The 115,343-nt window shown below is 44.5% G+C and carries 108 protein-coding genes and 1 riboswitch (1 of these 109 cut by a window edge); of the genes, 34 read left to right on the top strand and 74 right to left on the bottom strand.

Annotated elements, in window-relative coordinates:
* The 7 genes from A5878_RS05765 to A5878_RS05730 all read left to right on the top strand — a co-directional run.
* On the top strand, nt 1-43 hold the end of the coding sequence (locus A5878_RS05765) for a tetratricopeptide repeat protein (RefSeq protein WP_086294900.1). 443 nt of this gene lie to the left of the window's left edge; the window shows 43 of its 486 coding nt (coding positions 444-486); the start codon falls outside the window, past its left edge; its stop codon occupies nt 41-43.
* Nucleotides 44-271: 228 nt separating this feature from the next.
* Nucleotides 272-643: a hypothetical protein gene (locus tag A5878_RS05755; protein ID WP_086294898.1), complete on the top strand. Its 372-nt coding sequence runs from the start codon at nt 272-274 to the stop codon at nt 641-643.
* Nucleotides 644-678: 35 nt separating this feature from the next.
* Entirely contained in the window at nt 679-1,095 is a 417-nt protein-coding gene (locus A5878_RS05750) for a nuclear transport factor 2 family protein (RefSeq protein WP_086294897.1), read from the top strand.
* Nucleotides 1,096-1,179: 84 nt separating this feature from the next.
* A complete protein-coding gene (locus A5878_RS05745) occupies nt 1,180-1,764 on the top strand; it encodes an AAA family ATPase (protein ID WP_060793076.1) in 585 nt (194 codons plus the stop codon).
* Nucleotides 1,765-1,867: 103 nt separating this feature from the next.
* Complete coding sequence (locus A5878_RS05740; protein WP_086294896.1) at nt 1,868-2,290, top strand: glyoxalase; 423 nt, start codon at nt 1,868-1,870, stop codon at nt 2,288-2,290.
* A 223-nt stretch (nt 2,291-2,513) separates the two neighbouring features.
* A complete protein-coding gene (locus A5878_RS05735) occupies nt 2,514-2,702 on the top strand; it encodes a hypothetical protein (protein ID WP_005225554.1) in 189 nt (62 codons plus the stop codon).
* A gap of 404 nt (nt 2,703-3,106) precedes the next feature.
* Nucleotides 3,107-3,958: an Rgg/GadR/MutR family transcriptional regulator gene (locus A5878_RS05730; protein ID WP_086294895.1), complete on the top strand. Its 852-nt coding sequence runs from the start codon at nt 3,107-3,109 to the stop codon at nt 3,956-3,958.
* 72 nt (nt 3,959-4,030) lie between these two features.
* Here A5878_RS05730 and A5878_RS05725 read toward each other — a convergent pair whose 3' ends face one another.
* From A5878_RS05725 to A5878_RS05710, 4 genes are all read right to left on the bottom strand, one after another.
* Complete coding sequence (locus A5878_RS05725) at nt 4,031-5,257, bottom strand: glycoside hydrolase family 3 protein (protein ID WP_074535037.1); 1,227 nt, start codon at nt 5,255-5,257, stop codon at nt 4,031-4,033.
* Between the two features lie 130 nt (nt 5,258-5,387).
* The gene (locus tag A5878_RS05720) at nt 5,388-5,918 is read right to left on the bottom strand and encodes a folate family ECF transporter S component (protein ID WP_005225551.1); all 531 of its coding nucleotides are present in this window, start codon (nt 5,916-5,918) and stop codon (nt 5,388-5,390) included.
* 26 nt (nt 5,919-5,944) lie between these two features.
* Nucleotides 5,945-6,046: riboswitch (THF riboswitch) on the bottom strand.
* 229 nt (nt 6,047-6,275) lie between these two features.
* Entirely contained in the window at nt 6,276-6,458 is a 183-nt protein-coding gene (locus tag A5878_RS05715; protein WP_005225550.1) for a hypothetical protein, read from the bottom strand.
* A gap of 31 nt (nt 6,459-6,489) precedes the next feature.
* Nucleotides 6,490-7,755, bottom strand: coding sequence for an MFS transporter (locus A5878_RS05710; RefSeq protein WP_086294894.1), 1,266 nt, complete (start codon nt 7,753-7,755; stop codon nt 6,490-6,492).
* Nucleotides 7,756-7,977: 222 nt separating this feature from the next.
* Between A5878_RS05710 and A5878_RS05705 the strand changes: the two genes are divergently transcribed.
* Nucleotides 7,978-8,634, top strand: a complete 657-nt coding sequence (locus tag A5878_RS05705; RefSeq protein ID WP_008378905.1) for a Crp/Fnr family transcriptional regulator — start codon at nt 7,978-7,980, stop codon at nt 8,632-8,634.
* Between the two features lie 55 nt (nt 8,635-8,689).
* On the opposite strand, the gene A5878_RS05700 is transcribed toward A5878_RS05705, so the two are convergent.
* From A5878_RS05700 to A5878_RS05630, 15 genes are all read right to left on the bottom strand, one after another.
* Nucleotides 8,690-9,082: an OsmC family protein gene (locus A5878_RS05700; RefSeq protein WP_086294893.1), complete on the bottom strand. Its 393-nt coding sequence runs from the start codon at nt 9,080-9,082 to the stop codon at nt 8,690-8,692.
* Nucleotides 9,079-9,969 (bottom strand): ATP-binding cassette domain-containing protein, encoded by an 891-nt coding sequence (locus tag A5878_RS05695; RefSeq protein WP_002316738.1) that lies wholly within the window; start codon nt 9,967-9,969, stop codon nt 9,079-9,081. Before A5878_RS05695 ends, A5878_RS05700 begins: the two co-directional genes overlap by 4 nt.
* Nucleotides 9,969-10,847 (bottom strand): ABC transporter ATP-binding protein, encoded by an 879-nt coding sequence (locus A5878_RS05690; RefSeq protein ID WP_005234835.1) that lies wholly within the window; start codon nt 10,845-10,847, stop codon nt 9,969-9,971. The genes A5878_RS05695 and A5878_RS05690 overlap by 1 nt, the downstream gene beginning before the upstream one ends.
* Before the next feature lie 3 nt (nt 10,848-10,850).
* The gene (locus A5878_RS05685; protein WP_002314376.1) at nt 10,851-11,681 is read right to left on the bottom strand and encodes an ABC transporter permease; all 831 of its coding nucleotides are present in this window, start codon (nt 11,679-11,681) and stop codon (nt 10,851-10,853) included.
* Nucleotides 11,681-12,640, bottom strand: a complete 960-nt coding sequence (locus A5878_RS05680; protein ID WP_002307597.1) for an ABC transporter permease — start codon at nt 12,638-12,640, stop codon at nt 11,681-11,683. The genes A5878_RS05685 and A5878_RS05680 overlap by 1 nt, the downstream gene beginning before the upstream one ends.
* A 72-nt stretch (nt 12,641-12,712) precedes the next feature.
* Nucleotides 12,713-14,293: an ABC transporter substrate-binding protein gene (locus A5878_RS05675; RefSeq protein ID WP_086294892.1), complete on the bottom strand. Its 1,581-nt coding sequence runs from the start codon at nt 14,291-14,293 to the stop codon at nt 12,713-12,715.
* 51 nt (nt 14,294-14,344) lie between these two features.
* A complete protein-coding gene (locus A5878_RS05670; protein ID WP_002307592.1) occupies nt 14,345-15,175 on the bottom strand; it encodes a MetQ/NlpA family ABC transporter substrate-binding protein in 831 nt (276 codons plus the stop codon).
* Nucleotides 15,176-15,431: 256 nt separating this feature from the next.
* Nucleotides 15,432-16,526, bottom strand: coding sequence for an aminotransferase class I/II-fold pyridoxal phosphate-dependent enzyme (locus A5878_RS05665; RefSeq protein ID WP_086294891.1), 1,095 nt, complete (start codon nt 16,524-16,526; stop codon nt 15,432-15,434).
* A complete protein-coding gene (locus A5878_RS05660; RefSeq protein WP_086294890.1) occupies nt 16,516-17,715 on the bottom strand; it encodes a MalY/PatB family protein in 1,200 nt (399 codons plus the stop codon). The genes A5878_RS05665 and A5878_RS05660 overlap by 11 nt, the downstream gene beginning before the upstream one ends.
* Complete coding sequence (gene metA, locus A5878_RS05655; RefSeq protein WP_086294889.1) at nt 17,705-18,673, bottom strand: homoserine O-succinyltransferase; 969 nt, start codon at nt 18,671-18,673, stop codon at nt 17,705-17,707. The genes A5878_RS05660 and metA overlap by 11 nt, the downstream gene beginning before the upstream one ends.
* A gap of 399 nt (nt 18,674-19,072) precedes the next feature.
* On the bottom strand, nt 19,073-19,843 hold the full coding sequence (locus A5878_RS05650) for a C39 family peptidase (RefSeq protein ID WP_086294888.1): 771 nt from the start codon (nt 19,841-19,843) through the stop codon (nt 19,073-19,075).
* Between the two features lie 138 nt (nt 19,844-19,981).
* On the bottom strand, nt 19,982-20,593 hold the full coding sequence (locus A5878_RS05645; protein WP_005225537.1) for a hypothetical protein: 612 nt from the start codon (nt 20,591-20,593) through the stop codon (nt 19,982-19,984).
* A 119-nt stretch (nt 20,594-20,712) separates the two neighbouring features.
* Nucleotides 20,713-21,600 carry a 16S rRNA (adenine(1518)-N(6)/adenine(1519)-N(6))-dimethyltransferase RsmA gene (rsmA, locus tag A5878_RS05640; RefSeq protein ID WP_086294887.1) on the bottom strand — a complete coding sequence of 296 codons (888 nt, stop codon included), beginning with the start codon at nt 21,598-21,600 and terminating at the stop codon, nt 20,713-20,715.
* Nucleotides 21,597-22,169, bottom strand: coding sequence for a ribonuclease M5 (gene rnmV / locus A5878_RS05635; protein ID WP_016608225.1), 573 nt, complete (start codon nt 22,167-22,169; stop codon nt 21,597-21,599). The genes rsmA and rnmV overlap by 4 nt, the downstream gene beginning before the upstream one ends.
* Nucleotides 22,162-22,932 (bottom strand): TatD family hydrolase, encoded by a 771-nt coding sequence (locus tag A5878_RS05630; protein ID WP_005225534.1) that lies wholly within the window; start codon nt 22,930-22,932, stop codon nt 22,162-22,164. The genes rnmV and A5878_RS05630 overlap by 8 nt, the downstream gene beginning before the upstream one ends.
* 185 nt (nt 22,933-23,117) lie before the next feature.
* On the opposite strand from A5878_RS05630, the gene A5878_RS05625 reads away from it, so the two are divergent.
* The 3 genes from A5878_RS05625 to A5878_RS17490 all read left to right on the top strand — a co-directional run bounded on the left by A5878_RS05625 (nt 23,118) and on the right by A5878_RS17490 (nt 25,176).
* Nucleotides 23,118-23,834 (top strand): hypothetical protein, encoded by a 717-nt coding sequence (locus A5878_RS05625; protein ID WP_015509323.1) that lies wholly within the window; start codon nt 23,118-23,120, stop codon nt 23,832-23,834.
* A 173-nt stretch (nt 23,835-24,007) separates the two neighbouring features.
* Complete coding sequence (locus A5878_RS05620; RefSeq protein WP_015509322.1) at nt 24,008-24,868, top strand: metallophosphoesterase; 861 nt, start codon at nt 24,008-24,010, stop codon at nt 24,866-24,868.
* Nucleotides 24,869-25,002: 134 nt separating this feature from the next.
* Nucleotides 25,003-25,176 carry a hypothetical protein gene (locus tag A5878_RS17490; protein ID WP_010747796.1) on the top strand — a complete coding sequence of 58 codons (174 nt, stop codon included), beginning with the start codon at nt 25,003-25,005 and terminating at the stop codon, nt 25,174-25,176.
* A gap of 28 nt (nt 25,177-25,204) precedes the next feature.
* Here A5878_RS17490 and A5878_RS17785 read toward each other — a convergent pair whose 3' ends face one another.
* Together A5878_RS17785 and A5878_RS05610 are read right to left on the bottom strand one after the other, a co-directional pair.
* Nucleotides 25,205-26,962 (bottom strand): metal ABC transporter permease subunit, encoded by a 1,758-nt coding sequence (locus tag A5878_RS17785; protein ID WP_086294886.1) that lies wholly within the window; start codon nt 26,960-26,962, stop codon nt 25,205-25,207.
* A gap of 1 nt (nt 26,963) precedes the next feature.
* A complete protein-coding gene (locus tag A5878_RS05610; protein WP_086294885.1) occupies nt 26,964-27,686 on the bottom strand; it encodes a metal ABC transporter ATP-binding protein in 723 nt (240 codons plus the stop codon).
* 573 nt (nt 27,687-28,259) lie between these two features.
* On the opposite strand from A5878_RS05610, the gene A5878_RS05600 reads away from it, so the two are divergent.
* Nucleotides 28,260-29,774 (top strand): flavocytochrome c, encoded by a 1,515-nt coding sequence (locus A5878_RS05600; RefSeq protein ID WP_086294883.1) that lies wholly within the window; start codon nt 28,260-28,262, stop codon nt 29,772-29,774.
* Between the two features lie 83 nt (nt 29,775-29,857).
* Here the strand turns inward: A5878_RS05600 and A5878_RS05595 are convergent, their stop codons facing one another.
* The 4 genes from A5878_RS05595 to A5878_RS05580 all read right to left on the bottom strand — a co-directional run bounded on the left by A5878_RS05595 (nt 29,858) and on the right by A5878_RS05580 (nt 35,436).
* Nucleotides 29,858-31,924, bottom strand: coding sequence for a beta-galactosidase (locus A5878_RS05595; RefSeq protein WP_086294882.1), 2,067 nt, complete (start codon nt 31,922-31,924; stop codon nt 29,858-29,860).
* Nucleotides 31,925-31,933: 9 nt separating this feature from the next.
* Nucleotides 31,934-32,788: a sugar ABC transporter permease gene (locus A5878_RS05590; RefSeq protein ID WP_081116596.1), complete on the bottom strand. Its 855-nt coding sequence runs from the start codon at nt 32,786-32,788 to the stop codon at nt 31,934-31,936.
* Nucleotide 32,789: 1 nt separating this feature from the next.
* A complete protein-coding gene (locus A5878_RS05585; protein WP_016608233.1) occupies nt 32,790-34,025 on the bottom strand; it encodes a carbohydrate ABC transporter permease in 1,236 nt (411 codons plus the stop codon).
* 139 nt (nt 34,026-34,164) lie between these two features.
* Nucleotides 34,165-35,436: an extracellular solute-binding protein gene (locus tag A5878_RS05580; RefSeq protein WP_086294881.1), complete on the bottom strand. Its 1,272-nt coding sequence runs from the start codon at nt 35,434-35,436 to the stop codon at nt 34,165-34,167.
* Nucleotides 35,437-35,690: 254 nt separating this feature from the next.
* Here A5878_RS05580 and A5878_RS05575 point away from each other — a divergent pair, with 254 nt between their 5' ends.
* A complete protein-coding gene (locus tag A5878_RS05575) occupies nt 35,691-36,689 on the top strand; it encodes a LacI family DNA-binding transcriptional regulator (protein ID WP_086294880.1) in 999 nt (332 codons plus the stop codon).
* A gap of 81 nt (nt 36,690-36,770) precedes the next feature.
* Here A5878_RS05575 and A5878_RS05570 read toward each other — a convergent pair whose 3' ends face one another.
* From A5878_RS05570 to A5878_RS05490, 17 genes are all read right to left on the bottom strand, one after another.
* On the bottom strand, nt 36,771-37,292 hold the full coding sequence (locus A5878_RS05570) for a GNAT family N-acetyltransferase (protein ID WP_086294879.1): 522 nt from the start codon (nt 37,290-37,292) through the stop codon (nt 36,771-36,773).
* 17 nt (nt 37,293-37,309) lie between these two features.
* Nucleotides 37,310-38,071 carry a YibE/F family protein gene (locus A5878_RS05565; RefSeq protein WP_086294878.1) on the bottom strand — a complete coding sequence of 254 codons (762 nt, stop codon included), beginning with the start codon at nt 38,069-38,071 and terminating at the stop codon, nt 37,310-37,312.
* Entirely contained in the window at nt 38,068-39,099 is a 1,032-nt protein-coding gene (locus A5878_RS05560) for a YibE/F family protein (RefSeq protein WP_010747785.1), read from the bottom strand. Before A5878_RS05560 ends, A5878_RS05565 begins: the two co-directional genes overlap by 4 nt.
* Before the next feature lie 168 nt (nt 39,100-39,267).
* Nucleotides 39,268-40,227, bottom strand: a complete 960-nt coding sequence (locus tag A5878_RS05555) for a D-2-hydroxyacid dehydrogenase (RefSeq protein ID WP_015509314.1) — start codon at nt 40,225-40,227, stop codon at nt 39,268-39,270.
* Nucleotides 40,224-41,555: an APC family permease gene (locus tag A5878_RS05550; RefSeq protein WP_086294877.1), complete on the bottom strand. Its 1,332-nt coding sequence runs from the start codon at nt 41,553-41,555 to the stop codon at nt 40,224-40,226. The genes A5878_RS05555 and A5878_RS05550 overlap by 4 nt, the downstream gene beginning before the upstream one ends.
* 123 nt (nt 41,556-41,678) lie before the next feature.
* Complete coding sequence (locus A5878_RS05545) at nt 41,679-42,899, bottom strand: sugar MFS transporter (RefSeq protein WP_086294876.1); 1,221 nt, start codon at nt 42,897-42,899, stop codon at nt 41,679-41,681.
* A gap of 188 nt (nt 42,900-43,087) precedes the next feature.
* Nucleotides 43,088-43,687: a YitT family protein gene (locus tag A5878_RS05540; RefSeq protein ID WP_005225521.1), complete on the bottom strand. Its 600-nt coding sequence runs from the start codon at nt 43,685-43,687 to the stop codon at nt 43,088-43,090.
* Nucleotides 43,688-43,794: 107 nt separating this feature from the next.
* A complete protein-coding gene (locus tag A5878_RS05535) occupies nt 43,795-45,279 on the bottom strand; it encodes a response regulator transcription factor (RefSeq protein ID WP_005225520.1) in 1,485 nt (494 codons plus the stop codon).
* Nucleotides 45,272-47,020: a sensor histidine kinase gene (locus A5878_RS05530; RefSeq protein WP_086294875.1), complete on the bottom strand. Its 1,749-nt coding sequence runs from the start codon at nt 47,018-47,020 to the stop codon at nt 45,272-45,274. Before A5878_RS05530 ends, A5878_RS05535 begins: the two co-directional genes overlap by 8 nt.
* Nucleotides 47,013-47,633, bottom strand: coding sequence for a DUF624 domain-containing protein (locus tag A5878_RS05525; RefSeq protein ID WP_086294874.1), 621 nt, complete (start codon nt 47,631-47,633; stop codon nt 47,013-47,015). The genes A5878_RS05530 and A5878_RS05525 overlap by 8 nt, the downstream gene beginning before the upstream one ends.
* A 278-nt stretch (nt 47,634-47,911) precedes the next feature.
* Entirely contained in the window at nt 47,912-49,381 is a 1,470-nt protein-coding gene (locus tag A5878_RS05520) for an ABC transporter substrate-binding protein (RefSeq protein WP_086294873.1), read from the bottom strand.
* Nucleotides 49,382-49,408: 27 nt separating this feature from the next.
* On the bottom strand, nt 49,409-50,329 hold the full coding sequence (locus tag A5878_RS05515) for a carbohydrate ABC transporter permease (RefSeq protein WP_005225516.1): 921 nt from the start codon (nt 50,327-50,329) through the stop codon (nt 49,409-49,411).
* A gap of 13 nt (nt 50,330-50,342) precedes the next feature.
* Nucleotides 50,343-51,224 carry a sugar ABC transporter permease gene (locus tag A5878_RS05510; RefSeq protein WP_086294872.1) on the bottom strand — a complete coding sequence of 294 codons (882 nt, stop codon included), beginning with the start codon at nt 51,222-51,224 and terminating at the stop codon, nt 50,343-50,345.
* Nucleotides 51,225-51,464: 240 nt separating this feature from the next.
* Nucleotides 51,465-52,856 (bottom strand): glycoside hydrolase family 1 protein, encoded by a 1,392-nt coding sequence (locus A5878_RS05505; RefSeq protein ID WP_086294871.1) that lies wholly within the window; start codon nt 52,854-52,856, stop codon nt 51,465-51,467.
* Nucleotides 52,849-53,724, bottom strand: a complete 876-nt coding sequence (locus A5878_RS05500; RefSeq protein ID WP_081091708.1) for an ROK family protein — start codon at nt 53,722-53,724, stop codon at nt 52,849-52,851. The genes A5878_RS05505 and A5878_RS05500 overlap by 8 nt, the downstream gene beginning before the upstream one ends.
* Nucleotides 53,725-53,727: 3 nt before the next feature.
* Nucleotides 53,728-56,406 (bottom strand): alpha-mannosidase, encoded by a 2,679-nt coding sequence (locus A5878_RS05495; protein ID WP_086294870.1) that lies wholly within the window; start codon nt 56,404-56,406, stop codon nt 53,728-53,730.
* 73 nt (nt 56,407-56,479) lie between these two features.
* Nucleotides 56,480-57,769 (bottom strand): glycoside hydrolase family 125 protein, encoded by a 1,290-nt coding sequence (locus A5878_RS05490; protein WP_086294869.1) that lies wholly within the window; start codon nt 57,767-57,769, stop codon nt 56,480-56,482.
* Nucleotides 57,770-57,924: 155 nt separating this feature from the next.
* Between A5878_RS05490 and A5878_RS05485 the strand changes: the two genes are divergently transcribed.
* Nucleotides 57,925-58,977, top strand: a complete 1,053-nt coding sequence (locus A5878_RS05485; protein ID WP_086294868.1) for a substrate-binding domain-containing protein — start codon at nt 57,925-57,927, stop codon at nt 58,975-58,977.
* Between the two features lie 5 nt (nt 58,978-58,982).
* Nucleotides 58,983-61,133 carry a GH92 family glycosyl hydrolase gene (locus tag A5878_RS05480; RefSeq protein WP_086294867.1) on the top strand — a complete coding sequence of 717 codons (2,151 nt, stop codon included), beginning with the start codon at nt 58,983-58,985 and terminating at the stop codon, nt 61,131-61,133.
* Nucleotides 61,134-61,218: 85 nt separating this feature from the next.
* On the opposite strand, the gene A5878_RS05475 is transcribed toward A5878_RS05480, so the two are convergent.
* Complete coding sequence (locus A5878_RS05475) at nt 61,219-62,025, bottom strand: Cof-type HAD-IIB family hydrolase (RefSeq protein ID WP_086294866.1); 807 nt, start codon at nt 62,023-62,025, stop codon at nt 61,219-61,221.
* Between the two features lie 172 nt (nt 62,026-62,197).
* Between A5878_RS05475 and A5878_RS05470 the strand changes: the two genes are divergently transcribed.
* The 5 genes from A5878_RS05470 to A5878_RS05445 all read left to right on the top strand — a co-directional run bounded on the left by A5878_RS05470 (nt 62,198) and on the right by A5878_RS05445 (nt 69,384).
* Nucleotides 62,198-63,193: an ROK family protein gene (locus A5878_RS05470; protein WP_086294865.1), complete on the top strand. Its 996-nt coding sequence runs from the start codon at nt 62,198-62,200 to the stop codon at nt 63,191-63,193.
* 37 nt (nt 63,194-63,230) lie between these two features.
* Nucleotides 63,231-65,072 carry an FAD/NAD(P)-binding domain-containing protein gene (locus tag A5878_RS05465; protein ID WP_086294864.1) on the top strand — a complete coding sequence of 614 codons (1,842 nt, stop codon included), beginning with the start codon at nt 63,231-63,233 and terminating at the stop codon, nt 65,070-65,072.
* A gap of 192 nt (nt 65,073-65,264) precedes the next feature.
* Nucleotides 65,265-66,203 (top strand): MoxR family ATPase, encoded by a 939-nt coding sequence (locus tag A5878_RS05455; RefSeq protein WP_005225502.1) that lies wholly within the window; start codon nt 65,265-65,267, stop codon nt 66,201-66,203.
* A gap of 2 nt (nt 66,204-66,205) precedes the next feature.
* Nucleotides 66,206-67,249: a DUF58 domain-containing protein gene (locus tag A5878_RS05450; RefSeq protein WP_086294862.1), complete on the top strand. Its 1,044-nt coding sequence runs from the start codon at nt 66,206-66,208 to the stop codon at nt 67,247-67,249.
* Nucleotides 67,246-69,384 (top strand): transglutaminase family protein, encoded by a 2,139-nt coding sequence (locus tag A5878_RS05445; protein WP_086294861.1) that lies wholly within the window; start codon nt 67,246-67,248, stop codon nt 69,382-69,384. The genes A5878_RS05450 and A5878_RS05445 overlap by 4 nt, the downstream gene beginning before the upstream one ends.
* 58 nt (nt 69,385-69,442) lie before the next feature.
* Here the strand turns inward: A5878_RS05445 and A5878_RS05440 are convergent, their stop codons facing one another.
* Entirely contained in the window at nt 69,443-72,094 is a 2,652-nt protein-coding gene (locus tag A5878_RS05440) for a cation-translocating P-type ATPase (RefSeq protein ID WP_086295807.1), read from the bottom strand.
* 349 nt (nt 72,095-72,443) lie between these two features.
* Between A5878_RS05440 and A5878_RS05435 the strand changes: the two genes are divergently transcribed.
* Complete coding sequence (locus A5878_RS05435) at nt 72,444-73,187, top strand: NADPH-dependent oxidoreductase (RefSeq protein ID WP_086294860.1); 744 nt, start codon at nt 72,444-72,446, stop codon at nt 73,185-73,187.
* 119 nt (nt 73,188-73,306) lie between these two features.
* Here the strand turns inward: A5878_RS05435 and A5878_RS05430 are convergent, their stop codons facing one another.
* The gene (locus tag A5878_RS05430) at nt 73,307-73,657 is read right to left on the bottom strand and encodes a hypothetical protein (protein WP_086294859.1); all 351 of its coding nucleotides are present in this window, start codon (nt 73,655-73,657) and stop codon (nt 73,307-73,309) included.
* Between the two features lie 160 nt (nt 73,658-73,817).
* Between A5878_RS05430 and A5878_RS05425 the strand changes: the two genes are divergently transcribed.
* Both A5878_RS05425 and A5878_RS05420 read left to right on the top strand, forming a co-directional pair.
* Nucleotides 73,818-74,126, top strand: coding sequence for a DUF5960 family protein (locus tag A5878_RS05425; RefSeq protein ID WP_008378984.1), 309 nt, complete (start codon nt 73,818-73,820; stop codon nt 74,124-74,126).
* Between the two features lie 127 nt (nt 74,127-74,253).
* A complete protein-coding gene (locus A5878_RS05420; RefSeq protein ID WP_086294858.1) occupies nt 74,254-74,460 on the top strand; it encodes a glycine zipper family protein in 207 nt (68 codons plus the stop codon).
* A 142-nt stretch (nt 74,461-74,602) separates the two neighbouring features.
* Here the strand turns inward: A5878_RS05420 and A5878_RS05415 are convergent, their stop codons facing one another.
* Together A5878_RS05415 and pepV are read right to left on the bottom strand one after the other, a co-directional pair.
* Nucleotides 74,603-74,896, bottom strand: a complete 294-nt coding sequence (locus A5878_RS05415) for a hypothetical protein (RefSeq protein WP_086294857.1) — start codon at nt 74,894-74,896, stop codon at nt 74,603-74,605.
* A gap of 221 nt (nt 74,897-75,117) precedes the next feature.
* Nucleotides 75,118-76,542: a dipeptidase PepV gene (pepV, locus tag A5878_RS05410; RefSeq protein WP_005225493.1), complete on the bottom strand. Its 1,425-nt coding sequence runs from the start codon at nt 76,540-76,542 to the stop codon at nt 75,118-75,120.
* Nucleotides 76,543-76,701: 159 nt separating this feature from the next.
* On the opposite strand from pepV, the gene A5878_RS05405 reads away from it, so the two are divergent.
* Nucleotides 76,702-77,538 carry an NAD(P)H-hydrate dehydratase gene (locus A5878_RS05405; RefSeq protein WP_081116578.1) on the top strand — a complete coding sequence of 279 codons (837 nt, stop codon included), beginning with the start codon at nt 76,702-76,704 and terminating at the stop codon, nt 77,536-77,538.
* A 74-nt stretch (nt 77,539-77,612) separates the two neighbouring features.
* Here the strand turns inward: A5878_RS05405 and A5878_RS05400 are convergent, their stop codons facing one another.
* The 9 genes from A5878_RS05400 to A5878_RS05360 form a co-directional block, all read right to left on the bottom strand.
* Nucleotides 77,613-79,667: a beta-galactosidase gene (locus A5878_RS05400; protein ID WP_086294856.1), complete on the bottom strand. Its 2,055-nt coding sequence runs from the start codon at nt 79,665-79,667 to the stop codon at nt 77,613-77,615.
* Nucleotides 79,664-81,901 (bottom strand): alpha-galactosidase, encoded by a 2,238-nt coding sequence (locus A5878_RS05395; RefSeq protein WP_086294855.1) that lies wholly within the window; start codon nt 81,899-81,901, stop codon nt 79,664-79,666. Before A5878_RS05395 ends, A5878_RS05400 begins: the two co-directional genes overlap by 4 nt.
* A gap of 8 nt (nt 81,902-81,909) precedes the next feature.
* A complete protein-coding gene (locus A5878_RS05390) occupies nt 81,910-82,377 on the bottom strand; it encodes a hypothetical protein (RefSeq protein WP_086294854.1) in 468 nt (155 codons plus the stop codon).
* Nucleotides 82,378-82,430: 53 nt separating this feature from the next.
* A complete protein-coding gene (locus A5878_RS05385; RefSeq protein WP_008379001.1) occupies nt 82,431-83,765 on the bottom strand; it encodes a PTS sugar transporter subunit IIC in 1,335 nt (444 codons plus the stop codon).
* Nucleotides 83,766-83,865: 100 nt separating this feature from the next.
* The gene (locus A5878_RS05380) at nt 83,866-84,900 is read right to left on the bottom strand and encodes a LacI family DNA-binding transcriptional regulator (RefSeq protein ID WP_086294853.1); all 1,035 of its coding nucleotides are present in this window, start codon (nt 84,898-84,900) and stop codon (nt 83,866-83,868) included.
* 141 nt (nt 84,901-85,041) lie between these two features.
* Nucleotides 85,042-85,644 carry a DUF624 domain-containing protein gene (locus A5878_RS05375; RefSeq protein WP_086294852.1) on the bottom strand — a complete coding sequence of 201 codons (603 nt, stop codon included), beginning with the start codon at nt 85,642-85,644 and terminating at the stop codon, nt 85,042-85,044.
* Nucleotides 85,641-86,501, bottom strand: coding sequence for a carbohydrate ABC transporter permease (locus A5878_RS05370; RefSeq protein WP_086294851.1), 861 nt, complete (start codon nt 86,499-86,501; stop codon nt 85,641-85,643). Before A5878_RS05370 ends, A5878_RS05375 begins: the two co-directional genes overlap by 4 nt.
* On the bottom strand, nt 86,501-87,412 hold the full coding sequence (locus tag A5878_RS05365) for a carbohydrate ABC transporter permease (protein ID WP_005234717.1): 912 nt from the start codon (nt 87,410-87,412) through the stop codon (nt 86,501-86,503). The genes A5878_RS05370 and A5878_RS05365 overlap by 1 nt, the downstream gene beginning before the upstream one ends.
* Nucleotides 87,413-87,544: 132 nt before the next feature.
* Nucleotides 87,545-88,861 (bottom strand): ABC transporter substrate-binding protein, encoded by a 1,317-nt coding sequence (locus tag A5878_RS05360; RefSeq protein ID WP_008379010.1) that lies wholly within the window; start codon nt 88,859-88,861, stop codon nt 87,545-87,547.
* Between the two features lie 242 nt (nt 88,862-89,103).
* Here A5878_RS05360 and A5878_RS05355 point away from each other — a divergent pair, with 242 nt between their 5' ends.
* Nucleotides 89,104-89,622, top strand: coding sequence for an isochorismatase family protein (locus A5878_RS05355; RefSeq protein ID WP_086294850.1), 519 nt, complete (start codon nt 89,104-89,106; stop codon nt 89,620-89,622).
* Nucleotides 89,623-89,677: 55 nt separating this feature from the next.
* Here A5878_RS05355 and A5878_RS05350 read toward each other — a convergent pair whose 3' ends face one another.
* Nucleotides 89,678-89,962, bottom strand: a complete 285-nt coding sequence (locus A5878_RS05350) for a hypothetical protein (RefSeq protein ID WP_005225480.1) — start codon at nt 89,960-89,962, stop codon at nt 89,678-89,680.
* A 286-nt stretch (nt 89,963-90,248) separates the two neighbouring features.
* On the opposite strand from A5878_RS05350, the gene A5878_RS05345 reads away from it, so the two are divergent.
* The 4 genes from A5878_RS05345 (at nt 90,249) to A5878_RS05330 (ending at nt 93,013) form a co-directional block, all read left to right on the top strand.
* Entirely contained in the window at nt 90,249-91,382 is a 1,134-nt protein-coding gene (locus A5878_RS05345; protein ID WP_074534994.1) for an alcohol dehydrogenase catalytic domain-containing protein, read from the top strand.
* Between the two features lie 19 nt (nt 91,383-91,401).
* Complete coding sequence (locus A5878_RS05340) at nt 91,402-91,746, top strand: YrhK family protein (protein WP_008379018.1); 345 nt, start codon at nt 91,402-91,404, stop codon at nt 91,744-91,746.
* Nucleotides 91,747-91,774: 28 nt separating this feature from the next.
* Nucleotides 91,775-91,990 (top strand): DUF378 domain-containing protein, encoded by a 216-nt coding sequence (locus A5878_RS05335; RefSeq protein ID WP_008379021.1) that lies wholly within the window; start codon nt 91,775-91,777, stop codon nt 91,988-91,990.
* Between the two features lie 180 nt (nt 91,991-92,170).
* On the top strand, nt 92,171-93,013 hold the full coding sequence (locus A5878_RS05330) for a hypothetical protein (RefSeq protein WP_086294849.1): 843 nt from the start codon (nt 92,171-92,173) through the stop codon (nt 93,011-93,013).
* 51 nt (nt 93,014-93,064) lie between these two features.
* Here the strand turns inward: A5878_RS05330 and A5878_RS05325 are convergent, their stop codons facing one another.
* From A5878_RS05325 to A5878_RS05280, 10 genes are all read right to left on the bottom strand, one after another.
* Nucleotides 93,065-93,928 (bottom strand): formylglycine-generating enzyme family protein, encoded by an 864-nt coding sequence (locus A5878_RS05325; protein WP_086294848.1) that lies wholly within the window; start codon nt 93,926-93,928, stop codon nt 93,065-93,067.
* A 15-nt stretch (nt 93,929-93,943) separates the two neighbouring features.
* The gene (locus A5878_RS05320; protein ID WP_074534991.1) at nt 93,944-94,720 is read right to left on the bottom strand and encodes a sulfite exporter TauE/SafE family protein; all 777 of its coding nucleotides are present in this window, start codon (nt 94,718-94,720) and stop codon (nt 93,944-93,946) included.
* Entirely contained in the window at nt 94,717-95,829 is a 1,113-nt protein-coding gene (locus A5878_RS05315; RefSeq protein ID WP_086294847.1) for a radical SAM/SPASM domain-containing protein, read from the bottom strand. Before A5878_RS05315 ends, A5878_RS05320 begins: the two co-directional genes overlap by 4 nt.
* A 29-nt stretch (nt 95,830-95,858) precedes the next feature.
* The gene (locus A5878_RS05310) at nt 95,859-97,346 is read right to left on the bottom strand and encodes a sulfatase-like hydrolase/transferase (protein WP_086294846.1); all 1,488 of its coding nucleotides are present in this window, start codon (nt 97,344-97,346) and stop codon (nt 95,859-95,861) included.
* A 13-nt stretch (nt 97,347-97,359) separates the two neighbouring features.
* A complete protein-coding gene (locus tag A5878_RS05305) occupies nt 97,360-99,294 on the bottom strand; it encodes a beta-glucoside-specific PTS transporter subunit IIABC (protein WP_086294845.1) in 1,935 nt (644 codons plus the stop codon).
* A 110-nt stretch (nt 99,295-99,404) separates the two neighbouring features.
* Entirely contained in the window at nt 99,405-100,226 is an 822-nt protein-coding gene (locus A5878_RS05300) for a PRD domain-containing protein (RefSeq protein WP_086294844.1), read from the bottom strand.
* 214 nt (nt 100,227-100,440) lie between these two features.
* Nucleotides 100,441-101,754: a DUF438 domain-containing protein gene (locus A5878_RS05295; protein ID WP_086294843.1), complete on the bottom strand. Its 1,314-nt coding sequence runs from the start codon at nt 101,752-101,754 to the stop codon at nt 100,441-100,443.
* Entirely contained in the window at nt 101,751-101,984 is a 234-nt protein-coding gene (locus A5878_RS05290) for a DUF1858 domain-containing protein (RefSeq protein WP_086294842.1), read from the bottom strand. The genes A5878_RS05295 and A5878_RS05290 overlap by 4 nt, the downstream gene beginning before the upstream one ends.
* Nucleotides 101,985-102,097: 113 nt before the next feature.
* A complete protein-coding gene (locus A5878_RS05285; protein ID WP_086294841.1) occupies nt 102,098-102,832 on the bottom strand; it encodes an ABC transporter permease in 735 nt (244 codons plus the stop codon).
* Entirely contained in the window at nt 102,829-103,548 is a 720-nt protein-coding gene (locus tag A5878_RS05280) for an ABC transporter ATP-binding protein (protein ID WP_256925766.1), read from the bottom strand. Before A5878_RS05280 ends, A5878_RS05285 begins: the two co-directional genes overlap by 4 nt.
* Before the next feature lie 96 nt (nt 103,549-103,644).
* Between A5878_RS05280 and A5878_RS05275 the strand changes: the two genes are divergently transcribed.
* From A5878_RS05275 to A5878_RS05265, 3 genes are read left to right on the top strand one after another with little or no spacing between them, the layout of a single operon-like run.
* On the top strand, nt 103,645-104,397 hold the full coding sequence (locus tag A5878_RS05275) for a polysaccharide deacetylase family protein (protein WP_179190629.1): 753 nt from the start codon (nt 103,645-103,647) through the stop codon (nt 104,395-104,397).
* Nucleotides 104,394-105,371, top strand: coding sequence for an ABC transporter substrate-binding protein (locus tag A5878_RS05270; RefSeq protein WP_086294838.1), 978 nt, complete (start codon nt 104,394-104,396; stop codon nt 105,369-105,371). The genes A5878_RS05275 and A5878_RS05270 overlap by 4 nt, the downstream gene beginning before the upstream one ends.
* A 51-nt stretch (nt 105,372-105,422) precedes the next feature.
* Nucleotides 105,423-105,827, top strand: coding sequence for an arsenic metallochaperone ArsD family protein (locus A5878_RS05265; protein WP_086295806.1), 405 nt, complete (start codon nt 105,423-105,425; stop codon nt 105,825-105,827).
* Between the two features lie 56 nt (nt 105,828-105,883).
* Here A5878_RS05265 and A5878_RS05260 read toward each other — a convergent pair whose 3' ends face one another.
* Together A5878_RS05260 and A5878_RS05255 are read right to left on the bottom strand one after the other, a co-directional pair.
* The gene (locus tag A5878_RS05260) at nt 105,884-107,146 is read right to left on the bottom strand and encodes a PTS sugar transporter subunit IIC (protein WP_010747740.1); all 1,263 of its coding nucleotides are present in this window, start codon (nt 107,144-107,146) and stop codon (nt 105,884-105,886) included.
* A gap of 109 nt (nt 107,147-107,255) precedes the next feature.
* Nucleotides 107,256-107,912: a YitT family protein gene (locus A5878_RS05255; RefSeq protein WP_086294837.1), complete on the bottom strand. Its 657-nt coding sequence runs from the start codon at nt 107,910-107,912 to the stop codon at nt 107,256-107,258.
* 92 nt (nt 107,913-108,004) lie between these two features.
* Between A5878_RS05255 and A5878_RS05250 the strand changes: the two genes are divergently transcribed.
* Nucleotides 108,005-108,676, top strand: a complete 672-nt coding sequence (locus A5878_RS05250; protein WP_086294836.1) for a cyclic nucleotide-binding domain-containing protein — start codon at nt 108,005-108,007, stop codon at nt 108,674-108,676.
* 122 nt (nt 108,677-108,798) lie between these two features.
* Here the strand turns inward: A5878_RS05250 and A5878_RS05245 are convergent, their stop codons facing one another.
* From A5878_RS05245 to A5878_RS05235, 3 genes are all read right to left on the bottom strand, one after another.
* Nucleotides 108,799-110,241, bottom strand: a complete 1,443-nt coding sequence (locus A5878_RS05245; RefSeq protein WP_086294835.1) for a glycoside hydrolase family 32 protein — start codon at nt 110,239-110,241, stop codon at nt 108,799-108,801.
* 43 nt (nt 110,242-110,284) lie between these two features.
* On the bottom strand, nt 110,285-111,661 hold the full coding sequence (locus A5878_RS05240; protein WP_015509272.1) for a PTS transporter subunit EIIC: 1,377 nt from the start codon (nt 111,659-111,661) through the stop codon (nt 110,285-110,287).
* Between the two features lie 146 nt (nt 111,662-111,807).
* Nucleotides 111,808-112,803, bottom strand: a complete 996-nt coding sequence (locus tag A5878_RS05235) for a LacI family DNA-binding transcriptional regulator (protein ID WP_086294834.1) — start codon at nt 112,801-112,803, stop codon at nt 111,808-111,810.
* Nucleotides 112,804-113,167: 364 nt separating this feature from the next.
* On the opposite strand from A5878_RS05235, the gene mazE reads away from it, so the two are divergent.
* A complete protein-coding gene (mazE, locus tag A5878_RS05230; protein ID WP_074534981.1) occupies nt 113,168-113,398 on the top strand; it encodes a type II toxin-antitoxin system PemI/MazE family antitoxin in 231 nt (76 codons plus the stop codon).
* A gap of 283 nt (nt 113,399-113,681) precedes the next feature.
* Here mazE and A5878_RS05225 read toward each other — a convergent pair whose 3' ends face one another.
* Together A5878_RS05225 and A5878_RS05220 are read right to left on the bottom strand one after the other, a co-directional pair.
* Nucleotides 113,682-114,023: a hypothetical protein gene (locus A5878_RS05225; protein ID WP_081343842.1), complete on the bottom strand. Its 342-nt coding sequence runs from the start codon at nt 114,021-114,023 to the stop codon at nt 113,682-113,684.
* Between the two features lie 177 nt (nt 114,024-114,200).
* A partial coding sequence (locus tag A5878_RS05220) for a MucBP domain-containing protein (protein ID WP_179190628.1) occupies nt 114,201-115,343 on the bottom strand: 1,143 nt, incomplete at its 5' end.

Raw genomic sequence — 115,343 nt, 5'->3', positions numbered from 1 at the left:
AATTTTGTTTTATGCGGATAAACTCAATGAGACATGGACATAAATATACCCCATGAAGCAGCTCCTCCGCTCCCTTTTCTCGTAAAAGGGAGTCTTTCTTTTTTCATTTTCCCACGATCATCCTTTGCTACCAACGACTGTCCTTTGAACCTTTTCCTCCAAGCAACGCTACCCATCATTATCGAATTTTTCGATAAAAAACCAGTTGACGGCTCTCAATAAATCTGTTAGTTTATCTATGTTTTTTTAATAACAGATCGGAGGAATGACTATGCCCTTTATTGTCTATTTTTTCCTATCCTTATTGATCATTTATATTCCGACACCAACCCTTTTGCTGTTTTTTCAAAAACTCGCCTCGCAGCATGACAATCTGACGGCTTTCAGCAAACTTTTTCTATTATTGATGATCTTTCTGGATTATTACTTAAGCTATTATTGGTTAAAAAACTGCAAAGTCAAAAAAGCGCACTACCTTTATTTAGTCTTTGTCAATGTCTTCGAATGGCTGATCCACTTCTATCTTTATTCACGATTTGAAACGATCAATCTACTAGTCATTTTGTTGTTCCAGACTGTGCTTTTGTGCTGCATGGTTTTCTTCCCTTTGTCGGAGAAGTTCCGACGTTTCTTATTTACATAGTCAGTGAGAAGAAGGGTTCACAGTTTTCGGTTTCCTTGATACACTATCCTTATCTATTTGCGAAAGGAAGTGCGCGTATCCACACACCGGAACAAGCTCTTGAAGGCTATATTCAAGCAACCAATACCCACGATTTTCGTCAAGTTCAGCCATTCCTTGGAAAACAGGCGATCTATTACTTTTCTGATGCAACCTGTCGAACACCTATGGAAATTTGCCAATATTTTGAGAATGCTTGGGACTTAATCAAAGACGAACATTATCATATTTCAGATGTACAATGGCTCCACAAATCTGCTCAATCCGCAGTCTGTCTTTATACGTATCACTATGAAGGTTTTCTGAATGAAGAATTTATTGAAGGCTCGGGTAGAGCCACGAATGTTTTTGAAAAGATCGAAGGAAACTGGGTTTTGGTCCACGAACACTTAAGCTCCTCAGTTACCCCCTAGCCTACGTCATGATTTAAATGATCACAAGAACTGATTTACATTGCAAACCACCTTTGTTACGATTGATAAAAAGGATGTGTTGTGATGTCATTGATCGTCTTGATTGGCGCGCAAGCCGCAGGGAAAATGACTGTGGGCAAAGAACTGGAAAAACGATTGGATGCAAAACTTTTATTCAATCACCAGACCATTGATCTTTTTGCGAACTTTCTTGGCTATAGTCCCGCAGCATTCGCTTTGTCTAATCAAACGCGGATCGAACTCTTCAAAGCCTTTGTTCAAAATGAAGCCAATAATACGACAAAATCAATCATTTTTACGGTCTTGATTGATTTCGATCAAGCGGGAGATTTAGCTTTTTTACAAGAGATCGCCCAACTATTTACCGATGCCCAGCAAAAGGTCTATTTTATCGAATTAGTGGCTGATATTGAGGAACGCTTAAAGCGCAATTGCCATGAGGACCGTTTAGCCGCAAAGCCGTCAAAAAGAGCGCTGGATTTTTCTAGAAACGAGCTTTTGTCTTCGTTTGAAAACTATCGCTTAGAAAGCCTGCCACAGGAATTAACTACCCTTTTCCCAACAATTCCTTCGCTGAAAATCAACAATACCCACTTATCACCTGATGAAGTGAGTCAAACAATTATTGCCCATTTTTCCTTGACTTAAGTGCCAAAGAAACGCCATTCTCAAGCTTTGCTTCAATACGAAAATGTCTATTGACTTTGACGCTGCGTCAAGCGGTATCCTCTAATTAAGAGGAGGTGTCAAAATGAAAGTTTATGTTATGCCAATGTTTTATCAATTGAAGACAAAAGATATTGAACAATCATCAAAATGGTTTGCAGAAATCTTGGGTTTCCAGTCATTGTATCAGTTTCGCAATCAAGAAAATCAAGTGACGATGGACCATCTGCGTCTTGCTGACTACCAAGATTTGATGCTGATTGCCGCAGACTCGTTCACTGTTGGCGATGGGGCAATTTTGAATGTAGCGATAATTGATCTTAGGAATATCGCTCAGAAAATTCCCGAAAAGTGGATCGTGGAACCTTTGATGGAAAAGCCGTGGAATGCCCTTGAAATGACCATCAAAGACCCCAACGGTTATTTGTTTACCCTAACAGAGGCGATAAGAAAAAACGAATCAGACTTTCAAACCTTGATGGACCAAACCAAGGATTACTTACAATAAAAAGGAACCGAGTAAGAAGGGTGGCTTTCTTACTCGGTTCCTTTTTTATAAAACTTGATTCTGGCAACAATGACAAAAACGAACGCTCCCTAAATTTTACTAGGAAGCCTTTTCCCCATCAGATATACCAATATACCTTTTTAGTATATTTTTAAATATTGAAGGTAATTATTAACACACTCAACTCAGAACATGCTACACTATTTAAAAAGGAGGAGTTCCTATGGAAAAGAAATCGCAGCTTCCGTGGTACAAGCGCAAAAAGTTCTACCTTCCAGTTGCCGTCGTCCTCGGCGTGATTGGGGTTCTTCCCAGTCTCGTCTCTCTTTTCGGGGTCTCGATCGATGATGAATTCAATCCTGATTACTATTCTGATCCGAATGAACCAATGTTCAAGAAAAAACAAAACTGACTGTTGGGATGCCGTATGCAGGTTTTTTGACCAACAAAAAAAGAGCAATCACTCGCTGTTGTGTTTGCTCCTTTTTTAAAAGGGATTCGGCAGACCTACGCACCTTGACAGGGTAAGCTGTTTGGGGAGAGGGCGTTTGAATGCGCGAATGAACAGTAACTTATTACGTGAAACCACTTATACTTTTTTCCTGTTAAAAAATCAATTGCTAACCAATCACAAAGGATCGATTATTTGAAGAAAGAAAAAACGTTAGCCATTAGTTCTACAACTTCCCAGGGAAAACTAAAAAAATCAAACATCCATTTCTCCTCCTTTAATTGACTTTCTTCAAGTTTACCCGCAAAATAAAGCTGTAACATATTTGGACTATTTTTCCGTCCACTTTTTTTAGGAGGGATTTTTTGAAGGCCAATGACTTGTTAAAAGAGTTACGAACGGAACGAAATATCTCACAGCGAAAATTGGTTGAGAACATTTCAGAACGCAGTACACTGGCAACCTTTGAACAAAAAGGGCACCGCATCGCCTTTGATATTTTGCACCAGTATTTGGACCGCTTAAATGTCACTTTGGAGGAATTTGAGTATCGCTTGGATGACAATCAAGTCAGCGAGAAAAAGCAGCTATCCAAACAGTTGACCACCGCTTACTATGAAAGCAAGTATTCTGAAGTCCTCTCTTTGATTAACAAAGCCCAAGCGCTGTATAAAACCACGAAGGATTTCTTCTATTATGTCCTGTATAGTCAATTCTTTTTGATTTTAGAGAAAAAAGGCGTGGTTACCGACGAGGAAGAACGGTGCATCATCGAAGCGACCATCAAGAAATACTTGGAACGCATCGACACGTGGGGAAAATTTGAAATCTCCTTATTTACCAATCTGCTCTTCCTCTTTTCTGACGAGTACATCTTGTATCAAATGAAACACCTGAATAAAAAAATTTTTTACAGCAATACATTAAGTATCAATTATCAAATCTACACAAAATTGCTGACAAATGCGGCTTTCTTGTTTATCGATCGCAAAAAACCTGCCGAGTTGGCGCATGTGCTGACGTATCTAGCCGATCACCTGCCGCCGGACAATGATCGTATCCGCTTGATGATTCGTTATTTCGAAGGCATTTACGCCTTGTTCCAAGGCGATCGTACGTTGGGAATGGCCACGATTGAAAAAGCATTGGACTATTTGCGATTTATTGGTCAAGAAGCCTTTGCCAAAGAATTAGAGGCACTGGCTCAGAGTATCTAAAAAAACCTGCTGCTTCCTCTCAGTAAGAGAACAACTCTCTTACACGGAGGAAACAGCAGGTTTATTTTTTTCTTAAAGTAAATGCAATGCTTCTTTCCAGAGCAAGACTCGTTTGACGGAAGCATTCAAATCAGCTTCTAAATAGCGGCCATCTTCAACCGCTTGTACCACAAAAGGGATCTGTTCTTGATAGGTAGAGGAGATCACTAGATCATTTCCCGCCTGCAACGCCTGTAATGCGGCTTCTTTTTGCGGAATGAACTCAGAAAGTCCTGCCATATCCAAGTCATCCGTCATGATGACCCCTTCAAAATGCAATTCATTTCGCAGCAGCTCATGCACGGGTTTTGAAATAGAGGCGGGTACGGTCTTATCGATACTATTGACGATCGTATGCGCCACCAAAATACTATCGGCACCAGCTTTGATCCCTGCGGCAAAAGGCAGAAAATCCGTTTCCCGCAGTGCAGATAGCGGGCGGTCATCGGTGACGATTTCAACATGCGAGTCACGATTGTTGCCATAGCCAGGAAAATGCTTCAAGGTAGACCCAACGTGGTGTTTCTGTAAAACATGAACCACACGTTCTACAAACGTACTCGTGCCCTGCGCATCCATGCCAATGGTTCGGTCGTAGATAAAGGACTGCGGATCAGTGGAAACATCGGCAACGGGAAACAGCCCAGCATTGATGCCGTAAGCTTTTAAAATTTCCGCTTTCTTTGCTGTATCTTCTTCGATCGCCGACCATCCACCTTGGGCATACAGCTGTTGTGGTGAGAGAAAACGCTGATCCGTAAGGTTCGGATTGCGGCTGATGCGAGTCACTGTGCCCCCTTCTTCATCCATACCGATCAACAGCGGAATGGCGCTGGCTGCTTGGTAATCTGAAATTTTCTGTTTCAAGCTCTCCGCCGTCTCATTTTCGGTATCACGGCCGAATAACAGATAGCCACCGAAATGATACTTTTGAAGCTCTTCGATTTGATTGCTTTCTGGCACACGGACAAAAAACAATTGCCCGACCTTTTCCTCCAAACTCATCGTGGCGATTTTTTCTGCTATTGCCTCTTCTGGCTGTTCTTGCGTGGAAGTTGAAACAGAAGTTGACGTGGAAACTGAGGTAGTTTCCTGGCTTTCCCTGCTTTCTTCCTGTGTTTCGTCCCTCAAGCTGCTTTGCTGGATCATGGCTGGCTCTTCGGTTTGCTGTTTTTGCTGTTCTATCATCCACTTCATCCCTCCCATTGCTGCTAAGACCAAGAAAAGAAACAGTCCCATAGCGAGTCCTTTTTTATTCATAGATTCCCCTTCCCCTCTAAACAAGTTATTGAGAATGATTAAGCCAATCCTTAGAAAGAAAAAAGTGAACCACTGACGAAATATTCGCAGATGATTCACTTCAATGGATGTTATCGTTCTTTTTTACTCGTTAAACGAACCGTCGGATCAGCCGTTTGTATGGTACCGCACGCCCTACGATGTAAATCAACGCAGTTTGTATCGGGAACATGATGACTGCTTTTAGCAAGCGGACCGACCAAATCGCCCAGCTTGTCAAAGGAATATTCAGCATCATAGCTAACCAGATCGGTGTTAAGATCAAGGTTATTAAAAGTGTATTTAACAAGACGACCATCGCCGCTCGTTTTAATGTGACTTCTTTCCGATAAAAGAAGTAGCCATAAATCAGTCCACCAACGAAGGCATTGATGGTAAAGCCAAAAAAGTAGGCTGATTTTGGAAAAATTACCATTCCTGCGATATCAGCTAATGACGAGCCAACTGCTGTCCAAAATGGACCAAACAGCATACCCATGATCAGCTGGGGTACAAAGGAAAATGTGATTTTGATATAGGAGGTTTCAAACCCCAAGATTTGCGACAAGACGACCATTAAGGCAATCAAAAGTCCCATGACCGCAATCATGTGTGCATCGACTTTTCTTTTCATAGCGAGCATCTCCTTTTAGAGTTGCTACAAATTCATGCAGCGAATGCGAAAATAAAACCGCGAACGAATGATCGTTCTTCGTCCGAAAGGCAACATCCCATCCTTTCAGCACTTGACGCTTTATTTCCTACTCTGATTTTTTTAGGTATTGCTACCCAGACACACTATAGCATACAAGCGCGGACTGCTACAATTTTTCTTGCTTATTTTCTTGTACAAAATCTGTCAATGTTCGCTTTTCGTTTTTGTGCATCAAAAAAACGCTTTTCTCATGTGAATCTTTCTACCACCAGTAAGTGAGCAGCAAACATTCTCAAAAAAAGCGTTCATGCTTGTTTCTTGTTTCATTTCAAGCCTTATGACAATTTACCCAATCAGATTGTCATTGATCAATACCGATTTGATGTCGCGTAATTGATGATCGATAGCAAGTTGTTCATGGGTCATCGTTGCGGTAACCTCTTTCATGGCATGCATTTCTTCATTCAATTCGTTGATATTCGTTACTAATTTGTTCAATGCTTCAATAATCAATTGATTGTTATCCATGGTGAAACACTCCTTTTTGTAATGGTTGAGGTTAGTCTTCTTCGTTGATTGGCTGCTTCATCGTACCAACGGCGGCAACTGCGCGTTTCGTTTTATAAAACAATTTGTATAAAACAAGAACGACGACTGGGATCAGTCCGCATAAGATGTAGATCTGCGAGTAATCAAACAAACCGTGCAAGCTTCCTAATGCATAGGGACCTACGCCTAAGCCGAGATCCAGCCCGATGAAATAAGTGGAGAGCGCTACGCCGACACGGTGAGGATCGACCTCTTTCAGACAGACGGCTTGGCCATTAGACATGAAGGTGCCATAGCCCAAGCCGACAAAGCAACCCGCAAGCAACAACATCCAGCTGTTGCCAGTAATACTCAATAAGAAAAGACCAAGGGTCAAGAATAGAAAGCTAGGATACATGACCGCATCTGCGCCATGGCGGTCAAATAGTTTGCCAGTCATTGGCCGTGTGAAGGTCACAGAAAGTGCATAGACGATGAAGAAAAAGGCACCGGCCGTTTCCAACCCAAGGTCACTGGCGTAGATCGACAAGAAGCCGAGAACGCTGGAATAAGCCAACCCGATCAAAAAGGCAATCCCAGAAATGAAAAAGACTTTTGGTTCGACAAAACTTTTGATGGACCATTTTTGCAGCTGTGCTTTGTGTTCTTCCGTCAATGGGATGTTTTTGACCGGGAACCAGAAACAAGCGATGGCTGTTGCGATCGATAAAATAGTTGCTAACCAAATAATGAAATCAAAGCCGACTGTCGGTAGTAAAAGCATACCAATAAAAGGTCCGACCGCCGCTGCTAAACTAGTACTTAATCCATAGTAATTGATCCCTTCGCCATGTTTGGAAGCTGGGATATAAGCGGTGACGATCGCATTAGCCGCAGTCGAGACGGCACCATAAGCAAAGCCATTGAAAAAGCGCACTGCATCTAAAATATAAATGTTGACTGAGACCAAATAAGCAGCGGTGGTAATGACATAAAACACTATCCCCCAGCGCAAAACGGCTTTACGACCAACTAATTCTAAAATTTTCCCAACATACAAGCGAGCGATCAAGGTCCCGATAATGTAGATCCCCGCTGCCAAGCCAGCTTGTGCAGTGGATGCCCCTAACTCCTGTGTGGCAAATTTCGCGGTGATGACGACAAAACAATAATACACGAGAAAAACGATAAAATTGATCAAGGTAATCGTGATAAACCCTTTGTTCCATAGTTTTTCATTTTTAGTTGACGGCAACGAGCTGACGACTCCTTCTTGATTGGTTTCCCTATCTGACATGTTTCTTCCATTCCTCCTGTTTGTGCTGTGATGCGTTTTACTATACCGAAACTTCCTCTACTTGAAATGCGCTTTTGCTGTTAAAAAAGAGCATTAACAAGAAACATTAACATTTGTTATTGCTTTTTCACCAGAAATGTCTTTTAATGAAGCATGAATAGAGGAAATTTCAGATTTTTTTCAGAAAGTGTTGGGTTGGCATGAAGTGAAGGAGTAACGTGGGTGGAGAAACAGATATTACGTGATTATTTAGAAAAACAAGCAATACCGGTCGTTATCCGTAAGAAAAAGAGTTACTTGACGTATGAAGGCATCCCGGATCGGTACGTCTATATTTTAAAAAAAGGCATCATCAAAACTAGCGTAGTGACCCATGAAGGGCGCGAATTCAACTTGCGCTATTTGACGGATTTTGAGATCGTCTCTTTGTTTAAAGACGAATCCTCTCAAGAAGTCGAAGCCCCTTTTAATGTGCGGGTTGAATCAGAAGAAGCCGAATTATACAAAATCGTGCGGGATCAATTTTGGGCAGATGTCAATCGTGATCGCCTGCTGCAGGATTATGTCAAAGAGTATTATCGAAGAAACTTGATGGATACGATGAAAAAGATGCAGCAAATGCTGATGAACGGCAAATTTGGTGCTGTCTGTACCCAAATCAATGAGCTGTATGAAACGTTCGGAATCCAGACAACAGATGGTGTCTTGATTGACTTTGAAGTCACCAATGAGGAGATCGCTCGCTTTTGCGGCATTACCTCTGCCAGCAGTGTCAATCGAATGATGCAAAAATTACGAGAATCTGGCGCCCTAAAAAGTGTCGATCGCAAACTATTAGTGACAGATATCGACTTTATTCGGGAGAATATTATTTATTGATCAAAAAAAAGACTTTGTACGCCTATTGGTTTCAGGCACACAAAGTCTTTTTCGATTAAATAAACGTCACCGTTTCCGTCACTTCGATCGCTGAATCTAATGATTGGATCACGGGGCAATTTGGTGAAACGAGTTTTAGGCAGCGGGTCGCTTTGTCATGATCAGCTTCGGCGATTTTCGCATAAAACTGAATTTGGATAGCACTGACTGGTTGGGCTTTTTTATTGTCGTCTCGGTCATAGCTGACTTCGATCTTTTCGATTTCTGCTTCAACCTTTGAATTCTCTAAGACGGATGCGTATACATAGCCGCCGCAAGCAGCGACCGCACTCACCAGCATTTGGACTGGCGAATAGCCTTTTTCCCGTGCTAATACCCAATTGCCAGTTGGGGTCGTCATTTCAAATTTGTCGCTTCCTTGCTGGATCGTCAATGTTTCTACTGTCATCGTTTTTCTCTCCTCACAAAATGATCTGGTTCAACTTCGACCCATTCATACAATGGTGTCAAAGTAATCGTGCTTTGAATCTCCGTTTGTTCCATCGCACCTCTTGCTAACACAGGATCAGCGATCGGCGCTGCTGCTAATAATTTCTTCGTGTAAGGATGCAGCGGATTGTCAAACAAACGGTCGGTGGGTGCCAATTCAACTAGTTTCCCTTGATACATGACGGCTGTTCGGTCACTGATATGACGAATCACGGACAAGTCATGGGAAATGAACAAATAGGACAATGAAAATTCTTTTTGCAGACGCAGCAGCAATTGGATGATCTGAGCCTGAATGGAGACATCTAATGCCGAAGTCGGTTCATCACACAAGACGAACGCCGGGCGATTGACCACCGCACGAGCGATGCCGATCCGTTGCCGTTGTCCGCCGCTGAAACTGCGGGGCAGTTTATGGACATCATCACCCGTGATCCCGACGATCGCTAAGATTTCTTTGGCTTTCGCTCGGGCAGCATCTTTCGTTTCATGATACAACGGCTCCATCACCAGTTCAAGTGCCGTCATGCGGGGATTCAATGATGAATACGGATCTTGGAAAATGATCTGCATTTGCTGATACGCTGCTTTGCGATCTTCTGCCGTCAATGCTGTTAGCTCTTTGCCTTCAAAGAAAATCTCCCCGCTTGTTAAGGTCTCTAAATTTAAAATACTGCGTCCTAAAGTGGTTTTCCCACTCCCTGATTCCCCTACTAGCCCTAATGTCTCGCCCCGATGGATCGTTAGGCTGACATCTTCGACCGCTCGGACTTCACTGACAGTGCCGCGCCAGTTTTTGCTGCGAAAGGTTTTCGTCGCATGTTCTACGCGAATCAGTTCTTCCATTATTCTGTCACCTCCTGATTGCGCCAAACGCGATGGGTCTTAGATAGCTGCGTTTCTTGCAGTTCATCTGCCAATGTCTCATGATAGTCAAAGACTTTTAATTCGGCATGCTTGTCGCCTAAATGGGCCGCCTGCAATAATTGTTTCGTATAAGGATGTTCCGGCTGATAAAAAATTTCTTCCGTGGTTCCTTCTTCCACGACTCGGCCTTGATACATCACTTTAATAAAGTCGCACATTCCTGCAACGACCCCAAAGTCATGGGTCACAAGGACGACGGAAAGCTGGTTCTCTCTTTGCAGGTTTTTGATCAATGCCAAAATCTGTGCTTGGATCGTCACATCTAAAGCCGTTGTCGGTTCATCTGCGATCAGCAATTTCGGTTGCGCCAACAAAGCCATGGCAATCATCACCCGCTGACGCATCCCCCCAGATAGCTCATGAGGATATTGTTTCATGCGTTGTGCTGGAAAAGGTATGCCGACTTTTTCTAACTCTTTGACGGCGATTTCTTGTGCTGCTTTTTTCGATACTTTTTGTGAGCGGCGAATCACTTCGATCAAATGATAGCCAATCGTGCGCAAAGGATTTAACGAAGTCATCGGGTCTTGAAAAATCATGGCGATCGGTAATGTTCGACGATCGGTCACTGCTGCTCCTTCAAATGTATAACTGGTATAGTGATCGGTCACTTTATCAGGCAAAAGATCCATGACGCTTTTCATGGTCATACTTTTGCCGCTGCCAGATTCGCCAACGATCCCAACGACTTTGCCCTTAGGAATTACCAGATCAAGATTTTTTACTAACGGTTTCGGACCGGTTTTGCTTTGAAATGTCACATTCAACGCTTCGATCGCTAATAACTCTGTCTTCATCGGTCACACCTCTCTCTGCAAGACATGTTTGATCATGTCGCCGATATTGTTAAAGGAATAGATGGTGAAAATAACAAAGAGCCCTGGAAGAATCGCCATGTATGGTGCCCGCTGCAAGCTGTTTTGCGCGTTTTGCAACAGACTGCCCCACGAAGCCATCGGTTGCTGAATCCCTAATCCGAGGAAGCTCAACGCTGATTCGGTCATGATCGCACCAGAAATACTTGCGGATGCCGCAACGATCAAGGTTGGCAGTACTGCGGGGAAAACATGCTTCACGATAATACTGAATGAAGAACGACCGATAAATTTCCCGTAAGCAACATACTCCCGTTCTTTCGCTGCTAACGTTTCACCACGAATCAAACGAGCGATGTTCATCCATGAAAACCCGCCGATCACAATAATGATCGTGGTTAGTCCAGGACGTAAAAAGACGCTCAAAACGATCACTAACACCAGCCAAGGAATCGATGACAACACATCGACGAGCCGCATCAGCAAGTTATCGATCCATCCGCCAAAGTAGCCAGAAACAAGACCGACAAGAGTCCCAATAAACGTCGCAGTGATCATTGCCAAGACACCTACAAACAATGATACCCGACCGCCGTAGACGACCCGAATAAAGTAATCTCGCCCCACTTCATCGGTTCCAAATAAATGAGACCAACTCGGCGGCTGTGACATGTTGCTGACATCCGTTGCATTGGGATCGATCGGGATCAAAGGCGCAACGAGCGATAACACGATCAATAACGTCAAGAAAACGACAGAAAAAGTATAGATGGGCGAAGCAAGCATGACTTCACTGATTTTTTTGAAACGTTTCATTACTTGCTCCCTCCTTTACGGATACGTGGATCAACCACGGAATATAATACATCCGCTAACAAATTCCCTAAGATGACCAGTGTTGCTGACAGCAGCATGATCGCCATGATCACAGGATAATCGAGGCTTTTCGTTGCACTCATCAAGTAAGGTCCGACGCCCGGCCAGCCGTAGATCGTTTCTGTAATGATCGCACCGGTAACTAACATCGGTAACGCCAAGCCGATTTGGGTGACAACGGGAATCAAAATATTGCGACTAATGTGACGACTGAAGATCTGCCATTTGCTGGCGTGGAATGCCCGTTGCACCATCACGTAGTCTTCTGATACTTGCTGAGTCGCTGATGCCCGAATATACCTTGTCAAATCTGGGAAGAAGGCGACAGTCAATGTGATATAAGGCAAAATAAAATGCTGCAGAAAATCGCCAAAATCCCCTTCTTTACCGACCGTATACATGCCAATGATCGGAAACATATTTAATAAGTAACCAAACACATAAATCAAGATCATCGCAAACCAGAAGGTCGGCACAGCGATCCCTAGAGATGCCACAGCGTCAATGATCCGATCCCAAATCTTTCCTTTGTTGGCAGCAGCCAACAGGCCCAAAATGATCGCCAGCAATAAAGCGGTCAAATATGCAGGGATCACTAGCCGCATCGTATTCGGGATCCGAGTCGCAAGTTCTTGTGAAATACTACTTTGAGACACCAAAGAAAAGCCAAGATTACCAGTAAGAACATTTCTGATCCAAAGAAAATATTGAACCAAAAAGGGTTGATCCAAGCCATAGCGCTGCCGCAACAGATCGATTTGCTCTTGTGACATATTCGGTGTCGTGATGGAATCGATCACATCATACGGGGCGATATGTATAAGTGAAAATACGATAAAAGAGATCACAAATAGCAAAGGGATTGCTTGCAATACTCGTTTTGCAATATATCGAAACATAATTGACCTTCTTTCTTTTTCATAGAAAAAAGCTGTGATAAAAAAGATTCCTCTTTATCACAGCCAATGGATTTACTTGATTGTCAATTTAGACATATCTTCGAATGTATAGATTGGGATCAAGCCTGCATCTTCTACATTACCAATTCGGTTATTGACCGCTAAGATTTTCTTGTTGTCAACGATTGGGTAAATGATCGCTTCGTCAGCAATGGCTTTTTGCAGATCATCGTACAATGCTTCACGCTTGTCTGTGTCCAATTCAACTGCTGCTTGCGCAAACAAATTGTCAATGGTTTCGCTATTGCTTTGGAAGTAGTTGGCACTACCGCCAGTTTCAAATAGACTGCCGTATAAGTCGGGGTCATTTCCCATGATATACCCGCCAAGGAATAAGTTGTACTTCGTTGAATCAGGTTTCTTCAACTCAGTGAAGATCGCAGTACCATCGCCCCCTTCAAGGGTAACTGTGATGCCTGCTTGTTGCAATTGTTGTTGGATCAACGTAGCTTGGATCGTTTGAGCTGGGTCAGTTGAGTTGAACGCCAAGTTCAATGACAAATCAGTGACACCTGCTTCTTGTAAAAGCTCTTTTGCTTTTTCAGCATTTGTTTCATATTTCTCGACATCTTCGGTGACGTATGGATTGTTCGGTGGTAAGAATGAATACGGTGTTGCATAATACTCTTCATCTAGATATGCAGCTTGATTTAATTCATCTTTGTTCAACGCATACAAGACTGCTTGACGGACCTTCACATCTTGTAATGCATCTGAATGAGTATTTAAGCCTAAGTATCCGATGCGGTTTTCTGTATAGGGATAAACAGAAATTTGCGTATCATCTAAGTCTTCAATATCTGAAGGCAAGACAACGGCTGCATCCACTTCCCCTTTTTGCAAAGCAACTTTGGCCGTATCAGTACTTTCAATGATCCGCAAGGTCACGTTTTGAATCGAAGGCTTGCCGCCATAATAGTTTTCATTGGCTTCAAAAGTAAAGTACTCACCACGTTTGTATTCTTTCAATTGATATGGACCCGTACCAACTGGTTTTTCAGGCAGTTCACTGACCGAAAAGTCGCTAACATCTTTAAAGATGTGCTCTGGAATGATGTATGTTTCAGTTGCGATATTGCTGATCGCTGCCGCACTCGGTGTCGGCAACACGAATTTGACGGTGTATTCATCCACTTTTTCGATCGCGATTGGTTGGTCGTCGACCCAAAGGGAATCGGCATTGCCATTTTCTTTTTTGACTTTTTGTTCATATGTGAAAACAACGTCATCGGCGGTAAAGCCTTCGCCATCTGACCATTTCACATCTTGTTTCAAATGCACGGTCAATGAAAGGCCGTCTTCCGCCGGTTCCACTGATTCTGCCAACGCATTTTGTGTTGTTCCGTCTGCTTCCACTGTAACTAGTGGAGAATAGATCATGTTTGTCACTGTCAAGCCCCAGCGATCACTGGTGTTGATCGGGTTGGTGGACGATGGGTCCCCGCTGATCGCATAAGTGAATGTTGCATCATCCCCAGCTCCAGCTGCACTACTGGTTGACGTTTCTTCTGTATTTGATCCACCGCAGGCTGCTAGAACAAATCCTAGTCCAACGACGGCAACACTTGCTAAACCTTTTTTCCAATTGATCATTTTTCCATCCTACTTCCTGTTCCTATATAATTATAGTAGATTTTTTGCTTTTTATTCCCAAACAGGGATACTTGATTTCTTGGTAACTTCGTCAATAATTGCTTTTACTTCATCGGTCTGATAATACGCTACGACCGTTTGGTACACATCATTTTCTGCTTCGTCTGCTCGCGCAGCAATGACATTATAATAGGGCGTGGAGGAGTCAGCCACAGGTTCTAAGAAAATCGCATCTTCTGTCGGAACCAAGCCAGCATCGACTGCCATGCCGTTGTTGATCAAAGAGATGTCGACATCGGTCATTGCCCGAGCCGTTTGATTGGAATCAAGCAGCTCAAATTTCAAGGCTTTGGGATTCTCAGTGACATCACTGGTTGTTGGCAGTAACCCTTTTGATTCATCCAAAGTGATCAAACCGGCCGTTTGTAAGAGTAATAGTGCGCGGCTTTCATTTGACACATCATTGGGTAAAGCCACCGTAGCACCATCTGCCAATTCGCTGACATCAGTGATTTTATCGGAATAAATACCAAGTGGGTTTAATGTCGTATACGCAATCGTCGTGTTGGAATAACCACTTTCTTCGTTGACATTATCCATAAAAATTTCCGTCAATGCTGCGTGAAGATCGATTGACCCATCCTCTAGTGCGACGATTGGTTGGCGATAATCGGTGAACTTCACCAGTTGCAAGTCGATATTTTCGTTTTCCTTCAATTCTTCCTGCACATGTTCCCAGGCTTCATTTTGTTCGCCAACGACACCTAATTTGACGACGGTCGTTTCTTCATCCGCTTGGTTGGTGCCACAGGCAGCCAAGCTAAACAAGGCAAGCAGCCCAATTACTCCTGTCGTCAACACATTTACTACATTTCTTTTCATCCCTTTTTTCCCCTTTTGTTCCCTCCTCAGATCAATCGTCCTATTTCCTTGTCGAATGGCCCAACTAGACCAATTTCCCCTCTGTTTCTCAAAACAACCTACTTTTTCAAAGGAGAAATGGTTAATCCCTGTTGCCGTCAACCGAAAACATCGGACTCACTATTCATATGTAGTGTAACTTTATCCTATACAACTAAAACTGTCAATAAAATTACTCTACAAAAGTAAGTTTTTCACTAGCTGATCTGTGGTTGGGTTATTTGAATATCTTCAGTGCATTTTCTAAGTCATCGATCAAATCTTTACTACTTTCGATCCCAATGGAGATCCGTAAAAGATCCGGCGTCAATCCATAAGATTCTCGTACCTCTTGAGGAATATCTGCGTGGGTCTGTGTCGTTGGATACGTGATGAGACTTTCCACACCACCCAGGCTTTCCGCAAAGGTAAAGACCTTTAATGCCGCTAAAAAGCCGCTGATTTTGGTTTCATCAAGCACCCGAATACTGATCATCGCCCCTGCATTTGGGTACAACACCTCTTTGATCGCCGGATGGGCTCGTAAAAAGCGGCCAACTTCCTTGGCGTTGGCTTCTTGCCGTTCAAAGCGCAACGGCAGCGTCTTTAAACTTCGGATGAATAACCATGTATCAAAGCTGCTCAAGGTCGGGCCTGAAGTATTGGCTAAATAATTCAAGCGCTCCCCTACTTGCGCATCTTTGGCGATCACGACGCCAGCCAAAATATCATTGTGACCTGATAAGAACTTGGTGCCTGAATGGATCACTAGATCCGCGCCTTCTTCTAATGGCAACTGCCGTAACGGCGTCAAAAAGGTGTTATCTACGATCAGTAGTGCCCCATGGTCGTGAGCAAGCCTGGCGGTTTCAGCAATATCCGTCACGGTCATCAAAGGATTCGTTGGGGTCTCTAAAAAGACAGCCGTTACCTCGTCAGTTAGTTTTTCACTTAATTCTGTTACAGTGCTGAAGGTATCGAAGAATGCCCGTTGGCTTTTTTCCAATTCCGCAAAATAGCGAAAGCTGCCGCCATACAAATCACGAGAAACCAAAAAGCGACTCCCGCTGGTAAATAAGTCAAAAATCAAAGCGATCGCACTCATGCCAGAGCTGGTCACTACTGCCCGAGCTCCTTTTTCTAATTCAGCAAGACCTGCTTCTAAGATATCACGGGTCGGGTTTTTGGTACGGGTATAATCATAGCCTGTACTTTGCCCTAACTCGGGATGAGCAAAGGTCGTGGAAAGATAGATCGGTGGGCTGATCGCCCCAGTTTGCTGATCCGAATGATTGCCTAATTGTGCCAGAAAAGTTGCTGTATCAATCGTCATGTCGTTCCTCCTTTTTGATTGCCTCGATCATGCGATCAAGGGCTTCTTGAATGATCGTCGGTGTTGTCGCAAGATTCAGACGAATCAATCCCTGACCGTCTTGTGAAAACCATTCCCCATAGTCGACTGCCAGACCGGCAGTATCTTGGATCACGTGCTTGGTTCGTTCTTTGGCAATGAGTTGCCGCAGATCGACCCAGAGAAGATAGGTTCCTTCTAATGGCAGGAGCTCAATTTTGGGAAATGCTTCTTGCAGTTGCTGGCGGACCATTTGTTCATTGGCAGCAATCACCAAAAGCAGGTCTGCTAGCCATTGATCCCCCGATTCATACGCGGCTTTCGCAGCCACCAATCCCAAACGGTTGACTTCCGTCTGCTTGTATTGTCGGCACCACGCCTGATAGGCTCTGCGCATCTCTAAATCAGGAATCCAAACATGAGAGAGCAATAATCCTGCTAAGTTGAAGGTTTTTGAGGGCGAATCGACAACGATCAGTTTTTCAAAACCTAAACGCTGCGCCACTGTTATTGCCGAAACAAATTGCTGCTCACCGAGTATCAGCTCCCGATGGATCTCGTCGGCGATCACGACAACCTCATGTTTTTGGCAAATGGCCAATAATTGATGCAGTTCTTTCTCTTGCCAGACCCGCCCTACTGGATTGTGGGGGGAGCAGAGAATAAATAGTTTCACTTTTTCTTCAATGATTATGGCTTCAAAAGCAGCAAAATCGATTTGATAGGAATTCCCTACCTTTTGCAAGGGTGCTTCTATCAAGCGCCTTTTCGTCTCTTTGATGCTGTCAAAAAAGGGATAATAGACGGGCGGCTGGATCAAGATGCCATCGTCTGGTTCTGTGAAACAATGAAGCAAATCAACCAAAGATTGGACGACCCCTGTGGAAAACGAGAGCCATTTTTCTTCGAATTTCGTCCCCCAGTGGCGATCTTGCCAAGCTTGATAGGCTAAAAAATAGCCTGAGGGGGGAATCGCATAGCCAAAGGTTCCTTGAGCAACCAGTTGCTGCAAGGCTTCTTCCACTGCCTTTGGCGCAGCAAAATCCATATCAGCTACCCATAAAGGCAAAAGCTTTTCTCCTTGGAACCGTTGATCCACAAGATCCCATTTTAAAGAATCAGTGCCTTTTCGCTGTCTAGCATAGTGGGAGAGAAAATGCTCAATCGTCATTGATACTCACCCGACCTTCTGGCTCACTGCCAATTCGGTAACCTTCTTTCGTCGGCGTGACGGACAGGTCATACGGCGTTCGCAAGTAGGTTTCATTGATCCAATTGCTGAAAAACAAAGAGGCATGTCCCCGCCAACGGTTGGTAATTTTTCCGCCTAAACGGTCATAGGCAAAGTAATTTTTGGGCAATGCGGTAGCTAATCCCCGTTCCATGTCTCGCAAGTACTCTTCATTCAAGGTCGTTGTGTGGTATTCAAAATGCCCTAGCAAGAAGGCATTTTTATGATCTTCTGATACGAAGATGGAAGGCCCTGTTTCAACACCCGCTGCCAAGATTTCTAAAGGCGCTTGGGCGAGCTGGCCTTCATCGATGCCAGTATAGCGCGAATGGGGCGTATAAAAGACGTCGTCAAAACCGCGAACGAGCGGATGAAAATGCGTGACTGCTTGTTCGAAGACGCCAAACAATTTGCTTGGGTACAACACTTTGTCGATACCATAATGATAATAAAGACCAGCTTGTGCCCCCCAACAAATATGCAGGACTGAAGTGCAATTCGTCTGGCTCCAATCCATGATCGCTTGCAGTTCTTGCCAATAATCAATGACTTCAAAGGCCATTTTTTCAACAGGGGCACCAGTGATGATCAAGCCGTCGAATCGTTGGGACTGGATCACTGAGAATTCTTGATAGAACTTTTCCATGTGATCGACAGACGTGTTTTTACTTTCGTGGTACTTCATTTTCAGTAAAGTTACTTCAATTTGCAGCGGACTTTGGGAAAGCAGGCGCAGCAATTGATTTTCTGTGGCGATCTTTTTCGGCATCAAATTGACGATTGCGATCTTCAAGGGACGAATCTCTTGTTTCACCGCTTTATGCTGCAGTAAGGCAAAGACATTTTCTTTTTGCAGGACCGCTGCAGCGGGTAGTTCTTGGGGAATAATGATCGGCATTGCTTCAACTCCTTACAGATAAATTTCTTGTTGAAAAGAAGGCGAACAGTTTCGGCTGTGAAAAACAAAAAAAGCCGCCCTTTTATCCTTACGGATAAAAGGGACGACTTGATGCGCGTTACCACCCTAATTCGTGCTATTCTCACAAATAACACCTCAACAGTACACTATGATACTTGGCGCTGTAACGGGCGCATGCCGTTTTGCTGGCGTGAACCAACAAAAAAACTCAGAGCTCATCTTCACTGATCACCGCATGTCTCCTTTTTCACCAACCGGAGTCTCTGTACCTTTGTTGATCTGCTACTCTTCTCTTCAACGTTATCGATTTCTTTGTTTAATTTTAAAAAATTATAATTGTTTTTTCATTTACTGTCAACGGCAAGTTAGGGATTTTTCTTAGATTTCTTCTAAATATAAGTATTGCTGACCCATTTTTTCATAGATCGCTGCTAAGTCTTCTTTGCTGACTTCACGATCCTTATATCCATAAGGGTCGTTGACATACATCGTATCACCATCAATGCCGGTGATCACCACCGAATGGATCAATGCAGTCACAAGGATTTGCCCACTTTTGGTCTCCCATTCAAAGAAATCCTTATCAGCAGGTACTTGTAATTCTAACGTCGCAATCATCCAAACTGGTTTCCCGGATTGTAGTACTTTGACGATCTCATCAAAGCTTTTGTCTCGTCCACTAACAACTTCGTATTGCTCTTTTACAATCCTTTCGGCGACATCGGTGATCGGTTCTACGTCAACCCCCATCGCGCTATCGCCGCCATAGATGTTTCCAACAAAGCCTTCTCGTGGATCTCCATGGTGATAATAATCCTCATAAAGCGGGACATACGCTAATTCTTCCGCCAATTGATTTTTATTGGTATCAAATCCGTAAAAATTCAAGAGCATCGATAAAGCCGTTACCTCACAGCCGTTCCCTAACGCCACTTCATCGAATTGATTTTCTAACGGAACATCCAACTGAATAACCTCACTGTATTCAGGCTCTGGTGTTTGTTCTTCATCCGAAAGTGCTAGTGTCAATTCATCCTCTATCTTTTCAAAGGGGGACTGCCCGTTCTTACTGTCATAAAAAATCAGCAGAAAGAAGAGCATCAAGACGAACATACCTAAAAGTAACCGTTTTAACTTTTTCTTCTTCATCTACTTCCTCCTCTTGTATATTATAACTTATTTCTGTTTATTATTTCACTATAATAAACTTTTTAGGAAGGAGTATTTTCTTAATCTAAACACAAAAAAATAGACCCGTTTAGGCAGCGGGTCTATTCAAACTGGCGCTTATGCCGCTTTCTTCTGTTTCTGGATAAAGCGTCCTTTTGCTTTTGAAAACGAACGAATATCAAATTGTTTGCTTAAGGCACCTGCAACAAAATAAGCCAAATTGAAATCGATCAAGCTATGGATCAACCCGCCGATCCCCATCAAAACGAACAAGAAATAGTAGAAATTACCATCGAATGCGGTCCCTGGTACATTTCCTGTGAAGTAAAAGGCGGCAACGACGGCCATTTCAACGGCAGAATGGATCAGTCCGATAATCAAGTTAAAGCTCTGAAATTTGATATTCAATAAAGAGGGTTTGCCATTTTTTAGTAAAATATCTGGGTGCTTCTGTAAATAAAAGGCACCGATGACGGCAAAAACAACATGAGACAATGCCCGTAAAGCAATGATTGGTGGCAGTGTTAAGAAAAAGCCAAAGGTCGTTCCTAAAGCTACCGCGATCGCCATCGCAGGTGAAAAGAACATCGCCACAAAGACGGGCACATGGCTAGCTAAGGTAAAAGATGCTGGTCCGATGACGATTTTGGGCATTACCATGGGAATGACGATCCCCATGCCGATCAACAATGCAGCGATCGTTAAATGGCGAATGGAATGATTTTTCATTTATACTCTCTCCTTCAATGTGTCATGACAGTTCTGTCTTGCTTATTCTACTGGTATTTCCACGAGGTGTCAAGACACAAAAAAAACGAATGTTTATTCAACATCCGTTTTTATTGAAGTTATCCTTTACGCGCTTGCATTTCATTGCTTAATTTGGCAAATTCCGCTAACGACAGCGTTTCTCCACGTCGTTTCGGATCGATCCCACTTGCTTCTAAGCTGTCTGCCAACCACTGTTTGGTTGTTTCATCTTTTCCATAGCTATTTTGCAAATTGTTCCAAAGGGTTTTACGACGCAGCTGAAAGGCTGCTTTCGTTAATTTGAAAAACTCTTTTTCATCGGTGACTGCGACTGCTGGTTGTGATCGACGCGTCAATTTCAAAATAGCCGAATCAACATTCGGTTGGGGCACAAAAACGGTTTTCGGGACGATGAATGCCAGCTTTGCTTCCATGTAGTATTGCACAGCGATCGACAACGAGCCATAGGCTTTAGTCCCAGGAACTGCTGAGATTCGATCAGCCACTTCTTTTTGCATCATAACGACCATTTCATCTACTTTTACCTGAGACTCTAAAAAGTGCATCATAATTGGCGTAGTGATGTAGTAGGGCAAATTTGCGACAACTTTTAATGAAGCAGCCGTATCGCTGAATTCTGACCGAATGGTCGTTGATAGGTCTGCTTGCAAGACATCTTGATGAATGATCTTTACGTTTGCGTAAGGCTGCATCGTATCAGCTAACACAGGGATCAACCGATCATCGATTTCAAACGCCAACACTTGCTTGGCGTGTTTTGCCAACTGTTCGGTCAGCGCACCGATTCCAGGACCAACCTCAATGACGTTTGTCGTCTCGTCGATGCCTGCAGTTTCTACGATTTTCCGTAAAATATTCGGTTCTGTTAAGAAGTTTTGCCCTAAACTTTTTTTAAAGGTAAAGCCATGTTTCGCTAAAATCTCTTTGGTTCTTGAGGGGGTTGCTATATCCCGTTCTTCCTTCACAATTCTTCCTCCACTATTTTCATTGCTTCTGCCAACTCTGCATCGGTGATACGAAACATTGTCAGCCGCTTCTCTAATTGTTTGCCGTTCGTATAGCCGATGCGTAAAAGATCCCCCAACCGCTCTCGTTTCTCTTTCGCTCCAGCCCCTGCGATCAAGCCATACGCTAACAACTGTTGCCGATCAATGGTCCCCTCACTGACTTCATTTGAAGCAATCGGGGTTACGACTTTTCGCAAGGCTTCTTTCAACGCTTCATGGCTGGCGTGTTCCACGCCTAAACTGCCCTTGCTTTTCGGTGCTGCCTGACTGCGCGGTAAAAAGGCATGCTTGGCATCAGGAACGACTTCCATAATGATTTTGCGAATCTTTTCTCCCGAAAAATCGGGATCGGTAAACACGATAACCCCTCGTGTCTCTTGGGCGTGCTCGATTTGATCAAGGATCGTGTCATCGATCGCCGAACCGATCGTCTCGATGGTATCTACATCGAACACTTCTTGCAATCGGCGGGTGTCGTCTTTGCCTTCGACGACAATGATTTCTTCGATTTTCGGTTTATTAGTCATTGATCCTAAACAAGCGATGGGCATTTTTTGTCGTGTAGGCCGCAACATCAGCCACCGCTTCTTGCCGCAGCTCCGCGATTTTATCCACTACATAATGAGTATAGCCCGGTTCATTGCGCTTGCCACGATAAGGAACAGGGGCTAAATAAGGCGCGTCAGTCTCAACGAGTAGCCGATCTTGTGGCACGACTTGCGCAGCTTCTTGTACCTCCGTCGCCTTTTTGAAGGTCACGACACCACTAAAGGAAATATACATTCCTAGGTCCAAGAACTTTTTCGCCCATTCGCCGTCCCCACTAAAGCTGTGCATGATGCCGCCGATCGTTTGGACTTTTTCATCCTTTAAAATCGCATAGGTATCTTCTAAGGCTTCACGGGTATGAATACTGATAGGCAGCTGATGTTCACGGGCGATCGCCATTTGCCGACGAAAGACCTTTTCTTGAACTTCCTTCGGATCTTCCATCCAGTGATAGTCTAAACCGATTTCACCTAGGGCAACGACTTTTGGTTGTTCCAAGCGCTCTTGCAAATAGGTTTCCACTTGCGGGGTATAAGAACCAGCTTCGGTTGGATGCCAACCGATAATACTGTAAATGCCAGGATATTCTTTGCTTAATGCTAACGATTTTTCAATCGTTGGCTGATCGAAACCGACGACCGCCATCTCCGTTACTCCTAGTTCTTGCGCACGGGCGACCGTTTCGGGAATGTCTTCGTTAAACTGTTCTGCATTCAAATGTGTATGAGAATCAAAAATCATGAAATCTCCTCCTTAGTCCTTCTATACTCTAGCATATTTTGACGGTTTAAGAAACGAATCCTCTTCGCTTTTTTCATCAGTTTAAGAAAACTTTCAGCAAGCCAAAAAAATCCGCCCAAAGTTGGAGGACGCCGAAGCTGATTTTCTCTATACTGAGGGTAACGAAATTGTATGGAGGTGGAAATATGGAACGATCAAAAATTGATCCCGGCCGCTTTTTTTCTGGCCAAAAAGCAGCAACGAAAGGCACGTTAAAACATCAATATCATTACTATCGGCAGCAAAATGCCCATCAAGCATTCAACAGCGATTTTCAGCGAAATTTCCAGCATGATTTCCCGAATTTTGCTACCTGGCTAAAATTGCAGCAACAGACACCACAAAAGAATCAAACAGCGACTTTTTCTCACTGGTTATTGGTTGGTTTCTTCGGACTTTTGACAGCAGCAAGTTTTTCGCAACAGCTCTTATTCCTACTTTTTGTCTTTGTCTTAGCCGCTCTCGTCAAAGGACCTGGCATGATCGTATGGGGCATCGTGTATTCCTTCTTAGTTAGTCTGTTCCCGCCATTGGGTATCGTTCTTTCTGGCTTATTTTTCTTACTGACCCTGCGTCAATTAACCAAAAATGTCACTTTCGTTTTGACTGCATTGTACTTTTACGGTTATCCCTTTGTCATCACTGCCCTCCAACACTTTACGAATTGGGACCCGCAATGGCTGTGGGTCGGCAGTATCGGGTTTGCCTTGATCAGTGGCCATTTTGTCTTAAAGCAAAACTATCCCTTTGCTTCAAGTAAAAGTCTCGCATGGGCGATCATCTCCGTCCCTTATGATTGTGTCATGGCTTTGATCCCCGTCAAACACAAAGCACGCTTTAAACGTTTGGTGAAAATCAAATAATTACGATCTAGGATACAAAAGTAGGCTATTGCCGCCCCTTTTGTATCTTTTTTTCATGGAAGAAACAAACGAAATACGATGGATATTTTTTGTTATTTTTGCTTTCGCATGATTGCTTTTTTTGTAAGAATCTACTATGCTAGAAACTAGCAAATCAAAAAAGGAGCCACGCCATGTACACCCTCATTCTTATTGCATTCCTCCTTACGGGCTTGCTAGTTTACTCCTTTATTATTGAACCGCATCTTCTCAAACAACGGCACTACCTCATAAAAAAAGACAAGCGCACCGTCTTAGATATTTCAAAGGCTTACGATCTTTATCAAGCAGAAAGCAATCTCGTGATCGCCCATATCAGCGACCTTCATTTTTCTCGTTGGTACAAACCACGGCGAATGAATCGCATCATTCGATCAACGATCCAAAACAAGCCGGATCTGATCATCATCACAGGGGATCTGATCGATAATTATAAAAAATGGCCGCATCGTTCAACCAAGCGACTGATCGAAAAGCTGAAAAAATTGCAAGCGCCTCTGGGTAAGATCGCAGTTATGGGGAACCATGACCATTTGAATGACGGGCATTACTTTGTTAAGGAAATATACCAGCATGCAGGGTTTACCTTACTTGATAATGAGTCGGTTTTTGGTTCTGATGACAAGACGTCGATGAATATTGTCGGTATCGATATAGAAAGTCCGAAAGTCAGTTTTACCTATGAAGCAACCTTAGCAGAATGGCAGCTGCTTTTGCTCCATGAACCCGATTATGTTTCTCGGATCACCAATCTGCCAAACTACGACTTGATTCTTTCTGGCCATAGCCATGGCGGGCAGATTCGCTTGCCTTTTTATTATGCGAAAACAAAGGGCGCGTTGAAATATACCGATGGGCTCTACCTTTTAGGCAATGAGACCTTATTAAGTGTTTCCAGCGGGGTTGGTATGACCAAGATTCCCGCCCGACTCGGTGTCCCACCTGAGATCCTTTATTACCATTTAGAACCGCAACAGCAATTGAACGTTTCTTAACTGTTCATCGGTGCAATTGGGAAAAAATCAGCGACTCGTTTCAGCAAACGTTCGATTCGCTGATTTTCTTTTTGCGCCTACCGTGTTAAAATATACTAAATAAACACTTTTCAACAATTAGGAGGAACCAAAAAATGCTCATCTCGGGAACGCTTTGGTTTTTGATCGCCTTCTTCGCTTATACAGCCTATGTATACGGTCAGGGGTTGTACTTTCCTGTCATCGCTTTTCTTGCTGCTTTGATGGGCTGCGGATTTTATCTCTTTGCTTTTCTCCAGCACAAAAATACGACGAAAAAACATCCTTAGCCAGAACGAGCTAAGGATGTTTTTTGCATTATTGATTCAAGCCCTGATAAATCGTATCGAGATTCCACTTCATCATGTTATAGTAGCTGTCGCCTTCTTCTCCCGGTTCTGCAATCGAATCGGTAAAGACGGTTCCGAATATCGGAATACCTGCATCACGAGAAACACTTTGCATCGGACGAGTATTGACGCTGCTTTCGACAAATAAGGAAGCGACGGCTGAGTTTTGCAGCTGATCCACTAAGTTCTTGATTTGCGCAGGGGTTCCTTCTTCTTCGGTATTGATTTCCCAGATATAGGCCGACGGTACACCGTAGGCTTTAGAAAAGTATTTGAAGGCTCCCTCACTGGTGACGATCAATTTCTTCTCTTCGGGAATCGATTGGAAGTTTTCCTTCGCTTGCTGATCCAGTTCTTCTAATGAAGCCAAGTAGCGTTCAAGGTTTTCTTCATAGAAAGAGCGATTGTCAGGGTCCATTTCGCTCAAGCGTTGAGCAATGTTGCGGGCATAGATCATACCGTTTTCTAGATTTAACCAGGCATGAGGATCGGCTTTGCTGTGGTCTTCATCATCAGAAAGATAAAGCACATCCACGCCATCACTGACGGCAAAGTAATCTTCATTTTCTACCTTATTGGCATTGTTCATCAATTTGGTAAACCAGCCATTGCCGCCAGTTTCTAGATTCAAGCCGTTGTAAAGGATAAGATCGGCATCGGTCGCTTTTCGAACATCTTCCACTAAAGGTTCATATTCATGGGGATCACGCCCCACTGGTACGATACTGTGAAGATCGATTCGATCACCGGCAATGTTTTCCGTAATATCAGCAATGATCGAATTGGTCGCTACTACTGAAAGTTTCCCTTCTGTTTGGGCCATCTGTCCGTTTTGCTGTGCCAAAAAGAAGCCACCAGCTACAGCTGCCGTTGCTAAAACCGCCGTCGCTGACCAGCGTTTGACTGGACTGGTCTTTTGTTTTGGTGAGAACAAGAAACCGATCACGAAAAAGGCTCCTGCGGTCAAAACGATACTTGATCCTGCGGCAATATTAAAGCTGTACCCGATAAACAAGCCGATAAATGAGGCGAAACCACCTAAAACCCCTGCGATGACCATCATATGCTTCAATTGTTTTGTATAAAGATAAGCCGTTGCTGCTGGAGTGACTAACAGAGCCACGATCAAGATCGTTCCGACGCTTTGCATCGCTGTCACTGAAACCAAAGTCAACAAGAACATCAATAAATAGTGATAGGCTTGCACTTTCATCCCAAAGGCCTTTGCCATCATCGGATCAAAAGACGTGATCAACAGTGGACGGAAGAAGAGGATGATCACTGCCAGCACAAGGATAGCGATAGCGATCGTCAGCCATTTGTCGCTGTCTTGCACCGCTAGCACATTCCCAAACAAAATGTGAAACAAATCAGTCGAACTATTTGCTACTCCAATCAAGATAACCCCTAAAGCTAGAAACGAACTAAAGGTGATACCGATCGCCGTATCGCTTTTGATCAGGCTGTTATTGGCGATATAGGTAATGATCATGGAAGCCAAGATCCCAAAGAAGATCGCCCCGACAAAAAAATGAACGCCGAAGATATAAGACAAGGCTACCCCTGGCAAGACCGCATGAGAGATTGCATCCCCCATCAAGGACATCCCTCGTAAGATAATAAAACAACCGATCACCCCTGCCACGATCCCGATCGCGACTGCCGTGATCAAGGCATTTTGCAAGAAATGATAGTTACTTAAACTCGTAAAAAAGCTTGTCAACATGTTAAACGCCTCCTTTCACGATGATCGCATCGCCAAATGTTTGCTTCAAATTGCTCTCGGTAAAGACTTCACTGACTGGTCCCGCAGCGATCAGGGTTTGATTGAGCAGAACCAAGAAATCAAAGTATTCGGTGATTTTCCCCAGATCATGGTGAACGATAAAAATCGTCTTGCCAGCATCTCGCAAGTTACGCAACAGGCCGACGATGATCGCTTCACTGGTGGCATCGATCCCTACAAAGGGCTCATCGAGGAAAATATAGTTGGCATCTTGCACCAACGTTCGAGCAATCAAGACCCGCTGAAACTGCCCGCCGGACAATTCCCCAATCTGACGTTCCGCAAAGGATTCCATTTCTATCGCTGCCAGAGCGGCTGTCACTTTCTGCCAATCGTTTGCCGACATCCTTTGGAACATGCGCATCTTAGGATACAAGCCTAAAGATACGACTTCTTTGACTGTGATTGGAAACGTGTAATCAACCGCGGTCTTTTGTTCGACATAGGCAATTTCCTTTTGAAAGTCTTTTAACGCTTTTTTGTCGACACTCATGTTCCCACTGGAAGGGATCAATTTCAACGCCGCTTTGATCAGCGTCGACTTCCCTGCCCCATTTGGACCAATGATCCCTACGATCGACGGTTTTTCTACTTGAAACGACAAATCTGAGATCACTTGATGATCGCCATCATAGGCTGCGGATATTTCTGAAAAAGTAATCATTATTTTCACTCCATTTCCATAGTTAAGGATAGTTTATTTATTTTTTAGGTAGACCTAACTTATTTTTATTATACTAGAAAGGATTTGTTTTGCAAGACAGTTCTCTTGATTTTTTTAAGAAACACCACAGTTTCTTGGCAATAACTCTTGAAAACTAAGTTTCTATCTTTATTTATTGAGTAAAAATTGGTGCCCACAAACACGGATACCATCAATTTCTTTCTATCTTTTGATCGCAAAGCATTTGATTTATTCTTAATAAAAGAGATCATTCCTCGGCACCTCAGTGACGTACGTTTTTTCAATAACAGAAGAGAGGCGAATCAAAGCCTCTTTGCTTTCTCCCTTCATGATTAATACCAAACAAATCAAAGAATCAATAATTCTTCTATTTCCATAAATTCACGAATTCACTCTTTTTTATGATGACCAAGAAACCCTTTCACCTCGACTAAAACGCTTTATAAATTAAACTTTTCTAATTATTATGTGATTTTTCGAACAAAAGCTAAAAATAACATGACAACTATGTTAGTCTTTGATTTGGAAAAAGTTTTAGGAGGAATAAAAACAATGAAGAAAATTTTCCAAACACTATTAGTCCTAACCTCGTTAGCAACTTTGAGTGCTTGTGGCGCTGATTCACAAACAAGCAGCAGCTCAAGTACTGGTTCATCTGCTAATGAAGAAACAGATGCAACTTCTGCTGCATCTGGTCAAGAATACACAGACCCTAGCGAACTTGCAGGCAGCTACGATGTCGTGATCGTCGGTGCAGGTGGCGCTGGAATGGCCGCTGCGATCCAAGCAAAAGAAGCTGGCGCAAACCCAGTTATTTTAGAAAAAATGCCAATTTCTGGTGGGAATACATTGAAATCTTCAGCAGGAATGAACGCTTCAGAAACCAAATTCCAAGAAGCAGAAGGCATCGAAGATTCAAACGATCTATTTTATGAAGAAACATTAGCTGGCGGTCACAACACCAATGATGAAGAATTGTTGCGCTACTTTGTGGATCATTCAGCAGAAGCGATCGATTGGTTAGATTCCATGGGTATCACTTTAGACAACTTAACAACGACTGGCGGGATGAGTGAAAAAAGAACGCACCGTCCATCGGATGGTTCTGCTGTTGGGGAATACTTAGTTGATGGCTTGATGCGCAACATCCATGAATTGGAAATCCCAATTTTTGTGAATGCCGATGTCAAAGAAATCAATGAAGAAGATGGTCAAGTCAACGGGGTGACCGTTGAAGTAGAAGGAACCGAACAAACCATTGATGCCAAAGCAGTTGTCGTTACAACAGGCGGTTTCGGTGCCAATTTCGACATGATCACCGAATACAAACCAGAATTGGCAGACTACGTGACAACGAACCAAGAGGGTTCGACTGGTGATGGGATCAAAATGATCGAAGCATTAGGTGGACAAACGGTTGATTTAGAGCAAATCCAAATCCACCCAACAGTGGATCAGTCTAAATCACTGTTAATCACTGAAGCTGTCCGTGGAGAAGGCGCGATCTTGGTCAATCAAGAAGGCGAACGGTTCTTCAATGAAATGGAAACACGAGACAAAGTCTCTGAAGCGATCATTGCCCTACCTGAAAAATCAGCAACGTTAGTTTTTGATGCAGGTGTCAAAGAACGCGTGACAGCCATTGATTTTTACGAGCAACAAGGGTTAGTCAAATCCGCTGACACGATCGAAGAATTAGCAAAAGAATTGGACATGCCTGAAGCAGCGCTTGCTGAAACGATCGCTACCTGGAACAGCAGTGTAGCTGCTGGTGAAGACGAAGCCTTTGGACGCAGCACAGCAATGGACAACGATTTGTCAACAGGACCTTACTATGCTATTGCCATCGCTCCTGGTATCCACCACACGATGGGCGGCGTGAAGATCAACACCAACACAGAAGTGATCGCTACGGATAACGAGATCATTCCAGGTCTTTTTGCAGCTGGTGAAGTAACTGGTGGGTTGCATGGTGAAAACCGAATTGGCGGTAATGCCGTTGCCGATATCATCATCTTCGGACGCCAAGCAGGAACAAAAGCTGCCGAATTTGCGCAAGAAAATTAAAACACTCTCTATAAAAAAGAAGTACTTACGTTTTTTTCATCAACGTAAGTACTTCTTTTTTCATATAATTGACACAATAGTTTTTATTGTTCTGGTGCTGTCACTTTGATAATCTGCACCTCATAAGGCGCCAACTGAAGCATTTGGTTTGTCGTTTTTCCAGTAAGCAAATCGACTCCTGTAGTTGCTACCTCTACTTCTTGATTTTCTTCGGAAAAATTCATCACAAAATAATAGGTGGTCGGAGCGAGCTGCTCTTGCTGACTTTCTCTACTTTGGATCGACACGTTCGTTGAACCTTGACGGACCCACTCATTTTGTATGCGAAGCTGTTGTGTTACTTCTTGATAGAAGTCTTCCAAAAAGGCTTGATCCGTCCGTCCCCCAAGATAGTAGGCACTTCCTTCACCATAATCATTTACGGTCACTGCAGCTTGACCTTGATAAAAATCAGCACCGTAGACCCCTAACGTTTGGGCAGTGTTTGTTTGAACAACACTACAATAATCATGAATTTGGTACTGCTGCTCCTTCATTAAAAGCAGATTTTTTTGTTTCGGATATAACGTATCGATTTCTTTCACAGACACACCAAACAGTTCTTCTAACTCTTGGGGCCAGCCCCCTAAATAGGTCAAGTCCGTTTCATTCACGATCCCCGTCAAATAAGTGGAAACCAGCGTCCCGCCATTTTTCGTATACTGTTGAAACTTTTTCATAGTTTCTTTTGGTAAAAGGTAAAGCATCGGAGCGATGATCAATTGGTAAGAGTCAAAGTCATGGTCTTTCGTGATGACATCAACCGCGATGTCATGATCCCAAAAATAGCGATAATGCTCTTGCAACGTTTGTGGGTAGCGTTTGCTCTCCAAACCAAAACCTTGCGCATCATTGAGCGCCCAATTGTTATCCCAATCATAGATGATCGCCACTTTGGCTTTTTTGTGCAATCCTTTGATTTCTTTGATTTCTTCTAAGGCTTTTCCCACTTCTGCTACATCTTGAAAAACACGATTCTGTTCGTCGTTGTCATGGTCCACGACGGCCCCATGGAACTTCTCAGATGAGCCTCTTGATTTTCGCCATTGGAAATAAAGATTACTATCTGAACCGTGAGCAATAAATTGCATAGAAGACAACAGATGCATCCCGGGGCGTTTCGTGCGATTGACTGGATGCCAATTCACACCACTAGGGGTTGATTCCATGATCAAAAAGGGTTGCTTTTTCAAGCTACGGTACTGATCATTGATAAACCCAACCTTACTTGCCAAATCAGCGGTCGTTCCCCAATCATTATGCCAAGCAGGATAACAATCCCAACTAATGACATCTACATGCTGGGCAAATTTTCCATAATCAAGGCTATAAAAGGGAATCAAATCTCGGGTATCTGCCATGAAATTCGTTGTGATCGGCACATCTGGAGACAAACGACGAATGTCTTTGATCTCATGTTCATAGAAATCAATGGTCTGATCTGTCACAAAACGATGCCAGTCTAGATTTAGTCCATGAACTTGCATTTCGCCGATCGGTGAAGGAGATTCGATTTGCGACCAATCGGTGATCGTATGGCTCCAGAAAGGTCCCCACCAGGCCTCATTCAAGGCTGCTAATGTTTGGTACTTCTGCTTGACCCACTGACGAAAGTTTTCTTGGCAAATGGGACAATGACAATCTCCAGAATACTCATTGGAAATATGCCACATCAATAGTGCTGGGTGATCGTGGTAGCGTTCAGCTAATTTCCGATTGATGATCGCCACTTTCTCACGATAGATCGGTGAAGAAAAGCAGTGATTGTGACGCCCGCCGTGTAACATTTTTTCCCGTTTTTCATTGGTCCGTAGAACTTCAGGGTATGCTTTAGACAACCAGGCAGGACGCGCGCCGCTTGGCGTCGCTAAAATGACGTTGCTGTTTCGTTCGGCGAGCTCATCCATGATTTTGTCTAACCATTCAAATTGAAACACCCCTTCTGCTGGCTCTAAGGCACTCCAAGCAAAAATACCAAGGGAAAATGTATTAGCATGAGCTTTTTCCATTAGTTCTAAATCTTTGGCTAAGATCTCGGGATAATTTAGCCACTGGTCAGGATTATAATCCCCACCATGTAAAAAGCGTTCTTCTAAGTTATATCTTGTCATCTTCTCTTCCTATCCTTTTGTGCCACCAGCGGTCAAACCGGAGACAAAATGTTTTTGTAATGCAATAAAGACGAGCGCGATCGGAATACTGATCAAAATAGCCCCTGCCGCAAAAGTTGTATAGCTGGCTCCCATTTTATCCGTGACTAATTTGTATAACCCGATGGGTAATGTATAGTACTCAGGATTACGTAAAATCACAGAAGACAGGGCAAAGTCTCCAAGTGGTCCAGTAAAGCCATTCATGGCAACGACTGCCAGCATTGGTCGTGATAAAGGAATCAAAATTTGCCAGAATATTCGCGTATTGCTTGCGCCATCTATCTTGGCACTCTCGTCTAAATCTAACGGGATCGAGTCAAAATACCCTTTCAATAAGTACGTGTTCATGGGAATCTGGCCCCCAACGTAAATCAAGATCAGCAACCAATGGCTATTGATCAAGCCGAGCATTTGCGCCAATACAAAAATTGCGATCAAGGCAGAGAACTGCGGGATCATTTGTAGGAGTAAGAACAGCATCAACCCATTTTTACGGCCTGCAAAACGAAATCGTGAAAAGGAATACGCCGTCATGGAGACAAAAATCAGTGACAAGAACATGGTGCATACACTGATTTTTAATGAATTCAAATACCATTGACTATAATAAAGCGAGTTGTCACCAGCAAACAATTTCGTGTAGTGACTTAATGTCGGACTCGTCGGAATCAAACTCGTACTTACTAAACTGTTCCCAGGATTAAAACTAGCACCGATCGTCCAAAGTAAAGGGTAGACGATCACTACTACCGTAAAAATCAGTACGAGATACGTCAAGGATAGGCGGACAAATTTTTGTTTCTTCATACTTGCTGCCTTCATGTTATCCAACCTCCTTGAATGAATTTGTTCGGCGGAATTGCCATAAAGCAATCGCGATCACGACGATCGATAAGAGAATCGTCAACGCTGCTGCCAGTGCATATTGACTATTTTGCATCGTTAGCTTATAGATCCACGAAACCAAAATATCGGTACCACCAGCGGTCGAACCAGGAACTGCTGGTCCACCAGAATTAAACAGATAAATAATATTGAAATTGTTGAAGTTAAACGTATATTGCGTAATCAAAATCGGTGCCATTGCATAAAGCAGTAATGGCAATGTGATTCGGCGAAATTTTTGTAAAGCTGAAGCACCATCGATGGTCGCCGCCTCATACAAATCATCAGGAATGGATTGCAGCGTCCCTGTAGTCACGATAAAAATATACGGAAAGCCTAGCCAGCCTTGAATCAGTAGCAAAGCTAAGCGGGTCCAATTCGCACTCGTTAGCCAAGGAATCGGTGAAATCTGGAAGAAATTCAAAATCGAATGATTGATCGCACCAAAGGAATCATTGAACATTCCTGAAAACACCAAGATCGTAACAAATCCCGGAACTGCCCATGGGAGGATCAAAATCGTTCGAAAGAACTTTTTGAGTCGTAATTCTTTTTGATGCACCAGCACCGCTAAAAATATTCCGATAGAAACTTGTAACGTTGAGGCGATCAATGTCCAGATAACTGTCCAGCCCAGAACATTGAAGAAGGTACTACGCCAAATATCGACAGTAAAAATCTTCTTAAAGGTCTCTAATCCCACCCAATCTGCTAAATTGGCAGGTGCAGAATGATACAGATCATAGTTCGTAAAAGCTAACGCGATACTAAAGAGAATCGGAAAAATAACAGAAAACACGAGTAAGAAAAATGCTGGGCTACTCATTAAATAAGGATACCCTTCTCTTAATAGTGCCTGGTAGCTTTCACGGATAGAGTTGACTGGTAGCTCATTATCTCTTAATTCACCGTTTTTATAGGCATCACGGATGTTTAAATAATAAAACAACAGACCAAAACCGATGACGATCAAGGCAACTAATCCTTCTGCTAATAAAAAGATGGAATTGTCTCTCGGCACTTCCACGCCTAATGTCACGATGCCCCAAAGTCCCATATTAAATAAATCTTTAAAGACGACAAGATACATAGCAAAAAAGAAGAAAAATAAAGCGCCTTTGATTTTTTGCCGATTATAAAATTGACCGAATCCTGGTATTATCGAGAATAGCATTGCTCGTTTTGCATACGACTGCGTGTTTTTCACATTTTCGCCCCCTGTAAGAAAAAGCCGCTGACAAACGTTTCGTTCGGCCTTACTTGATTCCTAATGATGAATGACCATCCGAAACGTTTGTCCTTGAGACGACTTTCTAGTTTTGAATTGCCGCAATGGCTGATTTGATCTGTTCGACTGCTTGTGGTAAAGCTGTTTTCGGTTCAGCCTTTCCAGTAGCAATGGTTTGCAATGCGGCATCCATTGGTTCCCATACTGAATTCATTTCAGTGATCCCAGGCGTTAGTTCTGCGTGTTGGGACTGAGCGGCAATGGCTGCAGCACTTTCACTTTCTTGAACTGCTGGATCATCTGCCAATGAAGCAACCGCTGGTACTTCCTGTGTTTTTTCATAACGAACTTTTGAATTTTCTTCATTGCTGATAAATTTGACGAATGCTTCAGCTAATTCAGGGTTTTGGGAATAGCTACTTACGTTGTAGCTTTTGACACCGATAAAGGAGCCCATATGTTCACCATTGCCTAATAATGGCAATTCTTTCACACCATAGTCGATGCCCGCTTCTTTATATGGAGACAAGTTCCATGGTCCCGAGATGACAGCGGCAGCTTTTCCTTCCGTAAATAAAGAGTCCAACACATTGATTCCTTGTTCGCCGACCAATCCCGATGGAAAAACACCTGCATCATAAAACTGTTGGATATAGTCTGCCCCTTCGATCGCGCCTTCATTAGCTAATCCAATATCTTCAGGGTCATAGGATCCATCGGCATTCTCGCCAAAAACATAACCGCCATAACCGCTCAATACACCTTGTGCGTAATAAATTTGATCCCATAATGCCAGTAACCCATAACTGTCAGCATCTAAGACAGACTTGGAATACTCCAGCCACTCATCCGTTGTCTGTGGCAAGTCTTCTTCGGAAATTAGTTCTTTGTTATAATACAAAATTTGTGTTTCAACCGCTTTTGGTAAGCCGTAGACTTTGCCGTCAACGATTTGCGATTGCATTGCTGATTCTGTATACAGCTCTTGTAGCGTTTGATCGACTGTTAATTCTTTCAACAAACCTTCGGTAACGGCTGTACCGATTTGATCGCCAGGAATCGTGATGACATCCGCACCTGTACCAGCGGGTCCATCCAATCGCAAATCTTCGATCTGTCCACCATAGGCTTTTTCGACCACTTTGATCGTCACATCGTGTTCTTCTTCAAATTGTTTGACTGCCTCTTCAATCCCAACTGATTTTGCTTGGTCTTCCCAGACCAATAGATCATAGTCCTTATCGCTGCCACTATTTGCTGCAGTACTATCTGTCCCTTCACTTTGTGGACCGCAAGCACCTAATCCTAAAGCTGCTACACTTAAAAAAAGAACTCGAGACATTTTTTTCATCATCATTTCTCCACCTTTTCTTTATTTTGCAAACGCTATCTTCTTGTTTATAATAAATTATTTTACTTAATATGTAAATAGTTTTACTAAATTAATTTCTTCAACGAAGTAAAAAAACGGATTAAATAAAGGTTTATCTCACAAATAATTTTTTAAAATACCTCCACGCTCTAAAATTTCACTATTGAGTAAATATATTTAGTAAATTCATTTACTTAGTAAAGTTGTTAGCGTATACTAGAAGAAAGAGGTGAAGAAGATTGGTTACAATAAAAAAAATTGCCGAGCAATCAGGCTTTTCACAAGCGACTGTTTCCCGATTATTGAAAGGCGACGAATCGTTGTCGATCGCAGCCGATACGCGTCAAAAAATTATTCATACCGCTTTATCACTAGGTTATGATCGCTCAAAAATAAAAACAACACTAGAAAAAATCGCCGTCCTTTTCTGGCTGACAGAACAAGAAGAGCTGCAAGATGTCTATTTTCGACAATTGCGTATCTCTTTAGAAAAATATGCGAAAATCAACAATTTGGAAATTCAACTGATCACCCATGAAGATGATGTTTTAGAAACACTGCAAGAAGTCGCCGGATTTATTGGGATTGGCTCTTTCACTGAGAAAGAAACGCAGCAGTTCAAATCCGTTTGCCCCTATGGCGTCCTTTTGGAAATCAACCCCTGTCCAGAGCTGTTCGATACGGTCAAACCTGATACTGATCGAATGACGCAACTGGCGATCGATCTATTTTTAACAAAAGGATACCGAAAGATCGGCTTTATTGGTGGTGCTTATCTAAATCCTGATACCCAACTTGCAGAAATGGATAGTCGCGAGGTCATCTTCCGTCAAACGCTGGCTCGTCGAGATGCGCTCGATGAGGCGTTCTTGTTTAGTGGTGGCAATTTTTCCGTTGAAACCGGCTATCGTTTGGCGAAAAAAATGGTGGAATCCCTTGGTGACAATTTGCCAGAGGCGCTCTTTGTGGCTTCTGACACCATCGCAGTTGGTGTGCTCCAAGCGTTAAATGAACGATCCATCATCATTCCTGATCGCTTGGAATTAATCAGTATCAACGACAATGAGATCGCAAAATTTGTGGCTCCCCCTCTAACAACGTTTAAAATTGATGTGGAGGAAATCGCCAAAACCGCGATCGATTTATTGGTGGATCAGATCGTTCATCCTCGAGCGATCACCAAAACAGTCCTTTTAGGGGCTGAACTCATCGAACGAAAAAGCTTTACGCAAGCATAAAAAACGCCCCTAGAAAGTTAGAAAAGCTAACTTTCTAGGGGCGTTTCATTGTCTAAATCGAAAAAAGCATTCTTTCGTTTTTCACATCTCTTTCGCCACAGCATACACAAGATGCGGCATGTCCACTTGCCGATAGTGTTTGACAAAGCGATCCACCAGCTTCATTCCATTGCGCAATGCCACATTTATGGAGGCTTGATTGGTCTCACGAATGATCGAATAAACAATGGCGGCATTCAGCGTTGCAAACGCATAGCCTTTACAAGCCTGGGCGGCTTCTGTGGCAAAACCATGATGCCAGAAGTTCTTTTGAAACAAGTACCCAATTTCTAAAACGGCTTCTCCCTTGACGTCTTGCCATGTCAACCCGCATTGACCGATCGCTTGCCCGGATGCTTTCTCAATCACTAGCCACAAGCCAATGTGATCGTTTTGATAGCGTTGCAGCTGTTTGTCGATCCAACCAGTGACTTCTTGCTCACTGAAGGGTCCTTCATAGGCAATCATCACTTCTGGATCTTGCAAAATCTTTTCAATCGCTGGTCGATCGTCATGACTCATTTCTCGCAGCACTAATCGCTTAGTTTCAATTAGTGGTTCCATGGTGGTTGCGCTCCTTCCTATTCCATTCGGTTTCTTTTCAAAAAATACCAACTTGCTGCCCATGCGGTGATGGGTAAAATAATCACCGCTGCCAGACCCGTGATCAAACAAACGACCAATTCTGAGACGAACGCCTTCGAATTGATCATTTCACCAAAGGAGATCGACAAATCTTGAAACCACGCAATCAACGCCAGATTACTTCCCATAAAGGCAAACAATAAGGTATTGATCGTTGAAGACAATACGTCTGATACCACGGTCATACTACTTTTACTTAATGCCTTGATCGAGACTTGCGGGTTTGCTTGAAAAAGTTCATAGGTCGCAGTGCTGATTGCCATACTCCCATCTGCCACCGCCCCCGAAAAACTCATCAAAATGATCGCAGTCATCAATGTCTTAAAATCGATGGCTACATCAAAGGAATACATCGCCAACTCATCCAGTTCCTCTGCCGAAAACCCATGCAGATTCATTGCAGAGAGCACAAGCGGAAATAGTAGTAGAAAAAGCCCTAGAAAGACCAACACACAGACAAAGGCAATTTTGGTTTTCTGATTGACGCCATTCACGAAAAACAAGGTGATCGCCGCCACGGCTAAAAAGGCAACACAAGCCGCTGGTATGATCGGTGCCCCTCGGTCAATCAGGACCAGAAGCGCTAGAAAGACAGCCACATTCATAAACAGACCAGTGACTTGAAACAGCCCTTCGATCCGAAAAACAGCGAAAGTCAGCAAGAGAAAAAGCAAGATCAACACAAACAAAACATTCATCCTGCTTTCCTCCTTTGTAGTTCAAAGCAAAGGAGCGTCAACGGTACCGATAAAACCAGCGCAAAGCCGCCGCATAATGTACGCACTATTTCTAAAGAAAGATGCATCGGCAATGCTTGCGACAGCAGCCAGCCATTTGCTAGGTAAAACAATAGCGCTGGCATACTCCCACTTAAATAAGCAAACAACAAGACATTGATCATCGAAGAAGTCGTATCTTGCGCGATGGACCGACCGATCGCTAATCGTTCCTTGCGGCTAGTCTGGGGATTGATGCGCTGGATCTCATCTAGACTGGCAATCAGCATGACAATATTGTCCATGCTGGCACCAATCGCGCCAATCAGCAGACTCCCTAGATAGACACTGCGATACGGACGGGTCAGAAACGACATTTCTTCATAGCGCAACCCATGATCTTGCAAAAGATCCATGGCGAACCGACAGAGAAAAAACGCCAAGAGGACGCTGGCTAACGAGGCAATGATTTTGCGGCTGTCGATCGTACGAAAGCCATAGGAAATCCCCATCGTCAAAACCAACGAGACGATCGTAAAAACGATCATCAAAAAGACCAATGAAAAGGAGCTGTTGCCTTTGTGAAACCAAAGAAAAAGGAGCAGCAAGCCAGTATTCACAAAGATACTAAGTAAAGCCCGCAAGCCCTTTTTGCCACCAATTGCGACTACTGCCATCAAAAATAAGGCAAGGAAGAAAAAGAGATACCCATCCCGTTTTTGTGCTTGTACCTGCCAGCCATCCCCTTCTTTTTGCAAAAGCAGCTGTTGTCCGGTCTGATACAACGGATGAATCGCACCGTTGGGGGTGTATTGCGTAGTGACTGTCCGTAGTACCCCCGCTTCTTCTCCGTTACGAACGATCCCTTGGATCTGCTGCTGGTCGGCGGTGACTTGAACCGTTTGTACTTCTATGATCGGCTGTGCATAAAAGCGGCTGCTTTGGGTTTGGATCAGCCAGCTCAAGACCAGCACGCTAACAAAGGCCGCTAGATAATAATACTTTTTCAAGATCGTCTCCTTTCATTTTCAGCAAAAAAAGACTTAGACAAACCCCCAGTCCTACGACCGATCACCTTGTGAGGCTGGATGACTGGTCGAAATGGTTACTGTGTCGGCGAGACTAACTGCTTTGCTAGTCGCCTGTTTTGTCAAAGTCCTTTTACTTGCTCGTTTTGCTTACACGACATTTTGCGGTGTACCTGCTTTAAAGCCGCTTAAGTTCGCCACAGCAATCCCCATCAAACGACGCCGCGTTTCGACGGGTGCCCAAGCGATATGCGGTGTCAAATAGCAATTTGGCGCCTGTAATAAGGGATTGTCAGCTGCGATCGGTTCTTTTGAAACGACATCTGCCGCCAAGGCTGCGATCTGCCCAGTTTGCAGTGCTTCAGCAACTGCCGCTTCATCGATCAAGCCGCCACGGGCGGTATTGATCAGGATCGCAGAAGATTTCATTTGTGCCAATGCTGTGCGATCGATCATTTTTTCTGTCTCAGGAAACTGCGGAACATGAAGGCTGATGATATCTGCTTCTTGATACAATTCCGCCAGCGAAACTTGTTTTGCCCAATCTGCTTGTGCTGGTTTTGGTCGATGATTAAAGTAGATCACCTTCAACTGAAACGCATGAGCGATCGTGGCAACTGCTTGAGCAATCGCACCATATCCAATCAGCCCAATCGTTTTGCCTGCCAATTCCATCAATGGTGTCTGCCAATAAGAAAAATCTTTGCTGGTTTGCCAGTCGCCCTGATGCACGGAACGATTATGGTGTCCCACTTGATTCGTCACTTCCAGCAGCAAAGCAAAGGTCGCTTGTGCCACTGCATTGGTACTGTAGCTAGGAATATTGGTCACGGTGATTCCCTGTTCCTTCGCTGCTGCCAAATCAACGACATTGTATCCAGTTGCCAAGACCCCAATGTAGGTCAATTGCGGACATGCTTTGAGCACATCTGCGGTGATCGGCGTTTTATTTGTCAAAATTGCTTCGGCATCGCCGATTCGCTCAATAATTTCTTGTTTATCTGTATACGAGGTACGATCATACACCGTCACCTCTCCTAATTCTTCAAACCCTTGCCAAGACAAATCTCCTGGATTCAACGCATAGCCATCAAGTACAACGATCTTCATTCTTTCGCTCCTCTCGTTTTTCCTTTTGCTTTTCCATAAAAAACGGGAATTCCTAGTAACGTCACGCCGATTCCCACGACTGCTAACCACGTGTCAGTGATCAAGGTCATGATCAAGATAAAACAGCCGCCTAAGATCGCAATCAAGGGAATGATTGGATAGAAGGGAACTTTATACGGACGCTTCATCTGCGGTTCTGTTTTTCGCAAACGAAAAACTCCTACAAACAATAATACACTAAAGAACCACATAACAAAAACCAGCATATCGGTCAAGAGATCAAAGGTGCCTAAAAGCATCATGATACATGCGATCCCCAACTGTAAAAAGGCCGCCGCATAAGGTGCATTGGTGGTTTTACTTAAGGTGGCAAAGGTCTTGCTGAAAGGAATCTCATCTTCCAACGCCATGGCATACGGGACCCGCAAGCCAGTCATTGTATAGCCGTTCAATGCGCCATACACAGAGATCAGGATACCGATCGTGACCAGTTTTCCGCCAAAGCTGCCAAACAAGGCCATCGCAGTTTCTGAAGCACTGTTCAAATTACCAGCGATTTGATCGATCGGCAATGTTTTTAAAAAGGCAACATTGATCAACACGTACACCAAGGTAACAAAACTCAACCCAAAGATGATGGCTTTTGGTAAATCTTTTTCAGGTCGCTTCATTTCCCCAGCGACATTACCGACTCCCATCCAACCGTCATAAGCAAAAAGGGTTGCTAAGAGGGCACTACTGATGCCAGCTGCAAGCGATCCTTGAGTATTGGAAGAAAAATCCACCAATGAGACCGATACTTGCCCTGGTGTCAACAGGCCCGCCACGATGATCACCGCAATCGGGATCAGCTTGACTGCTAACGTGATGGACTGGACTTGAGCAGCGGCTTTTGTTCCCAAAAGATTGATCAAGGTCACACTCGTTCCGGTCAAAATCGATAAAGGAAGCAAATAATTGCTGGGTAGATGAAATAAGTTCAAACACTGGGTCGCAAAAATAATACTTAATGCCGCCACGTTCGCTGGAAAGTAAATGATACTTTGTGCCCAGCCTAATAAAAAGGAGGGTAATTTTCCATAAATTCTTTCAATATATCGAATGGGTCCGCCAGTCTCAGGAATCGCCGTCGCTAACTCCGCCACCGTCAAACCGCCGCAAATCGTTAGAAAGCCGGCAAGCAGCCAGACCAACAAGGTCAAACCGGTGGATTGGGTCTGCTGGACCACAGCCGCTGCTTTGAAAAACACGCCGGCGCCGATCACCGTTCCCATTACTGTCGATAATGCCCCAAAAAAACTGATTTCTTTTTTCAATTGACTTTTCACAACATCACTTCCTTTTTAAATGAATAAGTCAAAGTATAGCGGATAGAAACTATCTTGACTAGAGGAATTTCAGAAAACAAAAAGCAAATACCATGAAAAGACGGCATTTGCTCCAAAATTTTTTTATTCTTTTGTGGATTCTTGAAAAATCAGCAACGGAAGCTGTCGTTTTTTGTGCATTTGTTGAACTAAATAAATTCCTGCCAGCAAGATGATCGGGAAAATGATCGCACCTAAAATCCCAACCTGCAGCTGTTGTCCCGTCCATTCGACGATACTGCCGACGACAGCGGGTCCGATTGAACACCCTAAATCTCCTGCTAATGCCAAATAAGCAAATAGCGCCGTTCCGCCGTTGCGAATGTATTGCGCAGAAAGACTAAAGACCCCTGGCCACATGATCCCTACGGCAAAACCGCTTAAGCCGCAGCCAAGGAACCCGATCAATGGCAATGAAGCAAAGCCGATCATCATATACGCCAGTAGGCAAAGCAAAACACTCAAAAACATAAAGCGTTTCAAATCGATGCGTTCCCCGAACTTGCCGTAAAGCAAGCGGGAGATCCCCATCATCAAGGCAAAAACCATTGGCCCTGCTAAATCGCCTAGCGTCTTACTAACGCCTAAGCCCTGTTCAGCAAACGTCGATGCCCATTGACTGACCGCTTGTTCGCTGGCTCCGGCACAGACCATCATCACCAGAAACAGCCAAAAGCTTTTCAAAGAAAAGAGCTGTCGAGTGGTCAAGCCTCGTTCTCCTTCGGCAACAATTGGCGCCAACGGTACTTTGGTGAAGAAGAACAAATTGAGCAATGGGATCAGCGCCCAGATGATCGCCAAAGTCGGCCACTGTTGAATACCGAACAGCATGAAGAACGCCGTCGAGAGCAAAACGACTCCAACATACCCCCAGCAATAAAACGAGTGCAACAAGCTCATGGTTTTTTCTTTATGTTCCGTCGGACAGGCTTCGACGATGGGACTGACTAAGACTTCCAACAAGCCACCGCCAATGGCATACAACAAAACCGCTGCTAACAGCCCGCTAAACGGAGTCGGAAACCATAAGGGAAAAACAGCTAAACCAATCAAGCCGATCGCTGCAAAAAAATGCGCCGCTACGATCGAAATACGATAGCCGATGCGGTCTACAAAAAAGATCGCTGCAAAATCGACGGCTAACTGGGTCAAAAAGTTAAAACTGACCAACAAGGTGATCTGACTGATCGGCAGCTGGTATTGGCTTTGAAAGGTCAAAAATAATAAGGGGGCAAAATTATTGATCACGGCTTGAACGATGTACCCTACAAAGCAAGCTGCAATCGTCGAACGATAACTTTTCATTTTCACTTCTCCTTTACTCGTCTTATCAGTATACCAAGTCCAATAAGACCGTAACCATGGAGAAAACACTTTTTTTACCCAGAGAATCTTAAGGAAATTAGGATTCCTCTCCCTTCAGATAATTCCTTTAAATGGAAGCAGTAAAAAAGCTGCCCTCACAGACAGCTTTTTCCGACTTATTCTCAAGGCTAGGCGTTTTTCTTCCGAGCAGCGATGGTTTTCATGGTGGCTTCAAAGATTGGGCCAATAAAGACGATACACAAGAGAGTACCTAACCCCACACTGGCGCCTAACGCAAAACCGATCAAGACCATGGCTGCATCCAAGCCGATACGGATCGTTTTTTGCGTCAATTTGCTTCGTTTGTAGATCAAGGCCGTCAAGGCTTCAAGTGCGGCTGAACCTTTGTTGGAAGAAACGTAGATACCGGCGCCGATCCCGAATAAGATCGGTGCCGCGAAAATAGCGATCCACGGGTAGAAAGGCAAATGAATCGATACTTTGTCCATCACTGGTTCAAAGATCCCGATCAACAGGCCTAAGCCGATCCCGTTGATAAAACTGCCAATGCCTAATTCGGCACGATCAAAGACAGCAACGATCAACAAAACAATAATATTAAAACACAAACTGGCAATCCAAAAAGGGACATCGACGAAATTCAAAATTCCTAGTAAAAACGTACTGATCGTATCATATCCTTGATGGGCGGTGATCAATAAGGAAATGGCCAAAGCAATCAGCCCGGTACCTATCAAAACTTGTGCAAATTTTTTGGTTTCTTTCACAACATCACGCTCTCTTCTTTATTTTTCCTCTCTTAGTTTACCGTGAAAGCGTCACAATTACTATCATTTAATCACAAAAACCAGAATTTTTTTGAAGAAATCTAAATTCAATCAAGGGATTCATAATGCTGTTCATAAGTATCGCGAAATTCTTTGGGGGTCAAGCCATTCAATTTCTTAAACATTTTGGAAAAATAATTGGTATTGTTGTAACCAATACGATCGCCGATCTCACTGATCGTAGCTTTCGAATGAAGCAGCAGCTGCTGGGCTTGCTTGATCCGCACCAGATTGACGTACTGATTAAAGCTCATTTCCGTTTCTTTCTTAAAGAGCTGCCCCAAATAAACGACGCTGACATGCAATTCTTCTGCCGCTGATTTGACTGTCAAATCATGGGTGTAGCCTTCTTCGATCAGCTGGATCGTCTTTTGAACGATCTCTGAATAGCGTTTTTGCGGCGGCTGCGATTTCGCCAGCTCCAACACATCATCAAAGAGTTGTCGCAAATCTGCCAGTGTATTAGACTCACGAATCCGTGCCAAAATCTGTTCATGGTTTTCATGGGAAAGTACTGGCAGCTGTCGATAGATATCATTGAACAACAAGAACGAAACATAGCGGACATGCTCAGGGTCTGCTTGGGTTTGTTCCAAAATAGCGAACATTTTATCCAGCTCATGTTGGATCGTTTTGACATCCCCAATCGTCAGTGCTTTGTTAAAAGATAGAAACGGGAGTTCTTCGTTTCGCTCTAATATATCCACGTGGATCGTCTGTTCTTGTAAAAACAGATCTGGGTAGAAGGCTTGCAGTGACTGAACCTGTTTGATTTTTTCATAGGCTTTATACAAATTCTCCCACTCGTTGATGGTTTCGCTCATAATCAACTGCCAGTCAGTACTATTGAGCTGCTGTGCCAGTGCTTTTAGATCAGCGTTGATTTGCTGCCTTGGTCCAGCAGCAGTAATGATCACTTGGTTTTCATCTAATCGCCCTGGTAAGATCAATGGCTGATCGTGTTGCTGAAAAAACGTCGTGATTTTTTGTAAGATCTCAGCAGTCCCATTGAACTGCAAAACGGTAAAGGGTGCTGCTAGCGGCACCCGCTGTTGCGCCAGCAAATGGAGGTACTCGCTTTCGTTCAATTCATCATTCAACCAAAGCAGCAGGCTTGATTCTTGATACAGTTCTTTTTCTGCCAACAGTTTTTGCTGCTCCTCTAACTCAGCTGCAATCGCTTGAACACTGCTACGCAGTTCTTCTTTGTTAACAGGTTTGACCAAATAATTACGCACACCTAACGCCATGCCTTGTTTGACAAAGGCAAACTCTTGATAGCCTGAGAGAATGATCGAGAAAAATCGATTCCCAAACGCTTGTGCTTGGCGGATCATATCGATGCCGTTCATTTCTGGCATCCGAATATCCGTGATCAGCAAATCAACGGAATGCTCTTGCAAGTACTCGAGGGCTTCACTAGCACTTTTCGCTGTATGCACCACCTCAAAGCCCAGTTCTTGCCAAGGCAAGATCATTTGCAGCCCCTGCAAGATCATGTATTCATCATCAACGAACATTGCTTTATACATCTGTCTCATGCCCCCTTTGCAAACGTTTCTCATCTAAGCGGATCTTGACCGTAAACCCAGCACCTGCCTGAGATGTAACGTCCATTTGATAGGCGCTGTTGAACATGCCCCGCAACCGTTCGTGAACATTTTTGATCCCGATCGAGGTTTGGGCTCCGATCTCCTGATTTTGCAGTTCTTCATGAATCATCCCTAACTGCTGCGGATCTGCGCCTTTGCCGTTGTCTTTGACCTCAATCACGATCTGATCGACTTCTTTATAAGCCTTGATACTGATGGCATTATCATTGCGCTGATAATCGATGCCGTGAACAAAATAGTTTTCGACAAGCGGCTGCAGCGTGAACTTCGGCAATTCCAACTGTTCTAATGCCGAATCGATGGTTACATGATAGGCGATCTTATCTGGGTAGCGCATCTGAAACAAGTAGACATATTTTTCACAAAAATCGATTTCTTCTTTTAAGGTCTTCGTCTTTTCTTGCGTCGTATTGTTCCGTAGCAGTGCCGAAAAGGCATAGACGACATCCGCCAGCTCTTCTTGGTTGCGACTCAAGGCATACATTCGAATGTATTCTAACGTGTTATACAGAAAATGCGGATTGATCTGTGCTTGCAGCGCCCGCATATCGGCGTCTCGCTGCTTGATCTCTAACGTGTAGATGTCTTTGATATACTCGTTGATACTGTAAGTCATTTGATTGATGGCTTCTGCGATTTCTTTCAGCTCTTGTTGGACATTGGCGGTATCGATCCGCTTATCAAAATTTCCTTGACTGACTTCTTTCGTCGCATAGACGATCTGCTGTACTTGCGAGGTATAGCGCTTGAAGGTCCGATGGAGCACCCATAGAACCAATAAGAGAATCCCAATCCCAAAGCTAAAAATCCAAATGGCGCTGGAAAAAATATCCCGCCAGATCACGCCTTTTGACAACAAGATCAGTGACAACTCTCCGCTGACAGTGGTTTGTTTTTTGATATAAAAGTCTTTCGACAGAGTGTCGTGAATAGTTCCATGAGCCACCGCCTGATCAATTTTCGCTAAGGTCTGCTTGCTAAGGTTGGCGGCATCCTTGTATAGCCGCTGCCCATTGGAGGTATACAAAAAACTGTTGATACCATGTGTTTGGTTGTCTTCTTGACGATTGGCTAAGACATCGTCTGAGTGAAAAATCACGTAAACTTGCCCTAACGGTTGCGCATAATTACTTGGTTGGGCGATCGAACGAACAAAAAACAGACGATTTTTCAAATCGATCTGCTTGCCGCTGCGTTTTTCTCCATAAGGGGTATCTGGGGTTGCCACTAGTGTCTCATTGCTTTCATCTAGTTGAATAATGATCTCTTCGATACTAGGATGATTACGGATCAAGCGATAGAGGATGTTTGGCAAATACACACTTTGTCCCGTCTGGCGAAAAATATCATTACTATAGGAAAAATAGTCTGGCAATGAAAGCTGTAAATAATTTCGCAGCGATTCAAAAGCAGTATCCGAACTGGTAAATTCGCCTAATACCGTTGAAACGACCGCGTTTTGATCCTGCACGTATGCATCCAGCTGCATACTGGTAGCTTCCACGAGGCGTTCGCTGCTATTGAAGCGGTCTGCCCCAGTATATGCCGTCAGAACCAGCATGATAATAATCGAGATGATCACCAAAAGGACGCTATACAACTGCATCAACTGATTGATCAAAAAGTCATGTTTAAACAAACGAAAGCGCTGCTTAGTCATGTGCCAAGTCCCGATCAATGACGGTTTTTTCCTGACTGATCGCCACATGGCACCACAAAATCAATAGACTGAAGGTTCCAAAGAGCAAGAGCCCTTTCATCATCCAAGTAAAAGCGAAAATACTGGCAATCCCCACTAACAATTTTAGAAAGGTCGCCATATGAAGAAACAGACACACGAAGGACAATTTCAGGTTATTCCACAAGGAAATCTCATAGGATGTGTCAAAAACCACACTTAGTAAGTACAGTAAGATACTCAATCCGCTGACGACAACTAAAACAAAAGAGATCATCAGCCAAATCAAGCCTTGGATCTGGGTAGCTAAATACAAGTTATACACTAAGAAACCTGTCAGTAGGAAGAAAAGATAAAACTGTTTATTGGCTTTGACAAAGACGCTGCACCAAATGCGCCATGCGCTGCGAAAGCTTTGATGCTCATAATTTAGTCCGTCTTCATGGATCAAGGTACTAATGGTATGAAACGCTGGACCGATCCCTAAGATTCCGCCACCTGCCAATGTCAAGACGACGAAAAACAAATTCAACTTCACGATCGCCCAAATCAAGCGAAAGCCCTTGACCAACCCACTATTTGCTGTTTCTTCCATTTAAAATTCCTCCCTTATTTGTTCCCTATCGAAAATGTAGCATGATTTTAGCTTCCTACTCAAGCTACCTGAGAATCTTTTAATGCTATGTATGTTTTAGATGCTCCATGCTTGCTGCTTGAAGGTTAAAAAACAAAAGTAACGTTATTTTTTCATCAAAGATTTCGCTATTTACTTTAAAGAAAAAGCAGCCAGAAGCTAGACGTGGGAACCATTGGTCCTGATGCGTTTAGCCTCCGGCTTACTTGATCTATTGATTGGTGAGCGGCGCCTATTGCTTATTCTTGGCTTGCACGATACTCATCAAATTGTTTTTGCATTTCATCGCGGACCTTCTCCCAGCCAGCGGTTTTTAATTCTTCGTTTAGTTTCGGAACATTTTCTTCTGGATCGATCGTTCCGGTTGCTAAACTTGCTTTGTAACGATTCATGACATTGGCGATATTCGTGATTTCTGTTTTCACATTATCAGTCTTGAAGTTGAACCCTAAGATTGGTGATGCTTCAGCGTTAGCAATATTTTCATCACGCTCTTTGATCATATCGTCTGTGATGGATTCTTGTGTATAAAGGATCATGTTGTTCCCAGTGTTCCAAGCAGCCATTCGGGTATTTGGCAAGTAGCCATCAAGGAGACGGATTTTGTTGTCTTCGCCCTCGATTTTTTCCCATGCTTCGCCTTCGACACCCCAAACTAATCCATTCAACAATTCAGGATCGCTGTTCAACAAGCCCAACACTTCTACTGCTTTTTCTTTGTTTTTCGAAACATTCGCTACGACAAAGTTTGCCATTTGCGCTTGTCCGGTTGATTTTAATTGTTTCGTGATTGGACGTGAAACCAATTCATGACCTGCGGCATTGCTTAAGATCGTATCGCCGTAATCCATTGGTCCTTGGGTTTCTTCACGCATGAACCATGTGTTGCCTTCTAATGGGTAACCAGTCGTATTAGTGGCTGCATCAGTTGGGATCAAGCCTTCGTTGTACCATTTGTGCATCAATTTCAAGTTTTCCATTTGTTCATCATCTTCGTATTGATTGATGATCTTCGTTGTATCGCCGTCCAATTTAACAGCAAATGGGTAATCTTTCCCGATCACATAATCATAGTTTCCAGAAACATTAAAGGTTTGTCCGATCGCAAACGGTGCGATGTTTGGTTCTTCTTCTTTAAACTTCTTCAACACGTCTTCGGCATCTGCATAAGATTCGATCCCGCTAATTTCCAAATCATATTTATCTAAATACTCTTTATTGAAGGTCAAGACTTGTTGGGCATAAATATTGCCGTTGACTGGAAAGGCATATAATTTTCCGTCGATCGTATTGCCTTTGATATAAGATTCGTCTAATTGATCATACGCTTCTTTGGCATATTTTGGTGCTAACTCCGTCAAATCTGCATACGCGCCTTTTTGCGCATTCGCAACGTAATTTGAGGCAAAGGAAATATCGTAGTTTTCACCCGATGAAATGATGGTGCTCATTTTTTGATCCCAGTCTCCCCAGCCGATGTACTGCAGATCGATGCGAGCGTTGGTTTTTTCTTCAATGCGTTTATTGGCGATCTCCATCAATTGATCAAAGTTTTCTGGCTTGTCCCCGACTTGATACATCAATAAAGTCGTTACGCCGTCTGCATTGTTTTCTGAATCGGATGTTGCGCCGTTCGACCCACAGGCAGCCATTCCCAAAGTTGCCGCTGCGGCCATCCCAGCAAAAGCTGTTTTTTTCCACAAATTCATTTTTGTTTCCTCCCTATACTTATTTGATTATTCTTTGACGCCACCAATTGTCAGACCACCGACAAAATACCGTTGGAAGAATGGATAGGTGATCGCAATCGGTAAGGTTGCAACAACAACGATTGCCATGCGAGCAGTTTCGCTTGGCAAAGCGGCCAAACCACCTTGGATCTGGGCAGCCATACCAGAGCTTTTGGCTAGATAGTCCAAGTTGCTTTGAATCCGCATCAAAAGTGCTTGTAAGGGCACTAAAGAGTCTTTTTGAATATACAACAATGCATTGAACCAGTCATTCCAATAGCCAAGAGCGGCAAATAGACTGATCGTTGCGATCCCTGGAACGGCTAACGGCAACACGATGGACAGAAAAATCTTCATTTCGCTGGCACCGTCGATGCGCGCAGATTCTATAATACTATCTGGTACCGTCTTTTTAAAGAAGGTCCGCATAACAAGGATATTAAAAGGCCCTAAGGCAAGGGGTAAAATCAACGCCCAAATCGTGTCTTTCAATTGGATCAAGTTGACCATCACTAAGTAATTGGCAACCATCCCTGGCGCAAACAACATGGTGATCAAAGCGAAGATCGTAAAGAAACGACGGAATGGAAAATTTGAGCGAGAGATGACATAGGCATATAGCGAAGTCATCGTTGCATTGACGAAGGTACCAAAAACAGTGATAAAAATAGATACGCCAAATGCTTGGAAAATTTTGCTGCTCATTTGTCCGCTAAACAGGTAGGTATAAGCTGCGAACGAAAATTCTTGTGGCCAAAAGCGATAGCCGTTTTCTGCCAAAGAGGTTTCACTGGTCAATGAGATCGCGATCACAAAGAGAAACGGCAAGACACAGGAAATCGCGAACAGACCGATCACGATATTAAAAATCAGGTTGACCGTTGGGTTAAAGGAGCGGATCTCGACTTTCGTTACTTTTTTCTTCATTTATCCATCCTCCTTAGAATAATGCTGAATCTGGTTCTAGTTTACGAACAACCAAATTCGCTGTTAGTAATAGTAATGCCCCAACCACTGATTGATAAAGGCCGGCAGCTGCGGTCATTCCGAAGTCGCCTGTGGCAGTCAGTCCATTATAAATGTACGTATCTAAAACGGAGGTGACTTGGTACAACGCCCCAGAGTTTCGTGGGACTTGATAGAAAAGTCCGAAGTCGGCACGGAAGATCCCACCGATGTTCAAAATCAACAAAACAGAAATCATTGGAATCAGCTGTGGCAACGTCACATTTTTGATCTGCTGCCATTTGCTGGCGCCATCGACCATCGCGGCTTCGTAATACGTCTGATCGATCCCGACCACTGACGCATAATAGATGATGCTGTTGTAGCCTAAGCTCTTCCAGACATTCATAAAGACGAAAATAAACGGCCACCATTTCGGATCAGCATACCAGTTGATTCCTTCACCGCCCATACCCGTGATCCATTGGTTAATGATCCCTTTGTCTGGACTCAAAAAGGCATAGACAAAGTACGAAATAACCACCCAAGAAAGGAAGTACGGCAACAGGGACATCGTGTGATACACTTTTACCAAGCGCTTATTGCGCAGCTCACTCATAATAATGGCAAAGGCAATCGCAAAGAATAGGTTGAATGCTAAAAATACGATATTGTAGAGTAGGGTATTTCTAGTGATCAGCCAAGCATCATTAGATGCAAATAAAAATTTAAAGTTATCAAAGCCGACCCATGGGCTTTGTTTCAAACTGGCAAAAAAGCCGTCTGGTGAAATGTGGAAATCTTTGAACGCCACCACATTTGCGAATACAGGTATATAGAAAAAAAAGATAAACCAGACAACACCTGGCAAAGCCATCAATATCAATGCTTTGTATTGCCAGACATTCCTCCAAAACCCCTTTTTCTTCACATCTCATCATCTCCTTCATGCTACTAGAATAACGCTTTCATCCCTAAAAAATAAGGAACAAACTAAAGATAAAATGAAACAAATTAAAGGTCTTTGTTTATATTTTGTTTTTATTCTCTAAAAAACTGAAAAACGTCCTACCTTTTGCAAGATAGGACGCTTCATTGATTTGTTTTTTATGAATGATCAGTCGACAAAGCCGTTTTGCTGAATCACTTCGTGGAACCACTCACCAGACTTTTTGATGGTCCGTTTTTGGGTAGCCAAATCGACAGCAATAAACCCGTAACGATTTTTGAATTCATTCAGCCAAGACCAATTGTCCATGCAGGTCCACATGTGATACCCGCGGCACTGGCTGCCTTCTTGGATCGCTTGGTGAACATACCGCAAATGATCTTTGATAAAGGTGATGCGGTACTCATCTTGGATCTGACCGCTGGCATCGATAAAGCGTGTTTCATCTTCGACCCCCATGCCGTTTTCTGAAATATAACAGGGGATATTGCCGTAGTTGTCTCGTAGGTTGATCAAGGTATCATAGATGCCTCGTTCATAGATCTCCCAGCCTCGATGGGGATTGATTTTCTTTTCTGGCCAATCATACACATCGAAGTAATCTTCTGGCATTGGTGTGTCCGCTGTTTTGGCAGAACGCTTTTGCTGCACCCGCCGTGGCTGATAATAGTTGACCCCCAAGAGATCGACCGTGTTTTCTTTAATGATCTGCAAATCTTCTGCCCTGGTTTCTGGCATGATCGCCAACTCGTTTAAGACAGCGATCAATTCTACAGGAAAGGTGCCTTTGACCGCTGGATCTAAGAAGGATCGGTTAAAAAAGGCATCTGCCAGTTGCGCCGCTTGGACATCTTTTTCATCGTTCGGATCTTTCGGATAAGTCGGTGTCAAATTCAAGATGATGCCGATTTCGCCTGATTGCTGAGATTGACGGAAGCGTTGGATCGCTAAGGAGCTGGCGAGTGCTTCATGGTAGCCGACTTGCACCGCATGTGCCAAGTTGATTTCTGCTGGGTAATGCTGTTGATACAAATACCCCATCTCCACTGGCACGATCGGTTCATTTTGCGTGAACCAATGACGGACTTGATCACCGAACAACTCAAAACACAAAGCAGCATAATCTGCAAATGCTGTGACAGCCTCGCGATTGAGCCAGCCGCCTTCTTTTTGCAGTGCCATCGGCATATCAAAATGATACAAATTGATGAAGGGTTCGATACCATTTTCGATCAAAGTGGCGAAGTACTCGCGATAAAACGCCACCGCTTGTTGATTGACCGCTCCTCTTCCTTCTGGCAGCAAGCGACTCCACTGAATCGAGGTTCGAAAAGAATTAAAGCCGATCTCTTTCATCAACGCCACATCTTCTGGGTAACGCTGCAGCAGCTGGACGGTATCTTTTGGTCCCCGTTTTTGATAAAAACGTTCTGGCTCCGTTGCGTACCAATAGTCCCAAATCGAATCGCCTTTACCATCATCGGCCGTTCGTCCTTCAGTTTGCGGACCGCTGGCGGCGGCTCCCCACCAAAAATCTTTAGGAAAATGCAAGTTAGTCATGGGCAGTCACCTGCTCTTTGCCTAACAAGAGACAGCCGATAATCCCGCTTTTGTTCGGCAAGCCCCAAGTGACGATGTAGTCTTCCACTGGTGGTGTCTCCATATAGCCTGCCATTTGTTTTTGGAAGGCTTGTTGGATTTGAGCGAGTAGATGCGGCTGATTCATGACCCCGCCGCCTAAAATGATTTTCTCAGGTGCTAAGGTCAACGTGATATTGACCAGCGCTTGCCCTAGATAAAAGGCCTGCAACCCCCAAATCTCGTGCGCTTGCGGCAAGTCTTGTCCTTTGATCCCCGTACGTCCTTCTAAAGAAGGCCCTGCGGCTAATCCTTCCAGACAGTCGCCGTGATACGGGCAGGTGCCAGCATACGTATCTTCACTGTGGCGTTTGACATAGGTATGACCGATTTCTGGATGACCGATCCCCTCGAAAATCTTTCCTTCACGAACGACTCCTGCGCCAATGCCGGTTCCTACTGTCAAATAGACACAGCTGTCTTTGCCTTGCGCCGCTCCTTGGCGTAATTCCCCATAAGCGGCAGCATTGACATCTGTTGTCCAAGCAAATGCTGTCTCTGGGTAGCGCTTCTTCAATGCACCGAGAAAATCGAACTGCTGCCAGCCCTGTTTCGGCGTCGCTAGTATGTGGCCATAGGTCGCTTGGGTTGGATCGATCCCGATCGGACCAAAGGAACCGACCCCTAATGACACGAGATCGTAGGGATCGAAAAAGGCAAAGATCGCCGCTAACGTTTCCTCTGGTGTTGTCGTTGGGATCGACTCTTGGGCGATGATCGTCAACTGGTCATCGGCAACGGCACAGATCATTTTTGTGCCGCCGGCTTCAATTCCTCCATAAACCATCATTACTCACTCCTTTACTCCAATGGTACGAATTTCATATGGGTGTAATTGCTGATTGACGGTCAATGCTTGTTCTTCCTCTAAAAGGTTCAACAGACAGAGCGTCGCCTGCTCTTTTTGCACGTGAAAGGCAGTGGCTTGATCCGCTAAATTATAGCCTCGCAAAACGATCTGCTGGTCTTGGCGATTGCGTTTTAAGGCGGTGATAGCTACTGTCGATCCATGAGCTTCCATGTATTGGTTGCTGCTGGCTATCTTGCCTTGATGTTTGTCGGTCTGACTTGCCGTCCAAGGAACTTGGGCAGCTTGTGCTTGGCGATACGTTTCATAACGTTCTTTAGGAGCCCCATGACAGGCTACGCCGTATTCAAAGGTGTGGCTGCCTAAGCATTGCGCTTCTGGTGTTGGGAAGTAGCCCCAATCGCCTAGCTCTCCCGTACAGCGCAACAAGGTCAAGCAGATCTGATCCTTCACGATTTCATATTCGTTCAAACCAAAATTAGAAACCGTCATGCCGCTAGTTTCATCATGCAAGTTGACAAAGGCGTGCTGATGCTGCGGATTTGTTGGGTTTTCCCAATGACTGGAAACCTGATTCGGCCGTTTTACGACTTCATAAATGCTGTCAGCTTCATGGAAATCCGTGATGATCCCTGTTGGGAATAACACCCGCAGTCGGTGATCTTTACTTTGGTTGTTGACGGTGGTTTTAAATGCCAGGCGGTTGCTGGTTCGTTCTAAGCGAATCTCCGTCTCGATCTTGAAAGCAACCAATTCTTGACTCCGCTGTGCCTTACGGAAACGGAAATCGACAACAGCTTTTTGTTCTTCTAACAAACGGTCATCTGCTGAAACGGGAATCTGCAATTCTTGCGTCAGTCGCACGATTCCAACCAATGGATCGTTTTGTTCGATCGTCACGTGATGCGGAAATTGCGTCGATAAGATTGCTTGATCCCCTTCTGGTTGTTTGAAGATGTACTCATTGGCGATATCCCCCACATCCTCGAAAACCAGTAAATTGCGATACGTTTTTTGGGTTGCTTTGTCTGTAATCGCCAAGCTGCCGTTTTCAGTAATGACGGCTTCCAAATGTGCGTTGGCAAGTTTGCGCCCTCCTTCTGAAACGATCGGGGCGCTCTCTACTGGCGTAGCGGCTTTTTCTACTAGGGCAAAGGTCTGCCATGAAAATTCTGGCAACTGGTTTGCTTCAACTTGGACCTTGACAAAGCGTTTCATGAAAGGAATCCGAAAAGCATCTTTAGGCAATTCATAGTCAAAAAGGACCTCTTCTTCACTGATGATCGCAGCAACAGGGTTCCCCTGTTCATCGATCACCGAATAAGAACCTTTTGGCTTCGCCAACAATTCGTGGTAAAGCTTGCTTGGCAATCCTTCACGGAATGTTTTACGCTCAAGTTCGATCACGACTTCCACTAAACCAGAACGGGTGCTGCCAGTGGTGTTGAAGACCACGAAGGGGCGACTCTCCTCAGGAAACTGGCTCGTGTCGATGGCGGCTACTAAATTGCGTAACGCTTCATCTGCCACGAACTTGCCGATTTCATTGGCTTTTTCAAACCGCGGCATCATTTCTCGGTGTACTTCGTCCACTGAACAGCCGCAGATGCTGTCGTGAGGATGATTTTGCATCAGGGTTTTCCACGCATGATCCAACATATCGTGAGGATAGCTGCCGCTTGCTTCATAAGCCATAGTTGCTAATGGCTCCGCAACATTTTCTAATTGGCGGGAAACCTTTGTATTCCATTGTTTTAGATAAACTCGGGAAGAGGCGGTATTGGCTAGAGTATACCAACCATCGGTTTCTTGACTGGTCAATTCACCTGTGACAGTTCCTAGGTCATCTGGCAGATCTGCTTGCACCGCTTCAAGGTATTCGGTAAAGCTGGCGTGTTTGAATTCATACTCTGGGAATAGCTCGTTGGCTGTACGAATCGCTGCCGAAATGTCTTTTTGGACGGGTTGATGATCGACCCCATTCATCATTAAGTAATGATTGGTGGCTCCAAATTTTTCTACATCTTGCAGTTTTTGTGTCCAAAAAGCTTTGGCTTCTGCTTTATCCACTGGAATCTCATTGCCATTGGAGTACCAGTTGGCAAAAAGTAGACCAAAGATTTGACTGCCATCTGGACCTTCCCAATGCATTTCAGAATATTGGGAAGTAAATTGATCATCGGGTAAAACTTCGTTGTCAAAGCCGATCGGTTTGACGCCACGTCCAAATGCAGCACTTTCAAGATTGGCTTGCAGCATCATTTGCGGGGTTTGCCCCATATTGCCGAAAGTATCTGGGAAATACCCCAACATAACAGGGGTGCCCCACTTTTTGCTTTCTGCCTTTCCAATCAGCATATTACGGGTGTTTGATTCAGCACTGATCAAAAAGTCATCTTGCAAAATATAAAACGGACCGATCTGTAATTTTCCTTGTTTGATGGCCGCTTTGACCGCTTCGCGTTTTTCAGGTCGCACTTCTAAATAGTCATCCAAGATGATCGTCTGCCCATCTAGATGGAAGCTGTGGAACTCAGGGTCATTTTCAATTAACTCTAAAAGATCATCCATCAATTCAACTAGCCGCATGTGATGCTGTTCGTAAGGCATGTACCATTCCCGATCCCAGTGGCTGTGTGAGATGATATAAACTTGTTTCTTCATTGATTTTTACTCCTCGCTGTTTGCGTCGTTGGACTGCTTTTTGTGTCACTCGAATGGTGGTGGGTCGTGCTGCTTATTTTTCCACTCGGATATCGAAATAATCCATGACCAATTCACAAAACATCATGTTCGCCCACGAGAACCATTCTCTCGTGTATTGCGAAGGATCATCGACATCGAACCCTTCATGCATCAAATTTGTACCCGCATCTGTCGCCACTAACTGATCCAAAATTCGTTTCTTTTCTTCTTTGTCAGTGGTGGTCATCCCTTCCATTGCCATGGCGATCGGCCAAACATAATTTTCTGGTGTATGAGAGCTACCAATGCCTTTGGCGTATTTCCCTTCATAGAAATACGGATTTTCACTGCTCAACAACGTTTTACGGGTTTGAAGATAAAGGGGATCTTCCATGCTGCCATACCCCAAGTAAGGGGCGGCGATCAAATTCGGCACATTGCTGTCATCCATCAGGGTGCCATTGCCGAATCCATCCACTTCATAGGCGTAGACTTCTTCGCCAGCTTGGTTCGTGGTCAACCCGTATGCTTTAATCCCTGCTTCGATATCTGCTTGCAATTTTTTCGCTTGTGCCACGATCGCTGCGTCTTCTAAAACCGTCGTAAAGATTTCTTGGATATAGCCTAAGACCACCACCGCAAACATATTGGAGGGAATCAAATAGCCGTATTTGCAGGCATCATCACTTGGTCGAAAGCCTGACCAAGTCAAGCCGACAGGTTTCACTGGTGCGCCTTTGCCGCCATGAGTCAAGGTATCTTCTTTTCGCCAGGTATCCCGTTCAAAGCGATATGGAGATTCCTCATGATTTTGTTCTGTCACAAACACCTCCAAGGCTTTTTTGATGCCTGTTACAAAATCATCATTGAACTGATCGGTTCTACCTGTGTTTTTATATAGCAGATAGGCCAGTTGGATCGGATAGCATAGAGAGTCGATCTCATATTTGCGTTCCCAGATCCAATCGTTCATTTCAGTATCGTCTGTTTGGTGGCCAGCGCCATTGGCTGATTCGTTAAAGGCATTTGCGTAAGGATCGATCGTAATATAGTAGAATTGCTTTTTAACTAACCCGCTGATCATGCTTGCTAAGTCTTCATCTTCTTTGGCGATCACCAAATACGGACGAACTTGTGCAGTGGAATCTCGCAGCCACATCGCTGGAATATCCCCCGTCAGTAAAAAGGTCGTGCCATCCTCATGACGCTTGACCGTCGTTAATAGTGTATTGGCGAAAGCTGCGTTAAAATTTTTCGCCCAATCGGCATGCGTTTCTCCGCATAGATCCGTAATCGTTTCCATAAATGTTGCTACTGAAGTTGGTATTTCTTTATAAACCATTCCATCACCTTCCCTGATTTGATATATCAATTTACGAACCTAGTATATCATGAATTATCTGAATGTCTAGCGCTTTTCCAAAATAATTAAAGGGTTTTCATTTTTATTAGTTTATGGTATGCTAACAAATATGATATATCAAAAGGGGTTTTCTTATGAAACAACCATTATATAAAAAAATTTACGCGGAGCTTCACGAAGCCATCGTTGAAGGGCGATTAGCGCCTGGCAGTCGTGTCCCTACTGAAAAAGAACTATCTGAACAATACCAAGTCAGTCGGATCACCTCTAAAAGAGCCTTGACGGAACTGGAACAAAATCAGCTGATCTATCGCGTGCAAGGCAGCGGCAGCTTTGTCCGAGAATTGAAGGAAAAAAAAGCGACTGGACGAATTTTGTTTGTCTTGCCCTTTGCCAATGATCTCTCTTTAGGAAACTTTACCGAAGGCATTTACCCCGTGATGCAAGAACACGGCTTTGAACTTTTGATGACACCAGTGGATTATTTGGAAAAAACGACGGCAGCTGAGCTGATGCAAGAATTCGACGGCCTGATCTATTACGCCAGCAATACGTTTTCTTACTATGACTTGCTGTTCGAATGTGCTGAAAAACACTTTCCTATCGTGACCTTAGATAAAAAGCTGCATGAGTTTGATTTTCCAGCGGTCATGCCAGATAACTTTCAAGGTGGACAGCTAGCTACGGAGCATTTACTTGCGTTGGGGCATCAACGGATCGCTTATATTTTTGGTGATACCCATCATCCACAATCCGTCCGTCAGCGTTATCTAGGTTACATCGATGCGCTGAAAAAAGCCCAAAGAACCTTTCGCACCAAGCTCGACGACACAGCTGCCAGTATCGCAAATGCGCTTGCCTACCTGGAAGAACATCAGGTCACGGCAGCCGTCTGTGAAAATGACTTGATCGCCATCGAATTGATGCGGGCATTGCGCCAAGCAGATTTGCACGTCCCTGCCAACATTTCCCTGGTTGGTTTCGATAATATCCAAGCCGCTGCCCTCGTTGATCCAGCACTAACGACCATCGGGCAGAATTTTGCGGAGATGGGGCGCTTGGCAGGAAACCAAGTGATTGAGAAAATCAACGCTGCGAAGGCAGCACCCCCAGTACCAACGGAGACGACCACCCATTTAGTGGCTGTTTCTTTGATCAAAAGAGAATCAACCCAATTAAAGGAGTGAACCAAGTGAACGTATCAATGATCGACACACGACACGGAACAGACAACCAATATAGTTTTTCCCATGGCAACTGCCTGCCTTATACAGGGGTTCCTTTTGGCATGAACTACTTTGCCCCGCAAACCAGCGATCAACGAGGCAGTTGGTGGTTTCATCCAGAAGATCGAACCTTTCAGGGCTTTCGCATCACCCATCAGCCTAGCCCTTGGATGGGTGATTTCAGCCATCTGACGATGCTGCCGCTAAACGGCACGCTTTCTGAAAATACCCTTTTCCATGCGCAAAGCTCGTATCGTCCGGAAGAAAGCACCTTTAATCCAGCCTTTCTTAAAATCAAGACGCAGCGGTATTTAACAACAACGACTTTGATTCCCAGTATGTATGGCGGTGTGCTGACTATTGAAAACTGCGGGGATCAGCCGGGTCTTGGCTTGTCACTGCCGGGTGACTATGTCTTAGAACAGTTGGATGAACAGACAGTGGCTGGTCAACTGATCGTATTTTCAGGATGCGAAGACGAAAGCTTCACCTTCCATTTCGTCTATCGTTTTGAAACACCCATCACGGCGATCGAAGGTGCCTTGACAGGCAAAGAAGCCTTCGTCGTTCTCCGCTTTGATGATTGCCAAACACAGACGATCCGTTTTGCAACCTCGTTTCTCAGTCGCGAACAAGCTTGTTTGAACTTGCAGCGGGAACAGCAATGGGCTCCTGCCGATTATCTGGCTTCTGTCCAACAGCAATGGAATCATTTTTTGCAAAAAATCGAGATCGAGCATCACGATCAAGCACAAGTTTCTACTTTTTATCATAATTTTTATCGCTTATTCTTGTTTCCTCAAACCTTCTTCGAAATCGATCAAGAGGGTCGCAAAGTGCACTGGGATACCTTGGCAAAAGCGATCAAACCAGGACCACTGTACACAAACAACGGCTTTTGGGATACGTATAAAACTGTCTACCCGCTCTTTTCACTCTTGGCTGTCGAACAATTGGAAGACATGCTGGAAGGCTTTTTGAACAGTTATCGCGAAAGCGGCTTTTTACCAAAATGGCTATCACCTGATGAGCGTGGATTGATGCCCGGGACGCTGATCGATGCCGTGATCGCTGATGCCGCAGTAAAAGGCATTCGTCCCGATTTGATGCCCGAATTTTTAGCAGCGATGAAAAAAGGTGCCACCGTCCAAAGTGAAAATCCCAATTATGGTCGGCGCGGCACGACGGACTATTTGACTTACGGGTATGTGCCATTGACGCATCATGAATCGGTCAATCACACCCTTGATTATTGTTACAGTGATTTTTGTATCTCACAAGTCGCGCAACAGCTGGGTGACGAGCAAGCAGACTATTATCAGCAGCAATCGCAAAATTACCGCAACATTTTCGATCAGGAGACCGGCTTTATGCGGGCAAAAGACCCAGATGGCGCTTTTCGTCCAGAGTTTAGTGACACACGCTGGGGCTTGGATTATGCAGAAGGCAGTGCGTGGCAAAGTAGTTTTGCTGTTTACCATGATTTCGCTGGCTTGATCACTGCACACGGCGGCAAAGCGGCCTTTGAAGCAAAACTGATCGACTTGTGCAATCAAGAACCTCGCTATACGACAGAAGGCTACGGGTTCGAGATCCATGAAATGAGTGAGATGGCCGCACTCGATTTTGGTCAGCTGGCGATCTCCAATCAGCCAAGCTTCCACTATCCGTATCTATTCAGCTATTTGGGCAAACCAGAAATGGCACAGCCCTTGATCAAGCAGTTACTGACACAGTGCTTCAATGACTCACCAAAAGGCTTTCCTGGCGATGAAGACAACGGCAGCATGGCTGGTTGGTACATCTTCAATGCCTTGGGCTTTTATCCAGTCACACCGGGGACAGGCGAATATGTCATTGGCATGCCCTTATTTGATCAAGCAACACTGCATCTTGCTTCAGGCAAAGACTTAGTGATCAAGAGCACGCCCAATGCGCCGCAACAGCTCTTCGTGGATAAAATTACATTGAACGAAGAACCCTTCGAGCGATTATTTTTCACCCACCAAGAATTGACTGCCGGTGGTACATTGAACTTCCAGCTAGGTATCGTCCCTCGCAGCAAAGAGTGGTCAGCCGATGCCTATCCTTATAGCGTCAGTCAACCACATGCATAACGAAAAAACCGCTCCTTAGCAACAGGCAGCAGTCTACTTTCAGTCAATTGAAAGTGCACGCTGTCCCTGCCAGGGAGCGATTTTTTTATTGTTTCATTTGTAGCGGTAACAGACGTTCGATAGTTTTCAGCACGCCATTTTCATCGTTTGATTTGGTCACAAACGCTGCCGCTGCCTTGACTTCCTCAAAGGCATTGCTCATGGCGAAACTAAACGTGCCAGCTGCCATCAACTCCAAATCGTTCAAGCCATCGCCGAAAACCATTGTCTCCTCGGGTGTGACGTGCAGCAATTCTTGCAAGTGTGCCACAGTCGTTCCTTTGTGGACGCCTTGATTGGTGATATCGATCCAAGCGGCTTCCGAAGCCACGATGTACGCTTCATTAGTAAATTCGCTTAACTGTTGGACATGCTCAAAACAACGTAGTTTGGGATCAAAAATAGTGAGCTTCACAAAATCTTCTGTGATAGTTTGATAATCCGCCACCGTTTTGACCACCCGATAAGAGCCACGCACTTTCTGCGCATCTGCTTCATTGGTCGTTTCCGCAATGTACGCCGCAGTCGGTGTACAGGCGATGATCACATGATCTTGCGCAATCGCAGCGAGCTTCGCAATGATCCGTCGCCCTAATTCGTTTGGCAGCAGTGATTCAAAGATGTATTCGCCTTGATGTTTGATGCGGGTCGCGCTATCCCCAAGAATCCAAACATCCGCTGCTGCTTCACCAAACAGTTCTTCCACTCGTTCACACTGTTTGCCGGTACACGCAGCAAAAGCAACACCCGCTTCTTTCATTTGTTGGCTGACTTGTTCATAATAAGGCCGGTCAAAACTGCCTTGGCTGTTCAAAAATGTGCCGTCTAAATCTGTGATGACTAATTTGATCATACGTTTCTCTTCCCCTCTACCTCGTGTCCTCTTTATGGCGAACCACTTAATTAACATTGTTAATTAAGTATACTTATTTTTAAGTTTTCCGTCAAGTCAGTCTTTTAAAAACTTTACATCGTTTCATCCCGTCGGTATACTTAATTAAATTACTTCATTAAGGAGAACACCTATGGCTTCTACCAACCATTCCATTCGCCAGCAAAACAAACAGCTGGTTTTAAAAACCTTATTTCAAAACGGGGCATTATTCGCCTCCGATTTAGTGAAGAAAACCGGCATCAGCATGGTCACCACTAACTCATTATTAAAAGAATTGTTAACAGAGGGGGAAATCACGAAAGGTCCGCTGGAGCAAAAAGAGCTAGGACGACCAGCAGTGACCTATCAGCTAAATCAAGACCGAGGCCATTCTCTTTTGCTTAGCTTTATTGATCACGATGGCTCCTTGGCTCTTTGGTCCATGCTGATCGACCGCAAGGGAAAGGTTTTGGCAAAACACGACCAGCCCTTTCCTGATGTTGCCCCTCATCGCTTTCAAGAATGTGTAACGAACGAGCTAGCATTATTTCCCTCTGTGGAACAGATCGCCCTCTTTTTACCAGGAAAAATCAGTGGAGGAACCGTGACTTCCAGCTGGTATGAAAAATTCAATGGCTGGCAGCTGGCAGCCCTCGTGGCAGATGTCACTGCACTGCCCTTCTACTGTCAAAACGATGCCCATATTTTAACGATCGGCTATTGCATCGCCCAACAGATCTCCTTGCAGCAAACCATCGTTGGCATGTACAATCCCGAAAAAAGCATGCCCGGTATCACGCTCCTAGTCAATGGTGCGCTTTTAGAGGGAAAAGATGCCCTAGCGGGAGAGGCAAAATTTTTACCCGGCTACTTGGATCAAGGGGCACCGCAAGACCGCAGGGCTTTGGTCCAGCGCCTGACAAGCTTACTGCCATTTTACAATGCAGCTTTTGCCCCCCACTGTATCATTTTAGCCAGCAGTGATGCAGTAAAAACCGATCTCTTAGACGCGATCCAAAAAAATCCATTGCTGCAGCAACAACCCAATCAACCTGCTTTCCATTATATCGATGCTATCGAGGAAGCCATGGTGCTAGGCATGCACTGGCTGATTTTCCGCAAGACACCTTTTGACTTAGCCCGTTGATGACACAAAGACCATAGAATAATTGAGGTGGTGTGATATGAAAATAGCGATCATTGGTGCTGGTCCTCGTGGACTTTCACTTTCAGAACGACTGATTGCTCATAGCAAACAAAACAAACAAGCCATCGACTTGCTGCTGTTTGATCCCTTTCTTCCTGGGGCAGTTTGGCGCACGGACCAATCGGCGGATCTGCTATTGAATTCTGTAACCAGTCAAGTCACCCTTTTCACGGATGACACATTAAGCACCGGCAGTCCCGTGGTCAAAGGACCTACCTTATACGAATGGGCAGTGACAGAAGGGAAACATTTCGCAGCCACGCATGCTCCTGAGCTCGTTGCGGAATGCACAGCACTTGATTCACTTGATCCTAACGGGCATTGCTCGCGGGCGTTATATGGCCTCTATCAGCAGTGGTTTTATCAGCAGCTATTAAAAGAGCTGCCTGAATCCATTACCGTCAACCATCTGTCAGACAGTGTCAGCTCCTTGACCCCTCTTTCCAAAAATCGCTACCAGTTGACGACGCCTCACCAAACATTCCTTGTTGATGCCGTCGTCTTAGCTACAGGCCATTCACAAGCCCAACTGTCAGCAGCAGAACAACGATTGGCGGCGGCCGCAGAAAATAATGGCTGGTTTTATGCACCGCCAGCCAATGCGGCAGATACGGATCTAACGGCGGTGAAAGCTGGCGAACCTGTGATTTTACGGGGACTAGGACTTGCCTTTTACGATTACGTCACCCGCTTGACCAGCGGTCGGGGCGGCACCTTCGTCAAAGTCAATGGATCCCTCGTCTATCAACCTTCTGGTGAAGAACCACAAATCATCGCAGGTTCTCGTCGGGGTGTCCCGTATCATCCTCGTGGCCGCAATCAAAAAACACCGACGCAGCAGCGAAAGCCCGTTTTTTTGACCACTGAACGCCTCGCTGCTTGGCAAGCAGCCAAAACGGTTGCTGGCAAGACCCTGCTCTTCTATTTAAAAAAAGAGGCAGAACTCGTCTATTATCAGACGCTGCTTTTAGAAAAACAGCTGCTGGACAAAGATCAGCTTGCCGCTTTTACCGCCGCCTTTGTTGCCTCAGAAGGATCTGAAGACTTGCTGAAAAAATGGCAGCTTCCTACGACGGAGTGGTGGTCATGGCAACAACTAGCCGACCCCTTTGCTCAGAAAAAGCAGCAGTCGTTGCAAGACTTTTTCATTGCACTATTACGTACCCAAATCCAAGATGCCGAAAAAGGCAATCTAACAGGACCTATCAGCAGTGCCTTGGAAGTCTTCAAAGATCTGCGGGACCCGATCCGGTTTGTTCTCGATCATCAGCTAATGCCAGCACAAGACCTGAAAAAACTCTTTTGGCAGTCTTTCGTTCCCTTGAACAGCTTTTTATCGATCGGTCCGCCGGTTCAGCGACTGCAGGAATTGGTGGCATTGATAGAAGCGGGAGTGGTGACCTTACTAGGTCCTGACATGACTGTTGAGATCGAGGAGGCATACTGTACGTATTCAAAGCGATTTGACGACACACGCTATCACGCGACGCAACTAATTGAGGCCCGCATTCCATCGACAGCGATTCGTCGAACCAACAATTCCTTGTTGCGGCAACTGCTAAACGATCGGATCATTCACCCGCACCAGTTGACGATCCCCAATGAGGTGCCTTTTGAGACGGGTGCTATCGCCATCGAACCTGAGACCAATCAGATCCTTGGACCAGATGACCGCCCTTACCCTACCCTCTATTGTTTTGGGATTCCCACAGAAGGCATCCACTGGCTGACGGCTGCCACTGCTCAGCCAGGAACCGATGCTTGGAATTTACGGCAGGCGGACCAGATCGCCGTTGACCTCTTCCACCATGCCTTCTAGTCGCTTCTTTTCTATCAAACACAAACTTCCGAGGAAACGCTTCGGAAGTTTTTTGTTTTTCTTTCGCAAATCCGCAGAAAGGATTTTTCTTTTTTTGAATATTCTTGAAATTTTCTTTAATTGTTACACGAAAATTGCGACAGTCCTAGAAAACCGTTACAATGGAAGAAACGAACGTAGGGAGGTTATCAGATGACCGCTGAATTACAAAAAATAGATGCCTTGATCGCAGAAGTGGAAAAAGTGATTTTAGGCAAACGAGATGTGATCCAATTTACCGTGGCTGCGCTGCTTGCTGGCGGACACGTTTTATTCGAAGATATCCCCGGTGTCGGGAAAACGATGTTGGTCAAATCGTTAGCCAAAGCCATTCAAAGTGACTACAAACGGGTACAGTTTACCCCAGACCTTTTACCTAACGATGTGTTAGGTGTGTCGATTTTTAATTCCCAAAGCCACCAGTTCGAGTTTCGTCCTGGCCCGATCTTCACCTCCGTCCTCTTGGCAGATGAGATCAACCGAACCACACCAAGGACGCAAGCCTCACTCTTAGAAGCCATGTCAGAAAATCATGTCACCATCGACAATCAAACGTACCCATTGAGTCCCCACTTTTTTGTTTTAGCCACGCAAAATCCAATCGAGTATGAAGGAACGTATCCTTTGCCTGAAGCCCAATTGGATCGTTTTTTGTTCCGCCTGCATATCGGTTACCCAGATTTTCAAGATGAGCTCGCCCTCTTGACTGGAAAACGACAGCAAAGCTTGGATCAGATCCAAACCATTTTACATGCCGATGAAGTGACCGCTTTAAAAGCGATGGTCGATGACGTGTATGTCGATGAGCGGGTCGCCCGTTACGCATTGCAGCTGGTTCAAGCGAGCCGTCAGCATAATGCCATTGACCTTGGTATCAGCCCTCGTGGTGGGATCGCCTTCTTAAAAGGGGCCAAAGCGTTAGCATTGACGGAAGGTCGGACCTTTGTCACGCCGCAAGACTTGCAGCGAATTTTACCAGCAGTCTTCGGTCATCGTTTATTACTGAAAGGTGGCGTTCATGCCAGCACGGAGACCCTTTCAGACTTGATGAAACAGATGATCCAACGAGTGCCTGTCCCAACGAGGAGATAGCGATGAAGAAAAAGAAGCTTGAACGCCTGCTGCGCCTCCTGTTGTTTAGCGCTGCCTATTTTCTGCTGCTGGCTTATTGTGTGATCTTCAATAATAATGCTGGCTGGAGCCTTTGGTTTTTACTGACTTTGTTATTGTTGCTTGATGCAGTATTCTTGCTCCCCTCCCTCAAGAAGGTCCAAATCATTTTAGAAGAATCGATCCAAGCTGAAACACACACAGCGATCACCTTACCGCTGCAAGTCTTCAAGTATCGCCCGACGCTGCTGCCGCTGGTCGATTTCACCTTACAGTTTGACGATCGTTTCAAGGAAAGTCATCACAGCGCCTTTTATCGAGGAAATCTGATTCGGCTGCAGCTGCCTTGGACCCCAAAGGAGCGAGGCATCTATGAAGAATTGCCCGTTCAATTGTACAGCCAGGATCTCTTTGGCTTTTTTGAAAAAAGCTACGCTGCAGTTGCGAAACAATCGATTTTGATCCTGCCTAAATTGGCGCCAGAAGCCGTTACCCTGCTGCCATTTTTTAAACAGCAAGTCCGCAGCCAAACCCACGGAGAACCCAATTTTTCTATTCGACAGTTCCGTCAATACCAGTTAGGGGATTCCTTAAAAAATATCGATTGGAAATTATCCAGCAAACAACAGGAATTGATCTATCGCGAACGAGAACATGAAGAAGAACAAGACATCATTCTGCTCTTTTGGGGAGAAGATCATCCTGCTTTTGAAGAGACTTTGACACTGTTTTATTCGATCCACCATTTCTCGCAAAATCAACGACTTTTTCAGCCGCTCTTGATTGGTGACGGATTGACTTCTCCTTACCAAACGGATGCCGCTGCCTATGCCCAGATCCTTCCCTTCGAGAAAGTTCCTGAAGGGGTACCGCTTTTGACTGGCAGCCATCTTGTCTTCATTACCCCGTTTTTTACCCCACAACTGGAAGACTACCTCAGTCAGTTGGAAGCAAAAAACAGCTGCCAAGTGTTTACCTACGCTGATTTAATGAGGCAGTTGAATAAACTTGAGGAGGCGGTAGGATGAGATTTATTAAAAAAGCGCTGATTGGTCTTCTGACCTTTCTCAGTCTATCACTGGTGATCTTGCCGTTTATCGCAGTTTATGACCTTGGCAATCAGTTCACCCTTTTAACTTATGCCTTTAGTGTCTGTTTGATTTTGACCGTGGTGCCGAAAGTCCGTTACAGTTTGCCTTTGCTGGCAGCCGCTTGGCTGATCGTCTTGTATCGGATCTTTCCTTATGGGACTGCCTTTTCTTTTGATTGGCTGCTGCGTTTTTGGCTAGACCTGCACCGTGCCTTTCAAGAGATCCTCAGCGGTGAAGTCGGCTATATCACCGAACTGGCGGCGGTGACATTGATCGTTAGTTGGGTTTTGTTTTTAGCGATCTTACCGATCGCTTATCAACGCTTTTTCTTGATTTACGCTACCATGATCGGCTACTTGCTAACAGTCGTGATTTTTAATCAATTTGATCTGACGTGGCATTTGATGGGTATTTTTCTTTGTGCCTTGGCTTCTTCACTGATCCAGCGCAGCGTCTTTCAATCCAGTCAAACGATCGCTCCCTGGTTCGCTGTGATGCTATTGATTGGTGGATTAGCCGTCACTGCTGTCTACTTGCCGCAAACGAGCCTGCGGGAACAGTTGGCAGCCCGTTCCACGCCTATACGGACAAATCTGAATCAGCTGGGTTTTTATCAATTTATTGAAGAACATGGCACGCCCAGCGGCTCTCGCACTGGATTCAGTGAAAACGACCGTCAATTAGGCGGACCACTACTGGATGATGCGACGATTTTATTTGAAGCGCAACAAGAAACCCCGCATTACTGGCGGGTGGAAAGCAAAGATTTTTATTCTGGTAAGGGCTGGATCAGTACGAGCCGCGAAGAGGCTCGCTTAAAAGCAGAGGCCGTCACGATCGCGGATCAAAGCTATCAGCAAGCCTATCTTGAGAACGAGTCTGTTCGGGTCCAATTTCAAAACCATGGAGACTATGTCCCATTGCCCTATGGACGCAGCACGTTGTCCCTTGAAAACGGTGCTCGCGGTTTTCAGATCAGCGACGCCATCCAGCGGGTCGATCTCATTGATCCACTCCCAGACACCACCTTGACCCTCGATTGGGACCATCCAGATTTTGCCGCAGAAAATCTCCAAAATCTGCCTTTGATCTATCCGGATTCTCTGATCGATTATATCCAGTTACCCGATTCTTTGCCGCAGCGGGTACGAGATCTCGCAGCTGAGATCACCGCTGACAGCAACAGTCTGTTTGATCAAGTCACGGCGGTTGAAAGCTATTTGAAAGATCCGCTCGTATTCCGCTATTCCAAAACCGATGCCGTCGTGCCTGCAGAAGAGCAAGATTATGTTGATCAATTTTTATTTGAATCACAAGTCGGCTACTGCGACAATTTTTCCACGGCAATGGTCGTGCTACTACGGAGTTTAGAGATCCCTGCTCGCTGGGCAAAAGGCTTTTCTCCTGGATCTCCTGCAACAGAAAACGGCATTACTACCTATACCGTTCGCAACTTGAATGCCCACTCATGGGTGGAGGTCTACTTTGACGGCTATGGTTGGGTACCTTTTGAACCGACCCCTAGTTTCCAAAATCCAGATCGTCCCGTGTTGACTCAAGAATCTACTAGCTCCGAAGAAACACCGACCGCTAGCAGCGAAACAACACCATCGAGCAGCAGGGAAACAGAAAGCAGCGAAACCACGACCAGCAGTTCTGCAACAGCTGCGGTTACCGATGACGTTTGGTTGACTGAGGAGTTGAAACAAACGCTGCGCAATGGCTTCTTTGGAGGCTTAGCTATCCTAGGACTTGGCCTACTTTTCTATTTCCGCCATTCGTTTTTCCGTATTCATTTATGGTTGATCTGCCGCTTTAACAAACAGCCGCTAGTTGCTGCCTATCCTTTGTTTTTACGGCAAACGACGAAAGTTCTGTACCGTAACGAGGCGGAGCCGTTGATCGATTATGCCCAACGACTTGAAGCATTCTATCCACTGTTCCATGGTGATTTTATCCGCTTGACGCAGCAATACGAAGCCTACCTTTACAGCCAAGAACAGCCGGCTGGTCAAGAAGCCTTCTTGAAGCAAGTCGCTGCCCAAATCAGTCAGCTGAAAAAAATCAACTAAGCAGTGAGGATAAACGACAAAAAAACGTATCGATCAAACGATCGATACGTTTTTTGCTTTAGGCGTTTCCTTGACGTTTTTGAACGGCAATAATAATCAGCTTCGTGATTTCCATCAAAACAACTGCCACAGCAGCCATTGCGATACATAAACCGACATGTCCTAAAGTGAAGGTTGCTGGAATCGCAAAGACTTCACGGATGCCAGGAATCAAGGTAATGCTGTATAGTCCACCACAAACGACGATCGCCAGCCATACCATTTTATTGGCAAAAAGGCCAGCTTGCCAAGCAGTCTCAGTGTTTGAGCGTGCTGGTAATGTTTGCAATGTTCGGCTCCAGATAAGTGTTGAGAAGGCCATCGCTACACCTAATTCAGGTGATTGGTTCATTCCTAACCATTGTGCCAAAATCACGACAGCGGCAATCAAAATACCGCGATACGTTACTGAGATCAATGTTTTTCCAGTGAAGATACCAGCATTTGGATCTCTTGGCTGGCGCTGCATGATCGTTGGTTCGGCTTTTTCCATTCCTAGAGCAATCGCTGGTAATGAGTCGTTGACTAGGTTGATAAAGAGCAGCTGCAAGGCAGTAAATGGATTGTCCCAACCCATCACTAAGGCAAAGACGATCGCAATGATCGCACCTAAGTTTCCAGCAAACAAATACGAAATAGCTTTTTTGATGTTGTCAAAGACGTTTCGGCCAACTTCTACGGCACGAATGATCGAGGCAAAGTTGTCATCCGTCAAGACCATCGCCGCTGCGTCTTTGGCAACGTCCGTTCCGGTTCCCATTGCGATCCCGATATCCGCTTGTTTCAAGGCGGGTGCATCATTGACCCCATCCCCGGTCATGGCAGAGATCTTGCCTTTGTCTTGCCAAGCCCGCACGATACGGATTTTGTTTTCTGGCGAAACACGAGCATAGACTGTGATTTTGTCTAATTGATCCGCTAGTTCGGTTTCAGAAAGAGCATCCAATTCCGTACCAGTCAAAGCTAAGTCGCCCTCGGCTGAAATACCGATCTCTTGTGCGATCGCCACGGCTGTCGTTTTGTGGTCCCCTGTGATCATAACTGTTTTGATACCAGCAGATTTAGCATCTGCTACGGCTTGTTTGACTTCTTTACGAGGAGGATCGATCATCGCCATCAAACCAACCAAAATCAACTCGTTTTCATCCTCAAGTGTCAATTCTCGTGATTGGGCATCAGTCAATGGACGGTAAGCAAACGCCAAGACCCGTAATGCCCGTTTTGAGAATTCTTCGTTTTGATGCTGCAATTTCTGCTTGATTTCATCTGTTAAAGGCACGACTTGATCATCGATCAAGACTTTGGTACTGCGGCCAAAGACGATGTCTGGACCACCTTTGGTCAACAATAAATGTTCGCCATCGATCTCATGTAAGGTAGACATCAATTTACGATCAGAATCGAAAGGCAATTCTTGCAATCGAGGAAACTGTTGACGAATTGCCCGATAAGGCTGATTTAGTTTCTCACTGTAATCCAGAAAAGCAATTTCAGTAGGGTCTCCTAGCTTCGCCCCATCTTCACTGATGGCAGCATCATTGGCCAAGACACTGATCTCTACCAAGCGTTTTTCAGGCAATGTCCAGGTAGTCGGCTCATCGGAGAACGTGCCCGTTTGCCCATTTGGTAAATAGTAGTCAACAACGGTCATTTTGTTTTGGGTCAAGGTCCCTGTCTTATCGGTACAAACGATACTCGTTGAACCCAATGTTTCAACCGCTGGTAGTTTTCGAATAATGGCATGACGCTTCGCCATTTGTTTTGTTCCGATCGAAAGGACGATCGTCACGATCGATTGCAATGCTTCTGGAATCGCTGCAACGGCTACGGCCACCGCAAACATAAAGGCGTTGACTAAGTCTTCCGTCATATCACCTGTTCCGTCACCTAAGAACAACCGTGCGACTTGAACCCCTAAAATAATCAATGAAAGGACCAAGATTGCCAAGCTCAGTTTTTTACTGAAGCTGTCCAGTCCTCTTTGCAATGGCGTTTTGTGTTCAACCGTACTTTCCAATAAGCCAGCCACTTGACCGATTTCCGTCACATTACCAGTCGCGGTTACGATAAACCGACCACGCCCATAAGTGACGATCGTTCCACTGAAGACCATGTTGTCACGGTCGCCGATCGGTGCGGTACGATCGATCACCCCTAATTCTTTTTCCGCTGGCGTTGATTCCCCAGTCAGCATTCCTTCATCGACCTTCAAAGAACCCTCTTCGATCAATCGACCATCTGCTGGTACATAGTCCCCAGCTTCTAAAATAACGATATCGCCGACAACCAATTCTTTCGCCAGCACACTTTGTTCTTTCCCATCCCGAATGACGTTAGCATCCGGTGCCGACAAGCTTTTCAAAGCGTCTAACGATCCTTCGGCTTTTTTCGTTTGAATCACACTGACGACGGAATTCAACAAGAGTACTGCAAAGATAACGATCGACTCAACGTGCGCACCCATAACCATTTGGATGATTGCCACGATCAGCAAGACGATCACCATCGCATCTTTGAAGGTATCTAAGAATAAGGCAAAGCTTGATTTCTTAGGTGCTTCCTTCAGCTGGTTCAAGCCATTTTCTAACCGCTTGGCAGCCTCTTGCTGCGTCAACCCCTCTGGACTGCTCTGGACCTCTGCCATAATTTCCGAGATTTCTTTTTGATACATTTCTTTCGCCAATTTTTTTGCCCCTTTTAATTTTATTTTCCTTAGGCACTCTGCTAGAAAAAAAGAGACCTAAGACAAGTATACGCTTGTCTTAGGTCTCACCATTTCAAATAATACCAGAAAGCTGTCGCCAGCTTACTTACTGTTGATATTATCGCAGCTTGCGCCACCGGTTACTCCCCTAAGGAATAATAATAAGAATGTATCATTATCATAACGGAAACTTTTGTGCTTGGCAACTATAAAACATCAATTTGAAAATTTTTTGAAAACATTCTTTTTGTTCCCATTCCTTTTTTTCTGTTACACTAAGGAAGAAAGAAATTTGTACGTTACAGGAGGAAAAACGATGGATCTTTTTGATACTTTTATCCGCCACAGCTCTGTCCGAGATTTTCAACCACGCCCACTACCAAAGGAACTCAAGCAAAAATTAGTAACGGTTGCCCAGAGCGGTTCCAGCTCGAATTTTGTTCAAGCCTATTCGATCATTGAGGTCAGTGATCCCGAAAAGCTGGCTGAGATTGAAAAGCTCGCGGGTGCCCCAAACTATATCACTCGAACGGGCGTCTTCTACCTTTTTGTCGCCGACTTACATAAGCATCAGCAGCTGCTGACCCAAGCAGGATTGCCGGATACCCACTTAACCACGATGGAACCATTTATTGTGTCAGTCGTTGATACGACCATCGCTGCCCAAAATATGGTAGCTTACGCTGAAGCGCAAGACTTAGGAATTTGTTACATCGGCGGCATCCGCAATGATTTGCCTCGTATCGCAGAACTCGTCGGCTTACCAAAATTGACGTTTCCGCTATTCGGCTTGACGATCGGCTATCCGCAACACAGAAATGAGCCGAAAGTCCGCTTGCCCCAAGAAGCGATCGTAAGTGTCGATCAGTATCAACCGCTGACGCAGGAGCAAACAGCTCAGTACAACCAAACGACAGAAGCCTATTATGCACAGCGCAGCAGCAATCAACAGCAAACCAATTGGCAAACGAAAATGACGGAATTTTTCCGTGAACCGCGACGTCCAGATGTCGCTGCCTTTATGAAGCAACAAGGCTTCTCAGACCACTTCGGCGAATGAGGACACTAATTTCCACGGGAAAATAAAAAACGATCTTTGGCAAGGAACCTTGTCAAGATCGTTTTTTGCTTGGTGTAAAAAATCAGGTTCAGGCGGCTCTTGTATCTTTGTCATGCTAATTAACGTGTGGCTTCTTGTGCGGCTTCGTTGACGGCAACTGCCTGCTCACATTTTTCCATTAATGCTACTAACGCTTTATCTAACACTACTTCATTTTCGGAGGTTCGCTGACTGATTTGCGTCATAGGCTGCGCCGCAAGATCCAGCAAATAGGTAGGGATTGCTTCTTTTTCAGCAAAAGTGCCCTTGATCAGCGGCTGGTAGACAGACTCGCCGCAGGGTCCGGTTTTGATAAAGGCTAGTTCGAACTGCGCCTTTCCTGACAAACGCAACCGATAGACCCCTTCTTTGGTCAGCAGTTTTTCATCGGCAAAGCGTGCCTGTAATCGTGCGAAACGATCGTAATCCATGGTATCTGCTCCTTTATGATTCCTTCTTTTCTCTAGTGTAGCAAATTTCTTGTTAGCAAAACATCTTTTTCATAGAGAACGCCTCCTTTTTCCTCGTTTGGTGATTTTTCACTTTACAAACAGAACAAACATTCGTATAATTCAAGTGAGGTGAATGCGTATGCCAGCTGCAAAAATCGCTTATGCAAAACAAGAAACCTATGCATTTGAAAAACACTATTATGAATTGGTAAACTTTCCCACACCAGTAGCGCTTTTGTTTGATGAATTCGCACTGACGATGGAGCGCAATCAAAAATCGTATATTGCGATCCCCGCACGCTATTCCGTCTTAAAGGTTCCGCTCGTCTTTGTTTTTCGACTAGAGACTAAGGATGCGCCTGTTTATTATTATGAGCACGTACTTGCTGAAAATAAGATCATTCGCCGCTACAACCCCGAGCGTAACTATTTGCCCGGCGGAAGATAGACAAATGGTTCGATACGTTTGCTGAGATAAGCGGATGCTCTCTCCTGATGAAAATCATGGGTAGCAGTTCGAATGTTTGTCATCAAAACAAAACCCCTCTATACTAAAAAGAAAGGGGTTTTTCACAATGACGAAAAAAACGCCGCAAACGTCTGAAGAAAAAGAAGCCGCTTCTAACAATATGGGACTGGGGATCGGTGTCGGAATGGCCTTAGGTGCTGCATTTGGGCTGCTGTTTTTTGACAACCTGGCATTAGGCATGGGTTTAGGCATCGCACTAGGTGTAGCGATCGGTGCGGGCATGGATCAAAAAAGCAGCAAAGACAAGAAATAGCTGCAGCAAGGAGCTGTATTTATCTGTTACAGCTTGCTGCCCAGTAAATACAAAAAAAGCCTAGGTCTGCACTTGTTGTGCAGGACCTAGGCTTTTTTGCTACTTCGAGCAATATTCTCGAAAGCAGCTGCTTCACAGTTAGTTACAGCAGATTTCTTTTCGCCATTTCTGCGCGATACAGTTCATAGACCGCATCACTTTGCTTTGCATGGCTGCGGTAAAAGAGCCCATAAGAGAAAATCGCTTGGAAATTACTTCCTTGATTTGCTCGTGCTACAGCATGGTACAAATTCGCCAATTGCTGATCAGACATCTTCCCGCTTTTGATTCGTTTGGCAACTGCTTTTTGGGAAAAGGTAAATAAAATCGTCGTAAATACTTGATAAACCACCCAAATCGCCAGAATAACCAAAATAAATTTCACCAAATCAGGCATCACTTTTCAACTCCTTACAAAAAGTAAATCATTCAGATGATTTGATGTCAATAATAAAATAACCCAACGAAAATAAAATATTTATTTCCCAAAGTAATAAAATAGCAGTACGACATTGATTGAAACAATCAGTCGTACTGCTATTCCTTTATTACCTCTATTCATCTAAGTATTAATAAATCGACTCAGCTAAAAAAAGAATAGACGGTATTAATATCTCTTTATTTCGCCAAACGGTAGATAGCATCTGCATAGATCACCGCTGCGTTGAATAGGTCATCCAAGCTCATGAATTCATTGGCTTGGTGCATGGTGTCGACATAGCCAGGGAACATTGCGCCATAAGCAACGCCGCGTTTCAATAGACGACCGTATGTGCCGCCGCCGATGATTTGTTCGAAGCCTTTTTCGCCGGTATGTTCTTCATAAACCGCCAATAAAGTTTCTACCAATGGATCATCTGCTGGCACGTAGTGAGGTTCCATGTTGCGGTCATTGCGGGTAACGGTTGCCCCTTCCATACCGACGGTGCGTTCCACACCGATTTCAAGTCCTTCCGCAGTTACGCCTTTAGGATAACGGAAGTTCAATGCGATAAAGTTGTCTGCTTGCGTTCCTGCTTGGTTCGCTTTGAAAGCAAACAAGCCAGCATTCATTGTCAATTTACCCATTTTTTCGTCTTCGTACGCCACACCTAATTTTTCACCGTAGAAATCTTCATGGACATAGGCTGCTGCTGCATGGATGAATTGTTTTGCGCCGCCGCCAAAGGCATAGTTATCTAAGAAGACTGCTAAGAAAGTCCCCGCATTGATTCCTGATTGTGGGCTGGCACCATGAGCACCTTTACCGACTAATTCGATCGTCACTTGTTCATTTTCTGTTTCAATCGTCCCCGTCACTGGATTGGCTTCAACGTAATCGAAAAAGGCTTTTTCGATCGCTAATGCTTCTTCTGTTGATGGAGCAATGAAGCTTGCTGTTGCCGTTCCTGGTACCATATTTTCTCGCAAGCCAGCAGTAAAGCTTTGCAGCGTGAAGTCTCCTTCATTGTTGCCTTGGAAATGGATCCCTAAGGTCACATTTCCTTTTTCTCCATTGATGATTGGGAAATTGGCATCTGGTGAGAAGCCAAAATCAGGCTTTTCTTCATGCTCAAAGTAGTAATCCATATCTGCCCAGCCGCTTTCTTCATCAGAACCAACGACAAAACGGATTTTTTTCGATAATGGCAAGCCCAATTCTTTGATGATCTTCATCCCATAATAGGCAGCCATTGAAGGACCTTTATCATCAGAAGAACCACGAGCATAGATTTTGTTGTCATTGATGACTGGATCATAAGGATCGGTTGACCAGCCGTCACCTGCAGGAACAACATCCATGTGGCCGAAGATCCCTAATGTTTCGTCTCCTTCACCAAATTCGATGTGCCCAGCGTAGTTATCGACGTTTTTGACTGTGAAGCCATCACGTTCGCCATAAGCTAGCATGTGCAGCAACGCATCACGAGGTCCAGGACCAAATGGCGCATCCGCAGTCGCTTTATCATCTTCTCTTTCACTTTTCACTTTCAATAGATCAATCAAGTCGTTCAGCAAATCGTCTTTGCGGGCTTCGACCTCTTTTTTCCAATCGATTGTCATAGTGTTCCCTCCATTTCTGTTCTCGCTATTTATGATAACACTCTTAAACCAAAAAAGGAAAAAAAATTGCGCCTTTTTCCATGGGTCTTTTCTATGAAATTTCTAGGAAACAGGTATAATAAATATAACTCGATTTTGATTAACGAAAGGAGTCATTGCATGGAGCAACTTGATTCTGCAATTTTATCCAAAGTGATCCAACAGCGCCCGACAAAAAGCCACAAAGGCACTTTTGGCCGAGCCGTTTTAGTAGGGGGCAACCGCCAATTCGGTGGGGCGATCTTAATGGCTGCGCAAGCCTGTGTGTATGGGGGAACTGGTTTGACCACCGTGATCTCCGATGGCGTCAACCGAACCGCCCTGCACGCCCGCTTGCCTGAAGCGATGTTTGTCGATTGGCAGCAAACAGAACTGATCGATACGGTCACCGAATCGGCAGACGTCCTACTGATTGGTCCTGGATTAGGCGAAGGAAAAAGCAATTTTGATCTGCTGCAGCGGATCGTTTCTGCCCAAAAAGAACACCAATGGTTGGTGATCGATGGTTCGGCGATCAATTTGGCTGCCAAATATCCGCTGATCATCCCCTTTCCTGAACAAGTCGTCTTCACGCCGCATCAGATGGAATGGCAACGGCTCAGCGGACTGGCAATTGCCGACCAGACAGAAGAAAACAACCAGCAAGCCCAACAAAAACTCGGAAGTCTGGTAGTCTTAAAAAGCCATCGCACACAAATTTACGGCAGCAGCATCGCCCAAAATCCCCTCGGAACACCCGCAATGGCGACTGGTGGGATGGGTGATACACTGGCAGGCATGATCACCAGCTTTTTGGCACAGTTTGAAAAAACAGAGGAAACGATCCAAGCGGCTGTCTATCTCCATAGCCTGATTGGCGAAGCATTGGCAAAAGAGCACTATGTCGTTTTGCCGACACAAATCAGTGCCGCATTGCCTCAATGGATGAAAAAGCACCAAGCATCCGATCCAGAATGATTTCTGATAAACCTTTCATCAAAAAAACGTCCCTTTCTGCATTTGTCGAAAGGGACGTTTTTTCCAATGGTCAGCTAATTGTTAAAATAAACCACTCGCACTTCATACGGCGCCAAGGTTGCTGTTTGAGGGACTGCTTGATTGGTCTCTAAATCAACGACTTCTTTGATCAAGTGTAGTGTCTGCTCTTTCTCAGAAAAATTCATGATGAAAAAGTACGTTCGTTCTGGACTGAACCTGCCTTGGATCGAGACTGCAGGATTGGCATGCGCGATCCTTTCCTCTGCCAAGGACAGCTCACGGACCAAAGAGGCATAAAACTGTTCGAAAAAGTCATAGTTGGTGCGAGCCGCCAGATAGTAGGCGGTGCCGGCACCAAAGGCATTTTTGGTGATCGCAGGTGTTCCTTGGTAAAAATCCGCTTGATACTCCCCTAGTACCTCCGCTGATTCGGCTTCGATGATTGCAGAATAGTCCCGTGTTTCAAAGGGCTGTCCTTGAAAAACCACTTGATTGTGTTCAGTGTCAAAAAGAGTTTCTAGCTCCAGCACGTTGATGCCTAATAACCCTCGCAACGGCTGTGGCAAGCCCCCCAGATACAACAGGTCGGTTTCATTGACCATGCCGCTAAAGTAACTGGAAATCAAGGTACCACCGGCTTGTGTATACTGGCAAAGTTTTGCCATCGTCTCTGATGTCATCAAGTAAAGCATTGGAGCGATCACCAACTGATAGTCAGAAAAATCTTGCTCTGGCGTCAAAATATCGACAGCGATGTCTTGTTCCCAGAAATAACGATAATGCTCCTGCAACGTTTGCGGATACCGTCTGGTTGGTCGACCAAACCCGCCGCCTCGCTTCAATGCCCAGTTGCTTTCCCAATCAAAAAGGATCGCCACTGCTTTTTTTCTTGTGGTTCCTTGAATCTCTTTGATTTTTTCCAAGCGCTTGCCGTAAGCCGCAACTTCTTTGAAGACCCGATTCTCCGTGGAATCATCATGTCCCACGACTGCCCCATGGAATTTTTCTGAATTGCCGCGGGATTGGCGCCATTGAAAATACAAGGTACTATCTGAGCCGTGAGCGATCTGCTGCATGGCACTCAACTGATGGACACCAGGCTTTTTCGCTTTATTGAAGGAATGCCAGTTAACAAAACTCGGCGTGCATTCCATCACTAAAAAGGGCTGTTTCTTCAAAGACCAGTACTGGTCATGCACATAGGCAGATTTCATTGCTGTCGCTGCCAAAGATTCAAAGTTGTTGTTCCAATCAGGGTAACTATCCCAGCTAACGATGTCCACATGACGAGCAAACTTGCTGTAGTCAATGCCTTCCAAAGGAATAAAGTCTTGGGTAGCATGTCCTTCCGCCATAAAATTCGTCGTCACAGGAATGTCCGGTGTCAGTTGGCGAATCGGCGTACATTCATGCAAATAAAAATCGATCGTCCTATCTGTAACAAATCGTTTCCAATCAAGATCCATGCCATGCACTTTGTGTTCTCCTAGAGGCGAAGGCGGTAAAACCTGCGACCAATCGGAGTACGTACCACTCCAAAAAGAAGTCCACCAGGCATGATTCAACGTGGCTAAATCACCATATTTCTTTTGCAGCCAGCTGCGCCAGTTTTCTTGACAATAGGAACAAAAGCATTCACCAGAGTACTCATTGGAGATATGCCACATGGCTAATGCCGGATGCTTGCCGTAACGTTTTGCCAACTGCTGATTGATTTGCGTTACCTTTTCCCGATAGATCGGTGAAGAGTAACAGTGATTGTGGCGAAACCCATGGGTATGTTTTTGCCCTTGGGCGTTGGTCCGATTGACTTCGGGATACTTTTGGCTCAACCATTGCGGACGTCCACCGCTAGGAGTGGCCAAAATGACTTTGCCGCCGATGCCATGGATCTGATCAAACACACGATCCAACCAGTCAAACTGATAAACGCCTTCTTGCGGCTCTAAGGCACTCCAAGCAAACACCCCTAATGTGACGGTGTTGACATGGGCTTGCTGCATATAAGCAAGATCCTTTTGCAAGATTTCTGGATAAGCCAGCCATTGATCGGGGTTGTAATCCCCGCCATGCATAAACTGCTGATCAAAAAATTGATTGCTCATCATTCTGCTCCTTTTTTGGCTTGTAAATGGTAGACAAATGATTGAAAATCGCCAGTGACTTGCGCCGTTCCATGGTTGACGGCATTAAACTGATAGGGTTTACGCAACCCTAATTGCCTTAACAGCTGACCAGAAACGGGTTCGCCATTGACCTGATACACCTGTTGGCCATCGAGAAAGGCTGCGGGCAAAAAGTCTTCCGCCGTCGGATTGGCTTGTGCCAACACGCGAAAGAAAGCAACCAATGCTTCTTCGTTTTGCGGATCATACACCGCCCAAGTTTTTTCATTGGCATGTTCCAACTGCTGCAGCTGATAAAAAGTACCAAAGGTCAGCAATTGCCGCTGCTTTTTATAAAAAACGATTTGGGATTTGATTGCCTGCTTTTCAGCGTCAGACAAGTGAAAGAGATCGAGTTCATACCCCAATGGCCCAAACATTGCGACGGTTTGCCGAAAGGCTAAAGAAGTTGTCCTGCCGACTTGGTGGTTTGGTGCCGCCGACACGTGATTGCTGAAGGAGGACAACGGATACCCTAACAACGTTCCGCTTTGGATGGCTAAACGTTCCACTGCATCACTATCATCACTAGGCCAAATCTGCGGACTGTAAAACAAGATCCCCAAATCGTATCTGCCCCCGCCGCCAGCACAGCCTTCGATCAAAAGGGTCGGAAACGCCGCTAAGATTTTTTCATATAAGCGATAAAGGCCTAAAATATAACGATGATAAAACTCCGTCTGAGAAATTCCCTGTTCCGCTAAGTAAGGAGAGTAAGCTTCCGTGATATTGCGGTTCATATCCCATTTGATGTAATCCAGCTTGGTTTCAAGGATCACTTTTTGCATCGCTTCGAAAATTGCCTCGACCACTGCTGGATTGGCAAAATCCAACACGTATTGCCCGCGCCCCACAGAGATCCGCTCATAAGGATGCTTGACTACCCACTCAGGATGCTCTTGGTACAACTGACTATCTGGCGAAACCATTTCCGGTTCAAACCAAATCCCCAGCTGCAGCTGCATGGCATGAATTTTCTCAGCAAAAGAACCGATTCCTTTTGGAAATTTGGCAGGGTCCGCCACCCAATCGCCTAATGAACTGCGGTCGTTGTTGCGTTTTCCAAACCAACCATCATCCAGCACAAAGCACTCCATCCCTAACGCCTTGCTTTCTTGGGCTAAGGTCAACAGCTTCTCTTCATTAAAATCAAAATAAGTCGCTTCCCAGTTATTAAAGACGATCGGCCGCTGCCGCTTTTGCCAATAAGGGGCAATCACATGCTTTTCGATAAATTGGGCGGATTCTTGACTCAAACCATTCAGGCCAGCAGCGGTGAAGGTGAAGAGACATTCCGGCGCTTCAAAGGTTTCTCCTTGTGAAAGCTGCCAGCTGAAACGTTCAGGATGTATCCCCAACATCAATCGAACGTTGTCCCATTCATCCATTTCTGCTTGCGCCAAAAAGTTGCCCGAATAAATCAGGTTGGCACCGTAGACGTGACCAGTGTCATTGGTGGCTTGCTGTTCTTTTAAGGCAACAAAAGGATTGTGCTGATGACCAGACGCTCCTTTTAACGAGCCGACACTGATCGTCCCTTGGGTCAAAGGAACCGTCTTGATATGTCGTTCTTTCAGCCAGGCGCCTGAAAGATGCAGCAGTTCAAAATCGCGATTTTTCAGCTCCAAGACACCACTCAAAAAGCGCTGGATGGTTCTAGGCTTGCTCCCCGTATTGGTCAGTGTTTGCTGCCGCGTGATGGTACCTGATCCTTTGAAGATCGTATAGGTGATCGCCAGTTCCAGCTGCCGCTCTTGATCTACCAATTCAAAGACGATGCTTTGGCTTTCATCGGCAGCCGCGAAGCTGGCTGGTTGCGCCAGCTTTCGTTCTTTGCCCTCAAAACAGTGAAAAGCCACAAGTTTAAAATCAATATAAAGTGGGGTTTCTTCCTCAAAAACCGACACTGCACCTTCTCGAAAATCAGAAGTCCCATACGTTGGCAATTCTTGAAAACGGTCCGCCAAGGTAAAAAGATTGTCTGCTTCAAAAAATTTGACGGTTCCTGCCGATTTATTCTCTTTTTTCTCAAGGTACGCTTGATCAAACGGCGCCAGTGTGCCTAGAGATGGCCCAAAATAGACATGACCCAGTTGCTGATTTGGTAACACATTTATGATATAACTGATTTTTTCATTGTATAAGTGAAAGAGTTGTTCGTTCTTTATTTCTATCATTGCTATCCTCAATTTTCCCCATTTTTTTCATTTGTCCCTGCTCGTTGACAAGCTGCTTCAAGATAACGCAAGCGTTTTTTGACAACACGATTGAAAAAGAATTTGTAAAACAGCGCCGCCAGCATAAAACTGTAGGTTGTTTTCTGCTGCTCAAAACGGCTTTGTTCCGAATACGTGACTTGCAGCTTCCCTTTTCGTCCTGGAACAAAACTGTACCGTTGATCGATCACTCCTTCTTCATGGGTCGTACGAAGCCACAGCTCATCCGCGGCAATTTTTTTGACCGTCATAACGGCAGGTACCAACCGCGGAGCGGTTTTGGTTTGAATCATCGTTTCAATACGGCAGCCTTCCCCGAACGGTTCTTGGGCTTGTTTGGCTAGAAAGAATTTCTCTTGTTCCGCCAATAACACACGGGAAAAGTCCGTAGGTGTGGTATTCATTTGATAACTGCAAGACAATGTATCGGTTCTCATCACAAATTCCTTTCTAAAGGATGCGCGTATTGCATTCCTTTACGTTTCTGGGCTTATCTTTCTTCTACCCTTTGATTGATCGTCTCAGATGCCGCTTGTTCATTTAATGCCGCTTCCGCTTTTTCTTCTTTCAAGTACCCGCGATCCATTACGATCAAGAATGGCACCCAGATCAAGGTCATTACGGCAACCGTCACTAACTGTAAGATTGCGCCGGCAACAGAACCCGTGCCTAACCAACCAGATAAGAAGACCGGGGTCGTCCAAACAACCGTTGCTCCGATTGGCCGCGGAACCAAACCTGCGGCAATCGCAAAGTAAGAGATCGTCGTACTGGCTAATGGCGCTAAGATCCATGGGACAAAAGCGATTGGGTTCAAGACGATCGGCAAACCAAAGGTCATCGGTTCAGATACGTTGAAAACAGATGGAGCGATCACCGTCTTCATTAATTTTTTCATCCGAATCGAACGAGCGATAAAGAAGGCCATTGTAATCGAGATCCCCAACTGCATTCCTTGATTGACGAACACGCCCATAAAAGTAGTGTTAATGATATGGGGCAATTGCTCAGCTCCCGCTTTGTAGGCTTCATAGTTTTCGATCGCTAACGCATTCATGATTGGATCGATCACCGCATTGACCACCAAGGTACCGTGAATCCCAAACCACCAGAAGAATTGGGTGAACAAGACGGCAATCAGTACTGCTGGCAACGTACCGCCCAAGCCCATTAATGGTTTTTGCAGAATCTCATAAACGAAATCAACGGCATTGCCCCATGAAGTAAAGGTGAACAAGTAGCGGATCAAATTGAAAAGGAACAACGGTGCCGCACCAGGAATGATGGCGACAAATGATTCTGCGATCATTGGCGGAACCGAATCTGGCATTTTGATCGTCAGTCCAGCCGCACTGATTTTGCAATAGATCTGCGTAGCGATAATGGCCGTGATGATTCCGACAAACATTCCCTCAGCCCCTAATTTCGACAAGGGGATCACTGTACCTAACTCTTCGGATGAGCCAAAAGGCAGTAGCATCAAAAACGAAGACAGTGAGATGGCACCCGCAAATAATTTGGCTTGTCCATATTTGCCAGCCAACTGATAGCCGATCCCAAAAACAACGAAAATAGCGGTGATACTCATGGTCGCATTTCCGATAGGACCAAAAAAGTCGTTTAGAAACGTGATGAATCCCTCTGGAAGTTTTTCCGAGAGTCCGAAAGTAGCAGGCAGATTTTGAATAATAATCATAATTGACGCAAACATTGTCGCAGGAAAAGCGACCATAAACCCATCACGAAGACTTAACAAGTATTTGTTGTTGGCAATGATCTGAGCAAAAGGCACCATCTTTTCGGCTAATTTATCAATAAACTTCATTTCGTTTTCTCCTTTATTTTTAACTGTAAACGTTTACTACAATCAGTATAGTTGTTTAGTTAATGTTTACACAACCCCTAAAATAAAAAAAGATCAGACGTCACTGATCTTTTTCGGCAATCGATTCTCTAATGATCAATTCACTGCCACAAACGACGCGAACCGGCATCGTCCGCACCCCAAGGATTTTATTTTTCGCTAATTCGACACTCATCTGCCCCATCTCTTCGGCTTTCATCTTAACGGAGGACAATGCGGGCGTCATAAATTGCGCCATTTCGATATCATCAAAACTAACGACCGACACATCTTTAGGAATCGATAGCCCCGCTTCAGCGAGTGCCTTGTAAACCCCGACAGCCATAGGATCGCTGGCAACGACGATCGCTGTGGGGCGAGGATTCATTTGCGCGATCTGCTGACCAAAATGCAACCCAGTCTCTGGTGACCATTTCCCCTGCAACACGGTTGTGAACTTTTCCAATTTATTGAGCAGCATCCATTGGCGGTAGTTTTCTGCTCGAATCTCTTGTTCATCGTAAACGACTTCGCCAGAAATCGTCACTCGGCTGGCAACACCACCCACAAAGGCGATATTCTCATGGCCCTTCTCTTTTAACATCGTGAGGATCTGGTGGGTCTTTTGGGCAAAATCGGTTTGGATGCAATCGTAGCTGGGTGCTTCACTATAATTATCCACCAGGATAATATTGGCATTTTGCTGACTGATCTCTGCCAAAGCATCGCTGGTCATCTCTCCAATAATAATGACTGCGCCATACTTCGCCAATTGTGCCAAATCTTTTTGAGGCTCCCGCATGGAAAAGGCCCGAATCGTTTTTAAACGCCACTTCGCCGCTTCCTTTTCGATCCCATTGCGGATCATCATAAAATACGGATCGTTTCTTTCCGACTCTCGATCGTGGCGGGTAATGATGGCAATCGTGTTTTGGTCGCCGACGTCACGGGAATGGGGTTGATTTTTTTCTTTTGAATAGTTCATTTGATTGGCGATCTCAATGACTCGTTGACGCGTGTGTTCATTGATACTGAAGGTTTCATCATTGTTAAGGATTCTAGAAACACTTGCTACCGACACCCCGGCTAATTTCGCGATATCTCTCATACTTGCCATAGCTGCACCTCATCTGTTTACTGTTTACTAAATTTACATTCAGCATAGGCATAATTTTTGGCCCTGTCAACCTTCTTTTCACAAAAAAACCGAAACTCCTTAGCTTTTCACTAAGGAAGTTTCGGGATACCCATTTGTTTTCTATTTGAGCGCTTGGTCACAGAGCACGACATTGACTAAATACAAGGTGCTGATTCCTAAGACCAATAAGTAGACTGGACCAAACAGCAAAAAGGTCAAGACAAGCGTCACTGTTGCTAAAAGATGCGCCAGTACTCGTTTGGGTGAACGAGCAAACTGATAAAAACTATAAAACAATGAGCTGGGCTGCTGCGGATAGGTGTGAAGCAGCCTCGTTTGATAAAGTAAGACCAAGCAAAACAAGCCAAAGGTGAACGCTAACGCGTAACTAGCGATCTGAAACAGCGGGTGCTGCAAACGGCTAAAGATAAAGCTGTCCGCCAAAAGCAGCAGGAAGAATAGACTGAGCAAACGGTCTTGCCCTTTTCTTGTTGCCCACTGCTGATGAAATGCTTGCTGAAAACGAGCTTTGCTGCTTGCCTCCAAGCCATCGTTCCGCAGTTCCGTCAACGTCTCGATCAATGCTCGACTAGCGGTGGCACTCGTGATCAAAGGCAAGGAATACAACAGCCACATGCCTTGTAAAACCAGTAAATGCGGAAGCCAGTTGATGCCAGTCAACAGCGCTTGGTTCAAGCGTTGCGGGGTAACTTTTGTTCTCATCCTTTGGAACCTCCCGTCAGATCCATTCCCTCAATAAAGTAGCGTTGTGCGAGGAAGAACAGCAAGATCGTCGGCAATAGCACAAGCGTTGCTCCTGCCATCAAGTAGTTCCACTGGGTCGTTGATTGGTTTTGGAAAACTTGCAAGCCAATCTGCAGCGTGTACTTTTCTTGGTTTTGAATATACAGTAATGGTCCTAAGAAATCATTCCACGCCCCATTGAAGGAGTTGATGGCAATCGTGATCAGCGCGGGTTTCGTCAATGGGATCATTAGATGGCTCCAAATATAAAGATGATTGGCGCCATCGATCTTAGCGGCTTCGATCAATTCATTGTTGACGGACAAGTAAAACTGCCGCATCAAGAAAATGTTAAAGGCGTTGCCGAAAAACGCTGGAACGATCAGCGGCAGATAGGTGCCGACCCAGCCGATTTTGGAAAATAAGACATATTGCGGGATCATCGTCACAAAGCTAGGAATCATCATCGTAGACAAGACGAGGGCAAAGATCAGATTTTTTCCTGGAAAGGCCAATTTTGCAAACCCATAAGCAATGAAGGAATTTGATAAGACATTCCCGAAGACCACTAAGACGGTAATGAATAACGTATTTTTTGCATACTGCCAAAATGGAAAGGCGTTGATAGTCTCCAAATAATTGCCAAGATTGATTTCTTCTGGGAAAAAGGTCGGCGGGTAGCGCACGATCTCCTCCATCGGTTTCAATGACGTAAAGACCATCCACAGCAACGGAATCAGCAGCACGATCCCGATGATCGACATCACCACATAGCTGATGATTTTTTTGACTCGCTGTTGGCTTGATTTGCTTCGTGTTTTTGTCGTCATTTCCATTAGCTGCCACCTCCGGTATAGTGAACCCAGCGCGGTGCCAGCTTGAGATTGATAAAGGTCAAGACTAAGACGATCAAGAACAAGATCATCGACATGGCCATCGCATAGCCCATATCAAAGGCGACGAAGGCTTTGTTCCACATATGCAAATTATAGAAGAGCAGCGAATTTGCCGGACCGCCGGTACCATTTTTGGTCATCACGTATGCTTCTTGGAAAATTTGAAAAGAACCGATCGTTGAAGTAATCACATCATAGAAGATGATTGGCGTGATCAAAGGGATCGTAATATTTTTGAATTTCGCCCAAACTCCCGCCCCATCGATCTCAGCCGATTCATACAGCGTCGGTGAAATATTTTGCAAGGTAGCTAGATACAAGAGCATCGCGCCCCCCGAACTCCAAATCTTCATCAAAATCAACGCTGGTTTCGTCCATTCGGGATCAAACAGCCATGCTGGACCTTTGATATTGAACCAGCTCAAGAAGGTATTGATCAATCCTGCGGAAGGAGATAATAATTGCATCCATAAGACGTAGACGGCAACCCCTGAAAGGATCGCTGGCAAGTAAAAGGTGGTTCGGAAAAAACTGATTCCGCGGATTTTTTGATTCAATAACGTGGCTAGAAAGACACTGAACAACGTGGTTAAGGGAACATTGAAGAGTACAAAATACGCCGTGTTATAGAGAGATTTCCAAAACAGGGTATCTTGCGTAAACATGCGGGTAAAGTTCTTAAAGCCGATAAAATTCATTTTCGAAGTCAGATTGTAATCGGTAAAGCTTCCTACGAAGGAAAACAGCATGGGCCCTAACATAAACACCACGAACCCAAGCAAAAATGGTGCTACGAAGAAGTAGCCCCAAAGAGCTTCTTGCCGTTTACTTTTTGAACGCTTCTTTGGCATTCCTTCCACTCCATTCTATTTTTACTCATTGTTTGTTCAAGAAAACATGTCCGCTTCGCAAAGCAGAAAGCAAAGCCCAGTCCGCTAACCGACTGGACTTTCCTTCTTTTTTAAAAACGCTCGTTTTGAGGTTTATTTGTTTTGCTCAACAAGATCTTCCACTGCTTTTTGCGCATCTGCCAACCCTTCAGCCGGTGTTTTGCTACCTAGCATGATTTGGTCGATCTGTTCATTGACAAGACTGCTGAAGTCAGGCGCTGTCAATGGCACAGGCGTGATCACCGTATTGGCAAAGTTTTCATCCGCCATTTGGTAGATCATTTGGCCGTTTTCATCTAGATTGTCGTTGTTGACCAAGTTTTCGTTGGCTGTCCGATTCGCCATGATATCAAAGCTCTTCTCACCAAATTTCTCTTGAACTTCTGGTGTCGACAAGTATTTGATAAACTCATAGGACGCTTCAGGATCTTTGGCACCGTATGGCACTTCTAGGACGAACCCGCCGCCCCATGACCAGTGACCAGAGCCGCTTTCTTTTTCAGGAATTTGAATGACCCCAAATTCAAAGTCATCTGGTGCATTTTCCGCCAAACTTGAGTAGTAGTTGATGTTTTGCGCACGCATCGCCACTAATCCAGAAATAAATGGATCGGCAACCCCTGAACCAAATTCAGCTTCTAAGCGATTGATGGTATCTTGACCATAATACTCTTGCCAGTCTAAGATCCATTCCAACGCTTCCACTTTGTTGTCTGTATCGATTTTGACGTTCTCGTCCTTGTCAAACCAGCTGACGCCATCGTCGGCATTCAACGCCCACACGTCAGCGCCTAGATTCCACAATGGGTAAAAGCCGATCCGCTCAAAGTCATCACCGTTTTTGACATCTAATTTACGAGCAACTGTTTCTAACTCCTCCCACGTTTGTGGCAGTTGCTCTTCACTGATACCAGCCTCTTTAAAGAGTGTCTTATTGTAGAAAATCACTTGCGTATCTGTATTGAAAGGAACGGCATAGGCATCCCCTTCATACTCCACTGTATCCCATAATTGCGGATAAAATTCATCAGAAAAGCCCTCTTCGATATACTCGCTTAAATTTGTTGCTTGCTGCGCTTCTGCCCGCTGAGCAACAGAATTGATATCTTGTACAATAACATCAGGCGGATTGCCAGCAGTGATTGACGACAGTGATTTTGTCCAAATATCGCCCCAAGGCTGGTAGCTGTATTTGACCTCGATTTTATCTTGTGACGCATTAAAATCATCAATAATTTCTTCAATTACTTCTTGTCTTGCACCAGACCCCCAGAAGGACCAAAAGTCCAACGTCGTTTTGCCATCTGCTGACTCATTCCCCGAGGAATCAGCGGTTTCACTGTTGCCGCATCCTGCCGCCAGTACACCAACTGAAAAAAGCAAAGTCCCCATATAAAATAACTTTCTCATTTAACCTAACCTACTTTCATTTATTTTTAATGTACTATTTAAAAGCTATCACTACTTCTTCTTTTCAGCAAATAAAAAGCATCGTGATTCGAATAAAAAAATAACGTTTTTACCGTTTCTCGACAAGAAGAGCGTTTTCTTTGAAAATATAAAAAAAGTGGGGCATCATAGAAATAGCACCTATTTTTCAACCTCACGTCAGACCATTTGAAAAACGATGTTTATAGAAAGGGAGTAACCACATGCTAGTCATTGTCGATATGCAAAACCAAATTCTCGATGAAGAGAACGAAGCGTATGTGCCAGATGGCGCCGCTCTCGTCAAACGAATCGCCAAGCGCCTAGAACAAGCGCGGGCGGATAGGGAGTACATTTTACACACCCGCGACATTCCAATCGAAGTCAAAGGAACGCCTGATGAAGAAGCCGATGCCCTGCAGCTGATCCCAGAACTTAAGCCTCTCGAAAATGAAAAAGTCGTTAAAAAATACTATTACAGTATTCCACCTGAAGTCTTGATCGATATAAAGAAAAATCTATTTGAACCTGAAGAAGAAAAGAAAATCGAAATCACTGGTGTTGAAACCAACATCTGTGTCCTTTCCAATACCATCGAGATCCAAAGCGCCTTTCCTGACGCTGATTTTACTATCAATAAAACATTAGTCGCTGGTAAAAACCACGAGTCACAAGGACTCGACATCTTACGAGACTTCAATGTCGAAATCATTGATGGCACAAAACAAACCAATGACCAATAGGTAACGAAAGCTCCCTGTTCAAGGAACAGAGAGCTTTTTCAATTTGATTATTCATTTAATTCATTGAGCCATCTAATAGCTCGGTCGGAATTTCAATCCGAACCTCATTTTCAGTCTGACAGTTTGGACATATGAAGGTTCCTTCGATGGCTTCCTTCACTTCCCCGTAAGCATAATGAATAGCGATTTCATCTTCTGCCAATTCATTCGTTTCCAACGGTGGTACCATGGTTAATTGCCCCTCGCTGTCTTCTTGTAAATGAACGACCAGCTTCCCATCAAAGTTTTCATTGCAATTGGTGCAGGAAGCTTTTCCTCGAATCGTTAGATCCATGATCATCCCTCCTCATTTCTTGTCACTGGTGATGCAGGTTCCGTTAGATACTCGTAACGCATGCATGCTTCACTTTAATAGTGTCACGCTTTCACTTTTTTAGCAAATCATCTGTTTTTCTTTTTTTAAACCATTGATGAAGAAAAAACAAATCAACCGTTTTGAGCGTTTTCGTTGTCAAATCCTTAAAATCCTTGCAGAATTAAATTATCTGTTACTAAAAAGTAAAAACGTGTTGTTGAAAAAATTAGTGATTGTCCGAACTTATCTGAACAAACAAGGAGGAAAAATGATGCAAGCAGTAACCTGGCAAGGAAATCAAAAAATGGACGTTCGACGTGTAGAAGATCCAACGATTTTAGAACCGACGGATGCGATCATCCGAATCACCGCAACCGCAATCTGCGGCTCTGATCTCCACCTTTACCACCATGGCGGCTCGGTCTTGGAAGAAGGCTATGTCGTTGGTCACGAACCAATGGGTATTGTCGAAGAAGTTGGCAGTCAAGTACAGAAACTAAAAAAAGGCGACCGTGTCGTCATCCCTTTCAATATCGGTTGCGGCCATTGCCACTTTTGTCAAAATGAAATGGAAAGTCAATGCGACAATTCTTCAGAAGATACATTGTATGGTGGCTTATTCGGTTTCGGAAAAATGAACGGTAACCACTGGGGCGGTCAAGCCGAATTCTTGCGCGTACCTTTCGCAGATTTCACCTCGTTTATCGTACCTGAATCAACGATCCCTGATGAAAAAGTATTGTTTTTATCTGACATCTTACCTACAGCGTATTGGAGCGTCCAAAACGCTGGCGTCAAAAAGGATGATACCGTGATCGTCTTAGGATCAGGCCCAGTTGGGTTGTTTGCCCAAAAATTTGCCGTGATGGCAGGCGCTAAGCGGGTGATTGCCGTGGATCCTGTTGCTCATCGCTTAGAAAAAGCCAGCAGCTACAATCAAGTCGAAACATTCCAATTGGATGATTTGGCTACTAGTGCTGATGAACTGTATGAGCTGACCAAAGGTGGCGCTGATGTGATCATCGACTGTGTTGGGATGGATGGTTTAGAACCCGTCAAAGAAAAAGCCAAAAACCTAGTCAGCTTGCAAAGTGGCACGATCTCACCGATCCAGATGGCCGCCAAAGCAGTCAAAAAATTTGGTACCGTCCAAATCACTGGCGTTTACATGACACCAGCTTCTTCTTATCCATTGCAAGAATTCTTTATGCGCAACATCGATGTCAAACACGGGCAAGCACCTGTGATCCATTTGATGCCAAAAATTTATGACATGATTGCGGACGGATTGTTTGACCCGTCACAGATCATCACCCACACGATGCCTTTAGCAGATGCTGCCAAAGCGTATGAGATTTTTGACAAAAAAGAAGACAAGAACATCAAAGTTGTCTTGAAACCTTAGCACAAATAAAGGAGCAGTGATGGCACCTATGCCAAAAATCAAACGGAGTGAACATCAATTCGATCCGGGAAAAGAAGAAGATGTGATCATCAAGGCAAGCCGCTTTCGCATCTACTTTCAAAATCGCTACATGTTGATCTCACTTACGAATGATATTTTGACGGGCTTGTTTTATATTTTCGGGAGTATCGTTTCATTAACTAGTTTGCCTGCGATTTACGGAACGATCGCCTATTTGATCGGCGGAGTCTTTTTGACCATTCGCCCGCTGATTAAAATCGTTCGCCATGTCTATATCTATAATGATCGCAATCAAGAAGGCGAAAAAGAAAAAGATGTCACCATCACCGACGACGAAAGTTGATGGGGCGACAACTAGAGAGGAGTTTCCTATGTTAAAAACATTTGATGGGATCGCACTGACCTTATTGATCATCGGCGGTATCAATTGGCTGCTGGTCGGCGCCTTCGAGTTTGACCTTGTCGCAGCGATCACCGGCGGCAGCACGTCGATCATTGCCCGCGTCATTTATATTCTAGTTGGGATCAGCGCATTGTATAGCCTGAAATTCTTTCCAGCTATCGCCCGCCAACAAACCCTCGACTAATTGAAAATAAAACCTGCATCTGCGATGTCCTGACCCCAAAAAGTTAGATTTTTGGTCTAACGTTTTGAGGTCGCATCTGTGGATGCAGTTTTTTTGTCTACAATCATTGAAAAAAAACACCAGTTGTACTACTCTTGTATTTAACCTACTATTTTCGAAAAAACAAAAAGGACGTGACTCATGACCCCACCTACTAGACCCTCACTGATACGTCGGATACTCAGCCGGATACTTTTGCTATTGATTTTCTTATTTATTCTAAGTATTATTGGCGGAATCATTGTTTTAAATAACCTCACCATCGCGGAAAATTGGTTTGGTCTGAATGAATACCAAGTCGTTGAAACCAGGCATCAGATCATTCGTTTGTTCCCCTACTTTTGGGTAGCAGGGATCCTGCTGGTCTTTTTGATCGGTCTGATCATCGGCATCAAGAAACGCAAAAAATCGCCATTCTATTGGTTATTCTCATTGCTCTTGCTGCCAGTGATTCTCTTTTGTATTGGCGTAGTTTCCACCTTTTTACCTGTAGACCGCCAACTCTTTCGAGAAGAAGCCAGTGCCAAAGAAATTATGGCTGCGCTGCCGAATCAATCCTCATTCAAAGACAAAGAGCTGCAACTGGTCAGCTATAGTTTTCACATCCGCAATGTCCCGCTGAAAAGCGGCATTTATGCAGTTGCGCGAGTGATCAATCCAAACACAGGCCTGCAAGACGAGTATTGGTATTACCCAGAAAATCTGTTGACTAAATGGAAAAAAGACGACGATACGATCGAGCTTTCGATGGAAGATACCATTGCCTTTGATGCCATCGATTGGGGCGTCATTCCCAAGATCATCAAGGATTCTGAGGCACGAGCAGCTCAGCTGGATCACTATGTTCCTGGCGTCAGCATCGTCATTTTAAACGGCTTCCAAGGCGAATGGACTTGGACCGTTGGTTTAAATGGGATTCGTAATCGCACCGAGATCAATTATGTTTATGATCTCAAAGGAAATTATCAATCCGAATGGCAATAAAACAAGCGGCACCTATCCACGTGAATAGGTGCCGCTTTTGCTTTTATCGGTTTACTGATCCAAGTCTTTGACACACCGAAACCCTAGATTATTGGCTGCCGACATCCCAGAATTACCATTTCTAGCGGCAATTCGGTATCGTTTGCAATAGGATTCGTGGCACAAAAACGAACCGCCGCGAGTCGCATACAGTTGATCATCTTGTGTTTGATTCCTTGCCCAAAAGGTTTGTCCCGTCTGTTGTTGAAACTGTGTCAGCGGGATGCGGGCAGGATTGACGCACCATTCCCAGACGTTGCCGATCATTTGATACAGACCAAAGCCGTTGGGCTCATACCATTTCGCTGGCGCTGTATTGGCAAAGCCATCTGCTTGCGTGTTGCTTTTTGGAAACTCACCTTGCCAAATATTGCAATGATAGGTATTTTCTGCCAAAAATTCCCTTCCCCAAGGATATTTTTCAAAACTTGTCTCGCCTTTTGCAGCGATCTCCCACTCTGCTTCTGTTGGGAGGCGTTTTTTTGCCCATTGGCAATAGGCGATCGCATCGTTGCGAGACACCTGAACCACTGGGTGATCCATCCGCTGGGCAATCGTTGAATCAGGTCCTTCAGGATGACGCCAATCTGCGCCGCTAACCGCGTACCACCAAGCCATATTTGGTACCTTTTGACTGCGGTGTTTCGTTTGCTCACTTAAAAAATAGTGAAAAACGAACGACCAGCCAAAGCGCTCGGCTTCTGTGACATATCCTGTTGCTTCCACAAAAACTTGGAAAGCTTGGTTCGTCACCGTCGAGGCATCAATGGCAAATGCTGGGCTGTCGAGGCTGATTTGCGGTCCCTCAAGATCCTCGGCAAAGCCGTCCATCGTATTCGTGCCGATTCGATAAGTTCCTGCTGGAATCGTGGGCATCTGCTTGCCTCCTTTTTACAATAATTGATAGCCATTGTACAGATTGATCAGTAACACCAGCACGATCACAGTTTGAAATACCAGTGTCACTCGCTGCGGTGACAGGACGTTGCTGGCCTTGGCGCCTAACAGTCCTCCCACGATCGCGGCTGGAATAACAAACCACAAAATTTGCAGATCATACGCACCAAAACCTGTCGTAAAAGCGATCGTCAAAATTTTTGCCAGCTGTGAGAAAAAAATCGTACAAATTGAATAAATCGTCGCCTCTTTGATCGGCATGGCAAACAGCAGCATCAATAAAGAAACATTGATGGGTCCGCCGCCGATCCCCAGCAAACTGGCTAGAAAGCCGAGAATCAAGCCACAAGCTGCATACCAGCCAACTTTTTCCAACGCAAACCCGCGCCAGTTATATTTTGTATACAAAAAAGCAAACAATAGTGTCAGCACGGTCACAAGGATTTGGATCAGCTGAACCATCTTGTCGTCTCGAAAGACAAGCAATAGCTGTTCAAAGGCAACATTGCCTAAAACACCGCCTAACACAGCGCCGCCAGAAACCCACAAGGCAATCGACCAATTGATTTTCCGTCCACTGGCTAATTGTCTAGCTGTCGAAACGATGGACATCGTGAAGACCGCTGTCGCCGAGTAAAAAGAGATCGCAGCAACAGAATGGGCGCCGATAAAATCGAAAATCGGTTTGATCAGCACGCCGCCCCCCATGCCCGAAACTGCCCCTACGGCATTTGCTAAGACGATCACGAGAAAATAAATCAGTCCGATCATTGTCTCACCCCTTGCAAAAGCCCCAGTATCTCATTGATTCTAGGTGTGAAGTCTTTTAACAGCTCCTGATAACCGCAAAAACCCTCACTATCCACGTACATTGCATCTTTCATTCGTTTACAGCCTCCTCGGCACATTTTTTGGAAAGGACATTGCGTACACTTCGAAGGCATGTCTTTTTTCTGGCACAAAAACTGCTGTGAACAGTCTTGAGAAAACAATTCCCGTAACGTTTGCTCTTGGATATAGCCCATGCGAAACTCATCTAATACATAAAAGTCACAAGGATAGACACTGCCGTCGGCTTCGATCACATACTGCACTTGGCAATTGCCTAGAATCCCGCAGGCAGTTACTTGCTGCCGCACCAATAGATTCAGTAAATCATCGAACAGCTTGATACTTAGGTAGCGCCCTTGCTTCAATTCCTGCAGCCAAAACGCCAACAGCTGCTGATAAAAGCCAGCAAAGCTTCTTGGTGTCAAGGCATAGTCGTTGGTTGATGTGGCATCCAAATCAGCCAAGCAAGGAATGAATTGCACAAATGCAATCTGCTCTTCCTTGAGAAAGTCAAACACACGCTGGGCTTCCTTTGCTAACGGATTTGTCAACACGCACAAGACATTGTACTCGATCTGATAGGCATCCAATAACCGCTTGGTCTGTATAACCCGCGCAAAGGTTCCCCGCCCTTTGGCGTCTAATCGATGCCGATCGTGCGCAAGCGGATGCCCATCGATCGACAGCCCGACTAAAAAGCGATGCTCTTTCAAAAAACGACACCACTTGTCATTGATCACCATGCCGTTGGTCTGGATCGCATAGTGTACTGTCAGTTGCTTTTTTTGCGCCGCAACATAAGCCGTTAGTTTTCTAAAATAACTCAGCCCCGCCATCGTCGGCTCTCCGCCTTGAAATGCCAACGTCAAATGATCGCCAGCTTCTAAGTCTGCATAAATGTTTGCAATCATCTTTTCCATTACATCCTCTTTCATTTTGCCAAAGGAACGCACTTCACGCAAGGAACTGACGTTGGCATAAAAGCAATAGGTGCAGCGCAGATTGCAAAGAGAGGATGCTGGCTTGATCAATACGGAGATGTGTTTCATGTGGAGGCCTCGATTCTTTTTTTACTTATTTAGCGTTTGTCCCGTTTCATCGGAACAAAATCAGTCGTTTCCATATAAAAACGAGTAACGCGTTGCTTCATTTTCTCAACAATTTCGGCGTATTCTTTTTCTAGCGCCAAGTTTTTGATTTCCATTGGGTCTTTTTCCAAATCATATAATTCGTCATGCTCATAAAGACGCATCACATATTTATAGTTCCCCATCTTGCACATAACTGCTTTAGTATGTTCCGGACCTTCGCTATACTGTGTCGCAAGCCGCGGCCAATACGGAGATTTCGGTCCATGCCCCAGCTCCATCGCTTGTGTCTCGCCATGAATGCGTCCGCCTTCGCAAAAAACAGCATCTTTGTGCTCTTCGGCTCCTTTGATCACAGGAACCAAGGATTTTCCAAATTGTGTATAGGAAAGATCGAACTCAGCCAATTCGGCGATCGTTGCTGGTAAATCTAGCAGTTCCGCTTGTGCTTTGGTGATTCGCGGCACACTTTCAATCGTTTTCGCAGGTTTGATGACCAATGGGACATTCGTGATCGGCTCTTCAAAACAGTTTTGGACTTTTTCAGTGATCGTGTAGTCACCAGTATAGTCTCCATGGTCACTGAAAACAATGAGGTTTGTTTCATCATAAAAACCTGTTTCACGCAGCTTCTCTTTGATCATGCCCAGTTGATGATCAAAACGCGAAACCATTGCTAAATAGGTAGCTCGTAATTCATCAAAACGCTCTTCTGTCCAACCGTTCAAATTCTGTTTCTCATTGATGCCATACAGCATTGAGGCTTTGTTAGGAATATCTTTGATATTCGGCCGGCGTTTCGGCAGTTTCTGACGATCAATACTCGAATACCATGGATCTTCGCAAGCATAGGGTGGATGTGGGAATGAGATCGTACAATAAACGAAAAATGGTTTGTCTGTCTTTTCCTGACTGCGGCGTTCAAGATAGTCCAACGCCTTTTTCACACAATTCCAGTCCGTTTTGCCATAGCCCTCACTGTCTGGTAATTTTCCCATATAAAATGAATAATACGTATCTCCTGAAAGCATCTGGTCGTACAGCTGTTTACTGGCTTCGTTCATATCCGCAGAATGATTGACTTCACTGTTTTGAGCATCCCGAGTGTTTTCGTCTACCACACCGTCATAATATTCATCACAATAGTCTGTTTTTGGTTTATCCCCTGGAACCACATCATTTCTGCCGATCCAGATGACTTCATAGCCTTGATTCTTCATTTCTTTCAAAATATTGGGTTCATCTTCTCTTTGCAAATAGTGCATCGTTCGATGCCCATTGACATGTGGATAAAAACCTGTGAGAAAACTATTTCTAGAAGGCACGCAAACAGGGTTTTGGCAGTAGACATTTTCAAATGAAACCCCTTCTTCTGCCAGTTCATCAAAGTTAGGGGTGATTGATGCGGGATTCCCCATATGTGCGAGTGCGTCATTTCTCATCTGATCTGCTACGAATAAAAAGATATTTTTTTTCAACTTGTCTTTCCTCCTAACCGATGACCGTTAATAAGGTATCTTGTTTTTCAACATCTTGTTTGTCTGTTTCAACAATATCTAGGTAATCCGCCGTGTTTGAAATAATAATCGGTGTCACGATGGAATAGCCTTCTTTTTCCAATGCGTCTTTATCAAAACTCAAAAGTAATTGTCCCTTCGTTACTGAGTCTCCTTGGGCAACGGCTGGTTGGAAATACTGTCCTTTCAAATTCACTGTATCCATCCCTACATGAATCAGAACTTCAACACCATCTGCGGTCGTGATTCCCACAGCATGATTTGTCGGAAAAAGTGTTGAAACGATTCCATCTGCTGGTGCGTAGACCTTTCCTTCTGACGGAATGACAGCTAATCCTTTCCCTAACAATCCGCTGGAAAACGCTTCGTCTTTTACTTCTTTTAGTGGGATGATCGTTCCTCTAACTGGTGTTGCTAAATCATAGAGAACAGTTTGTCCAAGTTCATGATTCAGTGTCGATTGCTCCACGTTTTTTTCCTGAGTGCCTTCACTTGCTGGTTCGTCATCACTTTTAGGATTATAGGCATAAAAGAATGTGATCAAAAATCCTAATGCGAAGGCAACGGCACTAGCTAAGGCAAACCCGATAAAACTGTTATCAATGCCATTTTCTGGGTGAATAAATCGTGGTAAAGCGAAAATACCTGTCCCGCCGTTGATGTAGACTCTCGTTTTGAACAATCCCATGATTCCTCCTGCAACAGCGACTGCGATGGAGGTAGTATAAAATGCTTTTTTCCTTGGTAAGGTTACCCCATACAGTGCCGGCTCCGTGATACCAAAGATTGCCGAAAGAAAAGCAGGGAAGGCAATTTCTTTTAATTTTTTGTTTCTAGTTTTCAAAAAGATTGCGAGGGTGACTCCCGCCATCGCCACGGGTGTTGCCAGACCAGCCATCATCACGACATCGTACCCTAGTGTGGCATAGTTGTTCAAAGCGATCGGCACAAAGCCCCAATGCAGGCCAAACATAATGAAGACTTGCCAAAATCCACCGATAACAATACCCGCGATAATCGGACTAAATTCGTAAGCAGCTGACAATGCTTGTCCTAATAATAATCCTGCCCAAGTAGTAATCGGTCCAACGATTAGAAAGACTAATGGAACTGTGATGATCAAAGTCAGAAAAGAAACAAAGAAACTCCGCACTGCTCGTGGAATCAATAAAGAAAAGAAAGCTTCTAGTTTTGATGCCAAATAAGTAGCTGCAATAATCGGAATCACGCTTGAAGTATAGCTCATCAATATAACAGGGATTCCAAGAAAAGTAATATAGATTGGAGATTCTAAGACAGAACCTGCAAATAAGGTATACATCGCTTCGCTTCCGCCATTTGCTGCTACGATCGTCGGATAAACTAATGCTGCCCCGATCGCCATTCCGATAAAGGGTTTACCCCCAAATTTTTTCGAAGCAGTGTACCCTAGAAAGAGTGGGAAGAAATAAAACAATCCATCCCCTGTCGCATTTAAAATCAAATACGTCCCTGATGCTTTATCCAGCACTTCAAATGTTGTCAATAAAGCAAGTAACCCTTTGATCATCCCTGCTGCCATCAAGACATTGATGATCGGCGTAAAAATACCAGCGACAATATCGATAAATCGGTTTAAAATCCCTTTTGGTTCTTCCTCTTGTCCAGAAGTTTCTTCCGTATTCATATCGATCATGTCCGTAAATTCTTTATAAACTTCTGCTACGTGATTTCCGATAACTACTTGATATTGTCCCCCACTTTGGACGACGGTGACAACCCCCGGCAAATTTTTGATCGTTTGGGTCTGGGCTTTTGATTCATCTTTAAGTTTAAACCGAAGACGGGTAATACAATGCGTCAACCCAGCAATGTTTTCTTTTCCGCCGATATTCTTTAAAATTTGTTCATTCAATTCTTGGTATTGCATATCGTTCATTCCTTTCTCTACTATCAACCAATGAAAAAGGCAAGACCAAACAACACTACATTTCTTGTAGCCTTGTCAAGTCTTGCCTGCTTTACCAGTAACACCTTGAATTATTGATCGATCAATTTTTGTACATGAAGCGTTAAGTACAATTGTTCATCGTCATATAATGTTTTATTTAAATATTCGCCAATCAAACGGGTGGTTTCATAGGCTTTAGGATATTTATCGATCACATGAACTAATAGGGGATTCCCCACGCCTTCAACGATTTCCTTGTTTTCAATCCGTTTAAAAAAGAATCTCAAATGGGTGACGAAGCGATCGAAAGCTAAACTATTCTCATCAATGTGCACACGATTGTGAATACGAATAAGTGAAATAATGTCTTTGATTTTTTGTGTCAGCAATTCGATATCTTCCATCTTCTCTGAATCGTCATTGATTTGCGCATTAATAAAATGCATGGCGATATTACTGATCTCTGCCTCATTTAGGGAGAATTGCGTTTTGCTTTCGATCAACCGAACCGCATGCTCTCCTACTGCATACTCGTTGGGATAGAAACGCTTGATTTCCCAGGTCAAGCGATTGTTGATGCTGATCCCTTCTTCTTTCAAGCGAATCAAATTATAGATATGATCCGTCAAAGAGATGTAAATGGAATCACTTAATTGGTAGGAAATGACTTGCTTGCCATAACGGATAATATCATCCGCAAGAGATGCATATTGGATTGGAATGTTCTCTAGCAATTCTATCAAACGATCAGAGGATTTCTTATGAAGCACAAACACTTTTTCAATTTTTGATTCATCGGCGGTTTGTCCTGGTTTCATTTTGAAGCCAAGGCCGGTACCGATCCAGATAAAATCTTTGCCATCTTGTCCGACCAAAACTGCATTGTTGTTTAAGATTTTTTTGATCTTCAAGACGCTTCTCACCTCCTTAAAATGAAAAAAGGCGATACCTTAATACATGTGTAGGATCCATACACACGTAAAAAGGTATAGCCTGCATTATCAGTAACTACCCATTTGATTGCCTTTACTATACTATTTTTCTAGAAACGTTGCAAGCGTTTTATTGATTTTTCTTTTTTTGCTTCGTTTCAAATAGACACGGATCAGCCTTTCTCCAAACTGCTCACTGGTCAAGCAAACGGCTTTGCCCTTCGATTTTTTGGATCTCCGTAATGTCTTGCGTGACTTCTAGACAACCTAAATAGATGCCTGCTTCATTTTTTAATGCAAAGTAGCGAATATAGATTTTACGGCCCCGCATATCGATCCAAAATTCAGCTGTCTCCCTTGTACCCGCTCGAAAATCATCCAAAATCTGTTGCACGAGATGCATGCTTTTCGGTGGATGGCAGTTGACGACTTCACGACCTAAAACCGAATTCGTTCGTGGAAAGACGCGACTCTTGCCTTCTGAATAAAAGCGCACCCGCTCTTCACTATCTACAAAGGTCAAGTCCACTGGCAGCGTTTGAAAAATGGCCACCAATTGCTCAAATTGCAGATTACCAGTAGGCAATGAAACGGTCGGCTGTTCAGCAATTTGCGGTGAATCTTCCGTTTCTGTGACTTGAAATTCATCGAATCCTAAACCGGCTGCGATGCCAGCGGTTGTTTCTCGGGCTTGTTTGATCGCCGCTTGCCGTGCGGGTTCTGCCGCCTGTTCCTTTTCAAGGGCTTCTTGGCTCGGTTTCCAAGGAAGCGGTTCTGGGATAAAGGCAAAGCCGATGTCAAAACTGTCAGCCGCAATTTGTTCCCAATCTTTAAGACTGAAGACATCCAGCGTCATGGGCACCATGATTTCTTCTTCTTTGAAAATCATCTCTTCGATCTCGTTTTTGACTGCTTCCCATTGGACAGCGATTGGATTATAGGCAGCTTTTTCGGATGCCAAAAGCTCATTGAGCGCTTTGATCATAACCCGAATATCATCATCAACACCCCACATCACTTTTGGCGGCGCAGTGATGCCGTACTTCTCCATGTAAGAAAAAATCAACGTTTCTTTTCGCGCATAGTGTTTGTCGATCTGCATTAAATCATTGCAGGCAGCTTGTAGACGCTTTTTAGGCGTCCAATCACCGGTTTTGATTTTGGCTAAGAGGCTGTCGATCTCATCGGTCAACAGAGATTGCAGGACTTGGTTCTCCAATTTCAGGGTATGAACAGGATGGCCTGGTTGCCCATATTCTTCATTGGAGTGATGGATCTCGTTGATCGATCCTTTAAAAACAGCAGCATGAATATTGCACAAACGCTGAATCTCAGAAGGGTCCAACCCCGTTTGGATCAAAGCTTTTTCAGCAGCAGTGATCTCCGTCACATCCACACCATCAAATTCTTCGTTAAATAAGCGTTTAGCTTCTTCAAAGGAACCGCCTTGGTGAAGCAAACTCAGTATTTCGACGATCCGTTCTTGTCTTTGACTGTTGGTTTTCATTTCGTCGCTCCTTTCACAAGAAACCCTTGTTTTTCGAAAGCGAGACAAACCATTTCCAAGGGGATCTTCTTCATCTGAGCACCTTTGGTTATCGTCATATAACGTCCAGCAGTTTGCAGCATCCCTGGTTGATTGATCGCCGTAAACCCTAGTTGACTCATGATTTCTTGTATTTCAGGATATTGTGCCACAAGTTCATAGAGCGTTTTTGACAGATCGATTTCTTTCATAGTAAGGTCTTCCTTTCAGTGAGAATGATTCTCAATAAGATATCCTTAGTATAAATCATTTTGTTCAAAAATACACGAACTGCCGCAAACATTTATCAATCGATCATTTTTTTCTAAGATTGTCGGTAACGGCACACCACTTTTTCCAACCAATCGATACTGGCAAAAAGCAGATAGCCCATCAAAGCAATCAGGAGGATACCCGAAAGCATTTGTGGGTAGTCCATTTTTGACCACGCACTTAAGATCAGATAGCCGACACCATACGTCGTGTTATAGTTTTCGGCAAAAAAGAGGGAAGCCAACGCGATCCCGATACTGACCCGCACACTGGCAAAAAGTGCTGGCATAAGCGCGGGCAAAATAACGAAGCGCAAGACATGGCGCCATTGGTTGGTATAATTTTTCATGACTTGAAAATATGCTGGCGGGATCTTTGTGACTGCATCACGAATCGAGACGATCACTTGAATGACGATCACCGCAAAAATCAAGAGAATTTTTGAGAGATTGCCTAAGCCAAAGAAAATCATAAAGACGGGTAAAAACGCAACTTTAGGAATCGGATATAAAAAGTAAAGCAGTGGACCAAGCAGCCGATCCACTCTTTGGGATCGCCCAATCAAGATTCCTAACGGCACCCCGACTAGCAACGCCCCACTCAACGCCGCAAATACCCGCAGCAAACTGGCACCTGCGTGGATCAGCAAGACTTCTCGCAATGCCCAAAAACGTTCAGCTGTTTCTAAAGGATTAGGCAGTGAGCGATTGTTGGTCACCCAGCTTACACCCCACCAAACCACGACAAACGAACAGAAGCCCCAAGCAAAAGATTTGATGGTTTTCATTGCCTTGCCTCCCTCATCTGTTCTTTCAACTGCAAGACGACTTCATAAAAAGCCAATGAGTCTCGTTCCTGATGGCTGCCGTAAAAAGGATTACTGATCGGCGTAACGTCCTGATCTTTTAGCAGCAAAATCGTCTGCCCCAAAAACACTGCCTCTTCTGGATCGTGGGTCACCACGATCAAGCTGTTTTGTCTACGCTGCTGTTGGGCAGCGATCATGGCTTGGGCGTTTGCTTTGGTTTCTTGATCTAGCGAAGCAGTCGGCTCATCCAATAATAAAACATCGGGCTGTGTGATCAGCCCCCGCCCCATGGCGGTCCGCTGTTTTTGACCGCCGCTAAGCTGATGCGGATAGCGGTCCTGCACCTGCGTCAATCCCAACTCAGCCAAACAGCTGGCGACCCGTTTTTTACGGCGCTCACTGGGCGTTTGATTGATAATCAGCGGCATTTCCAGGGCTTGGTAGACTGTTTGCCAAGGAAACAAATGCAGTTCTTGGAAAACGACCTCGATGTTGTCAGGGGAACAGCCTTGGTAAGTGATCGTGCCCGATTGCGGTCGCTGCAACCCTTTGATCAAGGATAAAAGCGTGCTTTTGCCAATGCCCGATTCTCCCAGCAACACATAAGTCGCGCCTTGTTCAAAACAAAACGAAAGGTTTTTAAAAATGGCGGTATCTCCATAGGTAAAGGAAACGGAATCGAATAGAATACTCATAAGAGAATAAACTTCTTTCTTCAAATTATTTGTGTTGGTTTTCACATTTTATGCTATACTATTTTTTGCGTGATTGACAAGAAAGGATGGTTTATGATGTTTCAGACCCTCGTATTTCATGAAATACGTCCCGAAGCAGAACTTTATGATCAGGTTCGCCCGATCAAAGTCGCAGACGGTTATCAAGATGCCTTGCCTCTGCCCTTATTCAATAGCACTTCTCATTTTAAACAACAAATTGACTTTTTGAAAGCAGAAAATTACCATACGTTGACCCTTGCAGAAGTCAAAGATTTTTATTTCCAGCAGCAGCCGCTACCAGAAAAATCCGTGTTGCTGACCTTTGACGACTGCTACCAATCGATGAAAGAATATGCCTACCCACTGTTGAAAGAAGCTGGTTTCAAGGCAACAGCCTTTGTCGTGACTGGCTGGCTTTTTGATGCCCCTCAGCCTTACGAGCCAGAAGTTTCGCGGACATTGAGCAGCGCCGAATTAGCCGAAATGAGCGATGTCTTCGAATATGCCAACCATACCGATCATTTTCACGAACGCAAGGACCAGCAAGGGCGTTCAATGTGGGAAACACCAGCAGCCTTTGCGCAAGACTTACGAAGCTGCAATCAGCACGTGGCCATCAAGGATGTTTTTGCCTATCCCTTTGGCTTTTATGATCCGCAGACGATCGCTACCTTGGAAAAGGAAGGCTTCGTTCTAGCATTTACCACCAAACCAGGTATCAACACGGCACAAACCAAGCCAATGGAACTCCATCGGGCAGTCATCCCGTTCTCACTACCAATGGCTGCTTTTGAACAACGATTTAGAAACGAGGAAATGAACCAATGAAAAAAACGATTTTAGCAAGTATCCTAGCACTATTCGCTGTTGGCGCTGCCGCATGCGGTAACACTGGCGAAACAGCAAGTACCAGCAATTCCAGCACTAGCAGTACAGAAGCTGCGGTCACAGATCAAACATTGACGATCGGGGTGTTACCAGCAGAATCAGCGATTCCGATCATTCTAGCAAAAGAAGAAGGCTTTTTCGAAAAGCAAGGATTGACTGTGGAACTCAAATCCTTCACTTCCCCGAATGACCGCAATGTGGCGGTGCAGGCAGGCGAGCTGGATGGTACCATCAGCGATGTCATGACAGAAGCGACCTTTAAGCAAAACGGCATTGATATGACGATCACTTCTGATATTTTGGAAAACTTCAAGATTCTCGCTTCACCGAATTCAGGGATTACTGAGATGAAAGGGTTAGCGGATAAAAAAATCACCCTTGTACCGAATTTCATTTTAGAATACATCATGGACCAATTTGCACAGGAAAATGATTTTACCTATGACATCGTGGATATCGCTTCTTTTTCTGCCCGTTCCGAAGCATTGCTCAATGACCAAGTCGATGGCGCTGTTTATACGGAACCGCAAGCCAGCATGTTGGCTGCCCAAGGGGCGATTGTTTTAGGCAGCTCTAAAGATGCTGGCATCAAAGGCGGCACACTACAATTTATGGACGAAGTTATCCAAAATCGCCCGCAAGACCTAAAAGCATTCTACAGTGCTTACAACGAAGCCATCGATTACATGAATGCTCATTCAGCAAAAGACTATGCCGACATCTTGGCAGACTATCAATTTCCCGATGCTATGAGTACTTACTTAGACAGCCAGGAAGACTATCCGTATGCCCAGGCAGTGCCGCAAGAGCAATTCGACGCAATCATTGCTTGGACGAAAGACAAGGATCAAATCGACCAAGCGTATTCTTACAACGAGTTGACCAATTTCGATTTTTTACCCGCTGACGAATAAGAAACAACAAAAAAGACGCATTTGCGTCTTTTTTTGTTGTTTCACTTCTTTTTGATACTCTTTTTTGCTCGTGGCAAGAAATTCAGGTATACTTTTGACAAATCAGCTGCCATGAAAGGATTTGATGCAATGCCAACGATCGCTGTTTATGCCGACCAGAAAGAAGATACTTGGGAAGCACACTTGACTCACCAGTTAAAAATAAATGAAGAAAGGACCCAGGCTCATCAAACATTCCATAACGAACCTTTAACGATCGACGAATACTTCTTTACAGAAGATCCTACCCCTTTTCATACGAATCAAGCCGTCAGGCAGCAATTAGCAAGCAATGGCCGCAGCTGTCTGCCACTCGTGTATGTCGACGATCAGCTATTTTGCCAAGGCCGCTTGCCAACGATCCGTGAATGGGAACAATTGACGAAATCTGGGATCACTTTGCAATTTGATGAGTAGCAGCCACTGTTTTCTTTGCCAGACAAAACAACGCACCACGAGCCAATCATAAGCGTTTAGTTCTCCCCCTTCGCGGCAACTGCGTCGGTAACGCCTTTTTCTTCTTCCGTTAAACTTCGTTCGCTGATTTTAAAGAATGGATAGTAGATCGCCACACTAATCAGTAAGGAAGCGATACTCCAAAGAACAGCAGGGATATTGCCGCCGGTTGCAAGGTAAGTATTGATAAAGGGCGGTGTGGTCCACGGTGGATTGAACATGATTCGCCCAATGACATTGGTGACCGACAAGAAATACGTTCCGACACATAATACAAGGGGTGTCAGGATGAAAGGAATCATCATAATAGGGTTCATCACGATCGGAAACCCAAAAATGATTGGCTCATTGATACAAAAAATAGCAGAGGGCAAAGCCATCTTCCCTAGGGAACGATAGGCTTTTTTCTTTGAAACTAACATGTTGATGATCAGCCCCAGTGTTGAACCAGTGCCTCCATAGCACAAAAACATGATATAAAACCCGCCTGCAAAAATGTTCGGTAACGGTTCGCCTGCAGTGTAGGCTTCGGTATTGGCTGCTAATAAAGCTAGAAAAATCGGATCGCCGATACTCCCCATCACATTGCTGCCATGAATCCCTAAACACCAAAGCAACAAAATCAAAAAGGTATACAACAGCATCCCAGGCAATGTGTTTAGACCAACTGCCAGCGGTGAAAAGATGGCTTGCACGAATTGATTGACATTAAATTCCAACAAGACCCGAATCACCCAGGCACCCGTGATGATGGCAGCTCCAGGAAGCAAGACCGAAAAACTCTTGGCAACTGCGGGCGGCACTTCTGCTGGCATCCGAATCACTAAGCGGTGCTTGAGAAAAAAGCGATGGATCACTACTGTCGCAATCGCTGTGACGATTCCTGTAAACAGACCAGACGCCCCCAAAGAAGCTGGATCGATCGTCCATTCTTCCCCTGCCTGCAGCAGCAAAAACGCGCAGACTGCCAACACGACAGAACCGATCCGATCGATCTCATACGAAGCCGCCAAATAGTAGGCGATCCCGATACAAGCGGCCAGTCCCAAAATTCCAAATGTAAAATTGCTGGCGGCGCCTAGTTTGACGCCAAATTCCCCGACAAACTCGGTCCAGCCAGGAAAAGGCAGATTGGCTAAAATCAAAAAGAGACTGCCGATTATCGTCAGCGGCATCGTAACGGCGACTCCGTTGCGCACGGCAACTAAAAACCGATTTTCACTGATCCTAACCAATTTTGGTGCAAAATTTTCCTGAAACCCTTCAATCAACCGATTCATCCTGTCTCCTCCTACTAAATATCTCGCTTTTTTAATAAGAGTAGCATAAAAAACGCTTTCTGCATTTTTAGAACACTCGACGCCTTCCCGATTCCAAGAATACTGCTGGCTAACTGTTTCTTTGCCAAATGGGTAAAGCCCCTGCCAAATCACGTTCCTTCGACCAAGCAATGGCACCTGAGAGCAAAAAGAAACTAATGACGGTCCCTTCCCTCACCGCTAGCGGCAAGCCCAAACTGATCGCTAGCAAGAGTGCCCCCGAAATACAGACTGCATCAACGCCATAACGGTACTGCTTAAATGTCCAACGACTGCGTTGCGCCAGCAAATGACACCAGTGCTCGATTGGAAATTTCAGGACCTGCAACCGTAGGACTTGTCCCGTCGCCGTTCCAGAAATCAAGATCCCACCGATCAAAGCAGCTAGTTGGCTCCAATAATTCGTCAAGTGCAGCGATGCCAAGAAGTAGTAAACAAAGCCATTGATCAAATAGCCGAATGCCAGCAAAGCAAAAAACATAATCAAGTACTCACTGCCTTTTTGTTTGAGGGACGTCTGCCGCCGATCCAATAGCCAACAGGCAGCTAAAAAGCTCAAATTGATGGCTGTTGTGATGGTGCCGACTTTGATTCCTGACATCGTTGCCAGCGTAACATTCAAGGCATTAAAACTACTGACCCCAACGCTTGCCTTAATGGTCAAGCTGATCCCGAATGCACTCAACCCATAAAAAATCCCTGATCCTATCCATTGCTTTTTATTCATTTTTTCTCCCACACTTTCGTTTTTGCTTTTCTAAGTATGTGCTATACTGACTAAAAACAAATAGGAGATTTCTCCTAGTTTGGAGGGAAAAAGTGAAAAAAACCGCTTATGCCTTGGCAATAAAGCAGGTACCAATCAAAGAAAGCTGCCCCTTGCCGATTCCTGAGGAGATTTTACAACAAAGTGCCCTCTGGACCTTTGATCATCGAGAAGCGATCCAAAAAGAAACGGTGCCGATGTCGGTCTTTTTCGTCCTATTGACTGGCAAAGCCAAGATCATTCAAACGCAAGAAAACGGCAAACGTGCCTTGCTGCAGTTTCTCCATCCTGGTGATTGCATTGGCGATCTCACGTTGATTGGCGCCGAAACAGTACCGAAAACCGCGGTTGCGATCGGTGAAACAACATGTCTGGGCATTCCTATGAAAGCAGCGGACCACGGGCTCATGCAAGACCTGGCTTTCGTACAAACACTAGGCAAAACTATCGGTGAAAAATTGCTGCTGCGTATGGATCATTTTTCCGTCAATCAAACCTATCCCTTAGCATGGCGCCTTGCCCAGCTACTGTTGGAAGCTTCGATCGATGATCTTTTTCAAGAAAAATTGACGGAGACCGCCGAATACTTAGGCGTGAGCTATCGCCATTTGACGTATACCTTAAAAGATTTCAAAACGCAAAAACTAGTGGTCAAAACTGCTGACGGCTATCGGATCGATGCGCCTGCGCTGCAGACCTTTATCCAAAACCAACAAAAGCAGTAGTAAGCAAAAACGACAGCGAAATAGTTGGTATGATACACCCTCTAAAAGCCAGAGAGAAAGCTGACTTTTAGGGGGCGCAACAAGAAAAACCAACTGTTTGCTGTCGTTTTCGGGACGTTGCTTTATTTTTTCGCCAATGCCCAAGCATTGACACTAACCGTGCCGGTTCCGCTGAGAGCGATCGCCGCGGTCCGTTTGGGATACACGCGAGAAGTCAAACAATATTGCCCGCCATTTAGGAAGATCTCAATGGAAGACGTATCGACGAAAATCTGTAGCTGCATCAGTTCATCGACCTTGACACTACGCTGTTTACGACCATAGCTAGAAACGCCATGATGAATCGTAAAGACGCCAGCTTCATAAGCCAAAGTCGTATCTTGCAAAAGCCCAAGCTGGAAATGCTGCAAGGGTGCTTCCGCCGTAACTTTCAACTCATATACCGATTCATCGAAAGACAAGTGCTGCGGTTTCTCTGATAGCACAATTTTTTGGCTGACTTGCTTGTCTCGCAATTTTTGAAATTCTGGCAAAGGTTCTTGATACAACTGGTCATTTTTGACCGAAAGCTGTCTTGGCAGCGTTGCGGCATGCTGCCAGCCACGAGGGATCGTAGGATTGCTGTATTCAGGACTGGTATCCCCTAGTCCCATCCAGCCCCATAAGATGCGGCGTTTCTGCTCATCTTCAAAGGTTTGTGGGGCATAGAAGTCAAACCCATAATCAAGTTCGCGAAACGCAGAAGTTTCTTTAAACGTCAGAGTCTCCCAATCCACCTCACCAATCAGATACCCTGATTGATGGATATTTTGGCAGGAATGTTCTTTGGCTGCCAAGCCTTGCGGTGAGAAGACCAACACATCTTTGCCATCTAAATGGAAGTAGTCTGGGCATTCCCACATGTAGCCTAGAGCATAGTCCTCACCGAAAAAGATTCCTCGATAGGTCCATTCATTTAAATCCGTCGATTCATAAATCAAAATTTTGCCTTCGTTTTCCAACGTACGCGCGCCTAGCAGCATATAGTAGGTGTCTTCGTGGGCAAAAACCTTTGGGTCACGAATATGATCGGTAAATCCTTCAGGGTAGTCCTCATGAGGAATCACGACTTCTTGCTTTTCGACGGTATAGCCGTCTTTGCTGATTACATGGACCGTGTTTTGTTCTCGTCCACTAAAGGTATAGTCATGATCACCTGGATGTTTGACATTCCCAGTATAGAAGAAATGGATCGCGTCATTCTCGATAAAGGCAGAGCCCGAGTAGACCCCGTCTTTGTCATAGTCGTGTTCGGGAGAAAGAAACAGCGCTTCTTCTTGAAACGTGACATAATCCGTCGACGTTTTGTGTCCCCAGTGAGGTGGTTCCCCGCCATGGGGCGTTTGCGGTACATATTGATGGTAAAAATGAACCACGCCTTTGAATTGGCAAAGACCATTCGGGTCGTTCATCCATCCTGTTTCTGGCATCAAATGGTAGTTCAAGCGCCACGCATCAGCACTGATTTTTTCTGCTAAATCGTTTTGGGTTTGGGCAAGTTGTGCCCAGTATTCCTTCGTTAACAATGTGGTACCTCTTTTCTCTTGCCGATGAACAACAAGGGATTATTTATTGGTTCAACTCTTTGGCTAGCGGCTTGCGCTGCAATTGGACACCAGCAAAACCGACACCAAAGGCAATCAAAATCACGACAACGTATTTCAGCATGGCTCCGAAATCTCCAGTATACAACAACAGTCCTGGAATAAAAGTGATGCCCATCCCAGTGGCAGCTAATTGGAAGACATACGTCGCAAACCCACCGACTGCGCCTCCCAGCATGCCTGCGCCAAAAATCCGCATCGAGCGTAAGTTGACCCCAAATAGTAAAGGTTCAGTGATCCCAAATAAGGTTGGAACCGCCGCACTGATGGCATTTGAGCGTTTGACTTTGTTTTTATAAATAAATGCCGCAGCAATCGCAGCCCCAAATTGTCCCGCCATACTTGCTGTACCTAAGACTTGTAGGACGTTTTCGCCTGTCGTATTCAATAACCCTAACTCAATAATACTTAACGAATGGTGCAATCCAGTGATTACGATCACTTGCTGAACCCCTCCGTAAATGATATAACCGATGCCCAATGGTGCTTGCACCAAGTAGACGATACTGTTGATGACTGCTCTTTCAGCTACTTGCAAGATTGGTCCTAACGCAAACAAAATCAAACCTAAAGTAATGACAATCGTTAAGAATGGTGTCACGATCAAGTCCATCATTTGCGGAACAAATTTACGGAACCATTTTTCTAGCTTAGAAACTAAGATCCCGACAATAATTGCTGGAAAAATCGACCCTTGATACCCAGAGATCGATAAACCGAATAAGTGCAATGGCTCTGCATCTCCGCTGGCAACTGCCCAAGCGTTCGGCAATTGCGGTGCCACCATCATCAATCCTACCACGATCCCGATGATCGGATTACCGCCGAATTTTTTCGTCGCACTATAGGCAATCAAAACAGGTAAAAAGGCAAACGCTGTATCCGTTAACATTTCAAACATAGCTAACCAGTCAGCACTATAAGTGACCCCCAACTCGGTCAATAATCCCCGAATCCCCATCAAAAGCCCCGTCGTTACCAAAGCTGGAATCAATGGCACCAAGACATCTGACAACGTGCGGACAACTTTTTGGACGGGTGACAGATTCGAATACACATCATCTTTGAAGCCAGCTTTATCAGCGGAGGCGTCATTGCCCATTTCTGCTGCGAAGGCTTGATAAACTTCATTGACTTTTCCTGTTCCAAAAATGAACTGATGCTGTCCCGTGTTGAAAAAATAGCCCTTGCTGCCCTCAACTGCTTCCGCTTTGTCTTTATCTACTAACTGATCGTCTTTCAAAATCAAGCGCAAACGTGTGGCACAGTGTTCAAAGTTTTTGACATTTTCTTTGCCGCCAACAGCTTCTAACACTTGGTCGATCGTTTTTTGTTCCTTCATTTTTCCCACTCCTTTGATCGTCGGTCCATTTGTGGAACCGGTTCTACATTTGTAGATTAACAGAAACCGTTTGCAATTGCAAGCAAAGAAAATAAAAAAACAGAACGCCGCAACTGGACGTCCTGTTTTCTCTAAAAATGTTTGCTTTATTTCTCCTGCTTGTCAAGCTTGGCAGTCGACTGTTTGACCACTAATCGATTCGGTAATTCGATCACCTCAGGAACCTCTTCCCCTTGCGTCAGTTTTTGGATCGTTAAGACGGCATCGATGCCTAATTGGACATAGGGATATTGGGTCGTTGTGATGGTCGGATAGACATAATCCGTCGAATCATAGCCGCCAAATCCGTTCAAGGAAAAGTCTTGCGGCACCTGATACCCTAGTTCATGGGCGGCTTTCAATACAGCAACAGCAATATTGTCGGTAGCACAGGCGATGTACGTTGCCGTTTGATCTTTCAAGAACACAAGGGCTTTTTGGTACGTTTCTCTTCTTGAAAAGGAGGTTTCGATAAAGTCGACTTTGACGTTAGGCGTTTGTGCCAAGACATCAAGAAATCCTTTTTTCCGCAAGACACCTACCGCATAATCATTTTCGCTGACTCCAACAAATAAATAACGTCGGTGGCCAGCGCTGACTGCATATTCTGCCATGGTTTTGCCAGCTTGATAATCTTCATGGACGATGGAATGAATGCCAGCTAACTGTTGACCTAACAATAAAACCGGCATAGGAACCTCTGCCAGCACCGCTTGTAGCTGCGGCGTGATTTTGCGCGCAAACAGGATCATCCCTGCTACTTTTTGTTTGACTAGCATTTCGATATTTTCTAATTCCCGTTCATCGCTTTGATCAGAGTTGGTGATCAGCATTTGATAGCCGTTTTCCCGTGCCGTCGTATCGATCCCTTTCAACACATCATTTGTCGATGGTGAATTCAGTCGAGGAATGATCACGCCCAGCAATTTCGTGTCTTGGGCTTTCAGCGAACGAGCAAATGTATTGGGGCGATAGCCAGTTTCAGCAATGATCTGATCAATTTTTTTGCGCTTTTCTTCACTGATATAGCCATTGTTCAGATAGCGGGAAACCGTACTTTTCGCTACTCCCGCCTTTTCAGCAATGTCCTTGATCGTTGTCATGATTTCCCACCTTTGCGTTTTCTTTTATTATAACAATAACAGAAAGAAAAGCGCAGGTTTTGCGTGAAAATTGTTGGGTTGGGCGGTTTTGGAATGAAGTTTCACTTTCTCGTTGCTTTAATACCCTGGTCCTTGGTATGCCATAAATGATCCATCTAAAAAACTTCGTAATTCTGCTTAAAATCTAACATCTATTTTTCTGAGATGTTCATCCATCTTTTCAAACAATATTTCATTGCGGTTTCTTATCTATCTTATGTAAAGTGCGTTTTGAACTTTTGATGTGTTCAAAATACATTAAATCTCACTGTTGTCTTCTCCTTCCATAGTATTGCAAGGTATACTATCTCTAAGAGGTGATACTATGCTTATTACTAAATCAAGTCTACAAGGCAATTCCATCGTCGTTACGCTTCCTTCTGATAACGGAAAAAATCCTCCTGAAAACCAAGAATATATTGTTGTCTACGCAGAGGATGGGACGATCATTCTTGTTCCTAAAATTGAAGATCCTTTTAATGGTGGAGTGGAATCAGAGTTTTATGAAAAAGATGCGTGGGAAGACCTTTCATCTGAAGGGAAAATGATTTTTTAGTAACTAATGTTCAAACATACATTTCCAAAAAGCGACTATCGCTTGGATCGACTTTGCCCCTTCGGCTGGAAAGGAAATTCAAAAAAAAGACGTCCTGGCTTAGATATTTAACCGTTATTCGATTCTGATCATTTTTATAGCAAGCGGCATATAATAAAAAAACCAGCTAAGCTGCGCTTAACTGGTTTTTTCATTAGTAGAAATCGTACTTTAACTTTACTTTAAATCACCTCTACCCACGGTCCATCTTAACCCCGATGCTTTTTCGATAAGTTGCTATTTTTCAGCAGACATTAAATACTATTGAGTACTTCGTTTGCATACTAAGATCGTACCCACACAATTCTTTAAAATAATTTTGATAATCACTTTCAATAATTCTTATAATGTCGGCTTCTGAAAAATCCTCATACTTTGATAAATCAGCTAATAGACTCAGTTTCGCATCAATCCCAAGAATTTTAGGAAAAACCTTCCAAAACGTTTCTTTCGAAATTTCATCTATCAATTGATTTAACCGTTCCAGTTGTTTTTCTAAGTAGTCTTCCAGCATGTCTTTCTCTCTTGGCAGAGATCTAATCTCTTCTAGAAAATATTCGTTATATTCTTTTTTCGTCGAAAACATCAATTCAATTGAACTCCTTTCCACTTTTTACTGATTATTACCATCTACTATAAAAGTAAACCGTGATCCTCTTCATTTAGTGAATGATTTTTCTGAAGTTTTTTTAGATTTGAGAAAGCAGCAAAACCTCCACGGGCTTTGCTGCTTTCTTTTTATATTGACTATTCTAAAAACTAATTATCTTGTTTTTTTCTTCTTGTCAAAGATAATGAAAATGGCAAATAACAGTAGTAGTGATCCAACAATGATCATGATTCGTTGTCCAACCATCGCTTCCCCAGTATTGGGAAGTTTTGGATCGTTAGAATCTTCCTTCTCATTTTCTGGATTCTCTTTTTCAGGTGTATTTTGCCCACCGTTATTTTCTTCTTTATGATAGACATAAATCACTTCTTGCACGTCATTCGTAAACGTTCCAGATGCGTTATCTGGTATTTCCTTCACGGTCCAACCAGAAATTTCTTTTGGCTTACTCTCGTATGGCAGACCAACTTTTCCGCTTAGAATCGTTGGTTCTGATAGTTGATTTCCTTCGGTATCTTCATATTTGACTGTTACAGGTGCTGCATCGGAGCGGTCATAGATATAGATTACTTCTTGCGCTTCTTCAGTAAACGTTCCAGACACATTGCTTGGCATTTCTGGAACATACCAGCCTGGAATTTCTTTCGGTTTGCTTTCATATGGCAGACCAACTTTTCCACTTAGAATCGTTGGTTCCGAAAGCTGATTCCCTTCGGTATCCTCATACTTAACTGTTACAGGTGCCGCATCCGAGCGGTCGTAAACATAGATCACTTCCTGTGGGTCTTCGCTAAAAATTCCACGAGCATTGCTTGGCATTTCTGGCACATACCACCCTGGAATATCTTTCGGTTCGCTTTCATATGGCAGACCAACTTTTCCGCTTAGAATCGTTGGTTCCGACAGTTGGTTTCCTTCGCCATCTTCATACTTGACCGTCACTGGTGCTGCATCCGAACGGTCATAGATATAGATTACTTCTTGCGCTTCTTCAGTAAACGTTCCATGAGCATTGCTTGGTGTCTCGGGCACATACCAGCCTGGAATTTCTTTCGGTTCGCTTTCGTATGGTAAGCCAACTTTTCCACTTAAGATCGTTGGCTCCGATAGCTGATTCCCTTCGGTATCCTCATACTTAACTGTTACGGGGGCTGCATCCGATCGATCATAGATATAGACCACTTCTTGCGCTTCTTTTCCGAAAATTCCATGAGCATTGCTTGGCGTTTCTGGAACATACCACCCATGGATTTCTTTTGGTTCACTTTCATATGGCAGACCAATTTTTCCGCTTAG

It is taken from the genome of Enterococcus sp. 3G6_DIV0642 (genome assembly GCF_002140635.1).
Lineage (GTDB): Bacteria > Bacillota > Bacilli > Lactobacillales > Enterococcaceae > Enterococcus_D > Enterococcus_D casseliflavus.
The sequence above is the reverse complement of the archived record's forward strand: the minus strand, read 5'-3'. Positions and strand labels throughout refer to the sequence as shown.

What these genes read in the sequence shown, in the direction of transcription:
- A5878_RS05755 (WP_086294898.1), top strand. Translation starts at nt 272, where the DNA reads ATGCCCTTTATTGTCTATTTTTTCCTATCCTTATTGATCATTTATATT.
- A5878_RS05745 (WP_060793076.1), top strand. Translation starts at nt 1,180, where the DNA reads ATGTCATTGATCGTCTTGATTGGCGCGCAAGCCGCAGGGAAAATGACT.
- A5878_RS05740 (WP_086294896.1), top strand. Translation starts at nt 1,868, where the DNA reads ATGAAAGTTTATGTTATGCCAATGTTTTATCAATTGAAGACAAAAGAT.
- A5878_RS05735 (WP_005225554.1), top strand. Translation starts at nt 2,514, where the DNA reads ATGGAAAAGAAATCGCAGCTTCCGTGGTACAAGCGCAAAAAGTTCTAC.
- A5878_RS05725 (WP_074535037.1), bottom strand. Translation starts at nt 5,257, where the DNA reads ATGAATAAAAAAGGACTCGCTATGGGACTGTTTCTTTTCTTGGTCTTA.
- A5878_RS05720 (WP_005225551.1), bottom strand. Translation starts at nt 5,918, where the DNA reads ATGCTCGCTATGAAAAGAAAAGTCGATGCACACATGATTGCGGTCATG.
- A5878_RS05715 (WP_005225550.1), bottom strand. Translation starts at nt 6,458, where the DNA reads ATGGATAACAATCAATTGATTATTGAAGCATTGAACAAATTAGTAACG.
- A5878_RS05710 (WP_086294894.1), bottom strand. Translation starts at nt 7,755, where the DNA reads ATGTCAGATAGGGAAACCAATCAAGAAGGAGTCGTCAGCTCGTTGCCG.
- A5878_RS05700 (WP_086294893.1), bottom strand. Translation starts at nt 9,082, where the DNA reads ATGACAGTAGAAACATTGACGATCCAGCAAGGAAGCGACAAATTTGAA.
- A5878_RS05695 (WP_002316738.1), bottom strand. Translation starts at nt 9,969, where the DNA reads ATGGAAGAACTGATTCGCGTAGAACATGCGACGAAAACCTTTCGCAGC.
- A5878_RS05690 (WP_005234835.1), bottom strand. Translation starts at nt 10,847, where the DNA reads ATGAAGACAGAGTTATTAGCGATCGAAGCGTTGAATGTGACATTTCAA.
- A5878_RS05685 (WP_002314376.1), bottom strand. Translation starts at nt 11,681, where the DNA reads ATGAAACGTTTCAAAAAAATCAGTGAAGTCATGCTTGCTTCGCCCATC.
- A5878_RS05680 (WP_002307597.1), bottom strand. Translation starts at nt 12,640, where the DNA reads ATGTTTCGATATATTGCAAAACGAGTATTGCAAGCAATCCCTTTGCTA.
- A5878_RS05675 (WP_086294892.1), bottom strand. Translation starts at nt 14,293, where the DNA reads ATGATCAATTGGAAAAAAGGTTTAGCAAGTGTTGCCGTCGTTGGACTA.
- A5878_RS05670 (WP_002307592.1), bottom strand. Translation starts at nt 15,175, where the DNA reads ATGAAAAGAAATGTAGTAAATGTGTTGACGACAGGAGTAATTGGGCTG.
- A5878_RS05665 (WP_086294891.1), bottom strand. Translation starts at nt 16,526, where the DNA reads ATGACGATTGATACAGCAACTTTTCTGGCACAATTAGGCAATCATTCG.
- A5878_RS05660 (WP_086294890.1), bottom strand. Translation starts at nt 17,715, where the DNA reads ATGACGATTGAGCATTTTCTCTCCCACTATGCTAGACAGCGAAAAGGC.
- metA (WP_086294889.1), bottom strand. Translation starts at nt 18,673, where the DNA reads ATGCCGATCATTATTCCCCAAGAACTACCCGCTGCAGCGGTCCTGCAA.
- A5878_RS05650 (WP_086294888.1), bottom strand. Translation starts at nt 19,843, where the DNA reads ATGAAGAAGAAAAAGTTAAAACGGTTACTTTTAGGTATGTTCGTCTTG.
- A5878_RS05645 (WP_005225537.1), bottom strand. Translation starts at nt 20,593, where the DNA reads ATGAAAAATCATTCCATTCGCCATTTAACGATCGCTGCATTGTTGATC.
- rnmV (WP_016608225.1), bottom strand. Translation starts at nt 22,169, where the DNA reads ATGACTAATAAACCGAAAATCGAAGAAATCATTGTCGTCGAAGGCAAA.
- A5878_RS05630 (WP_005225534.1), bottom strand. Translation starts at nt 22,932, where the DNA reads ATGATTTTTGATTCTCATACACATTTGAATGCAGAACAGTTTAACGAA.
- A5878_RS05625 (WP_015509323.1), top strand. Translation starts at nt 23,118, where the DNA reads ATGGAACGATCAAAAATTGATCCCGGCCGCTTTTTTTCTGGCCAAAAA.
- A5878_RS05620 (WP_015509322.1), top strand. Translation starts at nt 24,008, where the DNA reads ATGTACACCCTCATTCTTATTGCATTCCTCCTTACGGGCTTGCTAGTT.
- A5878_RS17490 (WP_010747796.1), top strand. Translation starts at nt 25,003, where the DNA reads ATGCTCATCTCGGGAACGCTTTGGTTTTTGATCGCCTTCTTCGCTTAT.
- A5878_RS17785 (WP_086294886.1), bottom strand. Translation starts at nt 26,962, where the DNA reads ATGTTGACAAGCTTTTTTACGAGTTTAAGTAACTATCATTTCTTGCAA.
- A5878_RS05610 (WP_086294885.1), bottom strand. Translation starts at nt 27,686, where the DNA reads ATGATTACTTTTTCAGAAATATCCGCAGCCTATGATGGCGATCATCAA.
- A5878_RS05600 (WP_086294883.1), top strand. Translation starts at nt 28,260, where the DNA reads ATGAAGAAAATTTTCCAAACACTATTAGTCCTAACCTCGTTAGCAACT.
- A5878_RS05595 (WP_086294882.1), bottom strand. Translation starts at nt 31,924, where the DNA reads ATGACAAGATATAACTTAGAAGAACGCTTTTTACATGGTGGGGATTAT.
- A5878_RS05590 (WP_081116596.1), bottom strand. Translation starts at nt 32,788, where the DNA reads ATGAAGGCAGCAAGTATGAAGAAACAAAAATTTGTCCGCCTATCCTTG.
- A5878_RS05585 (WP_016608233.1), bottom strand. Translation starts at nt 34,025, where the DNA reads ATGCTATTCTCGATAATACCAGGATTCGGTCAATTTTATAATCGGCAA.
- A5878_RS05580 (WP_086294881.1), bottom strand. Translation starts at nt 35,436, where the DNA reads ATGATGATGAAAAAAATGTCTCGAGTTCTTTTTTTAAGTGTAGCAGCT.
- A5878_RS05570 (WP_086294879.1), bottom strand. Translation starts at nt 37,292, where the DNA reads ATGGAACCACTAATTGAAACTAAGCGATTAGTGCTGCGAGAAATGAGT.
- A5878_RS05565 (WP_086294878.1), bottom strand. Translation starts at nt 38,071, where the DNA reads ATGAATGTTTTGTTTGTGTTGATCTTGCTTTTTCTCTTGCTGACTTTC.
- A5878_RS05555 (WP_015509314.1), bottom strand. Translation starts at nt 40,227, where the DNA reads ATGAAGATCGTTGTACTTGATGGCTATGCGTTGAATCCAGGAGATTTG.
- A5878_RS05545 (WP_086294876.1), bottom strand. Translation starts at nt 42,899, where the DNA reads ATGAAAAGTTATCGTTCGACGATTGCAGCTTGCTTTGTAGGGTACATC.
- A5878_RS05535 (WP_005225520.1), bottom strand. Translation starts at nt 45,279, where the DNA reads ATGTATAAAGCAATGTTCGTTGATGATGAATACATGATCTTGCAGGGG.
- A5878_RS05530 (WP_086294875.1), bottom strand. Translation starts at nt 47,020, where the DNA reads ATGACTAAGCAGCGCTTTCGTTTGTTTAAACATGACTTTTTGATCAAT.
- A5878_RS05525 (WP_086294874.1), bottom strand. Translation starts at nt 47,633, where the DNA reads ATGGAAGAAACAGCAAATAGTGGGTTGGTCAAGGGCTTTCGCTTGATT.
- A5878_RS05520 (WP_086294873.1), bottom strand. Translation starts at nt 49,381, where the DNA reads ATGAATTTGTGGAAAAAAACAGCTTTTGCTGGGATGGCCGCAGCGGCA.
- A5878_RS05515 (WP_005225516.1), bottom strand. Translation starts at nt 50,329, where the DNA reads ATGAAGAAAAAAGTAACGAAAGTCGAGATCCGCTCCTTTAACCCAACG.
- A5878_RS05510 (WP_086294872.1), bottom strand. Translation starts at nt 51,224, where the DNA reads ATGGCTTTGCCAGGTGTTGTCTGGTTTATCTTTTTTTTCTATATACCT.
- A5878_RS05505 (WP_086294871.1), bottom strand. Translation starts at nt 52,856, where the DNA reads ATGACTAACTTGCATTTTCCTAAAGATTTTTGGTGGGGAGCCGCCGCC.
- A5878_RS05500 (WP_081091708.1), bottom strand. Translation starts at nt 53,724, where the DNA reads ATGATGGTTTATGGAGGAATTGAAGCCGGCGGCACAAAAATGATCTGT.
- A5878_RS05495 (WP_086294870.1), bottom strand. Translation starts at nt 56,406, where the DNA reads ATGAAGAAACAAGTTTATATCATCTCACACAGCCACTGGGATCGGGAA.
- A5878_RS05490 (WP_086294869.1), bottom strand. Translation starts at nt 57,769, where the DNA reads ATGGTTTATAAAGAAATACCAACTTCAGTAGCAACATTTATGGAAACG.
- A5878_RS05485 (WP_086294868.1), top strand. Translation starts at nt 57,925, where the DNA reads ATGAAACAACCATTATATAAAAAAATTTACGCGGAGCTTCACGAAGCC.
- A5878_RS05475 (WP_086294866.1), bottom strand. Translation starts at nt 62,025, where the DNA reads ATGATCAAATTAGTCATCACAGATTTAGACGGCACATTTTTGAACAGC.
- A5878_RS05470 (WP_086294865.1), top strand. Translation starts at nt 62,198, where the DNA reads ATGGCTTCTACCAACCATTCCATTCGCCAGCAAAACAAACAGCTGGTT.
- A5878_RS05465 (WP_086294864.1), top strand. Translation starts at nt 63,231, where the DNA reads ATGAAAATAGCGATCATTGGTGCTGGTCCTCGTGGACTTTCACTTTCA.
- A5878_RS05455 (WP_005225502.1), top strand. Translation starts at nt 65,265, where the DNA reads ATGACCGCTGAATTACAAAAAATAGATGCCTTGATCGCAGAAGTGGAA.
- A5878_RS05450 (WP_086294862.1), top strand. Translation starts at nt 66,206, where the DNA reads ATGAAGAAAAAGAAGCTTGAACGCCTGCTGCGCCTCCTGTTGTTTAGC.
- A5878_RS05445 (WP_086294861.1), top strand. Translation starts at nt 67,246, where the DNA reads ATGAGATTTATTAAAAAAGCGCTGATTGGTCTTCTGACCTTTCTCAGT.
- A5878_RS05440 (WP_086295807.1), bottom strand. Translation starts at nt 72,094, where the DNA reads ATGTATCAAAAAGAAATCTCGGAAATTATGGCAGAGGTCCAGAGCAGT.
- A5878_RS05435 (WP_086294860.1), top strand. Translation starts at nt 72,444, where the DNA reads ATGGATCTTTTTGATACTTTTATCCGCCACAGCTCTGTCCGAGATTTT.
- A5878_RS05430 (WP_086294859.1), bottom strand. Translation starts at nt 73,657, where the DNA reads ATGGATTACGATCGTTTCGCACGATTACAGGCACGCTTTGCCGATGAA.
- A5878_RS05425 (WP_008378984.1), top strand. Translation starts at nt 73,818, where the DNA reads ATGCCAGCTGCAAAAATCGCTTATGCAAAACAAGAAACCTATGCATTT.
- A5878_RS05420 (WP_086294858.1), top strand. Translation starts at nt 74,254, where the DNA reads ATGACGAAAAAAACGCCGCAAACGTCTGAAGAAAAAGAAGCCGCTTCT.
- A5878_RS05415 (WP_086294857.1), bottom strand. Translation starts at nt 74,896, where the DNA reads ATGCCTGATTTGGTGAAATTTATTTTGGTTATTCTGGCGATTTGGGTG.
- pepV (WP_005225493.1), bottom strand. Translation starts at nt 76,542, where the DNA reads ATGACAATCGATTGGAAAAAAGAGGTCGAAGCCCGCAAAGACGATTTG.
- A5878_RS05405 (WP_081116578.1), top strand. Translation starts at nt 76,702, where the DNA reads ATGGAGCAACTTGATTCTGCAATTTTATCCAAAGTGATCCAACAGCGC.
- A5878_RS05400 (WP_086294856.1), bottom strand. Translation starts at nt 79,667, where the DNA reads ATGATGAGCAATCAATTTTTTGATCAGCAGTTTATGCATGGCGGGGAT.
- A5878_RS05395 (WP_086294855.1), bottom strand. Translation starts at nt 81,901, where the DNA reads ATGATAGAAATAAAGAACGAACAACTCTTTCACTTATACAATGAAAAA.
- A5878_RS05390 (WP_086294854.1), bottom strand. Translation starts at nt 82,377, where the DNA reads ATGAGAACCGATACATTGTCTTGCAGTTATCAAATGAATACCACACCT.
- A5878_RS05385 (WP_008379001.1), bottom strand. Translation starts at nt 83,765, where the DNA reads ATGAAGTTTATTGATAAATTAGCCGAAAAGATGGTGCCTTTTGCTCAG.
- A5878_RS05380 (WP_086294853.1), bottom strand. Translation starts at nt 84,900, where the DNA reads ATGGCAAGTATGAGAGATATCGCGAAATTAGCCGGGGTGTCGGTAGCA.
- A5878_RS05375 (WP_086294852.1), bottom strand. Translation starts at nt 85,644, where the DNA reads ATGAGAACAAAAGTTACCCCGCAACGCTTGAACCAAGCGCTGTTGACT.
- A5878_RS05370 (WP_086294851.1), bottom strand. Translation starts at nt 86,501, where the DNA reads ATGGAAATGACGACAAAAACACGAAGCAAATCAAGCCAACAGCGAGTC.
- A5878_RS05365 (WP_005234717.1), bottom strand. Translation starts at nt 87,412, where the DNA reads ATGCCAAAGAAGCGTTCAAAAAGTAAACGGCAAGAAGCTCTTTGGGGC.
- A5878_RS05360 (WP_008379010.1), bottom strand. Translation starts at nt 88,861, where the DNA reads ATGAGAAAGTTATTTTATATGGGGACTTTGCTTTTTTCAGTTGGTGTA.
- A5878_RS05355 (WP_086294850.1), top strand. Translation starts at nt 89,104, where the DNA reads ATGCTAGTCATTGTCGATATGCAAAACCAAATTCTCGATGAAGAGAAC.
- A5878_RS05350 (WP_005225480.1), bottom strand. Translation starts at nt 89,962, where the DNA reads ATGATCATGGATCTAACGATTCGAGGAAAAGCTTCCTGCACCAATTGC.
- A5878_RS05345 (WP_074534994.1), top strand. Translation starts at nt 90,249, where the DNA reads ATGCAAGCAGTAACCTGGCAAGGAAATCAAAAAATGGACGTTCGACGT.
- A5878_RS05340 (WP_008379018.1), top strand. Translation starts at nt 91,402, where the DNA reads ATGGCACCTATGCCAAAAATCAAACGGAGTGAACATCAATTCGATCCG.
- A5878_RS05335 (WP_008379021.1), top strand. Translation starts at nt 91,775, where the DNA reads ATGTTAAAAACATTTGATGGGATCGCACTGACCTTATTGATCATCGGC.
- A5878_RS05330 (WP_086294849.1), top strand. Translation starts at nt 92,171, where the DNA reads ATGACCCCACCTACTAGACCCTCACTGATACGTCGGATACTCAGCCGG.
- A5878_RS05325 (WP_086294848.1), bottom strand. Translation starts at nt 93,928, where the DNA reads ATGCCCACGATTCCAGCAGGAACTTATCGAATCGGCACGAATACGATG.
- A5878_RS05320 (WP_074534991.1), bottom strand. Translation starts at nt 94,720, where the DNA reads ATGATCGGACTGATTTATTTTCTCGTGATCGTCTTAGCAAATGCCGTA.
- A5878_RS05315 (WP_086294847.1), bottom strand. Translation starts at nt 95,829, where the DNA reads ATGAAACACATCTCCGTATTGATCAAGCCAGCATCCTCTCTTTGCAAT.
- A5878_RS05305 (WP_086294845.1), bottom strand. Translation starts at nt 99,294, where the DNA reads ATGCAATACCAAGAATTGAATGAACAAATTTTAAAGAATATCGGCGGA.
- A5878_RS05295 (WP_086294843.1), bottom strand. Translation starts at nt 101,754, where the DNA reads ATGAAAACCAACAGTCAAAGACAAGAACGGATCGTCGAAATACTGAGT.
- A5878_RS05290 (WP_086294842.1), bottom strand. Translation starts at nt 101,984, where the DNA reads ATGAAAGAAATCGATCTGTCAAAAACGCTCTATGAACTTGTGGCACAA.
- A5878_RS05285 (WP_086294841.1), bottom strand. Translation starts at nt 102,832, where the DNA reads ATGAAAACCATCAAATCTTTTGCTTGGGGCTTCTGTTCGTTTGTCGTG.
- A5878_RS05280 (WP_256925766.1), bottom strand. Translation starts at nt 103,548, where the DNA reads ATGAGTATTCTATTCGATTCCGTTTCCTTTACCTATGGAGATACCGCC.
- A5878_RS05275 (WP_179190629.1), top strand. Translation starts at nt 103,645, where the DNA reads ATGTTTCAGACCCTCGTATTTCATGAAATACGTCCCGAAGCAGAACTT.
- A5878_RS05270 (WP_086294838.1), top strand. Translation starts at nt 104,394, where the DNA reads ATGAAAAAAACGATTTTAGCAAGTATCCTAGCACTATTCGCTGTTGGC.
- A5878_RS05260 (WP_010747740.1), bottom strand. Translation starts at nt 107,146, where the DNA reads ATGAATCGGTTGATTGAAGGGTTTCAGGAAAATTTTGCACCAAAATTG.
- A5878_RS05255 (WP_086294837.1), bottom strand. Translation starts at nt 107,912, where the DNA reads ATGAATAAAAAGCAATGGATAGGATCAGGGATTTTTTATGGGTTGAGT.
- A5878_RS05240 (WP_015509272.1), bottom strand. Translation starts at nt 111,661, where the DNA reads ATGAAGGAACAAAAAACGATCGACCAAGTGTTAGAAGCTGTTGGCGGC.
- A5878_RS05235 (WP_086294834.1), bottom strand. Translation starts at nt 112,803, where the DNA reads ATGACAACGATCAAGGACATTGCTGAAAAGGCGGGAGTAGCGAAAAGT.
- mazE (WP_074534981.1), top strand. Translation starts at nt 113,168, where the DNA reads ATGCTTATTACTAAATCAAGTCTACAAGGCAATTCCATCGTCGTTACG.
- A5878_RS05225 (WP_081343842.1), bottom strand. Translation starts at nt 114,023, where the DNA reads ATGTTTTCGACGAAAAAAGAATATAACGAATATTTTCTAGAAGAGATT.